At 71.6% G+C, this 86,729-nt stretch carries 98 protein-coding genes and 3 tRNA genes (1 of these 101 only partly in view); 52 read left to right on the top strand and 49 right to left on the bottom strand.

Annotated elements, in window-relative coordinates; all coding sequences use genetic code 11:
• Both AB4Y76_RS10795 and AB4Y76_RS10790 read right to left on the bottom strand, forming a co-directional pair.
• On the bottom strand, nucleotides 1-269 hold a 269-nt coding region (locus AB4Y76_RS10795; RefSeq protein WP_441925021.1), incomplete at its 3' end, for a hypothetical protein.
• A 210-nt stretch (nucleotides 270-479) separates the two neighbouring features.
• The gene (locus tag AB4Y76_RS10790) at nucleotides 480-638 is read right to left on the bottom strand and encodes a DUF5679 domain-containing protein (protein ID WP_441925019.1); all 159 of its coding nucleotides are present in this window, start codon (nucleotides 636-638) and stop codon (nucleotides 480-482) included.
• 270 nt (nucleotides 639-908) lie between these two features.
• Here AB4Y76_RS10790 and AB4Y76_RS10785 point away from each other — a divergent pair, with 270 nt between their 5' ends.
• From AB4Y76_RS10785 to AB4Y76_RS10775, 3 genes are all read left to right on the top strand, one after another.
• Nucleotides 909-1,712, top strand: coding sequence for an enoyl-CoA hydratase/isomerase family protein (locus tag AB4Y76_RS10785; protein ID WP_441925017.1), 804 nt, complete (start codon nucleotides 909-911; stop codon nucleotides 1,710-1,712).
• A 345-nt stretch (nucleotides 1,713-2,057) separates the two neighbouring features.
• Nucleotides 2,058-3,155: a PHP domain-containing protein gene (locus AB4Y76_RS10780; RefSeq protein WP_441925015.1), complete on the top strand. Its 1,098-nt coding sequence runs from the start codon at nucleotides 2,058-2,060 to the stop codon at nucleotides 3,153-3,155.
• A 74-nt stretch (nucleotides 3,156-3,229) separates the two neighbouring features.
• The gene (locus tag AB4Y76_RS10775; RefSeq protein WP_441925013.1) at nucleotides 3,230-3,745 is read left to right on the top strand and encodes a M48 metallopeptidase family protein; all 516 of its coding nucleotides are present in this window, start codon (nucleotides 3,230-3,232) and stop codon (nucleotides 3,743-3,745) included.
• Nucleotides 3,746-3,749: 4 nt separating this feature from the next.
• Here AB4Y76_RS10775 and AB4Y76_RS10770 read toward each other — a convergent pair whose 3' ends face one another.
• Together AB4Y76_RS10770 and AB4Y76_RS10765 are read right to left on the bottom strand one after the other, a co-directional pair.
• The gene (locus AB4Y76_RS10770; RefSeq protein ID WP_441925011.1) at nucleotides 3,750-4,298 is read right to left on the bottom strand and encodes an NUDIX hydrolase; all 549 of its coding nucleotides are present in this window, start codon (nucleotides 4,296-4,298) and stop codon (nucleotides 3,750-3,752) included.
• A gap of 2 nt (nucleotides 4,299-4,300) precedes the next feature.
• Nucleotides 4,301-5,689, bottom strand: a complete 1,389-nt coding sequence (locus tag AB4Y76_RS10765; RefSeq protein WP_441925009.1) for a zinc-dependent metalloprotease — start codon at nucleotides 5,687-5,689, stop codon at nucleotides 4,301-4,303.
• Nucleotides 5,690-5,746: 57 nt separating this feature from the next.
• Here AB4Y76_RS10765 and AB4Y76_RS10760 point away from each other — a divergent pair, with 57 nt between their 5' ends.
• Nucleotides 5,747-6,205, top strand: a complete 459-nt coding sequence (locus tag AB4Y76_RS10760) for a molybdenum cofactor biosynthesis protein MoaE (protein ID WP_441925007.1) — start codon at nucleotides 5,747-5,749, stop codon at nucleotides 6,203-6,205.
• Nucleotides 6,206-6,278: 73 nt separating this feature from the next.
• Here AB4Y76_RS10760 and AB4Y76_RS10755 read toward each other — a convergent pair whose 3' ends face one another.
• The 5 genes from AB4Y76_RS10755 to AB4Y76_RS10735 form a co-directional block, all read right to left on the bottom strand.
• Nucleotides 6,279-6,596 carry a hypothetical protein gene (locus tag AB4Y76_RS10755; RefSeq protein WP_441925005.1) on the bottom strand — a complete coding sequence of 106 codons (318 nt, stop codon included), beginning with the start codon at nucleotides 6,594-6,596 and terminating at the stop codon, nucleotides 6,279-6,281.
• 2 nt (nucleotides 6,597-6,598) lie between these two features.
• Nucleotides 6,599-6,991, bottom strand: coding sequence for a flagellar export chaperone FliS (gene fliS / locus AB4Y76_RS10750; RefSeq protein ID WP_441925003.1), 393 nt, complete (start codon nucleotides 6,989-6,991; stop codon nucleotides 6,599-6,601).
• 11 nt (nucleotides 6,992-7,002) lie between these two features.
• Nucleotides 7,003-8,355: a flagellar filament capping protein FliD gene (gene fliD, locus AB4Y76_RS10745; RefSeq protein ID WP_441925001.1), complete on the bottom strand. Its 1,353-nt coding sequence runs from the start codon at nucleotides 8,353-8,355 to the stop codon at nucleotides 7,003-7,005.
• A gap of 98 nt (nucleotides 8,356-8,453) precedes the next feature.
• Nucleotides 8,454-9,257 carry a flagellin N-terminal helical domain-containing protein gene (locus AB4Y76_RS10740; RefSeq protein WP_441924999.1) on the bottom strand — a complete coding sequence of 268 codons (804 nt, stop codon included), beginning with the start codon at nucleotides 9,255-9,257 and terminating at the stop codon, nucleotides 8,454-8,456.
• 200 nt (nucleotides 9,258-9,457) lie between these two features.
• Complete coding sequence (locus tag AB4Y76_RS10735) at nucleotides 9,458-10,300, bottom strand: sigma-70 family RNA polymerase sigma factor (RefSeq protein ID WP_441924997.1); 843 nt, start codon at nucleotides 10,298-10,300, stop codon at nucleotides 9,458-9,460.
• Nucleotides 10,301-10,518: 218 nt separating this feature from the next.
• Here AB4Y76_RS10735 and AB4Y76_RS10730 point away from each other — a divergent pair, with 218 nt between their 5' ends.
• The 9 genes from AB4Y76_RS10730 to AB4Y76_RS10690 all read left to right on the top strand — a co-directional run bounded on the left by AB4Y76_RS10730 (nucleotide 10,519) and on the right by AB4Y76_RS10690 (nucleotide 20,332).
• The gene (locus AB4Y76_RS10730) at nucleotides 10,519-11,001 is read left to right on the top strand and encodes a flagellar protein FlgN (RefSeq protein ID WP_441924995.1); all 483 of its coding nucleotides are present in this window, start codon (nucleotides 10,519-10,521) and stop codon (nucleotides 10,999-11,001) included.
• Nucleotides 11,002-11,003: 2 nt separating this feature from the next.
• Nucleotides 11,004-12,395 (top strand): flagellar hook-associated protein FlgK, encoded by a 1,392-nt coding sequence (flgK, locus tag AB4Y76_RS10725; protein WP_441924993.1) that lies wholly within the window; start codon nucleotides 11,004-11,006, stop codon nucleotides 12,393-12,395.
• Nucleotides 12,395-13,285 (top strand): flagellar hook-associated protein FlgL, encoded by an 891-nt coding sequence (gene flgL, locus AB4Y76_RS10720; protein ID WP_441924991.1) that lies wholly within the window; start codon nucleotides 12,395-12,397, stop codon nucleotides 13,283-13,285. The genes flgK and flgL overlap by 1 nt, the downstream gene beginning before the upstream one ends.
• 23 nt (nucleotides 13,286-13,308) lie before the next feature.
• Nucleotides 13,309-13,695 carry a flagellar assembly protein FliW gene (gene fliW / locus AB4Y76_RS10715; protein ID WP_441924989.1) on the top strand — a complete coding sequence of 129 codons (387 nt, stop codon included), beginning with the start codon at nucleotides 13,309-13,311 and terminating at the stop codon, nucleotides 13,693-13,695.
• A gap of 139 nt (nucleotides 13,696-13,834) precedes the next feature.
• Nucleotides 13,835-14,071, top strand: coding sequence for a carbon storage regulator CsrA (gene csrA / locus AB4Y76_RS10710; protein WP_441924987.1), 237 nt, complete (start codon nucleotides 13,835-13,837; stop codon nucleotides 14,069-14,071).
• Between the two features lie 76 nt (nucleotides 14,072-14,147).
• Nucleotides 14,148-15,140 (top strand): SGNH/GDSL hydrolase family protein, encoded by a 993-nt coding sequence (locus AB4Y76_RS10705; protein WP_441924985.1) that lies wholly within the window; start codon nucleotides 14,148-14,150, stop codon nucleotides 15,138-15,140.
• 115 nt (nucleotides 15,141-15,255) lie between these two features.
• Nucleotides 15,256-17,586: a chemotaxis protein CheW gene (locus AB4Y76_RS10700; RefSeq protein WP_441924983.1), complete on the top strand. Its 2,331-nt coding sequence runs from the start codon at nucleotides 15,256-15,258 to the stop codon at nucleotides 17,584-17,586.
• Nucleotides 17,586-18,044: a chemotaxis protein CheW gene (locus AB4Y76_RS10695; RefSeq protein WP_441924981.1), complete on the top strand. Its 459-nt coding sequence runs from the start codon at nucleotides 17,586-17,588 to the stop codon at nucleotides 18,042-18,044. Before AB4Y76_RS10700 ends, AB4Y76_RS10695 begins: the two co-directional genes overlap by 1 nt.
• Nucleotides 18,041-20,332, top strand: coding sequence for a methyl-accepting chemotaxis protein (locus tag AB4Y76_RS10690; protein ID WP_441924979.1), 2,292 nt, complete (start codon nucleotides 18,041-18,043; stop codon nucleotides 20,330-20,332). The genes AB4Y76_RS10695 and AB4Y76_RS10690 overlap by 4 nt, the downstream gene beginning before the upstream one ends.
• Before the next feature lie 69 nt (nucleotides 20,333-20,401).
• Here the strand turns inward: AB4Y76_RS10690 and AB4Y76_RS10685 are convergent, their stop codons facing one another.
• The 7 genes from AB4Y76_RS10685 to AB4Y76_RS10655 form a co-directional block, all read right to left on the bottom strand.
• Nucleotides 20,402-20,749, bottom strand: a complete 348-nt coding sequence (locus AB4Y76_RS10685) for a zinc ribbon domain-containing protein YjdM (RefSeq protein ID WP_441924977.1) — start codon at nucleotides 20,747-20,749, stop codon at nucleotides 20,402-20,404.
• Between the two features lie 16 nt (nucleotides 20,750-20,765).
• Nucleotides 20,766-21,110, bottom strand: a complete 345-nt coding sequence (locus AB4Y76_RS10680; protein WP_441924976.1) for a hypothetical protein — start codon at nucleotides 21,108-21,110, stop codon at nucleotides 20,766-20,768.
• Nucleotides 21,107-21,691 carry an adenylate kinase gene (locus tag AB4Y76_RS10675; RefSeq protein ID WP_441924974.1) on the bottom strand — a complete coding sequence of 195 codons (585 nt, stop codon included), beginning with the start codon at nucleotides 21,689-21,691 and terminating at the stop codon, nucleotides 21,107-21,109. Before AB4Y76_RS10675 ends, AB4Y76_RS10680 begins: the two co-directional genes overlap by 4 nt.
• A 59-nt stretch (nucleotides 21,692-21,750) precedes the next feature.
• The gene (locus AB4Y76_RS10670; RefSeq protein WP_441924972.1) at nucleotides 21,751-23,439 is read right to left on the bottom strand and encodes a SulP family inorganic anion transporter; all 1,689 of its coding nucleotides are present in this window, start codon (nucleotides 23,437-23,439) and stop codon (nucleotides 21,751-21,753) included.
• Between the two features lie 4 nt (nucleotides 23,440-23,443).
• A complete protein-coding gene (locus AB4Y76_RS10665; protein WP_441924970.1) occupies nucleotides 23,444-23,890 on the bottom strand; it encodes a hypothetical protein in 447 nt (148 codons plus the stop codon).
• Nucleotides 23,891-23,894: 4 nt separating this feature from the next.
• On the bottom strand, nucleotides 23,895-24,233 hold the full coding sequence (locus tag AB4Y76_RS10660; RefSeq protein WP_441924968.1) for an ArsR/SmtB family transcription factor: 339 nt from the start codon (nucleotides 24,231-24,233) through the stop codon (nucleotides 23,895-23,897).
• A gap of 109 nt (nucleotides 24,234-24,342) precedes the next feature.
• A complete protein-coding gene (locus tag AB4Y76_RS10655) occupies nucleotides 24,343-24,975 on the bottom strand; it encodes a response regulator (RefSeq protein WP_441924966.1) in 633 nt (210 codons plus the stop codon).
• 193 nt (nucleotides 24,976-25,168) lie between these two features.
• On the opposite strand from AB4Y76_RS10655, the gene AB4Y76_RS10650 reads away from it, so the two are divergent.
• The gene (locus AB4Y76_RS10650; protein ID WP_441924964.1) at nucleotides 25,169-25,552 is read left to right on the top strand and encodes a hypothetical protein; all 384 of its coding nucleotides are present in this window, start codon (nucleotides 25,169-25,171) and stop codon (nucleotides 25,550-25,552) included.
• 171 nt (nucleotides 25,553-25,723) lie between these two features.
• Nucleotides 25,724-26,407 (top strand): metal-dependent transcriptional regulator, encoded by a 684-nt coding sequence (locus tag AB4Y76_RS10645; RefSeq protein WP_441924962.1) that lies wholly within the window; start codon nucleotides 25,724-25,726, stop codon nucleotides 26,405-26,407.
• A gap of 34 nt (nucleotides 26,408-26,441) precedes the next feature.
• Here AB4Y76_RS10645 and AB4Y76_RS10640 read toward each other — a convergent pair whose 3' ends face one another.
• Both AB4Y76_RS10640 and AB4Y76_RS10635 read right to left on the bottom strand, forming a co-directional pair.
• Nucleotides 26,442-26,711, bottom strand: a complete 270-nt coding sequence (locus tag AB4Y76_RS10640; RefSeq protein WP_441924960.1) for a DUF2277 domain-containing protein — start codon at nucleotides 26,709-26,711, stop codon at nucleotides 26,442-26,444.
• Nucleotides 26,712-26,743: 32 nt separating this feature from the next.
• Nucleotides 26,744-28,720 carry a beta-propeller domain-containing protein gene (locus tag AB4Y76_RS10635; RefSeq protein WP_441924958.1) on the bottom strand — a complete coding sequence of 659 codons (1,977 nt, stop codon included), beginning with the start codon at nucleotides 28,718-28,720 and terminating at the stop codon, nucleotides 26,744-26,746.
• A 76-nt stretch (nucleotides 28,721-28,796) separates the two neighbouring features.
• On the opposite strand from AB4Y76_RS10635, the gene AB4Y76_RS10630 reads away from it, so the two are divergent.
• Nucleotides 28,797-29,969 (top strand): saccharopine dehydrogenase family protein, encoded by a 1,173-nt coding sequence (locus AB4Y76_RS10630; RefSeq protein ID WP_441924956.1) that lies wholly within the window; start codon nucleotides 28,797-28,799, stop codon nucleotides 29,967-29,969.
• Nucleotides 29,970-30,073: 104 nt separating this feature from the next.
• Here the strand turns inward: AB4Y76_RS10630 and efeB are convergent, their stop codons facing one another.
• The 3 genes from efeB to efeU are packed head-to-tail and all read right to left on the bottom strand — an operon-like array spanning nucleotide 30,074 to nucleotide 33,384.
• The gene (gene efeB / locus AB4Y76_RS10625) at nucleotides 30,074-31,342 is read right to left on the bottom strand and encodes an iron uptake transporter deferrochelatase/peroxidase subunit (RefSeq protein WP_441924954.1); all 1,269 of its coding nucleotides are present in this window, start codon (nucleotides 31,340-31,342) and stop codon (nucleotides 30,074-30,076) included.
• Nucleotides 31,339-32,499 (bottom strand): iron uptake system protein EfeO, encoded by a 1,161-nt coding sequence (gene efeO / locus AB4Y76_RS10620; RefSeq protein WP_441924952.1) that lies wholly within the window; start codon nucleotides 32,497-32,499, stop codon nucleotides 31,339-31,341. The genes efeB and efeO overlap by 4 nt, the downstream gene beginning before the upstream one ends.
• Before the next feature lie 27 nt (nucleotides 32,500-32,526).
• The gene (efeU, locus tag AB4Y76_RS10615; RefSeq protein WP_441924950.1) at nucleotides 32,527-33,384 is read right to left on the bottom strand and encodes an iron uptake transporter permease EfeU; all 858 of its coding nucleotides are present in this window, start codon (nucleotides 33,382-33,384) and stop codon (nucleotides 32,527-32,529) included.
• 185 nt (nucleotides 33,385-33,569) lie between these two features.
• Between efeU and AB4Y76_RS10610 the strand changes: the two genes are divergently transcribed.
• Nucleotides 33,570-34,340 (top strand): hypothetical protein, encoded by a 771-nt coding sequence (locus AB4Y76_RS10610; RefSeq protein WP_441924948.1) that lies wholly within the window; start codon nucleotides 33,570-33,572, stop codon nucleotides 34,338-34,340.
• 14 nt (nucleotides 34,341-34,354) lie between these two features.
• On the opposite strand, the gene AB4Y76_RS10605 is transcribed toward AB4Y76_RS10610, so the two are convergent.
• From AB4Y76_RS10605 to AB4Y76_RS10590, 4 genes are all read right to left on the bottom strand, one after another.
• On the bottom strand, nucleotides 34,355-34,582 hold the full coding sequence (locus AB4Y76_RS10605) for a hypothetical protein (RefSeq protein ID WP_441924946.1): 228 nt from the start codon (nucleotides 34,580-34,582) through the stop codon (nucleotides 34,355-34,357).
• A 234-nt stretch (nucleotides 34,583-34,816) separates the two neighbouring features.
• A tRNA-Arg gene (locus AB4Y76_RS10600) sits at nucleotides 34,817-34,889 on the bottom strand.
• On the bottom strand, nucleotides 34,880-35,644 hold the full coding sequence (locus AB4Y76_RS10595; protein ID WP_441924944.1) for a YwaF family protein: 765 nt from the start codon (nucleotides 35,642-35,644) through the stop codon (nucleotides 34,880-34,882). The genes AB4Y76_RS10600 and AB4Y76_RS10595 overlap by 10 nt, the downstream gene beginning before the upstream one ends.
• 14 nt (nucleotides 35,645-35,658) lie before the next feature.
• Nucleotides 35,659-36,807 (bottom strand): phospholipase D-like domain-containing protein, encoded by a 1,149-nt coding sequence (locus AB4Y76_RS10590; protein ID WP_441924942.1) that lies wholly within the window; start codon nucleotides 36,805-36,807, stop codon nucleotides 35,659-35,661.
• A gap of 115 nt (nucleotides 36,808-36,922) precedes the next feature.
• Here AB4Y76_RS10590 and AB4Y76_RS10585 point away from each other — a divergent pair, with 115 nt between their 5' ends.
• From AB4Y76_RS10585 to AB4Y76_RS10575, 3 genes are all read left to right on the top strand, one after another.
• Entirely contained in the window at nucleotides 36,923-38,134 is a 1,212-nt protein-coding gene (locus tag AB4Y76_RS10585; RefSeq protein ID WP_441924940.1) for an LCP family protein, read from the top strand.
• A 108-nt stretch (nucleotides 38,135-38,242) separates the two neighbouring features.
• Complete coding sequence (locus AB4Y76_RS10580) at nucleotides 38,243-39,154, top strand: NAD-dependent epimerase/dehydratase family protein (protein ID WP_441924938.1); 912 nt, start codon at nucleotides 38,243-38,245, stop codon at nucleotides 39,152-39,154.
• A complete protein-coding gene (locus tag AB4Y76_RS10575; RefSeq protein WP_441924936.1) occupies nucleotides 39,151-39,336 on the top strand; it encodes a hypothetical protein in 186 nt (61 codons plus the stop codon). The genes AB4Y76_RS10580 and AB4Y76_RS10575 overlap by 4 nt, the downstream gene beginning before the upstream one ends.
• A gap of 4 nt (nucleotides 39,337-39,340) precedes the next feature.
• Here AB4Y76_RS10575 and AB4Y76_RS10570 read toward each other — a convergent pair whose 3' ends face one another.
• The 3 genes from AB4Y76_RS10570 to AB4Y76_RS10560 form a co-directional block, all read right to left on the bottom strand.
• Nucleotides 39,341-39,691 carry an MscL family protein gene (locus tag AB4Y76_RS10570; protein ID WP_441924934.1) on the bottom strand — a complete coding sequence of 117 codons (351 nt, stop codon included), beginning with the start codon at nucleotides 39,689-39,691 and terminating at the stop codon, nucleotides 39,341-39,343.
• Between the two features lie 58 nt (nucleotides 39,692-39,749).
• Entirely contained in the window at nucleotides 39,750-40,397 is a 648-nt protein-coding gene (gene cpaB, locus AB4Y76_RS10565) for a Flp pilus assembly protein CpaB (RefSeq protein ID WP_441924932.1), read from the bottom strand.
• Between the two features lie 66 nt (nucleotides 40,398-40,463).
• Nucleotides 40,464-40,760 (bottom strand): FmdB family zinc ribbon protein, encoded by a 297-nt coding sequence (locus AB4Y76_RS10560; protein ID WP_441924930.1) that lies wholly within the window; start codon nucleotides 40,758-40,760, stop codon nucleotides 40,464-40,466.
• A 78-nt stretch (nucleotides 40,761-40,838) separates the two neighbouring features.
• Between AB4Y76_RS10560 and AB4Y76_RS10555 the strand changes: the two genes are divergently transcribed.
• Nucleotides 40,839-43,223 carry a penicillin acylase family protein gene (locus AB4Y76_RS10555; protein ID WP_441924928.1) on the top strand — a complete coding sequence of 795 codons (2,385 nt, stop codon included), beginning with the start codon at nucleotides 40,839-40,841 and terminating at the stop codon, nucleotides 43,221-43,223.
• A gap of 3 nt (nucleotides 43,224-43,226) precedes the next feature.
• Here AB4Y76_RS10555 and AB4Y76_RS10550 read toward each other — a convergent pair whose 3' ends face one another.
• The gene (locus AB4Y76_RS10550; RefSeq protein WP_441924926.1) at nucleotides 43,227-43,805 is read right to left on the bottom strand and encodes a 5-formyltetrahydrofolate cyclo-ligase; all 579 of its coding nucleotides are present in this window, start codon (nucleotides 43,803-43,805) and stop codon (nucleotides 43,227-43,229) included.
• Between the two features lie 27 nt (nucleotides 43,806-43,832).
• Between AB4Y76_RS10550 and AB4Y76_RS10545 the strand changes: the two genes are divergently transcribed.
• From AB4Y76_RS10545 to AB4Y76_RS10515, 7 genes are all read left to right on the top strand, one after another.
• A complete protein-coding gene (locus AB4Y76_RS10545; protein ID WP_441924924.1) occupies nucleotides 43,833-45,215 on the top strand; it encodes a UTP--glucose-1-phosphate uridylyltransferase in 1,383 nt (460 codons plus the stop codon).
• A gap of 28 nt (nucleotides 45,216-45,243) precedes the next feature.
• Nucleotides 45,244-46,488: a molybdotransferase-like divisome protein Glp gene (gene glp / locus AB4Y76_RS10540; RefSeq protein WP_441924923.1), complete on the top strand. Its 1,245-nt coding sequence runs from the start codon at nucleotides 45,244-45,246 to the stop codon at nucleotides 46,486-46,488.
• Nucleotides 46,488-46,985 (top strand): cyclic pyranopterin monophosphate synthase MoaC, encoded by a 498-nt coding sequence (gene moaC / locus AB4Y76_RS10535; RefSeq protein WP_441924921.1) that lies wholly within the window; start codon nucleotides 46,488-46,490, stop codon nucleotides 46,983-46,985. The genes glp and moaC overlap by 1 nt, the downstream gene beginning before the upstream one ends.
• Entirely contained in the window at nucleotides 46,982-47,485 is a 504-nt protein-coding gene (locus tag AB4Y76_RS10530; protein WP_441924919.1) for a MogA/MoaB family molybdenum cofactor biosynthesis protein, read from the top strand. The genes moaC and AB4Y76_RS10530 overlap by 4 nt, the downstream gene beginning before the upstream one ends.
• Nucleotides 47,486-47,511: 26 nt before the next feature.
• On the top strand, nucleotides 47,512-48,075 hold the full coding sequence (locus AB4Y76_RS10525) for a GNAT family N-acetyltransferase (RefSeq protein ID WP_441924917.1): 564 nt from the start codon (nucleotides 47,512-47,514) through the stop codon (nucleotides 48,073-48,075).
• A gap of 103 nt (nucleotides 48,076-48,178) precedes the next feature.
• Complete coding sequence (gene sepX / locus AB4Y76_RS10520) at nucleotides 48,179-48,979, top strand: divisome protein SepX/GlpR (RefSeq protein WP_441924915.1); 801 nt, start codon at nucleotides 48,179-48,181, stop codon at nucleotides 48,977-48,979.
• Nucleotides 48,980-49,029: 50 nt separating this feature from the next.
• Nucleotides 49,030-49,105 (top strand) — tRNA-Ala (locus AB4Y76_RS10515).
• A gap of 843 nt (nucleotides 49,106-49,948) precedes the next feature.
• On the opposite strand, the gene AB4Y76_RS10510 is transcribed toward AB4Y76_RS10515, so the two are convergent.
• A complete protein-coding gene (locus AB4Y76_RS10510; RefSeq protein ID WP_441924913.1) occupies nucleotides 49,949-50,563 on the bottom strand; it encodes a DUF1214 domain-containing protein in 615 nt (204 codons plus the stop codon).
• A gap of 217 nt (nucleotides 50,564-50,780) precedes the next feature.
• Between AB4Y76_RS10510 and AB4Y76_RS10505 the strand changes: the two genes are divergently transcribed.
• Both AB4Y76_RS10505 and AB4Y76_RS10500 read left to right on the top strand, forming a co-directional pair.
• Complete coding sequence (locus AB4Y76_RS10505; protein WP_441924911.1) at nucleotides 50,781-51,524, top strand: hypothetical protein; 744 nt, start codon at nucleotides 50,781-50,783, stop codon at nucleotides 51,522-51,524.
• A gap of 257 nt (nucleotides 51,525-51,781) precedes the next feature.
• The gene (locus AB4Y76_RS10500; RefSeq protein ID WP_441924909.1) at nucleotides 51,782-52,585 is read left to right on the top strand and encodes an enoyl-CoA hydratase/isomerase family protein; all 804 of its coding nucleotides are present in this window, start codon (nucleotides 51,782-51,784) and stop codon (nucleotides 52,583-52,585) included.
• On the opposite strand, the gene AB4Y76_RS10495 is transcribed toward AB4Y76_RS10500, so the two are convergent.
• Together AB4Y76_RS10495 and AB4Y76_RS10490 are read right to left on the bottom strand one after the other, a co-directional pair.
• Nucleotides 52,582-54,096, bottom strand: a complete 1,515-nt coding sequence (locus AB4Y76_RS10495; RefSeq protein ID WP_441924907.1) for a cellulase family glycosylhydrolase — start codon at nucleotides 54,094-54,096, stop codon at nucleotides 52,582-52,584. The two genes, AB4Y76_RS10500 and AB4Y76_RS10495, sit on opposite strands and share 4 nt — an antisense overlap.
• Before the next feature lie 130 nt (nucleotides 54,097-54,226).
• The gene (locus AB4Y76_RS10490; RefSeq protein WP_441924905.1) at nucleotides 54,227-54,853 is read right to left on the bottom strand and encodes a TetR/AcrR family transcriptional regulator; all 627 of its coding nucleotides are present in this window, start codon (nucleotides 54,851-54,853) and stop codon (nucleotides 54,227-54,229) included.
• A gap of 187 nt (nucleotides 54,854-55,040) precedes the next feature.
• Between AB4Y76_RS10490 and AB4Y76_RS10485 the strand changes: the two genes are divergently transcribed.
• Nucleotides 55,041-55,274, top strand: a complete 234-nt coding sequence (locus AB4Y76_RS10485; RefSeq protein WP_441924903.1) for a hypothetical protein — start codon at nucleotides 55,041-55,043, stop codon at nucleotides 55,272-55,274.
• 4 nt (nucleotides 55,275-55,278) lie between these two features.
• On the opposite strand, the gene AB4Y76_RS10480 is transcribed toward AB4Y76_RS10485, so the two are convergent.
• Together AB4Y76_RS10480 and AB4Y76_RS10475 are read right to left on the bottom strand one after the other, a co-directional pair.
• Nucleotides 55,279-56,061 carry a GAF and ANTAR domain-containing protein gene (locus AB4Y76_RS10480; protein WP_441924901.1) on the bottom strand — a complete coding sequence of 261 codons (783 nt, stop codon included), beginning with the start codon at nucleotides 56,059-56,061 and terminating at the stop codon, nucleotides 55,279-55,281.
• Nucleotides 56,058-56,699 (bottom strand): GAF and ANTAR domain-containing protein, encoded by a 642-nt coding sequence (locus AB4Y76_RS10475; protein WP_441924899.1) that lies wholly within the window; start codon nucleotides 56,697-56,699, stop codon nucleotides 56,058-56,060. Before AB4Y76_RS10475 ends, AB4Y76_RS10480 begins: the two co-directional genes overlap by 4 nt.
• A 203-nt stretch (nucleotides 56,700-56,902) precedes the next feature.
• Here AB4Y76_RS10475 and AB4Y76_RS10470 point away from each other — a divergent pair, with 203 nt between their 5' ends.
• Together AB4Y76_RS10470 and AB4Y76_RS10465 are read left to right on the top strand one after the other, a co-directional pair.
• Complete coding sequence (locus tag AB4Y76_RS10470; RefSeq protein WP_441924897.1) at nucleotides 56,903-58,147, top strand: sensor histidine kinase; 1,245 nt, start codon at nucleotides 56,903-56,905, stop codon at nucleotides 58,145-58,147.
• 59 nt (nucleotides 58,148-58,206) lie between these two features.
• Entirely contained in the window at nucleotides 58,207-59,958 is a 1,752-nt protein-coding gene (locus tag AB4Y76_RS10465; RefSeq protein ID WP_441924895.1) for an acyl-CoA dehydrogenase, read from the top strand.
• Nucleotides 59,959-59,974: 16 nt separating this feature from the next.
• On the opposite strand, the gene AB4Y76_RS10460 is transcribed toward AB4Y76_RS10465, so the two are convergent.
• Both AB4Y76_RS10460 and AB4Y76_RS10455 read right to left on the bottom strand, forming a co-directional pair.
• Nucleotides 59,975-61,351 (bottom strand): NAD(P)-binding protein, encoded by a 1,377-nt coding sequence (locus tag AB4Y76_RS10460; protein WP_441924893.1) that lies wholly within the window; start codon nucleotides 61,349-61,351, stop codon nucleotides 59,975-59,977.
• Nucleotides 61,341-62,336, bottom strand: a complete 996-nt coding sequence (locus AB4Y76_RS10455; protein WP_441924891.1) for a YhjD/YihY/BrkB family envelope integrity protein — start codon at nucleotides 62,334-62,336, stop codon at nucleotides 61,341-61,343. Before AB4Y76_RS10455 ends, AB4Y76_RS10460 begins: the two co-directional genes overlap by 11 nt.
• A 112-nt stretch (nucleotides 62,337-62,448) precedes the next feature.
• On the opposite strand from AB4Y76_RS10455, the gene AB4Y76_RS10450 reads away from it, so the two are divergent.
• Complete coding sequence (locus tag AB4Y76_RS10450; RefSeq protein WP_441924889.1) at nucleotides 62,449-63,795, top strand: chloride channel protein; 1,347 nt, start codon at nucleotides 62,449-62,451, stop codon at nucleotides 63,793-63,795.
• A 61-nt stretch (nucleotides 63,796-63,856) separates the two neighbouring features.
• Complete coding sequence (locus tag AB4Y76_RS10445) at nucleotides 63,857-64,183, top strand: plasmid stabilization protein (RefSeq protein WP_441924887.1); 327 nt, start codon at nucleotides 63,857-63,859, stop codon at nucleotides 64,181-64,183.
• 24 nt (nucleotides 64,184-64,207) lie between these two features.
• Here the strand turns inward: AB4Y76_RS10445 and AB4Y76_RS10440 are convergent, their stop codons facing one another.
• Nucleotides 64,208-65,833: an AMP-binding protein gene (locus AB4Y76_RS10440; RefSeq protein ID WP_441924885.1), complete on the bottom strand. Its 1,626-nt coding sequence runs from the start codon at nucleotides 65,831-65,833 to the stop codon at nucleotides 64,208-64,210.
• A 121-nt stretch (nucleotides 65,834-65,954) separates the two neighbouring features.
• Here AB4Y76_RS10440 and AB4Y76_RS10435 point away from each other — a divergent pair, with 121 nt between their 5' ends.
• Genes AB4Y76_RS10435 through AB4Y76_RS10425 form a run of 3 tightly spaced genes read left to right on the top strand, consistent with a single transcriptional unit; the run spans nucleotide 65,955 to nucleotide 67,364 of the window.
• Nucleotides 65,955-66,461, top strand: coding sequence for a nitroreductase family deazaflavin-dependent oxidoreductase (locus AB4Y76_RS10435; protein ID WP_441924883.1), 507 nt, complete (start codon nucleotides 65,955-65,957; stop codon nucleotides 66,459-66,461).
• A 48-nt stretch (nucleotides 66,462-66,509) separates the two neighbouring features.
• Nucleotides 66,510-66,812 carry a hypothetical protein gene (locus tag AB4Y76_RS10430; protein ID WP_441924881.1) on the top strand — a complete coding sequence of 101 codons (303 nt, stop codon included), beginning with the start codon at nucleotides 66,510-66,512 and terminating at the stop codon, nucleotides 66,810-66,812.
• 21 nt (nucleotides 66,813-66,833) lie between these two features.
• On the top strand, nucleotides 66,834-67,364 hold the full coding sequence (locus AB4Y76_RS10425) for a ferritin (protein WP_441924879.1): 531 nt from the start codon (nucleotides 66,834-66,836) through the stop codon (nucleotides 67,362-67,364).
• 39 nt (nucleotides 67,365-67,403) lie between these two features.
• On the opposite strand, the gene AB4Y76_RS10420 is transcribed toward AB4Y76_RS10425, so the two are convergent.
• Both AB4Y76_RS10420 and AB4Y76_RS10415 read right to left on the bottom strand, forming a co-directional pair.
• On the bottom strand, nucleotides 67,404-67,775 hold the full coding sequence (locus AB4Y76_RS10420; protein ID WP_441924877.1) for a hypothetical protein: 372 nt from the start codon (nucleotides 67,773-67,775) through the stop codon (nucleotides 67,404-67,406).
• A 50-nt stretch (nucleotides 67,776-67,825) separates the two neighbouring features.
• Nucleotides 67,826-69,472, bottom strand: a complete 1,647-nt coding sequence (locus tag AB4Y76_RS10415; RefSeq protein ID WP_441924875.1) for a dolichyl-phosphate-mannose--protein mannosyltransferase — start codon at nucleotides 69,470-69,472, stop codon at nucleotides 67,826-67,828.
• 50 nt (nucleotides 69,473-69,522) lie between these two features.
• Here AB4Y76_RS10415 and rsmI point away from each other — a divergent pair, with 50 nt between their 5' ends.
• The 7 genes from rsmI to AB4Y76_RS10380 all read left to right on the top strand — a co-directional run bounded on the left by rsmI (nucleotide 69,523) and on the right by AB4Y76_RS10380 (nucleotide 77,090).
• Nucleotides 69,523-70,386, top strand: coding sequence for a 16S rRNA (cytidine(1402)-2'-O)-methyltransferase (gene rsmI, locus AB4Y76_RS10410; RefSeq protein ID WP_441924873.1), 864 nt, complete (start codon nucleotides 69,523-69,525; stop codon nucleotides 70,384-70,386).
• Nucleotides 70,379-71,260 (top strand): TatD family hydrolase, encoded by an 882-nt coding sequence (locus AB4Y76_RS10405; protein ID WP_441924871.1) that lies wholly within the window; start codon nucleotides 70,379-70,381, stop codon nucleotides 71,258-71,260. The genes rsmI and AB4Y76_RS10405 overlap by 8 nt, the downstream gene beginning before the upstream one ends.
• A gap of 286 nt (nucleotides 71,261-71,546) precedes the next feature.
• A complete protein-coding gene (locus tag AB4Y76_RS10400) occupies nucleotides 71,547-72,647 on the top strand; it encodes a transglycosylase family protein (RefSeq protein WP_441924869.1) in 1,101 nt (366 codons plus the stop codon).
• Nucleotides 72,648-72,839: 192 nt separating this feature from the next.
• Entirely contained in the window at nucleotides 72,840-73,730 is an 891-nt protein-coding gene (gene rsmA, locus AB4Y76_RS10395) for a 16S rRNA (adenine(1518)-N(6)/adenine(1519)-N(6))-dimethyltransferase RsmA (protein WP_441924867.1), read from the top strand.
• Nucleotides 73,727-74,632 (top strand): 4-(cytidine 5'-diphospho)-2-C-methyl-D-erythritol kinase, encoded by a 906-nt coding sequence (locus tag AB4Y76_RS10390; protein ID WP_441924865.1) that lies wholly within the window; start codon nucleotides 73,727-73,729, stop codon nucleotides 74,630-74,632. Before rsmA ends, AB4Y76_RS10390 begins: the two co-directional genes overlap by 4 nt.
• Nucleotides 74,629-76,452, top strand: coding sequence for an ABC-F family ATP-binding cassette domain-containing protein (locus tag AB4Y76_RS10385; RefSeq protein WP_441924863.1), 1,824 nt, complete (start codon nucleotides 74,629-74,631; stop codon nucleotides 76,450-76,452). The genes AB4Y76_RS10390 and AB4Y76_RS10385 overlap by 4 nt, the downstream gene beginning before the upstream one ends.
• Nucleotides 76,449-77,090: a LysE family translocator gene (locus AB4Y76_RS10380; protein WP_441924861.1), complete on the top strand. Its 642-nt coding sequence runs from the start codon at nucleotides 76,449-76,451 to the stop codon at nucleotides 77,088-77,090. The genes AB4Y76_RS10385 and AB4Y76_RS10380 overlap by 4 nt, the downstream gene beginning before the upstream one ends.
• Nucleotides 77,091-77,094: 4 nt before the next feature.
• Here AB4Y76_RS10380 and AB4Y76_RS10375 read toward each other — a convergent pair whose 3' ends face one another.
• Nucleotides 77,095-77,619 carry a MarR family winged helix-turn-helix transcriptional regulator gene (locus tag AB4Y76_RS10375; protein ID WP_441924859.1) on the bottom strand — a complete coding sequence of 175 codons (525 nt, stop codon included), beginning with the start codon at nucleotides 77,617-77,619 and terminating at the stop codon, nucleotides 77,095-77,097.
• A gap of 82 nt (nucleotides 77,620-77,701) precedes the next feature.
• Between AB4Y76_RS10375 and AB4Y76_RS10370 the strand changes: the two genes are divergently transcribed.
• From AB4Y76_RS10370 to AB4Y76_RS10360, 3 genes are all read left to right on the top strand, one after another.
• Nucleotides 77,702-78,517 carry a trans-aconitate 2-methyltransferase gene (locus AB4Y76_RS10370; protein WP_441924857.1) on the top strand — a complete coding sequence of 272 codons (816 nt, stop codon included), beginning with the start codon at nucleotides 77,702-77,704 and terminating at the stop codon, nucleotides 78,515-78,517.
• Between the two features lie 19 nt (nucleotides 78,518-78,536).
• Nucleotides 78,537-78,914, top strand: coding sequence for a VOC family protein (locus tag AB4Y76_RS10365; protein ID WP_441924856.1), 378 nt, complete (start codon nucleotides 78,537-78,539; stop codon nucleotides 78,912-78,914).
• Nucleotides 78,915-79,125: 211 nt separating this feature from the next.
• The gene (locus tag AB4Y76_RS10360; protein ID WP_441924854.1) at nucleotides 79,126-79,812 is read left to right on the top strand and encodes an alpha/beta fold hydrolase; all 687 of its coding nucleotides are present in this window, start codon (nucleotides 79,126-79,128) and stop codon (nucleotides 79,810-79,812) included.
• Here AB4Y76_RS10360 and AB4Y76_RS10355 read toward each other — a convergent pair.
• The 3 genes from AB4Y76_RS10355 to AB4Y76_RS10345 all read right to left on the bottom strand — a co-directional run bounded on the left by AB4Y76_RS10355 (nucleotide 79,802) and on the right by AB4Y76_RS10345 (nucleotide 81,510).
• A complete protein-coding gene (locus tag AB4Y76_RS10355) occupies nucleotides 79,802-80,425 on the bottom strand; it encodes an AAA family ATPase (protein ID WP_441924852.1) in 624 nt (207 codons plus the stop codon). The two genes, AB4Y76_RS10360 and AB4Y76_RS10355, sit on opposite strands and share 11 nt — an antisense overlap.
• Nucleotides 80,425-80,829 carry a TA system antitoxin ParD family protein gene (locus tag AB4Y76_RS10350; protein ID WP_441924850.1) on the bottom strand — a complete coding sequence of 135 codons (405 nt, stop codon included), beginning with the start codon at nucleotides 80,827-80,829 and terminating at the stop codon, nucleotides 80,425-80,427. Before AB4Y76_RS10350 ends, AB4Y76_RS10355 begins: the two co-directional genes overlap by 1 nt.
• A gap of 84 nt (nucleotides 80,830-80,913) precedes the next feature.
• Nucleotides 80,914-81,510 (bottom strand): TetR family transcriptional regulator, encoded by a 597-nt coding sequence (locus tag AB4Y76_RS10345; RefSeq protein ID WP_441925023.1) that lies wholly within the window; start codon nucleotides 81,508-81,510, stop codon nucleotides 80,914-80,916.
• 97 nt (nucleotides 81,511-81,607) lie between these two features.
• Between AB4Y76_RS10345 and AB4Y76_RS10340 the strand changes: the two genes are divergently transcribed.
• Entirely contained in the window at nucleotides 81,608-82,192 is a 585-nt protein-coding gene (locus AB4Y76_RS10340; protein ID WP_441924848.1) for a DinB family protein, read from the top strand.
• Between the two features lie 28 nt (nucleotides 82,193-82,220).
• Here the strand turns inward: AB4Y76_RS10340 and AB4Y76_RS10335 are convergent, their stop codons facing one another.
• Nucleotides 82,221-83,156, bottom strand: a complete 936-nt coding sequence (locus tag AB4Y76_RS10335) for an acyl-CoA desaturase (RefSeq protein ID WP_441924846.1) — start codon at nucleotides 83,154-83,156, stop codon at nucleotides 82,221-82,223.
• A 149-nt stretch (nucleotides 83,157-83,305) separates the two neighbouring features.
• On the opposite strand from AB4Y76_RS10335, the gene AB4Y76_RS10330 reads away from it, so the two are divergent.
• From AB4Y76_RS10330 to AB4Y76_RS10320, 3 genes are all read left to right on the top strand, one after another.
• On the top strand, nucleotides 83,306-84,142 hold the full coding sequence (locus AB4Y76_RS10330; protein WP_441924844.1) for a thioesterase family protein: 837 nt from the start codon (nucleotides 83,306-83,308) through the stop codon (nucleotides 84,140-84,142).
• Nucleotides 84,143-84,242: 100 nt separating this feature from the next.
• The gene (locus tag AB4Y76_RS10325) at nucleotides 84,243-85,412 is read left to right on the top strand and encodes a S1C family serine protease (RefSeq protein ID WP_441924842.1); all 1,170 of its coding nucleotides are present in this window, start codon (nucleotides 84,243-84,245) and stop codon (nucleotides 85,410-85,412) included.
• Nucleotides 85,413-85,618: 206 nt separating this feature from the next.
• Nucleotides 85,619-85,697: transfer RNA gene (locus tag AB4Y76_RS10320), tRNA-Gln, on the top strand.
• A gap of 71 nt (nucleotides 85,698-85,768) precedes the next feature.
• Here the strand turns inward: AB4Y76_RS10320 and AB4Y76_RS10315 are convergent.
• From AB4Y76_RS10315 to AB4Y76_RS10295, 5 genes are all read right to left on the bottom strand, one after another.
• Nucleotides 85,769-85,960, bottom strand: a complete 192-nt coding sequence (locus tag AB4Y76_RS10315) for a hypothetical protein (RefSeq protein ID WP_441924840.1) — start codon at nucleotides 85,958-85,960, stop codon at nucleotides 85,769-85,771.
• 98 nt (nucleotides 85,961-86,058) lie between these two features.
• Nucleotides 86,059-86,271, bottom strand: a complete 213-nt coding sequence (locus AB4Y76_RS10310; protein ID WP_441924838.1) for a hypothetical protein — start codon at nucleotides 86,269-86,271, stop codon at nucleotides 86,059-86,061.
• 5 nt (nucleotides 86,272-86,276) lie between these two features.
• Nucleotides 86,277-86,528: a YgaP family membrane protein gene (locus AB4Y76_RS10305; RefSeq protein ID WP_441924836.1), complete on the bottom strand. Its 252-nt coding sequence runs from the start codon at nucleotides 86,526-86,528 to the stop codon at nucleotides 86,277-86,279.
• Nucleotides 86,525-86,704, bottom strand: a complete 180-nt coding sequence (locus AB4Y76_RS10300) for a hypothetical protein (RefSeq protein ID WP_441924834.1) — start codon at nucleotides 86,702-86,704, stop codon at nucleotides 86,525-86,527. The genes AB4Y76_RS10305 and AB4Y76_RS10300 overlap by 4 nt, the downstream gene beginning before the upstream one ends.
• A gap of 2 nt (nucleotides 86,705-86,706) precedes the next feature.
• Nucleotides 86,707-86,729, bottom strand: partial view of a carboxymuconolactone decarboxylase family protein gene (locus AB4Y76_RS10295; RefSeq protein WP_441924832.1) — the end only. Its footprint extends 388 nt past the window's final position; only the last 23 of its 411 coding nucleotides appear in the window; the start codon falls outside the window, past its right edge — the gene reads right to left on this strand; the stop codon is at nucleotides 86,707-86,709.

The following is an 86,729-nucleotide window of genomic DNA, read 5'->3' as shown; positions in this document are numbered from 1 at the left end:
GGGTCGGCCAGCGCCGCCGCGGCCGCGTCGCCCGGGGCGATCCCGGTGGGTGCGAGCGCGTCGGCGTCCACGAGCACCGGGGCGAGCACCCCCAGCGCGGCCCGGTCGCCCGGGGCGGGGGCCTCGCCGCGGTCGAGGGCGGCGAGCGCGCGGCGTACGGCGGCGGTGGCGCGGACCCGGAGCCGGGTTCCGGGTTCGAGACCGACCTGGATCTCTTCGGGGCCGCGGGCCTGCACGCGGAGGCCGGGGGCGAGTGCGGGGCGGGACATGCCCGGGAAGGTAGCCACGCCCGCGTCCGGGCCGCGAACGGTCGTCCACAGGCGGTCGCGGGCGTGCCCGGGAACGGCAAGACGGCGGGCGCCCACCCGAAGGTGGAGCTCCCGCCGCCTTTGCTGACACGTCAGCGCTTGGTGAGCGAGCGCGTGACAGCGCTTGGTTTGCGCGATGCCGTCCTCACGGACGACCGCTGAGGCGATGCCTCAGGCGCGACCGAGGATGCGGTTCAGCTTGGTGCCGCACACCGGGCACGTCGCCTTGGCCATCTTGGTGCCCTTCTCGTTCACCTCGATGTTGCCCTCGGCCTCGCGCTTCTCCTTGCACTTCACGCAGTAGAACTCGCCGCTCCAGGTCTCCGCCATGACGGCCTCCTTGATCTCTGTCTTGCTCTTGGTCGTCGCGGCGGGAGTCTGGGGGAAGACCCGCCGGGGGCCATGTCTCTGGTCCGATTCGACCCTAGACCACGTCCCCGCTCAAACCGTGCACCGGGGGGCGGTACGACACGCGTGTCCGACCACCTGTTACTGATCGGTAACCAACGGCCGGTTCCGCGCGGGGCTCCCGCGGGGCTCCCGTGTGAGATGCGTCCCGACCTTCCCTGCGTCCCGGCGGTCGGGGATAGCCTCCGGGCCATGTCCGAGAACCTCGACCTCACCGACCTCCGGCTGGAGCGCCCCGCGCCCGGCGTCGTCCGTCTCGTGCTGGACAACCCGGGCCAGCGCAACGCCATGTCCGACGGCATGACGGCCTCCTGGGGCCGCGCCATCGACGCGATCGAGCAGGACCCCTCGGTCCGCGTCGTCGTCGTCACCGGCGCGGGCAGCGCCTTCTGCTCGGGAGGCAACCCGGCGTGGATCGCCGGTGAGCCGGACGCCGAGGTCGACTACCTGCGTACCCGGATGATCGCCTTCTACCGGGCCTGGCTGGCCATCCGCCGGCTCGAGGTGCCGACGATCGCCGCGCTCAACGGCCACGCGGTCGGCGCGGGCCTCTGCCTCGCGCTTGCCTGCGACATCCGGTACGCCGCCGCGGGCGCCAAGCTGAGCGTGCCGTTCGTGCGGCTCGGCATGCACCCCGGCATGGCGGCGACGTACCTGCTCCCGAACGTCGTCGGCGACGCCCAGGCCCGCGAGCTGCTGCTCACCGGCCGCGCGGTCGAGGCCGACGAGGCGCTCCGCATCGGCCTGGTCTCCCGCGTGTTCGCCGACGACGAGTTCGGCGCCCGGGTCGACGAGATCGCCGAGGGCATCGCCGCGACCGCCCCCATCCCGAGCCGGTACACCAAGGTCGCCCTCCGCGAAGGCGGCCACCGCGACTTCGAGTCCGCCGTCCAGTGGGAGGCCCTCGCCCAGCCGATCACCCTCGCCACCGCCGATCTCCAGGAGGGCGTGCAGGCTGCCCGGCAGAAGCGCGCCGCGGAGTTCAAGGGCGTCTGAGCCGGCGGTTTCCCAAGGGAAGAGGGGATTCCGGCAGAACAGCCTGATGCATCGGGCTGGAACGCCGGGATCGGGCTGGGCGACTGTCGGAATCACGGCTTCCCTTGGTTTTCCGACACAAGAGAAGGCCCCCGATCCGCCGCGCGAACCATGCTTGCCTTCCCCTTGCGAGCACGTTTCGACGAGGACCGGGGGCCTCTTCTGGGCGTGACGCTAGGGGAGCGCCGGGCGCGAGTCAATGTGGGAAACGGGCCGATGTTCCCCAGCCTGTGGATAACCCTGTGGACAGTGTGTGGACAGGTGGGGCTGTGCTGTGGATCACGTTTCAGACGACAGAATGAGGACATGGCGACCGACGACGTGAATGCTTCCGGACCGGTCCCCGAGGAGCCGTACGACGGGGGCCCGGTGGCCGCGCTGAGGCGGATCGCGTTCCTCCTCGAACGGACCCGTGCCGAGACGTACAAGGTGAAGGCGTTCCGGTCCGCGGCCGCGACGATCCTGCCCCTGGACCCGGACGAGGTCGCCGGCCGGGCGCGCGCCGGGACGCTGCGCGAGCTCCCCGGGATCGGGGCGTCCACGGCGGAGGTGATCGCCGAGGCGGCCGCCGGCCGGCTGCCGGTGCGGCTCGCGAAGCTGGAGCGGGAGAGCGGGGGCCCGCTCGTCGACGGCGGGTCCCGGGTCCGGACCGCGCTGCGCGGGGACCTGCACTCGCACAGCGACTGGTCCGACGGCGGCTCCCCGATCGAGGAGATGGCCTTCACCGCGATCGAGCTCGGTCACGAGTACCTGGTGCTCACCGACCACTCGCCCCGGCTCAAGGTGGCCAACGGGCTCTCCGTCGCCCGGCTGACCCGCCAGCTCGCGATCGTGGACGCGATCAACGAGCACCTGTCGCCCGGGGAGGACGGGGCCGGGTTCCGGCTCCTCAAGGGCATCGAGGTCGACATCCTCGACGACGGCGCGCTCGACCAGACCGACGAGATGCTGGCCCGGCTGGACCTCCGGGTGGCCTCGGTGCACTCCAAGCTGGCGATGGACCGCGCGCCGATGACGAAGCGGATGGTCGCCGCTGTCGCGAACCCGTTCACCAACGTCCTGGGCCACTGCACCGGCCGGCTGGTCACCGGCAACCGCGGCACCCGCAAGCAGTCCGAGTTCGACGCCCGGACCGTCTTCGAGGCGTGCGTCGAGCACGAGGTGGCGGTGGAGATCAACGCCCGTCCCGAACGGCGCGACCCGCCGACCCGGCTGCTCGAGCTGGCGATCGAGACCGGGTGCCTGTTCTCCATCGATTCCGACGCGCACGCTCCGGGTCAGCTCGACTTCCAGGTCTACGGCTGCGCCCGGGCCGAGGCGCTCGGCCTGGATCCCGAGCGGATCGTGAACACCTGGCCGGCCGATCGGCTGCTCGCCTGGGCGGGCGCGAAGATCCCCAGGTGACCGGCGCGGAATTGTTTCCCCAGGTCGCTGCGAACCGGGCCCGCGCGGGGGACCTCCCAGGTACTTTTCTGGGCATGAGGCCCGAGGTCGAGGTGCGGCGATCTGCGCGACGGACCCGCACCGTCTCCGCGTACCGCAAGGACGGCAAGGTGATCGTGATGATCCCGGCGCGGTTCACCCGCGCCGAGGAGTCCGAGTGGGTCGACACCATGCTGGCCCGGCTGGAGAAGTCCGAGAGCCGCACCCGTCGTACCGACGAGCAGCTGATGGAGCGCGCCCTCGACCTCAGCCGCGAGTACCTGCACGGCAGGGCCCGGCCGGTCTCGGTCCGGTGGGTCGACAACATGACCACCCGGTGGGGGTCCTGCACCACCGGTGACGGCACCATCCGGCTCTCCGACCGGCTCCAGCCGATGCCGTCCTGGGTCCAGGACTACGTGCTGCTGCACGAGCTCGCCCACCTGCTCGAGCCCAGCCACAACCAGCGCTTCTGGCACTGGGTGGACAAGTACACCCGCGCCGAGCGGGCCAAGGGCTACCTCGAGGGCGTGGCGGCGGCCGCCGGCTTCGACTACGAGGCCTGCGACTGAACCGTCAGACCTGGGCCAGGCGCGCACGCGCCAGCCGGATCAGGTCCAGCATGTCCTGCTCGTCGGTCGGGACCTCCTCGACGTCGAACCAGCGCACGTCCAGGGATTCGTCGCTGACGACCGGGTCTGCGTCTGCCCCGAGCCGCGCCAGGAACCGGACGTCGAAGTGCCGCACGGTCCCGCGCGGGTCGCAGAACTCGACCGTGTGCGAGGACAGGTGCACCGGCTCCGGGTCGACCCGCAGGCCCTGCAGCCCCGACTCCTCGGTGCCCTCGCGCAGCGCCGCGCCCGCCAGGGTGGCGTCGCCCGGCTCCAGGTGACCGCCGAAGGCGAACCAGCGCTGAGCCTTGCGGTGCAGGTTCAGCAGCACCCGGCTGCCGTCCGCGCTGAGCACCAACGCGCCGGCGGTCAGGTGGGTCGGGAAGCAGGCCTTCCAGACGCCGTCGGCCTCGGCGCGGAGGTGGTCGACGTACTCGCGCCGCCAGGCCTCCTGCGCCGCGTCGGGCGCGGTCCAGCCCTCCAGGACGCCGAGCGCGTCCGCGTGCAGGCCCACCCTCAGGACTCGCTGCCCGTTTCCGGGCCCGTTTCCGGGCCCGTTTCCGGGCCCGGCTCGTCCGGCCCGGTCGGGGTCTCGCCCTCGAGCAGATCCGCCAGCGCGCGGTCGAAGTCCTCGTCGCTGAGCTCGGTGACCTCGGGCATGTCCTCGCGGAACCCGAGCGGGTCGTCGAGGTCCGCTGCCGTCGGCAGCAGGTCGGGGTGCGCCCAGACGGCGTCCCGGGCCTCGGTGCCCTGGCGCGTCCGGAGCGAGCCCCAGAGCGCGGAGGCGTCCCGGAGCCGGCGCGGCCGCAGCTCGAGGCCGACGAGCGCCGCGAAGGTCTCCTCGGCCGGCCCGCCCGCGGCCCGCCGCCGCCGGATCGCCTCCTGAAGCTTGCCGGCGTCCGGCATCCGCGGGGCGGCGGCCTGCCCGACGACCTCGTCGACCCAGCCCTCGACGAGCGCCAGCGTCGTCTCCAGCCGCTGCAGCGCCGCCTCCTGGGCGGGCGTCTTCTTCGGCTCGAAGAGGCCGCCGTTGATCGCCTCCTGGATCGCCGCGGGGTCGGACGGGTCGAGACCGCCCAGCGACTGCTCGATCCCGCTGATGTCGATGGTGACGCCGCGCCCGAAGTCCTCGACCGCGGAGATCAGGTGCGCGCGCAGCCACGGGACGTGCCCGAAGAGGCGCTGGTGGGCGGCCTCGCGCAGCGCCAGGTAGAGCAGCACGTCGTCCTCGGAGACGTCCAGGCCCGCGGCGAACTCGGCCACGTTGTGCGGCAGCAGCGCTGCCTTGCCCGCCGGGCCGAGCGGCAGCCCGATGTCGGAGGCGGTCAGCACGTCGCCGGCCAAGCCACCGAGCGCCTGACCGACCTGGGAGCCGAACATCGCGCCGCCGGCCTTGCCGATCATCCCGATCAGCGGCCCGGCCATCGCCCGCGCCTCCTCGGGAAGCGCGTCGCCCATGGCGCCGACCACGTGCTCGGCGACCGGCTCCACCAGGACCCGCCACACCGCGGTGGTCTCCTCGATCCAGTCGGCGCGGCTCCACGCCGCCGTCGTGGTGATGCCCGAGGGGAGGGAGGTGGTCTCGTCCAGCCAGTGGTCGGCCAGCCGGAGCGCGTCGGCGACGCGGGTCTGGGCGCCGCGGTCCGGGCTCGGATCGGGCTCGGCCGCCGCGGTCTTGCGGGCGGTGTCGATCGCCAGGTTCCAGTTCACCGGGCCGTCGTACGGCTGCATCAGGGACTGCATCTGGCCCATCAGCGCGTTCAGGTCGAGCTTGCTGAGGTCCGGCATCCCGGCACCGCCGAAGGACGCGAACATCTGCTCGAAGGGGGTGCCCCGGAACGGGTTGCCGTCGCCGGCCTCGTCGGGGGTCCTGTCGTCGGGGCCGTTGCCGCCGTCGTTGCTCATGCTGTCCAAGTTACCGGCCGCCGCCACACCCGCCCGTGCCGTGTCTAGGCTGGCCGCATGACCACCCCCGCCGCCACGCCCGCACGGACCGGGTCGGTCCGCCTCGTGGCGGTCCGGGAGGACGTCCTCGACCCGGCCGAGCTGATCGCCGCGGTCAGCGACCCTGAGGCCGGGGGGATCGACGTCTTCCTCGGCGCGGTGCGCGACCACGACCACGGGCGCGGGGTCGACGGGCTCGAGTACGTCGGCCACCCGACCGCCGCGGAACGGCTCGCCGAGGTCGCCGCGGAGGTCGCGGAGGAGTTCGACGTCGTGGGCGTCGCGGCCGTGCACCGCGTCGGACGGCTCGAGATCGGCGACCTGGCCGTCGTCTGCGCCGTCTCCGCGGCGCACCGCCCGGAGGCGTTCGCGGCCACCCGGGCGCTGATCGACCGGCTCAAGGAGCGGGTGCCGATCTGGAAGCACCAGCAGTACGCCGACGGCGCCGAGGACTGGGTCGAGCCCGGGAGCTGCTGATCAGGGCCGCGGGTAGGTCACCCCGACTCGACACGCTCGACGACCACGATCGAGGCCGCCGGCGCGTCCTTGATCACGCCTCGAGGTCGAGGTAGATCGGTTCGGTCGAGCGCCGGCGGGTGAGGTCGACGACGCGCTCGGCGTACGCGACCTGCTTCTGGGCGCCGGCCAGCGCCACCACCAGCGCGGCCCGGGCCTGCTCCTGGCGCTCGACGAGCTCGGCGGCCCGGGGGACGAGGTCGGCGGGCATCGGGCCCGGCAGCACCGGCGCGCGCCACGGCTCCTCGGGCACCGAGACCAGGCCGCGGATCAGCCGTTCGATCCGGAGCACCTCGAGCTCGAGGCGGTCGATCTCGTTCTCCCAGACCGCGCGCAGGCGTTCGGCGTCCACGGTCACGCGCTCCGGGGAGCGCTCGTCGCGGCCTCGACGGCGGCCTGGCGCCAGGTATCGCACAGCTCGGTGACCAGGGTCAGGCACTCGCCGGTGATGCCGGCGTCCTTGCGGATGTTCGCCAGCACCAGCTGGCGGTGCAGGAAGCCGTAGAGCGCGGACAGGTCGTGGCCGCCCTTGAACATCTCCGGGCGGAGGCTGCTCTGCAGCTCCATGATGATGTCCTGGGCGTGGGTGAGCTGCTTGTGCGTCTCCTGGTGGTCGCCGCGGCGCTGGGCCTCCAGGCCGCGCTGGACGTCGAGGACGAGCCGCTCGTACAGCATCACCAGCAACCGCGCCGGGGACGCCGTCGCGATCGAGTTGTTGACGTAGGCAGCGCGTGCGTCGAGAGTCATCTGCGCCTTCCTTACTTGTCGGAGCTGCTGAGCGAGCCGAGCTGCGAGGACAGCCAGCTGGACTGGGCGTTCATCTGCTGGAGGGCGGTCTCCATCGCGGTGAACTGCTTGGTCAGGGTCTCCTGCCGGATCGCCAGCCGGGTGTCCCAGTCGGCGATGCTGTCCTGCATCCGCTGGATCGAGGTGGTCCGGTTCGTGATCGAGGTGGTGATCGTGCCGCTCACCGAGTCGCTGGCAGACTTCGCGACCGCCTGGACGCGGGCGGCGAAACCAGTCGTGGCGCCGGTGGTGAACTTCGCGGCCACGGCGCTCGGGTCGGCGTTGTACGCGGTCGTGAACTTGTCCGCGTCGAAGGTGAGCTTGCCGTACCGGTCGAGCTGGAGGCCGACGCCGGCCATCGAGGTCCCGTCGGTCGGGTAGACGGTGGCGAGCAGGCTGGCGCGCAGGGCCTGGACCGAGGAGTCGCCGGAGAGCGGACCCGAGGTCTTCGTCGTGCTGTTGTACGCCGTCAGGCTGTCGATCTTGCTCAGCGCGGCGTTGATCGAGTCGACGATGCCCTTGACCTTGGCGGTCATGCCCGCCGTGTCCTGGGTGACGTTGACGTCGACCGCGGTCCCGTCCGGCGTGGTGGCGGCGAGCGTGATGCTCAAGCCGTTGGCCACGTCGTTGAAGGTGTTCGTCGCCGAGTGCACGGTGTCGGTGCCGACGGTGATCTCGGCGTCCCGGCCGGCCCGGACGGTCGCGCCCCCGAGGAGGGCGGAGCCGTCGGTGTTGGTGAGGGTGAAGTCGGAGGCGGCGCCGGTGGCGGTCGAGGTGACCTGCAGCCGGTAGGTGCCGTCGTCGAGGCGGACGGTGCTGGCCTTGACCCCGGTGCCGGAGGCGTTGAGGCCCTTGACCAGGCCGGCCAGGGTGCCGTCCCCGGTGTCGATGTCCTGGGTGGTCCCGTCCAGGTGGTCGATCCGGACGAGGGTGGAGCCGGAGGTGACCACCGCGTTGTTCGCGGCACTGGTCGCGAACGAGAGCCGGTGGCTCAGCGCGGTGTGGCCGACCGTGAAGCTGAGCGGGCTGGTGACCGCGTTCGCGCCCGCGGCGACGGTAACCAGGCTGGTGGGCGATCCGGCGACGGAGCTGGTGACCGTCACCGGGTTCCAGGCGGTCGCCTTGGCCAGGTCGGCGGCGCTGGTCGCGAGTGCCGCGAAGGCGCTGTTCAGGTCCTGCAGCGACTTGACGTTCGACTGCTCGGTGCTGACCTTGGTCTTGAGGTTGGTCTGGGTCTGAGCCTCGACCTGCATCAGCTGGGAGATGATCGAGCTGGTGTCGATCCCGCTCACCAGTCCGCTGACGCTGGCACCCGATGTCGCCATTTCCTCAAGCCCTTCCGTGCTGAACGAAACGATCCGGACGAGGGCGGGAAACCGCCCTCGCCCGGATCATTGCTGTGCTTCGTGTATCTCAGCCGCTATCAGCCGCGGAGCAGCTGCAGCACGCCCTGCGAGGCCTGGTTGGCCTGGGCGAGCATCGCGGTGCCGGCCTGCGACAGGATGTTCGAGCGGGTGAAGCTGACCATCTCGGACGCCATGTCGGTGTCACGGATCCGGCTCTCCGACGCGGACAGGTTCTCCACCGCGACGTTGAGGTTGTTGATGGTGTGCTCGAACCGGTTCTGGATCGCACCGAGGTTGGCACGGGCGGTCGAGACCTTGGTGATCGCGGTCTGGACGGCGTCCGAGGCGCCACCGGCGGTGGTGATGTCCAGGGCCGAGGTGTCGCCGGTCGGCTGGTAGGACAGGTCGACGTCGATCGTGTCGGTGCTGGCGTAGCCGACCTGGAAGGTCGTGGTGGCGCTACCACCGAAGAGCGAGACACCGTTGAACTTGGTGTTGGTCTCGATCCGGCCGATCTCGGTGTTCAGCGCGTCGAACTCGGACTTCAGGGCGGCCTGCGAGTCGGTGTTCTGGGTGCCGTTGTTGTACTGAACGGCGAGGTCGTTCATGCGCTGCAGCATGGAGTGGACCTCGGTGAGCGCGCCTTCAGCGGTCTGCGCGACGGAGATACCGTCCTGGGCGTTGCGGACCGCGACCTTGAGGCCACCGACCTGCGAGCGCAGACCCTCGGAGATCGCGAGGCCGGCTGCGTCGTCGGCAGCGCGGTTGATCCGGAAACCGGAGGACAGCTTCTCGAGCGACTTGCTCAGCTGGCCCTGGGTGACCGAGAGGTTGCGGTACGCGTTGAAGGCGTCGGTGTTCTGGTTGATACGAAGACTCATGATGTTTTCCCTCCTGGAATAGTGAGTCAGGTGCTGCAGGCCTTCCTTGGCCTTGCGCCGTAACCATCGGCCCGGCTACAGCGGGGTTGAGGATTCTTCCGAGATTTTTTCGGCTTCTTCCTCGTGCCCTGGTCGTCCTGGGCACGCCGCCGCGATCCGGTCACCCGGTCGTGCTGGGGCGTGCAGGACGTCCAGGGACGTCAGGCGGTCTCGTCGAGCGCGACGATCCCGACCGGCCGGCGCACGGAGGCGGCGTGCCGGGACGCGACGGCCGCGAAGTAGGCGTCGCGGCGGCGGGCGGCGGAGCCCTGGGGGCGGGCGTGCTGGGTGACCAGGCTGGGGTCCAGCTCGTGGTTCAGGGCGTCCCGGAGCAGGACGAGCGCCTCGGCGCGCATCTGCGAGACGCGCGACTCGGTGACGCCGAGCTCGGCGGCGATCTCCGCCATCGGGCGCTCCTCGAGGAAGTAGTCGGAGATGACGATCCGCAGGCGCTCCGGGAGCTCGGCCACGGCCTCGACCAGGTAGGTGAGGCGCTCGCGGTGCTCGACGAGCTGCTCCGGGGTCGGGCCGTGCGAGGGCAGGATGTCGTCGAGCGACGCGTCCTGGGCTCCCTGGAGGGAGAGGACCTGGGCACGGGCGATGTCGTCGTCGTTCTGAGCGATCTCGGCGAGGGTCATCCCGACGGCCTTGGCGACCTCCTCGGTGCTCGGCACCCGGCCGAGGATGCCGGCCAGCTGGGACCGGGTGGCGTCCAGGTCGCGGGCGCGGCGGCGGACCGAGCGGGAGGCCCAGTCGATGCCGCGCAGCTCGTCGAGGATGGCGCCGCGGACCCGAGTGGCGGCGTACCGGGCGAAGGGGACGCCGCGCTCGGCGTCGTAGGACTTGCTCGCCTGGACCAGGGCGGCCAGGCCGGCAGAGGTGAGATCGTCGCGGCTGACGTGGCTGGGGACCCGGCCCATGGTCTCGCGGACGATGTGGGTCACGACGGGGATGTTGCTGGTGATCAGCTCGTCCCGCTCGGGGGTGTCGTTGCGCTCGCTCATGGGTATGACGATGTAGCCCAAATGTCCGTTTTGGTAGGACTAGATGTCCGGTTTGACCGCTTGGTCCGGTAAGTAGGGACTTTGGGCCCGATCGGGCCTGACCCGAAGGGGTCACGACATGACCATTTCGGCCCCGAAAACGCCTCAGGTCACCCTTTCTCCGCCCGATGAGTCCGGTGCAATCCCGCTCGGGAACCGTGGAAAGACGAAGGGCCGTCATGGAAAAGCTGTCGCAGATCCTGTGGCGTGAACGCGAGCTGCTCGAGACCTTGCTGTTCAAGCTGGAGCAGGAACAGCTCGTGCTCGCCAGCGGGCGCAACCGCTGGCTGATGCGGGCTGCCCGCGAGGTCGAGCACGTTCTCGAGACGATCCGGCAGACCGAGATCCTGCGATCCGTCGCCGCCGACGAGGCAGCCGCCTCGCTCGGCCTGGAGCACAACCCCAGCCTCCGCTCGCTCGCCGAGGCCGTGGACGAGCCCTGGCGGACCATTCTGCTCGACCACCACGAGGCCTTCCTGGTCTCGACGCGGGAGATCACCGCGCTGGCCGAGACCAACCGGGAGCTGATCACGGTCGGCTACCGCTCGGCCCGGGAGACGCTGATGTCCTTCGACGACGGCGTCCAGAGCTACAACGCGGACGGCGACGCGGTCACCGTCGGCGCGCCCACCCAGCAGCGACTCGTGGACTGGAGCCTGTAGAGATGTCGTCGTTCTCCTCGCTCAACAACGCGCTCACCGCGCTCCAGTACAACCGGGTCGTCATGGACGTGGCCGGCGGCAACATCGCCAACGTCGGCACCGAGGGCTACGCCCGCCGCCGGGTCAACGGCGAGGCCGTCGGGGCCCCCGCCGCGCCCGCGCTCTGGTCCCGGTCCGTGAGCACCGGTGACGGTGTCAAGGTCGGCTCGATCGACCGGATGGTCGACCCGCTGCTCGACATCCGGGCCCGCCGCGAGCACGGCAACCAGTCCTACCTCGACATCCGGCAGAGCGTGCTCGAGCGCGTCGAGTCCGGGATCGGCGAGCCCGGTGACTCCGGCGTCGCCGCCGCGATCGCGGACTTCCGCAGCGCCTGGCACGACCTCGCCAACAACCCGGGCAGCGACGCCGCCCGGTCCGCCGTGCTCGGCAAGGCGTCCACGCTCGCCGACGCCCTCCAGATCCAGGCGCGCAACATCACCTCCGAGTCCGGCGACCAGCGCATCCGCGTGGTCGCCGACGTCACCGAGGTGAACACCGTGGCGAAGGACCTCGCGTCGACCAACCGGTCGATCGCGATCGCGAACCTCAACGGGACCGACGCGGGCATCCTGCTCGACAAGCGCGACCAGCTCGCGATGCGGCTCTCCGAGCTCACCGGCGCCACCGCGACCCTGCGCTCCGACGGCGGGTTCGACGTCGCCGTCAACGGCGTCCCGCTGGTCACCGGCGCGAACGCCGGGACCTTCGAGATCGCCAGCGGCATCACGCCGACCGGCGCCAGCGACGGCCTCCCGATCGTCTACCAGATCACCGACACCAGCGGCACGACCACGGTGCCGGGCGGGATGGTCGGCGAGATCGGCGGCGTGACCGACCTGCTCACCACCACGCTGCCGGCGTACTCGGCCGGTCTCGACGCGGTCGCCAAGCAGCTCGCCGACGAGATCAACACCCAGCACCAGGCCGGTTTCGACATCGCCGGCAACCCGGGTGTCGCGTTCTTCAGCTACAACCCGGCGAACCCGGCCTCCTCGATCGCCGTCGCCCTGACCTCGACGTCGCAGATCGCGGCCTCCGGGGTCGCCGGCGGCGGGCTCGACGCCTCCAACGCCACCGCGCTCGCCGGTGCGACCGGCGTCGAGGACGCCTACCAGCGGCTGGTCAACGGCTTCGGCAGCGAGGTCGCCTCGTCGACCCGGCTGGCGACCAACCAGCAGGTGCTGACCAGCCAGGTGGACGGTTCCCGGGAGCAGCTCGCCGGGGTGAACCTCGACGAGGAGACGGTGTCCATGCTCGCGGCGCAGCACGCCTACGAGGCGGCCTCCCGCCTGATGACCACGCTCGACTCGGTGCTCGACACCCTGATCAACCGGACGGGGCTGACGCACTGATGGCCATCCAGAGAGTCACCCAGCGGATGCTCACCGACCGGTCGGTCGGAGCACTCCAGACCGGCATCGGCCGGCTCGCCAAGCTCCAGGAGCAGATGTCGACCGGGCGGGTGCTCAACCGCCCCTCCGACTCGCCGACCGACACCACCTCTGCGATGCGGATCCGGTCCTCCCTCGCGGACGTCAAGCAGTACGGCCGCAACGCCTCGGACGGGAACGGCTGGCTGACCCAGATCGACTCGGCGCTCACCTCGGCCGGCAGCCAGGTGATGCGGGCGACCGACCTGGCGCTCCAGGGCGCCAACGAGGGCACCGCCGGTCAGGCCGCGCGCGACGCCCTCGCCGCGGAGGTCGACCAGATCCGCGGAGGCCTGATCGACACCGCCAACACCAGCTACCTGGGACGGCCGGTCTTCGGCGGCGTGACCGCCGGCAAGCTCGCCTACGACACCACGGGCACCTTCATCGGGATCACCGGTGCGGTGAACCGGACGGTCTCCGCCGGAACCACGATCCGGGTCGACATGGACGGACAGCAGGCGTTCGGCCCGGCCGGCAACTCGGTCTTCGACCACCTCGCGACGCTGTCCAACGCGCTGCGCACCGGCAACCAGGCCCAGATCAGCGCCAGCATCACCACGCTGAACGCCGACCGGGACGCGATGCTCAACGCGCAGACCGAGGTCGGCAGCCGGCAGATCCGGGTCGAGTCCGCGATCCAGGCGTCCTCCGACGACGAGCTCCGGCTGCGGACGTCGCTCTCGGAGGTCGAGAACGCCGACCTGCCGAAGGTCATCGTCGACCTGCAGATGCAGCAGACGGCGTACCAGGCGTCGCTCGCGGCGACGTCCAAGGTGATGCAGCCGAGCCTCCTGGACTTCCTCCGATGACCGCGTCTGCGATGATCCGGAGCATGCCCGACATCCCGGCGATCGAGCTCGTCCACCCGCTGCCCGGTTTCCCCGAGCAGCGCCGGTTCGCGCTGGTCCAGCTCGACGAGGGCGGCGTCCTCTGCCAGCTCCGCTCGCTGGAGGACCCGGACCTGCGCTTCCTGGTGATGCCGCCGGTGCCGTTCTTCCCCGACTACGCGCCGGAGGTCTCCGACGACGTCGTCGCGGACCTCGAGATCAGCTCGCCGGACGACGTCGTGGTCCTGCTCGTCCTCAACGCGGGCGAGTCGCTCGGCACCACCACCGCCAACCTGATGGCGCCGGTCCTCATCAACACCGTGACGCTCCGGGGGAGCCAGGTCATCCTGGACGACCCGTCGTTGCCCTTGGCAGCACCCCTGGTGGCGTGATCGTCGCTCCGCTCCTCAACGCTGCTCGCTCCGCAACATGCGAGCGAGCTCGCGGTTGCTTCGCTCGTTCGCGTGATCGTCGCTCCGCAACATGCGAGCAAGCTCGCGGTTGCTCCGCTCGTTCGCGTAGCCTTCACCCATGCTGGTCCTGAGTCGCCGCATCGGCGAGAGCGTCGTCATCGGCGACGACGTCACCGTCACGATCCTCGAGGTGCGTGGTGACGTCGTCCGGGTCGGCATCGACGCGCCCCGTTCGGTCTCGGTGCACCGTGCCGAGCTCCTCGAGCAGCTGGAGTCGAGCAACCGCGAGGCCGCCTCGCCCAGCGAGGACGCGGTGGCGAACCTGAGCAAGGCGCTGCGCGGCAAGGCGGACTAGGGCACTTGCCGGGCCGGGCGTGACCCGGGGCGGGCACCGCAGTTGAGGGTGCAGTCGTCCGAAGCGAGGTCTCACCATGCTCCGCTCCTCCCGCCTGCTGCTCTCGTCGTGCGCGCTCGCCGCGCTGGCCGCACCGTTCGCCGTCGGCGCACCCGCGACCGCCGACACCGCGCCCACCTCGGCACCGTCGTACTCCGAGTACGTCGCCCTCGGTGACTCCTGGTCCGCCGACGTCGTGATCGCCGACCTCGACGGCCTGCCCGACACCACCTACGCGCCCACCGGCTGTGCCCAGTCGCACCGCAACTACCCGAAGCTGGTCGCGAAGGCGCTCGGGGTCGCGTCGTTCCGCGACGCCACCTGCGGCTCGGCGACCACCGACGACTTCTCCCGCCCGCAGACCGGGCTGCCGACCGGGGAGACGAACCCGGCTCAGTTCGACCGCCTCACCCCGACCACCGACCTGGTCACCGTCGGGATCGGCGGCAACGACGCGGGCTTCGCCGGCGCGGCGATCAGCTGCATCAACCTGCTGCCCGCCAACACCTCGGCCTTCGACGCGCTGGCGCTGCCGGTCTCGCTGCCGCTGCTGGGGAGCTCGGTCCCGCTCGGCGGCTGCAAGCAGCGCTTCGTCAAGGACGGCCACGACCAGCTCGCCGACCGGATCGCCGCCTCCGAACCGAAGCTGGTGGCCGCGCTGGCGGAGATCCACCGGCGTTCGCCGCGGGCGCGCGTGCTGATGCTCAACTACCTGGACGCCATCCCCGAGAAGGGCTGCTACCCGTTGGTGCCGATCACGAACACCGACATGGCGTACCTGCACGACACCTTCGGCCGGCTCAATGCCATGGTGGCGCGCGCAGCGGCGGCGGGCGGGGCCGAGCTCGTCGACAGCTTCGGCGACTCCACCGGCCACGGCGTCTGCACCAGCCCGCTCACCCGGTACGTCGAGGGCCTCGGCATCGTCTCCCTCAACGGCCTGGCGGTGGCCGTCCCGGCGCACCCGAACTCCGCGGGCGCGGCCAGCCAGTACCGCTCGGTGATGAAGGTGCTGACCGGGACCCCGTGAGCCCCGGCGGCGCGCCGCCTCTTCCGGAACCGGGGAGTACTTCCCAGGTCGCCGCGCCAAACCCTCAACTCCCGCTGCGGAGTGCCGATGAACACCGGTGTCAGAGGGAGGCACAGTGGACGACGATGCCGAGATCATCGCCGAGTTCCTCGTGGAGAGTCACGAGAACTTGGACCAGCTCGACCGGGACCTGGTCGAGCTCGAGCGCGCACCCGGATCACGGGAGCTGCTCTCGAGCATCTTCCGCACGATCCACACCATCAAGGGGACCAGTGGCTTCCTCGCGTTCAACCGCCTCGAGGCGCTGACCCACGTCGGCGAGAACCTCCTGTCCCGTCTGCGCGACGGGGAGATGGCGATGGACGCCCAGGTGACCGAGTCGCTGCTGCGCATGGTGGACACCGTGCGCGCGCTGCTCGAGTCGGTCGAGCGCACCGGCGGGGACACCGCCGGTGACGTCGACGTCGAAGCCGTCGTGACGGAGCTCCGGGCAGTCCTCGAGGGGGCAGCGGACGCAGGGGAGGGTACGCCCGCCGCCGCCGAGGGCCCGGAGCCCGTCATGACCTCCGAGGTCGAAGAGGCCGAGGTGGTTGCCGAGGTGGTGGCCGAGGTGCCTCCGTCGCCGCGTCTCGACAAGCTCGACGACCAGCCGGTGGACCAGCCGGTGGACCAGCCGGTGGACCAGCCGGTGGACCTGCCGGTGGACCTGCCGGTGGACCTGCCGGTGGACCTGCCGGTCGACCAGCCGGTGGAACCGCCGGTGGACCAGGCCGGGACCGAGGACGACCCGGTACGCCGCAACGTGGTCGACGCCTCCGTCCGCGTGGACGTCGACCTGCTCGACAGCCTCGTGCAGCTGGTCGGGGAGCTGGTGCTCACCCGCAACCAGGTCCTCCAGCGCACCGAGGGGGCCGAGGACATCGAGCTCGTCCGTGCCGCCCAGCGTCTCGACCTGGTCGCCAGCGAGCTGCAGGAAGGCATCATGAAGACGCGGATGCAGCCGATCGGCCAGGTCTGGTCGAAGATGCCGCGCATCGTCCGCGACCTCGCCGTCCAGCTCGGCCGCGACGTCGACCTCCAGATGGAGGGCCACGACACCGAGCTCGACCGCTCGCTGCTCGAGGCGCTCAAGGGCCCGCTGACCCACCTGGTCCGCAACGCGCTGGACCACGGGATCGAGAAGCCCGAGGACCGCGTCGCCGCGGGCAAGTCCGCTCAGGGACGGCTGTCGCTGCGCGCATTCCACGAGAGCGGCCAGGTCGTCGTCGAGATCTCCGACGACGGCAAGGGGATCGACCCGGAGAACATCCTCCGCGTCGCCGTCGCCCGTGGCGTCGTGACCCGCGACCAGGCGGCCCGGATGGAGTCCCGCGAGGTCCTCAACCTGATCTTCCAGCCCGGCTTCTCGACCGCCGCCGAGGTCACCAACGTGTCCGGCCGCGGTGTCGGCATGGACGTCGTGCGCACCAACATCGAGCGCATCGGCGGCACCGTCGACATGCAGAGCCAGGTCGGCGTCGGCACCACCTGCCGGGTGCGGATCCCGCTGACCCTCGCGATCATCCCCGCCCTGGTGGTCGGGGAGGGCGACGAGCGGTACGCGATCCCGCAGGCCAACCTGGTCGAGCTGGTCCGCCTGGAGGCCGACGACCGCGAGCGCAACGTCGAGGTCCTCGCCGGTGCGCCGCTGCTCCGGCTGCGCGGACACCTGCTGCCGCTGGTCACGCTGTCCGAGGTGCTCGGCCGGCCGGCCCGCGACAGCGAGGCGCTCACCGTGGTCGTGGTCCAGGCAGACGACCTCCGCTTCGGGCTCTGCGTCGACGAGGTGCACGACACCCAGGAGATCGTGGTCAAGCCGATCGGCCGCCAGCTCAAGGCGATGCCGACGTACGCCGGCGCCACGATCATGGGCGACGGCCGGGTGGCGCTGATCCTCGACGTCCCCGGGATCGCCCACAACCGGGCCGTCGGCCAGCACGTGGCCGCCGCGGTCAACGCGCAGAGCGACAACCACACCGACGAGGACACCACCGCGCTGCTCGTCCTCGAGGTGGCCGGCGGACGGCGGGCGGCCCTGCCGCTGCGCGAGGTCAGCCGGCTCGAGGAGTTCCCGGTCGCGCGGATCGAGCGCTCCGGCGGGGCCGAGGCGGTGCAGTACCGCGACGGCATCCTGCCGCTGGTCCGGCTCGCCCCGGCGATCGGCCTGACGGAGAGCACCCGCGACGACGACCAGGTCTCCGTGGTGGTCCACGAGACGGTCGAAGGCGCGGACTCCCGGATGGTCGGCATCGTCATCGACCGGGTCCTCGACGTGGTCGACGCCGCGGTGGTGCGCAGCGAGGTCGGGCGTCGTACCGGCGTCCTCGGCTCCGCGGTGATCCAGGACCGGGTGACCGACCTCGTCGACCTCGACGCCGTCGTCGCCCTGAGCGGCAGGGGAGCCTGATGACCACGCACGACCAGTACTGCACCTTCTGGGTCGACGGCCTCTTCTTCGGGGTCGCCGTCTCGGAGGTCCAGGAAGTGCTGCGCTACCAGCAGCTGACCGCTGTCCCGTCGGCCCCCGAGGCCATCCAGGGACTCATCAACCTGCGCGGCCAGATCGTGACCGCGCTCGACCTGCGTTGCCGTCTGGGCCTGCCGGCCCGGCCCGACGACGCACTTCCGATGAACGTGATCGTCCGCAGTCGCGGCGAGGTGGTCAGCCTCCTCGTCGACGACATCGGCGACGTCATCGACACCGGCGGGCTCGAGCTCGAGCCCGCACCCGCCAACGTGCCGTCGATCGTCCAGGACGTCGTCGTCGGGGTGCTCCCGCTCCCCGAGGCGATCTTGCTCGTGCTCGACGCCGATCGTGCAGCCGACGTCACGGCTGTGCCCGAAACAACCGGAGGAACCCCATGACAGAGCTCGACACCGCCCCGGTCAACGGGTCCACGGCGACGACGCGGCGCAAGTCCACGACGGCCACCAGGACGGCCGCACCCGACCTCACCAAGATGATCTCGGTGCTCGACGGGCTGCCCACGCGGGTGATGCTCGCCGACCGCGACTTCGTGATCACCTACGCCAACCCGGCGACCGTGGAAGGCCTGCGCGGCCTGGCCGACTGGATCCCGGTCAGCCCGGACGAGCTCGTCGGCGCGAGCCTCGACATCTTCCACAAGGACCCGTCGTACCAGCGCCACATGCTGGCCGACGTCTCCAACCTGCCGCGTCGTGCGCTGATCAGCGTCGGGCCGGAGACGCTCGACCTCAACGTCGCCGCCGTGTACGACGACAACGGCGAGTACGTCGGCGCGATGGCGACCTGGGACCTGGTCACCGAGAAGCTGGCCCTCGAGCGCGAGGTCGCCCGGATCACCTCGATGATGGAGAACTCGCCGACGAACATGATGTTCGCCGACCGCGAGTTCAACATCACCTACATGAACCCGGCGTCGCTGGAGACGCTGACCAAGCTCGAGACCCACCTGCCGGTCAAGGCGGCCGACGTGGTCGGGTCGAGCCTGGACATCTTCCACAAGGAGCCGCGCTTCCAGCGGGGCATCCTGGTCGACGACGCCAACCTGCCGCGACGCGCGAACATCGGCGTCGGCCCGGAGACGCTGGACCTGCTGGTCTCGGCGATCCGGGACAAGAACGGCGAGTACATCGGCGCGATGGCGACCTGGGAGGTCATCACCGACAAGCTGGAGAACGAGCGGGCGATCGCCGAGGCCGCCGCGGACACCACCGCGGTCAACAACGTGCTCTCCCGGCTCGCGTCGGCGGCGTCGTACGAGGAGGCGCTGCAGATCACCCTCGACACGGTGCGCAGCGACTTCGGCTGGGCCTACGGCTCGTTCTGGAAGGTCGACGAGGCCGACGCCAAGCTCAAGTTCGCGATCGAGTCCGGCGACGCCGGCCCGGAGTTCCGCAAGGTCACCCTGGAGGCCTCCTTCGCCAAGGGCGTCGGCCTGTCCGGTCGTGCCTGGGCGACCAACGACCTGTTCTTCACCCAGGACATCGGCGAGATGACCGACTGCGTCCGCGCTCCCGTGGCGCAGCAGGTCGGCGTGAAGTCGGGTGTCTGCTTCCCGATCCACGTCGGCGGCCAGATCGTCGGCACGATGGACTTCTTCGCCACCGAGACGCTGCACCCGAGCGCCCAGCGCCTCGACGCGCTGCGCAACGTCGGCCGGCTGGTCTCCCAGGCGCTCGACCGGCTGCAGAAGGAGACGGCCGACCGCGAGACGGCGGCCGAGCTCGCCCGCAAGGTCGACCTGGTCCTCGAGGTGGTCCGGGCGGCCGCCGATGGCGACCTCACCCGGGAGATCCCGATCTCCGGTGACGACGCGATCGGTCAGCTCGCGGCCGGCCTGGGCTCGCTGATGGCCACGCTGCGCGGCAGCATGACCAACATCGGTTCGACCGCCGACACCCTGGCGGTGGCCTCCGAGCAGCTGACGATCCTCTCGCAGGGCATGGGCGACGGCGCGACCGCGACCTCGGACCGTGCCGCGAGCGCCTCCAGCGCGTCGGTGCAGGTGTCCGCGAGCATCCAGACCGTGGCCACGGCCGCGGAGGAGATGACCGCGAGCATCCGCGAGATCGCCAAGAACGCCACCGAGGCCGCCTCCGTGGCGACCGGCGCGGTCTCCGTCGCGAGCTCCGCGCAGGGAACCGTCGCCAGCCTGGGTGAGTCCAGCGCCGAGATCGGCCAGGTCATCAAGGTGATCACCTCGATCGCCCAGCAGACCAACCTGCTGGCCCTGAACGCGACCATCGAGGCCGCGCGTGCCGGTGACGCCGGCAAGGGATTCGCGGTCGTCGCGAACGAGGTCAAGGAGCTCGCCAAGGAGACGGCGCGGGCCACCGAGGACATCGGCCAGAAGATCGAGGCGATCCAGTCCGACACCCAGGGCGCGGTCTCCGCGATCAGCGAGATCGCCGAGGTGATCGGCCGGATCAACGACATCCAGACCACGATCGCGTCCGCGGTCGAGGAGCAGACCGCCACCACCAACGAGATCGCCCGCAGCGTGACCGAGGCGGCGGCCGGCGCGAACGGCATCGCCGAGGACGTCACCCAGGTCGCCAGCGCGGCCGAGGACACCCGCCAGGGTGCCCAGAACACGCTCCAGTCGGCGACCGACCTGTCCGGGATGGCGACCGAGCTGAAGAGTCTGGTCGGACGGTTCACCGTCTGACATCGGGGGGAGAACGCCGGAGCGGCCCAGGGGGTGCTGCTCCGGCGTTCTGCTTTGCCGGAGACAGCCTCAGATCTTCTTGACGACGCTCGACTTGAGCTGCATCGGGCCGATCCCGTCGACCTTGCAGTCGATGTCGTGGTCGCCGACGCCGTTGACGAGGCGGATGTTCTTCACGCGGGTGCCGACCTTCACCACTGTCGAGGAGCCCTTGACCTTGAGGTCCTTGACCACGGTGACGGTGTCGCCGTCGGCCAGCTCGTTGCCGACCGCGTCCCGGATCACCGGCTCCGCCGCTGCCTCGTCGGCCTCGGCGGGTGACCACTCGTGGGCGCACTCGGGGCAGACGAGCAACGGATCCATCGCATAGGTGTACTCGCTTCCACAGGCGGGGCAGGGCGGGAAGGCATTGCTCATGGGGTGGTTCTCCTGGTCATCGGAGGAAGCAGAGCCAGGTGCCGACCGCCGCGGGGAGCAGCGCGCACGCCAGCCAGGGACTGAACGGGGACCTCTGGAAGATCAGCCTCGCCGCCACGATGCCGACGAGGGCGAATCCGGTGGCGACGGCGAGGAGACCGATCCGGGTGCCGGGCCGCGACTCGTCGGTGAAGACGGCCGCCAGCACGATGGCGCCGGCGAGGTGCTCGATGGTGATGAGCGCGAGCGAGGCGAGCACCCACCGCTGGACGGTGGTGATCGTCATGCCGCCGCTGGGGCGGGGCGCCGGCTGGCCCGGCACCATCAGGTGCCGGGCGCGCCGGGTGGCTGGCTGGGTCATCGCGTGCTGGTGGCGCCCAGGCCGGCGAGCAGGCCGGTGATCCGCTCGCTGACCAGCTCGACCTGGCCGTCGCCGTCGACGGCGTGCAGCAGCCCGCGGGCGGCGTACTCGGCGGTCAGCGGAGCGGTCTGCTCGGCGTACACCTCCTGGCGCCGCCGGATCACGTCGAGGGTGTCGTCGGCGCGGCCCTCGGAGCGGGCGCGCAGCAGGAGCCGGTCGACCAGGACGTCGCGGTCGACGACCAGCTCGACCACCGCGTCGAGCCGGTTCGTGCCCTCGTCGAGGAACGAGTCGAGCTCGTGGACCTGCTGCAGGGTCCGCGGATAGCCGTCGAGGAGGAAGCCGGGTTCGCAGTCGGGATGCGCGAGACGGTCCCGGACCATGGCGTTGGTCACCTGGTCGGGCACGTACTCGCCGGCGTCCATGTACTCGCGCGCGACGCGACCCAGCGGGGTCGCGTCGGCGACGTTGGCCCGGAAGATGTCGCCGGTGGAGATGGCCGGGATCCCGAGACCGGCGGCGATCCGGGTGGCTTGGGTTCCCTTGCCGGAGCCCGGGGGTCCCATGAGGAGCAGGCGCATGGAGCGGCCTTTCTGTCGACGGTGCTGATCGAACGGGGCGTCGTTGCCCGGGAGGTGGGTCATGTCGGTGCGGGGCAGCCGGTACGGGCGGCGTGCAGGCGTGCGTGCTCGATCGCCTCCGGCGTGGTGGCGAAGGCATGCCGCCCGTCCGCCAGGCGGTCGTAGGTCCCGAGCCGGTGGAGCACGTTGTCGTGCTCCGGCTTCACGCCGGAGAGGAGCACGGTGATGCCGCGCGCCTCGAGCCGGTCGATCACGTCGGCGAGGACGGTGGCGCCGGTGGCGTCGAGGGTGGTCACCCGGGAGAGCCGCAGGACAACGACCCGGACGTCGCCGACCTCGACGAGCTGCAGCAGGAAGTCGTGGGCGGCGGCGAAGAACATCGGGCCGTCGATCCGGTAGGCGACGATGTGCTGGTCGAGGAGCTGTCGCTCCTCGTGGTGGTCGGAACCGGCGCCGTCCTCGAGCGGAACTTCGGTGAGCCGTGCGGCCTGCGCGGTCTGGCGGATCGCGATGAACCCGGCGAGGACCAGTCCGGCCAGGATCGCGGTGACGAGGTCGAAGGCGATCGTCGCGACCGCGGTGAGGATCAGGACCGCGGCGTCCCCCCGGGTGGAGCGCAGCAGCGCGGACACGCTGGAGACCCGGACCATCTGGATCGCGGTGGCGATCAGCACCGCGGCGAGCGCGGCCAGCGGGATCTCCGAGACCAGCGGGGCGGCCACCAGCACGATGACCAGCAGGACGAGCGCGTGCGTCACGGCCGCCAGGCGCGACCCGGCGCCCGCGCGGACGTTGACCGCGGTGCGGGCGATCGCGGCGGTGGCGGGGATCCCCCCGAAGAGTGGAACCACCAGGTTGGCCAGGCCCTGGCCGACGAGTTCGCGGTCCGGGTCGTGGCGGTCGCCGACGGACATCGCGTCCGCCACGGTGGCCGAGAGCAGGCTCTCCAGGGCGGCGAGGGTGGCGACCGCGATCGCGGGAAGCACCAGGGAGTTGAGCTGGTCCCAGGCTGCGGACGGGAAGTGCGGCACGGGCAGGCCGGCGGGGATCTTCCCGATCGGTGCCAGACCCAGGTCCAGCGCCCGGTTCGCCACCGTCAGGAGGACGACGACCACCAGCGGACCGGGAAGCCCGGGTCGGACCCGGGCGACCAGCAGGATCGCTGCCACGGCGACGAGCGTCGCGGCCACGGGCGCCGTGGTCGGGTGCTGGAGCCAGGACGCGAGCGCGTCCAGCGCGACGCCGAGGGTGGTGCCGGCGTCGGCCTCGACGCCGAGCGCGGCGGGAACCTGCTGCAGCAGGATGATCGCCGCGATCCCCAGGGTGAAGCCTTCGACGACGGGCACCGGGACGTAGTGGATGAACCGGCCCACCCGCGCGAGGGCCAGGCCGATCAGGAACAGGCCGGCGAGGAGCCCGACGACGAGGACGCCGTCGGCTCCGAAGCGGGCCGCGATCGGAACCAGGACGACCGTCATCGCCCCGGTGGGCCCGCTCACCTGGACCCGGCTCCCGCCGAAGGTGGCAGCGACGACCCCCGCGATCACGGCGGTGACCAGCCCGGCGCGGGCGCCGAGCCCGGAGCTGATGCCGAACCCGAGGGCCAGCGGCAGCGCCACCAGCGCCACCATCAGTCCGGCAGTCAGGTCCCGGCCGCGTGCGCACGACCAGTCCGCGCGGGTGGGGAGCAGAGCGCGCGTGCGGTCGAGGAGCGCAGTGCCTCCGGGGGTCAGGCGCGAGTTCGTCACGGCGTCAGCCCCAGGTCAGGCCGAGGGTGTCGAGCGCGTCGGTGAGGACCTCGGTACGGCTCCTGCTGGCGTCGATCCGGGTCACCGGGACAGTGGCGGCCAGGCGCTCGACCACGTCGTCGAGGTCGGGAAGGGTGCGGACGACCCGCCGCTCCTCCTCGGGCCCGGTGCTCCCGGCGACGACCTGGCGGGCGATCCGGAGGGCACGGACGTCGAGTCCGACGTGGAGGTGGAGGACGTGGTCGAGGGCGACGCCGTACGGTCCGTCCTCGAGCTCCTTCAGATCGGGGAGGGAGCCGGGGATCCCGTCGAGGACCACGTTCTCGGCGGGCGTGGCGTGCGTACGGAGCTCGTCGACCTCGTCGATGGCCCGGACACCGAGGCGGACGGCGAGCACGCGGGCCAGGGTGGTCGCTCCGCTCCCGGGCTGACCGATGACGGCGATGCGCATCGGCTCAGCGGACGCCGGGGCCGGGCGTCAGCTCCGGCTCCAGGTCGGCCTGGCTGGCGGCGATGCCGGACAGGATGGAGCGGGCGGCGAGGAGCAGGTCGCGAACCTCGGGGACGCTGACGCTGTAGACGACCTCGCTGCCCTGGCGGTGCGAGACCACCATCGACGTACGCCGCAGCACCGCGAGCTGCTGGGAGAGGTTGCTGGCCTCGATGGCGATCGCGTCGAGCAGCTCGTGGACCGCGTGGTCGCGCTCGCTGAGCAGCTCGAGGATCCGGATCCGGGCAGGGTGCCCGAGCGTCTTGAAGAACTCCGCCTTGGCTTGGTACAGCGGAACGCCCACGACCGCCCTCCTTCACTCTCCGACCAGACCTGAAGAGTACATGACTTGAAGAAGTGTGCAAGTCGTGAAGGCGTTTCGTGGCCCGGGCCGGGCGGACGGCTCGGACGGCTCAGCGCAGCAGCAGCCTGGAAGCCAGGAGCGCGGCCTGGGTCCGGCGCTGGACCCCGAGCTTGGCGAGGATGCGGGTGACGTGGTTCTTCACCGTCTTCTCGGCGAGGTAGAGCCGGTCGCCGATCTCCTTGTTGGTGAGGCCCTCGGCGAGGAGCTCGAGGATCTTGCGCTGCTGCTCGGTCAGGCCGGCCAGCTCCTGGGGGCCTTCCGACCCGTGCTCGATCCAGGCGATCACGCGGCGCGCCATCACGGGGTCGATCAGCGAATGGCCCTCGCCGACGGCGCGGACCGAGGAGAGCAGCGAGTCGCCCTCGACCTCCTTGAGGACGTAGCCGGCCGCGCCGGCCTGGATCGCGGAGACGATCGCTTCCTCGTCGTCGTAGCTGGTCAGGATCAGGCAGCGCACGCCCGGCGCGCTGGTGCGGAGCCGGCTGCAGAGCTCGATGCCCGAGCCGTCGGGCAGGCGGGCGTCGAGGACCGCCACGTCGGGGGCGAGGGCCGGGATGCGCTCGGCCGCGTCGGCCACATTGGCGGCCTCGCCGACGATCTCGACGTCGCCGCCGGACTCCAGGAGCGCGCGTACCCCACGACGCACGATGTCGTGGTCGTCCAGGAGGAAAACGCGCAGCATCCGGCTCACCTTCAGTTTCTATCGCTCCGGAGGCGCCGGGCGCAGGCGAATCATTCCAATCCCTGCAATATCGGACAAAATGGTATAGACCGGTTGGACCGGAAAAGTCTGCAAAATCGGGCGTAACCGACACCGCGCTTGATCGTTGAACTCCCTGAAGTCACCGTGGTGGTGACTCAAGGGGAGGGTCGTCATGGAACTCATCGTCACCGAGCTCTCGGAGTTCACCCGTCGTAGCCGCTCGCTCGTCGTCGCGCACGGGGAGACCTCCCTGACGCGTGGCCTGGAGTACGGCGAGCGGGTGCTCGTGAAGGCCGACGGGGAGTACCGCACGGCCGTCGTCGCCGACATCGACTTCGACCTCACCGACACCCACTACCGCCTGATCCTGGGCGGCCGGGTCCCGGCGGACCTCGCCGAGGAGACCCTGGTGGGCGAGATCGACCCCTCGGCGTCGTCGGTGTCCGGCCGCGTCTCGGTGCACGACATCGCCGACATGCTGGCCCGCTCCGGCCCGGCGCACCGCATCCCGATGCAGCGACGGGTGGCGCAGCACCTCCTGCAGGAGCGTCCCTGACCGACCTCCGTCGCGGGCGACGCCATCCGCGGCGCCTGGCTGCGTTGTCGTCAGTCGCCGGCCAAACCCGGGCCGCCTCCTTCCTCCGCCTTGCCCTGCACCACGCCTGACGCCGCCCGCTGCGGCGGACGTCGGTCAGGGACGCTCCTCGACCGGTGACACAATGGCCCGGTGAGTGACCTCATCGACACCACCGAGATGTACCTCCGCACGATCTACGAGCTCGTGGAGGAGGGCATCGTCCCGCTCCGTGCCCGGATCGCCGAGCGGCTGCACCAGAGCGGCCCGACCGTGTCCCAGACCGTGGCCCGGATGGAGCGCGACGGCCTGCTGACCGTGGAGGGCGACCGCCACCTCGAGCTCACCGAGGTCGGCCTGCACTCCGCCACCCGGGTGATGCGCAAGCACCGCCTGGCCGAGCGCCTCCTGGTCGACGTGATCGGCCTGGACTGGGAGCTCGTGCACGCCGAGGCGTGCCGCTGGGAGCACGTGATGAGCGAGGCCGTCGAGCGCCGTCTCCTCGAGCTCCTCGACCACCCGACCGAGTCGCCGTACGGGAACCCGATCCCGGGCCTCGCCGAGCTCGGCGACAGCGACGCCGGCGACTTCATGGACGGCGTCGCCTCGCTGACCGAGACGGCCGGCCCGGAGTCCGCCCGCGTCCGGGTCCGCCGCATCTCCGAGGAGATGCAGAAGGACGAGACGCTGATGGGCGTTCTGCGGCGGATCGGCGCGCAGCCCGGCGAGACGGTCGCGGTCGTGGCGACCGACGAGGGCGTCCTGCTCGGCAGCGGCGGCGAGACCGCCGAGATCGTCGCCGAGGCGGCGGACCACATCTTCGTGACGGTGGCGTGAGCCGAGACGCGGTGAGGTAGGCAGCGCCTGGACCTCAGGTCCCGTAGCGCAGCTCCGCGCGAGCCCGCGCCTTGGCGGCCTCGACCTCGCGGTCCTTCGGCGGGGCCGTCGTGGTCAGGTGCTCCAGCAGGTGCCGGGTCGCCGCGGCGATCTCCAGCACGGCCTCGTCGAACGCGGCCTGGTTGGCCTGCGACGGCTTGGTCGACCCGCTGACCTTGCGCACGTACTGCAGCGCGGCGGCGTGCACCTCGTCGTGGGTCGCGGGCGGTTCGAAGTTGTGCAGGGTCCGGATGTTGCGGCACATGCCGTCGAGCGTACGCCGCGCGCGAGCGCCGTTCAGCCGACTTCGAGCACCCGCACCTGCTGCTCTCCGTGCTCCCCGGCCTGCTCCCCGGCCTGCTGGTCGACCAGGGCGACCCGGCCGTCGGCCAGCGGCAGCGTGCGGACCTGCCAGCCCTGGAGGTCCTCGGCGAGGACCCGGGTGCCCAGGCCGCCGTCGGCCGACACGTCGAGCGCGACCAGGCGGGTCCGGCCGTCCGACGCCTGCACCGTGGTGAGCGCGGTACGCCGGTCCGGCAGCCAGGTGAAGGCGCGCGGGTCCTCGACCGCCGGCAGGCCCGTTTCCCGGCCGAAGCCCTGCCGGGAGGTGCGTACCGGGTGGTCGGGGTCGGCGATGTCGAAGACCGCGGCCTGGGCGCCCAGGTTCTCGCCGGTGGCCGTCGCATCGACGCCCAGGCCGAGGAGGAGGCCGTCGCCGAGCGGGTGCAGGTAGCCGGAGTAGCCCGGGATCTTCAGCGCCCCGAGCGTCCGCGGGCGCGCGGGGTCGGACAGGTCGACGGTGTAGAGCGGGTCCACCTGCCGGAAGGTGACCAGGACGGCGAGGTCGCCGAGCCAGCGCACCGACTGGACCTGCTCGTCGATCCCGAGGTCCGCGAGCTCCCCGACCCGGGCGAGCACGCCGTCGCGCTCGGCGAACGTGCTGATCCCGTTGGTCGTGCGGTTCCCGGTCTGCCGGGTCCACGCGGCCCGCAGGACGCCGTCCTGCTCGTCGAGGGACCAGCGGTCGCGCAGCGTGCCGGCCAGGCTGCCGGAGGCGACGTACCGGGTGGTGGTGCCGTCCAGGGCGAAGGCGTGCAGGTCGGTGACGGCGGGCCCCGTCCGCACCGGCGCCGGCCGGCGGACGTCCCCCTCGACGATCCCCGGCATGCCCGGCTGGGGGCTCGGGTCCCAGCGGGCGGAGGCGACGTACAGCCGGTCGGCGGAGGAGTAGACGACCTGTCCGTCGGCGGTGAGGGCGACGCTGCCGCGGTCCTCGACGTCGTCGGCCGGGAACGTCGTGACGGCCAGGGTGTCGGCGCCGGACCACTTCTGCGGGTGCAGCACGTCCGCGCAGTCGACCAGGGGCCGGCGCTGCCCGCCGGTCACGACGGCGGGCAGCCAGTCCTCGATCGTGGTGGCCCGGACCAGGGCCCGGTTGCGGGCCAGCGCCTCGCGAGGGGACACCGCGCGGCCCGTCCCTCCGGTCGGGAACGTCCACGTCAGGTCGGGGCGGCCGGTGTCCGTTACCAGCCGGATCGTGCCGTCGTACGCGCGGGCGGAGACGAGCCGGCCCTGGTACCGGTCGACGTGCGCGACGCGCGGTGACGCTGGGTCGCTCAGGTCGACGTCGACGAGCCGGGTGCCCGACGGGCGGTAGAGCACCATCGCCCGCGGCGCGACCAGATCGGTCGGGGAGTCGCTGTTCACACGCGGCATCGCGGCCAGGTCGCCGCCGACGACCAGGGCGTGCTCGCCGACCAGCAGCAGCTCGTCGTCCCCGGCCGCCTGGCCCGGGAGCCGGAGGCGGCCGAGCTCGCGGGGCCGGGTGCCCGTCACGTCGGTCACCACCAGGACGCCGTCCTGGGTCAGCCGGACCACCCGCCGGCCGTCGGTCTTCGCCACGTCCGGCTCGTCGACGTCGGCCTCCTGGGTGTTCGTGCCGGTGGGGCTGCTCGCCCGGGCCTCGCCGGAGGCGGCGGACGCGGGCGCGCGCTCAGCGGTGGTCGCGAGGGCGACGCCGTCGTACGCGAGGTCCATCGTGACGCTGCCGGCCCAGCCGTACGGTCCGACCTCCGCGACGCCCCGGTCCTGGTACCAGGCCAGCAGCTCGGCGCAGTCGTCGAACGCGCGCAGGCCGTCGGCGCGGGCGGCCGGTGCGAGCGGATCGAGCGCGACCACCGCGGTCGTCGTCGCGACCCCGGCGACGGCGATCCCGAGGAGGGCGGCGGCTGCGGTCAGTCCGCCGCCGAAGGCGGCCTTGGTACGGGTTCGCATGCCGATCCGACGTGGGTAGGCTTCCGGTGGTTCCGTCGCCGCGACGACCCTTCCCAGCAACCGGCCAGGAGCACCCGTGCCCACCTCCGAGCGTGACCTCGACATCGTCGTCTTCGGCGCCACCGGCTTCACCGGTGCGCTCACCGCCGAGTACCTCGCCGCCCACGCCCCCGCGGACTGCCGCTGGGCGCTGGCCGGCCGCAGCACCGCCAAGCTCGAGGAGGTGCGCGCGCGGCTCGCCCGGCTCAACCCCGCCTGCGAAGCCCTCGAGCTGCTCCACGCCGACGTCACCGACCCGGCGTCGCTCGCCGCGGTCGCGTCCCGGACGAAGGTGGTCATCACGACCGTCGGCCCCTACCTGGAGTACGGCGAGCCGCTGGTCGCCGCCTGCGCGGCGGCCGGCACCGACTACGTCGACCTCACCGGCGAGCCCGAGTTCGTCGACCGGATGTACCTCGAGCACCACGACACCGCGGTCGCCAGCGGCGCCCGGATCGTGCACGCCTGCGGGTTCGACTCCATCCCGCACGACCTCGGCGCCTACTTCACGTTGCGTCACCTGCCCGCCGGGCAGGAGACCCGGATCCGGGGTGTCGTCCGCAGCGGTGCGCAGTTCTCCGGCGGCACCTTCCACTCCGCGATGGGCGCGATGTCCCGGCAGGGTGACGCCAAGAAGGCGCTGTCGGCCCGACGGAAGAAGGAGGGGCGACCGGCAGGGCGCAACGTTCGCTGGGTCCAGGGCAAGCCGACCAAGGACCCGGTCCTCGGCTACTACCTGCTGCCGATGCCGACCATCGACCCGCTCGTCGTCACCCGGTCGGCGGCCGCGCTGGCGTCGTACGGGCCGGACTTCAGCTACAGCCACTTCGCCGGCCTGAAGACGCTGCGCTACACGATCGGCGGATCGGTGGCCGTGGGCACACTCGTCCTGGCCGCCAACATCCCGCCGGCGCGGGAGTTCCTCAAGAAGCGGATCAAGCAGGGCGAGGGGCCGTCCGAGTCACGCCGCGCGAAGTCGTGGTTCACCGTCGACTTCGTCGGCGAGGCCGGCGGCGAGACCGTCCACACCCGCGTCTCCGGCGGCGACCCCGGCTACACCGAGACCGCGAAGATGCTCGCCGAGTCCGCCCTCTGCCTCGCCTTCGACGACAACCCGCCGACCTCCGGCCAGGTCACGACCGCCACCGCGATGGGTGATCGGCTCCTCGACCGGTTGGTGGCTGCCGGGATCCGCTTCGAGGTGGTGTGAGCGCGGGCGGAATCCCAAGGGAAGGGGTGAAACTTCGCGAACAGCCTGATGTTTCGGGCTGGAAGTGACAGTTTCCCAAGGGAAGAGGTGATTCCGCGCCCCCGCTACGCGAACAGCGCCTGCCCCACGTACTCGCCCTTCCGCACCCCCGGCGGCACCGCCCAGAGCCCGGACCCCGTGTGCTGCAGGTACTCCATCAGCCCGTCCTTCGCGGAGAGCTGGTTCTGCATCGGGATGTAGTGCTTGGCCGGGTCGCGGACGAATGCGATGAAGAAGAGGCCGGCGTCGAGGCGGCCGAGGGCGTCGGTGCCGTCGGTGAAGTTGTAGCCGCGGCGCAGCAGCCGGGTGCCGTTGTTCTGCGACGGGTGCGCGAGCCGGACGTGTGCGTCCAGGGGGATCAGCGGTCCGTCGCGGCCCTCGATCTCCAGGTCGAGCTCGGTGAACTCGGTGCCGCCGGAGAGCGGGGCGCCGTGGGCGCGCTCGCGCCCGATCAGCGCCTCCTGCTCGGCGAGTGAGGTCCGGTCCCAGGGCTCGATCTGGATCTTGATCCGGCGGGCGACCAGGTAGGAGCCGCCGGCCAGCCAGGCCGCCTTCGGGTCGTCGCCGTCGGCCACCCAGACGAAGTCGTCGACCGCCTTCGCGTCCTCGCCCTTGACGTTGGCGGTGCCGTCCTTGAAGCCCATCAGGTTGCGCGGCGTGGCCTGCGTCGTCGACGTCGACGAGGTCCGGCCGAAGCCGAGCTGGTTCCAGCGCATCGCGACGGTGCCGAACCCGATCCGGGCCAGGTTGCGGATCGCGTGTACCGCCACCTGCGGGTCGTTGGCGCAGGCCTGGACGCAGAGGTCGCCGTCGCTGCGCGCCGGATCGAGGTTGTCGGCGGGGAAGTGCGGCAGCCGCTCCAGTACGGCGGGCCGCCGGTCGGCCAGCCCGAAGCGGTCCTTGCCGTCCTTCTCGAAGAGAGTCGGCCCGAACCCGAAGGTCAGCGTCAGGCCGGAGGCCGGCAGGCCGAGCGCCTCGCCGGTGTCCAGCGGCGGTGAGGCGTAGCCGGTGGTGGACGCCGCGCCGACCGGGTCGCCGGCCGTGAGCGCGACGGCGGCCGCGGTCCAGGCCTTCAGCAGCGCGACCAGCTCCTCGCGGGAGTCGGTGGTCACGTCGAAGGAGGCGAAGTGCAGCCGGTCCTGGCTGGGCGTGACGATGCCGGCCTGGTGGTCGCCGTGGAAGTCGTAGGCGAGTCCGGCCGCGGGGGCGCCCTCGGTGTTCTCGGCAGCCTGCGCGAGCTCGAAGCCGCCGATCGCCGCCGCACCCGCGATCGCGCCGGCGCCGGCGACTCCGAGGAGCCGCCGGCGCGAGACGTCGGTCGTCCGCCCGGTCACAGGGTGAGTGCCCCGGCCATCTTCGACAGCGGCTCGGAAAGCGCGTTGACGGCGTCGGAGAGTTGCTGACGCTGCTGCTCGGTCACGGTGTCGTAGAAGACGAAGCCGTCGCCCTGCTTGTACTTGTCGAGGAGCGCCTGGAGTGCGGCGAACCGGGCGGCCAGCGTCTCGGAGAGCTGCTCGTCCTTCACGTCGAGGAGCGGCTTGAGGGTCTCGTAGCCGACCTTCGCGCCGTCGACGTTGGCCTGGAAGTCCCACAGGTCGGTGTGCGACCAGATGTCCTCCTCGCCGGTGATCTTGCCGGTGGCGACCTCGTCGAGCAGGCCCTTGGACCCGTTGGCGATCTGGTCGACGGTGTACTTCAGGTCCTGGACCCGGGTGTTCAGCGTGGTGATGTTCTTCATCAGGTCGTCGGCGAAGACGGCGCGCTGGGCCGGCGTCAGGGCGGCGTACCCGGTGGCCGGCGGCCAGAGGTCCTTCTCGATCCGGTGCCAGCCGGTCCACTTCTGGCCGGGCTCGAGGTCGGCCTCGCGCAGGTCGGTCAGCGGGTCGAGGTCGCCGAAGGACTCGGCCACGGTCTCGGTGCCCTCCCAGTGCGAGCGGGCCTGCGGGAAGAGCGTGCGTGCCTTGTCGTCGTCACCGGCCTTGTAGGCGTCGACGAAAGCCTGGGTGTCGGCGACCAGCTGGCTGGTCTGGTCCTTCACGTACGACGAGTACTGGGCCAGCGCGGTGTCGATCGTGGTCTGGTCGACGCCGGTGATGGCGGTGTCCTTGCCGGAGTCGCTGACCTTGAACGCCGAGCGGATGCCCTCGCCGATCATGCCGGGCTTGCAGGCGGTGAAGTACCTGCCGGGCTGGGCGGTCAGCACCAGGTCGCGGGTCAGGCCGGGTCCGATGTTCTCGACCTCGCCGACGATCCGCAGGCCGTCCTCGCCGTACAGGTAGAACTCGGTGACCTTGTCGCCGGTGTTCTTGACCTGGAACGAGAGCGGGCCGGACTCGGCCTTGGTGGCGGACACCTCGCACTTGTCGGCGGAGGACGTGACCGTGATCTTGTTGCTGCTCGACGAGGCCTTGCTGTTGTCCTCGGTCAGGCTGCAGGCGGTCAGCGGCAGCACGAGCACGGCGCAGGCAGCAGTCAGGGTGCTGAACTTCACGGGGGACCTTTCGGGGTCGTGTCGGCGTCAGTGCCGCTCGGCGGGAACCGGCTGCGCTGCCGGCTTCGGGTCGCGGGTCCGGACGCGGAGGAGGAAGACCGTCATCGTCGGGACGACGTACAGGAGCCAGACGGCCACCTGCAGGACGGTCGGGTCGGGCTGGAAGTTGAAGATGCCCTTGAGCAGGGTGCCGAACCAGGAGTTCGGGTCGAGGGTGCCGGAGATGTCGAAGGCCTTGTTCCCGAGGCCCGGGAGGATGCGGGCCTCCTGCAGGTCGTGCACCCCGTAGGCGAGCACGCCGCCGGCGATCACGATGAGGATGGCGCCGGTCCAGCTGAAGAACTTCGACAGGTTGATCGTGAGGACGCCCTTGTAGAAGGCGTAGCCCATGGCGACGGCGGTGAGGATGCCCAGCAGGGCGCCGACCAGCGGCTTCGCGGTCGAGCCGGTGGCGTCGGTGGTCGCCTGGGTCGCGGCCCAGAGGAAGAGCGCGGTCTCCAGGCCCTCGCGGCCGACGGCGAGCGCGGCCATGACGACCAGGCTGATCCAGCTGGCGTCGGCGGCCCTGTCGACCTTTCCGCGGAGCTCGAAGGACATGCTGCGCGCGTGCCCGGCCATCCAGAAGACCATCCAGGTCACGAACCCGACGGCGATGATCGACAGCGTGCCGCCGAGGGCCTCCTGCGCCTCGAAGGTCAGCCGCTTCGGACCCCAGGTCAGCAGCGCGCCGAAACCGAGGGAGATCCCGATCGCGACGCCGATGCCGGCCCAGATCCGGGGGAGCAGGTGCCGGCGATCCGTCTTCACCAGGTAGGCGATGAGGATCACGACCACGAGCGAGGCCTCGAGGCCCTCGCGCAGTCCGATCAGGTAGTTCGCGAACACGTCGTCTCCAGAATAGTTCAGGTAAGGCTTTCCTAACTAGTAAACACCCTGGAGGCGGAGCGCGGTCAAGCGGGTGTGTCTTGGGTCATCAGACCGAGCCGACTGTTTCAGTGGCCCACGGCCATAAGCCGGAGCGGGTCTGCGCAGTCCCTAAGGCAACAGCCGTCTAGTGAAAGGACTGCGCCGTGCGCAGATCGGTCCTGCTCGCCATCGCTATCGCCACTGCCTTCGTGATCGGAGCTGCTCCGGCTGATGCTCATCGGGCGCCCGGCCCTGATGCTGCGGTGAGTGAGCTCGGAAGTGCAGCGAGAACGGCAGCGAACGTCGCTGGTACGACGACAACGGTCTCGTACGTCACGTTCATCCCGCAGAGCCGGATCGACGCCCCGGTCATCGGTAGCAAGCCGGCCTGCGACTACGGCAAGGGGTATCAATTCGGAGGGGACGGCCATTCGGCTTTCGACTGGCGGTCTCCGAGCTACCGCACCGCGCTTCACGCGACGATCAACTGGCATGACAAGAAGGTCGTCGGCAACAGGAGTGTCGAGGCTACGCGCGTGTACCGAAAGAGCTCGGGCCGGTTGGTCACGCAGAAGACCGCGACGAGTAAGTACATGACAGCGAAGGCCCTTGGTTGGGGATCGCGGGCCGGTTCGGCTTACGTGGACATCCGCATGGTGACCCAGGCGACGAACCCGTTCTGTCAGGGAATCCTCGGAGTCAAGGGTGCCATCAACGGTGCCCTGACGATCCGGTTGTACAAGAACGGATGGTGGGAGATCCGGTCGGGCTCGTATCGTCGAATGCCGAACACCTACATCTACATCTACAACCGTGGCCAGGTTTCCGACGTCGTCAAGGGGAAGTACTCATCGCCGCTCTGCTTGATCGGCATGAGCGGTGCTTGGGATTGTGAGGAGGTGAAGCTCTCCGGGTTCACCGGGGAGTTCCGCTAGGGGCCCGACAGGGGCTACCGGCGGCGCTTGAGCGCTGTCAGCCCCAAGGTGACCAGGCCGACGACGCAGAGGGCCAGCGGGACCAGGCCGAACGGGCCCCAGGCCCAGACGAGGACCGCCGCTGCGACGGAGGCAAGCGCCAGGGCGACGAGCGCGGCCATCACTGCCAGTGCCGCCGGGGCGAATCGCTGTGCCCGCGTTCGGTCAGCGGTATCGGTGGCGGTGGCTTCGACGGGTTCCATGCGCCGATCGTATGCATGCTGCGGAGGGTCCCCCGACCTCGGACGGGCTGAGTGGCGTTGTTTCTGCTGCTCGGGTCTGGCGCCCGTCGCCGGGTCGATCTGTGAGCGCTGACGCAGCGCCGTTCAGCAGCGCGACGTGGGTGCTCCAGGCCGGAGTCGAACTGGCGACCCTTCGCCATCAGGCGCGGCGCGGTGCTGCTCGCATGTGCAGCAGTGACGGGGGAGTCGAAAGGGTGCCCCAGGCCAGAGTCGAACTGGCGACCTTTCGCTTAGGAGGCGGCTGCTCTATCCACTGAGCTACTGGGGCGGTGGATCGGAATAGTAGTCGGGTGTGCCGGTCGGGTTCTCCTCGGAGGCCGCCCGGGCGGCGGCGAGCTCCCAGGGCAGGGTGAAGAGCAGCGCCCACACCGCCAGCAGGACGGCCATCGCGCCGAGCACGTACCAGGGCCACGGGCCGAAGAGGTCGAGGAGGCTGCCCGAGGCCGGCTTGCGGATCAGGTAGCCGTAATTGGTGTCCATCACCTTGTTGAAGGTGAACGCCACCACGGCCCAGGCGAGCACCGCGACGACGGTCGTCCGGTAGAGCCGCCACGTCGGCCTGATGCCGAGTCCCCAGACCAGGTAGACCGCCGCCCAGACCACGAAGATGTGCCGGATCCAGAAGCCGAACCAGCGCGGGTCCGGGAAGGTCTGCCCCAGCGAGGGGGTGAGCACGGCCATCAGGGTCAGGGAGAGCCCGACGTAGTAGGTGAAGGCGGCGGTCTTCTTCCCTCGGGTCCAGAGCGCGTAGATCGCCGTGTAGTCGGCGAGGTCGGAGAGCTGCAGGGGCCAGGAGCTCCGCACGTCCCGCACGTCGGGGGTGAGGTGGTAGATCTGCATCCCGACGACCACGATTAGGCTCGCGACGGCGAGGCTGCGCCGGATCACGATTTCGCGTTCCGTGTCGCGGTGGCTGCGTCCCCACACGACCGCGACGATCACGCCGGCCGCGGTGAGTGCGAGCAGCGCGTAGTGCTGGCCGGAGAAGGCCTGGAACCGTTCCTCGGCGACCAGGGTGGTCACCCGGTCATGATGCCCTAGCGCGGCAGCCGCGGGATGGTGGCGAGGTAGCGCAGGTAGCGCAGCCAGACGCCACGACCGCGGACGGCGACGATGGCCTCGTCGTGGCCCAAGGACTCGTTGGCCCAGTTGTCGGAGCCGGTGAGGACGACCCACTTGCGGTGGTGGCGCACGGCGTACGTCGCGACCAGCAGCTTGTTGTGGATGTGCTTGCCGCCGGGCAGGACGCCGTTGCGCAGGGTCACCTTCCCCCGCCGCAGGATCCGGACGACCTCGGCGGACACGTGCGGGCCGATGATCGCCTCGACCTGTGCGCCGCCCTTCCGCTTGGCGGCGAGCGCGCGGGCGATTGCAGCGCCGCGGGCGTTCCACCACGAGTACTGGGCCACCGTGATCCGGGCCCCGCGGGCGGGCATCGCGGCGAGCTGCTGCAGGACCGGGTCCTTCGCCCGGGTCCACCCGCGCATCGGGAAGAACCAGGCGGCCCCGGAGGCGAAGGTGCCGGTCCGGTACGGCTGGGCCAGGTCCTTCATCCGTGCCTGGGCGTTGAAGACGCGGTCGAACAGGTCGTAGACGTCCTTGCGGTTCGCCCACATCATCATGTCGCTGAACTCGTCCTCGTTGCCCGGGTTGGACAGGTTGGTCGAGCCGACCATGGTCACCCAGCTGGCCGCGCCGGTCTGGCTGAACCGCCACGTCTTCTGGTGCACGTTGCCGCCGGCGACCCGGGTGGAGCCGTGGGCGAACCGGACGAACGACGGGTCGCGCGGGTCGGCGTTGAGCGCCTCGGCGAGCTGGTTCGCGGGCGCCCAGCGGGTCGAGCGGGCGTCGATGATCGCCTGGACGACGACGCCGCGGTCGTGCGCGGCGATCAGGTCGTCGGTGATCCGCTGGAGCGCGTAGGTGTAGGTCACCAGCCGGATCAGCGAGCCCGCGGGCGCGTTGGCGATGTTGCGCTGGAGCGTGCTCACGATCGCGTACTGCTGGTCCGTGGTCCCCAGCGGGTTGTTGAACAGCGGAGTGGAGACCGGGCTCCAGCCGGGTGTCGGCGGGGTCACGTCAGCCTGCGCCGGCGCCCCCGGGCTGAGCCCCGGGAGGAGCGCGGCGACCAGCGCCAGCGCCGTGACGACCAGGGCTGCCCGAGTATTGCGATCCGGCGTCTTCATCGCTTCCCGAGTGTGCCAGACCGGTGCGTTGATTTGGGACTGGCTGGGCCGACCGGTCACAATGGGAGGTCAGTGGTAAGAACGCGGGCACGACCCGTGAGGATCAGGGGTCGACGTGTCAGACGCAGCAGCGCGCCATCGGGGCCGCACGCCGCGCTCCCGTCGCGTCGCGAAGTGGACGCTGATCGTCCTCACCGTCCTGGTGATGGTGCTCTCGCTGGCGTTCGTGATCGTGTACCGCCAGCTCCAGGGCAACATCGACTCTGTCGCGGGCCCCACCGGCCCGCGTCCCACCCGTGTGGTCAACGGCCCGCTCAACGTCCTGGTGATGGGCTCCGACACGCGTGACGGGGCGAACGGCAAGGGCATCGGCGGCGACACCCCGGGTCTCTCCGACACCACGATGCTTCTCCACCTCTCCGCGAACCGCGACTTCGCGTACGGCGTCAGCCTGCCGCGCGACGCGATGGTGCAGCGGCCGGCGTGCCCGAAGAAGAACGGCAACGGCACCGACCCGGGCGGCCTGACCCAGTTCAACGCGGCGTACGCGATCGGCGGCCCCGCCTGCACCGTGAAGACCGTCGAGTCGCTCACCGGAGTCCGGATCGACCACTTCGTGGTGGTCGACTTCGTCGGCTTCAAGAGCATGGTCAACGCCATCGGCGGCGTGCAGATCTGCGTGCCCGAGGAGGTCAACGACACCGTCGGGCACATCAAGCTCCCGGCCGGCACCTACAAGGTCACCGGCCAGCAGGCGCTCGACTACGTCCGGGTCCGGCACGACCTCGGCGCCCCGACGGGGGACATCGGCCGGATGAAGCGCCAGCAGGCGTTCATCTCGGCGATGATCAAGAAGGTCGTCTCTGCCGGCACCCTGACCAACCCGATCAAGCTGGTGAAGTTCCTCGACGCGGCCACGGGTTCGCTCAGCACCGATCCCGGCTTCGCCGACCTGAAGAAGCTCGGCTCGCTGGGCAAGTCGCTCAAGGACATCGGCCTCGACAAGATCCAGTTCGTCACCGTGCCGTGGCAGCCGTACCCGCCGGACGTGAACCGGGTCGAGTGGGCGCCGGATGCGAACCGGCTGTGGTACCTGATCAAGAACGACAAGCGCCTCGGCCCGAAGTTCAACGGGGACGCGGTCTCCCCGGACGAGCCCGGGATCACTCCGACGGGCTCGGCTTCCGGCGCCCCGTCCGGTACGCCGAGCGCGACGGCCGGCGCGAGCGGGAAGCCCGCGGGGACGACCACCAGCCCGAGCCCGACGCCGAGCAAGACCCAGGCGCAGAAGGATGCGGACGCCGAAGCCGCCGGCCTCTGCACCTGACCCGCCGCGCCTGACCACCGCGGGGTCCGGACGAACCGGTACATACCGGCTCCACGGCGTGGGACGCCTGTTGTTGTGCGTTATCCGTCCGTTATGCAAGATGGGTGGGTGAAGGTAGTAGTCACCGGGGGAACCGGCGTCATCGGACGCAGCGCCGTACGCGCGCTCGTCGCCGCCGGGCACGAGGTCGACGTCGTCTGCCGCTCCCACACCAACACCGCGACGGTGCTGGGCCTCGGGGCGCAGCCGCGGGGCGGAGACCTGTTCGACACCGCGGGGCTCACCCGGCTGTACGCCGAGGCGGACGCCGTCGTCAACCTGGCCACCGCGGTCCCGATCGGCTACCAGTCCGCGCTCCCGCACGCCTGGCGCCGACACGACGAGCTGCGTACCCGCGGCGTCGCGAACGTCGTCGCGGCGGCCCGAGCCGCCGGGGTGCGCCGGGTCGTCCAGGAGAGCGTCAGCTTCCTGTACGCCGACGCCGGGGACGCCTGGATCACCGAGGACGACTCCGTCGAGATCACCTCGGTCACCGAGCCGGTCGCCGTCGGGGAGTCGCACGTGCAGGACTACGCCGGCGGGTTCCGCAGCGGCGTCGTGCTGCGCTTCGGCTCGATCATCGGCGACGACCCGCAGACCCGGTTCTGGCTCAAGGCCGCCGGCTCCGGCCGCCCGGTCGGGATCGGCCGGCCGGACCAGTGGAGCCACCTGATCCACACCGACGACCTCGGCTCGGCCGTGCTCGCCGCGCTCAGCGCGCCGAGCGGCGTCTACAACGTCGGCGCCGCGCCGGTGCTCCGCGGCGAGCTCGTCGAGGGCTACGCCAAGGCGGCCGGGGCGCCCGGTGGCGCCTTCCTCGGGCCGGTGCTCCGCAGGCTCGCCGGTGCCCGGATCGAGCCCCTGTCCCGCTCGTTGCGGGTCAGCTCGGAGCGGTTCTCCGCCCGGACCGGCTGGAGGCCGTCGCGCCCCACGTTCGACGCGGACTGGCTGGACGCCGCAGACCGCGCCTACGCCGGATGAGCGACGAGCTCACCCCGGCCGAGCGGGCCGCCCGCCGTCGCCGGCTCGCCGAGGTCTTCGGGGACGTGCTGCCCGAGCAGACCTCCGACGACGCCGCGGACCGTTCCGAGGAGCGCGGCGCCAGCGGCGAGGCGGCCAAGGAGGAATGGCTCAAGCGCCAGGTCCCTCCCCATCACGGGTGACTGGTCAGACTTGCCTCTGGGTCGCCAGCAGGTCGCGGATCTCCTCGAGGAGCGCGATGTCGGCCGGCTTGCCCTCGGCCTCGGCCGGGAAGAACTTCTCCTTGGCCTTGACGTAAGGAAGCACCACGAAGAAGTAGACGACCGCGGCCATGATCAGGAACGCGATCAAGGCGTTCATGAACGCGCCGAAGCTGTTCTTGTGGTTGGTGAAGACGCTCGAGGCGCCCTTGGGCAGCTGCGCGGTGAGCCACTGGGTGAAGGTGGTGACCACGGCGCCGAACGAGGTGCCGATGATGACCGCGACGGCCAGGTCGACCAGGTTGCCGCGGAGGATGAAGTTCTTGAAACCGGTCATCGGATCTCCTGAGTAGATGCGCGAGGGGAGGACGGTAGTTACGGAACCGGCCCCAACGCTAGCGTCTCCAGATCGCGGTGAGGAAGCCGGTGCCCGGTGCCGCGGCCAGTCCGTCGACCTCCTCGGCAGCCACCGCGAAGACGACGAGGCGCCCGGCCTCCGTCGACCCGATCGCGTCCTCGGACCCTCCCCGTACGACGGTCAGCACGGCCGCGTCCCGCGCCACCCGGCGGGCGGGCGCGACCCCGCGCGGGTCGGTCGCGAGCAGGTCCACCCGGTCACCTGATCGGAGCAGGGACACCAGCGCGGTGTCCGGGATCCGCACGGCGACAGCCTCGCGGCCCGGGTAGCCGTGCAGCCGCCCGGGCCCGAGGAGCTTCCGTTCCGAGATCGGTTCGCCGCGCCCGAGCGGTGTCACCAGGGTGCGACCGACGACGGCGGACAGGTCCGTGGCCGTGCCGGCCGGAACGCTGCCGACGGCGTACCCGGTGCGGTGGAAGTCGGCGGCGCGCAGCACCGCCCCGCTGGGGACGTCGCGGACCGCCGTCCACACCGCCGTCGTGCGCGGCGGGGGTGCGGCGACCAGCCGGAAGCCGAGGAGGGTGGCAGTGGCGACGCAGAGCGCGGCGAGCCCGCGGCGGTGCAGCAGCACGCGCCGGCGGGCGCCGCGCAGCACCGGGACGACCGGGGTGAGGGACAGGAGCATCGCCCCACGCTAGGCAGGACCGCGGGCCGCGTGACGGCGGCGATCCACAGGCTCAGGCGCCCAGGGTCAGGCGCTGGCGGTGCTCGGCGCGCTGGTGCTGGTCGAGCTGCCCGAGTCCGAGGAGGACGAGGAGGTCGCCGAGGGCGCCGGGGCCGAGGCGCCGGCCGGCGACGTCGAGGACGTCGAGCCGCGGCTGTCGTTGCGGTAGAAGCCGGAGCCCTTGAAGACCACGCCGACGGCGTTGAACACCTTGCGCAGCTTGCCCTCGCACTCGGGGCAGACGGTCAGCGAGTCGTCGCTGAAGCTCTGCACGGCCTCGAAGAAGTGGCCGCAGTCGGTGCAGGAGTACTGGTAGGTGGGCACGTGCTTACCTCGGAGTGGGCGGGGGAGTGGCTGGCACTCGACGGTGTCGACTGCCAATCCTACGGCACAATGGCAACCGTGATCGACGAGACCGCCCCCGTCGCGGACGACACGGCCGGGGACGGCGCGGCCGACGAGGAGTACCCGCGCACCCCGTTCCGCGAGTGGCCGGCCGCCGGACGCTGGGTGGTCTGGGGCGCGATCGGCCTCGTCGTGGTGCTGCTGGCCACCTACGCGGGCGCCGCGGCCGTCGTACGCCGCTCCTTCCCGCGCACCGACGCCACCATCGGGCTCACCCGTCTCGTCGAGCGCGCCGACATCCGCCGCGACACGCACGGAGTGCCGTACGTGAGCGCCCCCGACGCCCGCGACCTCTTCCTGGCCCAGGGCTACGCGCAGGCGCAGGACCAGTTCTTCGCGATGGACGTGGCCCGGCACCGGGCGGCCGGACGCCTCGCCGAGCTGCTCGGTCGCTCGGCGGTGCCGTCCGACCTGACGGCGCGCACGCTGGGCTGGCAGCGCCTGGCCGAGGCGGAGTACCCGATGCTCGCGCCGACCACGCAGAGCTACCTGCGGGCGTTCAGCGCCGGGGTGAACGCCTACCTCGCCGCCCACACCCCGTCGCGGCTGGCGCTGCAGTACACCGTGCTCGAGCTCGGCGGGCTCAACTACAAGCCGGAGCGCTGGGAGCCGGTGGACTCGCTGGCGATCCTGCAGGCGCAGGCCGGGTGGCGCGACGACGTGGCGACCGAGGTGGAGCGGGCCCGGCTCGCGGTCGACCGGACCCCCGCCCAGGTCGACGAGCTCTACCCGGCGGCGACGTCGCGCCTCACCGGGGCCGACGCCTTCGCCGTGGCCGGCAGCCGGACCGCTTCCGGGCGGCCGCTGCTGGCCGACGCCCCGGCGGTCCGTCCGTCGGCCCCGAGCCCGTGGATCCAGGTCGGACTCCGCTGCACCCGGGTCACCCCGGTCTGCCCGTTCTCCGTCTCGGGAGCGACCTGGGCGGGGGTTCCCGGCGTGGTCGCCGGGCACAACGGCGGCGCCGCCTGGGGCCTCGCCGCCGGCGACTCCGACGTCGCGGACCTGTTCCTGGAGAAGGTGCAGGGCGACGAGTACCTGCGCGGCCGGCAGTGGCTGCCGCTGGCCCGGCGTGACGAGGTGATCCGGATCGCCGGCGAGCCGTCGCGGAAGTTCACCGTCCGCGCGACCGAGGCCGGACCGCTGCTCTCCGACGTGTCCGGCGAGGTCTCCAGCGTCGGCGCGAACGCGCCCGTGCCCGCCGGCGCGCCCGAGCGCGGCAACGGGTACGCGGTCGCGCTCGCCGCCACCGCGCTCGCGCCGGCGCGCAGCGCGGACGCGCTCTTCGCGCTGGACGCCGCCGCGGACACCGACGGCGTTCTGCGGGCGGCCGCGTCGTTCGCGCTGCCCGGCCACGACCTGGTGGTCGCCGACGACGGCGACCGGATCGGCCGGGTCGCGCTCGGCCCGCTGCCGCGCCGGGCGACCGGCGCCGACGGCGCCGACGCCGAACCGGCGTGGGTCCGCGGCAACCGGTGGTTCGGCACCCTCACCGAGCTGCCGACCACCCGCGACCCGGTGGGCGGCACGATCGGGGGCAACGACCGGGTCCGCACGCTGCTCGCCGTGCCCCCCACCGGCGGCTGGACGGCCGAGTCCCTGGCGCGGGTCCAGGCCGACACCCGCAACCCGCTCGCCCCGGACCTGGTGCCGCTGCTGCTCCGGGTGCTGCTGCCCTCGCGCTACTACGCGGACGGGCAGCGGCTCCTCGCCGGCTGGGACTACAGCCAGCCCGCCGGCTCCGCCGCGGCCGCCTACTTCAACGTGGTCTGGAGCAACCTGCTCCGGCTGACCTTCCACGACCAGCTGCGGCCCTCGCTGTGGCCCGACGGCGGCGCCCGCTGGATGGTCGTGGTGCGCAAGCTCCTCGCCGAGCCGAACAGTCCCTGGTGGGACGACGTCGACACTGCGGGGATCGTCGAGGACCGGGACACGATCCTCGGCGAGGCGATGCGCGACGCGCGCGACGAGCTGACCCGGACGGTCGCCCGGGACACCACCGGGTGGGCGTGGGGCGACCTGCTCCGGGTCCACCTGCGCGACGGGCCGCTGCGGCCGCGCGACCTCGGGCCGCTGAACCGGATCTTCGACCGCGGCCCGTCGCCGGTCGGCGGCGGCCCGGCCACGATCGCGGGGACCGAGCCCGACCTCGCCCTCGGGTACGACGTCGTCCGTGCGCCCGGACTCCGGTTCGTCGCCGACCTGGGGGACCGGGACGCGTCCCGGTGGGTCGGCATGGCCGGCGCCTCCGGCCACGCATTCGCCGACCACCACGTCGACCAGAGCCCGGTCTGGCGCGCCGGGGAGAGCCTGGCCTGGCCGTTCACCCCGGTCGCGGTGCGACGGTCCGGCGACGACGTGGTCCGGCTGCGGCGCGCCGACTGACCCTCAGAACCGGATCAGGCGCTCCTCGGTGACCGCGGCGGTCACCGGGCGGTCGTGCGGCGCCGCCGGGACCGCGTCCAGGACCTCGACGTCGTTGAGCACGACGCAGGTGAAGGTGCCGACCGGCACCCGGCCCAGCGCCCGGTCGTAGGAGCCGCCGCCGCGCCCCATCCGCAGCCCGGTGCGGTCGACGGCCAGCCCCGGCACGACGACGGCGTCCGCGGTCGCGATCGCTTCCGGCCCGAGCGGCCGTCCGGCCGGCTCCAGCAGGCCGCGGCTCGCCCGCACGAGCGAGTCCGGCCCGGCGTACGGTGCCCAGTCGAGGTCGTTGTCGGGTAGCAGCAGCGGGAGCACCACCCGCTTGCCGGCGGCGAGCAGCCCGTCGAGCAGCAGCCCGGTCCCCGGCTCCCGGCCGACCGACACGTAGGCGGCCACGGTGGCGGCCCGGCGTACCTCCTCGGCGGCGAGCAGACGCGCTGTGATCGCCTCCGCGCGGACCGCGATCTCGGCGAGCGGAAGCCGCCCGCGGGCGGTCACGAGCTGGTCGCGGAGGGCCAACTTCGCAGCCTCGGTGTGGTTCATGACGAGGACAACCCTACGATCGGAGGTATGAAGGATGCTGGAAGCGGTCCGGGCCTCAAGCAGGCCCGCGAGAAGATGACCGCTGCGGGTGTCGACCCGCTGGCGATCGAGGTGTTCGCGCACTACTACCGGCAGCTCGAACGTGGTGAGACCGGGATGATCCCGGAGAGCACCATCGACCCGCTGGACATGCCGTCGATCGACGACGTCGAGGTCGACCCCGGCGCCGCGCTGCAAGCACTGCGCGAGACCGCGGTGATCAAGCTGAACGGGGGCCTCGGCACCTCGATGGGGATGGAGCGCGCGAAGTCGCTTCTCTGCGTGCGCCGCGGGCTCTCCTTCCTCGACATCATCGCCCGGCAGGTGCTGCACCTGCGCGCGGAGCACGACGTCCCGCTGCCGCTGATCTTCATGAACAGCTTCCGCACGAGCGCCGACACCCTCGCCGCGCTCGCCCGGTACGCCGACCTGCCCGTCGACGGCATCCCGCTGGAGTTCCTGCAGAACAAGGAGCCGAAGCTCCTCGAGAAGAACCTGACCCCGGTCGGCTGGCCGAAGGACCCGTCCCTGGAGTGGTGCCCGCCGGGCCACGGCGACATCTACACCGCGATGACGGCGTCCGGCCTGCTCGACACCCTCGCCGCCGCCGGTTACAAGCGGCTGTTCATCTCGAACTCCGACAACCTGGCCGCGGTCCCCGACCTGAAGCTCGCCGGCTGGTTCGCGACCTCGGGCTCGCCGTTCGCGATCGAGGCCGTACGCCGGACGCCGTCGGACCGGAAGGGCGGGCACTTCGCCTACCGCAAGTCCGACCGTCGGATCGTCCTGCGGGAGACCGCGCAGACGTTGCCCGCGGACAGCGCCGCCCTGGCCGACCTCGACCGGCACAAGTTCACCTCGACCAACAACATCTGGATCGACCTCGAGGCGCTGCGCACGGCGCTGGCGAGCCGGGACGGGATCCTCGGCCTGCCGCTGATCCGCAACGTCAAGAACGTCGACCCGGGCGACGCGTCGACGCCGAAGGTCGTGCAGATCGAGACCGCGATGGGGGCGGCGATCGAGATCTTCGACGGCGCCGCCACCATCGAGGTCGGGCGGGACCGGTACATCCCGGTGAAGACGACCAACGACCTGCTGGTGCTGCGCTCCGACGTCTACGACATCGGCCCGGACTTCGTGCTCGACCAGGCCGCCGACCTCGTCCCGTTCGTCGACCTCGACGGCGTCTACAAGCTGGTGGGCGACTTCGACAAGCGGTTCAAGGCGGGGGCGCCGTCGCTGCGCAAGGCGACTTCGCTGGTCGTCAACGGCGACTGGGACTTCGGCGAGAACGTGACCGTCGTCGGGGACGCGACCCTCGACGGCTCGCGTGGCCGGGTCGAAGCCGGGAGCGTGCTCGGCTCCTGAGGTGTGAGGGGTGACTAGGGTGGCCCCCATGTCCTCCCCGCAGCCTGCCGGTCCGATCAGCGTCGACGACCACCTGGCGCTGGTCCTCGACCGGATCGACGCGCTGCCGGCGTACGACCAACCGCTGCTGGAGACGCTGGGCCTGCCGGTGGTCGCCGACGTGGTCTCCCCGCTCTCGCTGCCGATCTTCGACAACTCCGCGATGGACGGCTACGCGGTCGTCTTCCGCGACGTCGCGGAGGCGACGGCCGAACGCCCCGTGCACCTGCCGGTCGTGGGCGAGATCGCGGCCGGGCAGACCTCGATCTACGCGATGTCGCCCGGGACCGCGGTGCGGATCATGACCGGGGCCCCGGTGCCGGCCGGCTGCGACGCCGTCGTGCCGGTCGAGTGGACCGACGACGGCGTCGCGACCGTGCAGATCAGCAGGGCGCCGACCGAGGGCCAGCACATCCGGCGCGCCGGCGAGGACGTGAAGCAGGGCGACGTGCTGCTCGCGGCCGGCGACCGGATCGACGCCCGCCGGGCGGGACTGCTCGCCTCGGTCGGCATCGGCCGGGTCTCGGCACGGCCGCGCCCGCGGGTGGTGATCATGTCGACCGGCTCCGAGCTCGTCGAGCCCGGCGGCGACCTGGCCCGCGACCAGATCTACGACGCCAACTCCTTCCTGCTCGCCGCGGCCGCGAAGAACGCCGGCGCCATCGCCTACCGCGTCGCCGCGACCCCCGACGACCCGGAGACGTTCGTCGAGGTGCTCAGCGACCAGCTCGTCCGCGCCGACGTCGTCGTCACCAGCGGCGGGGTCAGCAAGGGCACCCACGACGTGGTCAAGGAAGCGCTCTCCGCGCTCGGCACCGTCTCGTTCCACGAGGTCGCGATGCAGCCCGGCAAGCCGCAGGGCTTCGGCGTGATCGGCGAGGACGAGACACCGATCTTCACGCTGCCCGGCAACCCGGTCTCGGCGTACATCTCCTTCGAGCTGTTCGTCGTCCCGGCGCTGCGCAAGATGATGGGCCGCACCCCGCTGTCGCGGTCGCTGGTCCGGGCCGAGCTCACCTCGACGGTCGGCTCGCTGAAGGGGAAGCGGCAGTTCCTGCGCGGCCACTTCGAGCCGCGCGTCGGCGGGTCGGTGGTGACGCCGGTCGGCGGCGCCGGCTCGCACCTCGTCAACGGGCTCGCCCAGGCGAACGCGCTCATCGTCCTCGGCGAGGACGTCGCCACCGTGCAGGCCGGCACCGCGGTGCCGGTGATGCTGCTGGACCGGGACTTCTGATGGCCACCGAGGAGACGCCGCGGCTGACCCACGTCGATGACGCCGGCGCCGCCCGGATGGTCGACGTGACCGGCAAGGCGGTGACCGCGCGGGTCGCGGTGGCGTCGGGCCGGGTGCTGGTCTCGCCCGAGGTGGTCGCGCTGCTGCGCGGGGACGGCCCCGCCGGTTCGACTCTGCCGAAGGGCGATGCCCTCGCCGTCGCGCGGATCGCCGGGATCATGGCCGCCAAGCGCACTCCCGACCTGGTGCCGCTGTGCCACCCGCTGGCGATCTCCGGGGTCGAGGTCGACCTGGAGGTGCTCGACGACGCGGTCGCCATCACCGCCACGGTCCGGACCGCCGACCGCACCGGCGTCGAGATGGAGGCGCTCACCTCGGTCTCGGTCGCCGCGCTCACCGTCGTCGACATGGTCAAGGCCGTCGACAAGGGCGCCGTCATCACCGACGTACGAGTCGAGTCGAAGACGGGCGGCAAGAGCGGGGACTGGCAGCGATGAGCGACACCGAGGGCATCCTGGCCGCGGTCGTGGTCGCGTCGAACCGGGCCGCCGCCGGCGTCTACGAGGACACCACCGGGCCGATGATCGCCGAGGCGCTGCGCGCGGACGGCTGGGCCGTCGGCGAACCGGCGGTGGTGCCGGACGGCGAACCCGTCGGGGTGGCGATCCGGGCCGCGGTCGACGCCGGCGCCCGCGCCGTCCTCACCACCGGGGGCACCGGGCTCACGCCCACCGACCGCACCCCCGAGGTGACCCGCGCGCTGCTCGACCGCGAGGTGCCGGGCATCGCCGAGGCCGTCCGGGCGTACGGCGTCGCGCAGGGCGTGCCGACCGCGATGCTGTCCCGCGGCGTCGCCGGGGTCTGCGGGGACGCGCTGGTGGTGAACCTCCCGGGGTCGGCCGGCGGCGTCCGCGACGGGCTCGCGGTGCTGCTCCCGGTGCTGCGGCACGCGGTCGAGCAGATCGTGGGGAGCGATCACGTCAGGAGCGAGGGGTGAACGCTCTTCCGCCACGGGGATGGCCGGTGGAGCTGACCCACGGGCCGCTGCGGCTGCGGCCGATCGCCGTCTCCGACCGGCGTGCGTGGCGCCGGGTGCGGGAGCGCAACGTCGCCTGGCTGTCGCGCTGGGACGCGACCACCCCGCCCGGCGCGGAGTCCCGGCCACGGACCTTCGCGGCGATGGTGCGGGGGATGCACCGCGAGGCCCGGTCCGGCCGCCAGCTCCCGTTCGCGGTCGAGTACGACGGCGAGTTCATCGGCCAGCTCACGGTGAACAACGTGGTCCGCGGGTCGGCGCAGTTCGCGTCGGTCGGCTACTGGATCGACGAGTCGTACGCCGGCCGCGGGCTGATGACCCGGGCGGTCGCGATGGCCGTCGACCACTGCTTCTTCGGCTTGCGCCTGCACCGGGTCGAGATCGCGATCCGGCCGGAGAACCAGGCGTCGCTGCGCGTCGTGGAGAAGCTCGGCATCCCGGAGTACGGGTTCGCCCCGCGTTACCTGCACATCGACGGCGAGTGGCGGGACCACCGGCTGTTCGCGATCACCCGCGAGGACTGCCCGAAAGGGTTGGAGAGCCGGCTCTGAGGACGTTCGTCCCAGGTAGTGACAACACCAGTCACAGGAGTGTTCTCGCGACACACCGCCGCGCTTGCGTCCCGCGCGGGCCGACCGCTCCTACCCTCGTGCTGTGGACCTGTCAGCAATCATCTTCGTGGTGCTCGCCATCGGGTGGGCCGCCTACCTGATCCCCATGGCGCTGAAGCATCACGACCACCAGGCGATGAGCCGGCCGGTCGACACGTTCTCGGACTCGGTGCGCGTCCTCGGCCGCGGGGCGACCCCGGCGACTCCGTCCACCTCCGCCTCCTCCGCCGGACCGGCCGAGCCCGTCCGGCGCAGCACCGTCACCCTCCAGGCCGCCCGTTCCGCCGCGCGCCGCCGTCGTCGGGTGCTCGCCGTGCTGCTCCTCGCCCTCGCCGCCGTCGCCCTGACGTGCGCGCTCGGGTACGCCCCGTGGTGGGCGACCGCGATCCCGGCGACCCTGGTCGTCGCCTTCCTGGTCACCGCCCGGCTCACAGTCCGGGCGCAGCAGGTACGCCGCGCTGCGCCCGTCCAGCAGCAGGCTCGGGTCGCGACCTCCGCCGCGGAGTCGTCCCAGGATGCGCCGGCGGCCGAGGTCGAGCCCGACCTCGGCACCGAGGACACCGCCGGCCTCTCCCGCGCCGAGCTGGCCGACGCAGTCGCCGCGCCGGTCCTCGACGAGGGCGGCCTGTGGGACCCGCTCCCGGTCACGCTGCCGACGTACGTCAACAAGGCCCGCGCCCGTCGTACGGTCCGGACGATCGAGATCACCGCGATGACGTCCTCGGGGCACGACGCCGCCGACAGCGCCCTGGCCCGCGAGGCCGAGGTCGCCGCCGAAGCCACGAAGGAGGCAGCCGCCGAGGCCGCCGCCGACGCCCAGGACCGCCGAGCCGCCGGAGCCTGACCCCGATTGGAAAGTCCGCCCGGCCGGGTGGTAACTTCTCCTCTGCACCAGGGGCTGTGGCGCAGTTGGTAGCGCGTCTCGTTCGCAATGAGAAGGTCAGGGGTTCGAATCCCCTCAGCTCCACCAGTAGGACCGCCTCCGGGCGGTCCTTTTGGGTTCCCGGGCACAGTGCACGGGGTCGCGCACTGTGCCGATGGCAATGAGAAGGTCAGGGGTTCGAATCCCCTCAGCTCCACCATGTGATCTCTCAAGAGATCCGCGACAGCCGGACCCCTTATCGGGGTCCGGCTGTTGGCTTTCTGGGGGCTGGGCCGCGGGGCCTGCCAGTGGGTTGGTAGTCGCGGGTGGGGTCGATGGTGAGTTCGCGGAGGAGTTCGCCGGTGGCGGCGTTGATGACCCTGACTTCGAGGTCTGCGACGAGCATGATGACTTGGGTTCGGCGGTGTTCGTAGCCGATGCCGATGTGGTGGAGCCTGCGAGGCGGGTGGTGTAAACCAGGCCGTTGTCGGTCAACACTGAGGCCCGGTAGCCGTGCTGGGCTGTAGTTCTGCGGAACGTGGTGAGCACGATCGGACCGGTGACTCGTTTGGTCGCGGTGATGTTCAGTGCGTAGCGGGAGTGGGTGAAGTCTGATTGCCAGGTCTCGTTCGGCATCGCTGCTTCGAAGCGGATGTAGGAGGCCTTGGGGCGCTTCTTCGGCTCGGGGGTGACCAGGCTTTGGCGGGTCAGGGTCCGGGCGATCGTGGCTGGCGAGACGGTCGAGTTGTGGTGGTGGGTCAGGTGCCAGGCGATGGTTTCGGGGCCGGCGTCCATCCCGGTCGGGAGCTTGTCGCTTATGTCTTGAGAGACGTGTCGCGGATGTCCTGATGGATCACACCCTCAGCTCCACCAGGAAGCGGTCCGGAGCCTGGACCGTTCCTCCGGACCCGAGGGTGCATTGTCCGGTGGGCTTGGAGATATGGCGGCGCGTCAGGAGGTGGTGGTGGGAACGATCTCCGGCGGGAACCACTCGCCGCGAAGGGCGGGTTCGTGGGCGACGTAGAGGCGGAGGTTGAGTGAGAATCCTTGGTTCGCGGGCGTCGGGAGCCAGTTGGACTCTGCTGTATCCGCGGGTCGTTGGGGGGCGAGCCAGATGCTGGTGGTGCCGTCGTCGTTGGGGGCTAGGGAGGCCTCGGAGTTGATGTCGTAGCGGCTGATCGGGTTGGGAACGACCCGGTAGTCGGGCACCGAGTACACGGTGAGTGACCAGAACGCCTGCACCTGGGCGTCGGGTTCCCCGGGCGCGAAGCGGATCTCGTAGGTCTTCGAGCCGTCGAGGAGCTCCCCGTCGTTGCCGAGCTGGCCGACGAAGTAGATGGCTTCCTCGACGGTGTTCGCCCAGAGCCCGCCGTAGTCGACGATGTCGCGGGCCAGGACGTCGTTGCCGAACCGACCCGCGCCGAAAGCGACCGACCAGCCGTTGCGTTGGGTGCCGAAGCCCTTGGTGCCGGCGAGGAAGGCGGGCCAGGCCTTGGTGCGGATGATGTCGTCCACGGCTGCGGCCGCCTCGTCGCCGGTGGCGACGTGTGCGGCGACGACGCTCACCAGTTTGGTGTATCGCGGGGCGTCGGGCATCGCGTCGGGGGCTGTGGCCAGCAGGTCAGGCCCGGCGCGGAACGCGTCGGCGCTGGGCAGGTCGGTGTTGGTGAAGTCGGGGATGGTGGGCGGTGGCGCGATGTGGATCCCGTCGGGCGCGTGGTGGCGTTTTCCAGTACCACCAGGAGTTCGTCCCGGAGGTCCTCGAGTTCCTGGGCGGGAAGTGATGACGGGGCCGGACTTCCTGACCATCGATGCCTTCCACCGACCGCCCGGCGGCCGGATCCGGTGGCGTCGTGATCTCGCCCGCACCATCGACAGCGGCGTCACCGGGCTCCGAGGTGCGACGGTGAACTTCGCCAACAACGGGACGCACTCGGTGATCCCGAACCTGGTTCCCGGCGGGGTCGCGCTCGTTGCTGCGTGGGAGTCGTCCGAGGCGGCCGAGGCTGCCTTCGCCGGGGCGCTGCGGCCGGCGATCGACGGCCCCGGGCGGTTCAGCATGGACAGCGAGATCGTCCGGGTGCGGGTCGACTCGGAGTCCGAGCGCGACCACTGGCACGGGTGGAAGCCGAACTCCGAGGGGGCGGAGCCGCTGGCCGAGGGGGAGCCGATGGTGGCGATCGTGCACGGCATCCTGCGGCCGGGTCGGCTGGTCGAGTTCGTGCGCAACAACGTGCACGCCGCCAGCCGGGCCGCCCACCATCCCGGGCACCGGGGCAGCATCGACATCTCCTCGCAGGTGCCGTACGAGCACACCTCGATCAGCCTGTGGAAGACCTACGGCCTGGCCCAGGACTTCGCGTACAAGAAGGGTGGCCACGCCAGCGTCATGACGCACGCGCTCAAGGAGAAGACCCATCGCGTCGGCGTCTTCCTGCAGGCCCGGCCGTTGGCCTGCACCGGAACTCTCGGGGTCGCTCGGACCCCGTACCCGCAGCTCCCGGAGGCGCGGCGCGCGGGCCTTTAGCCCGCCGGGGCCCAGGCGGTCTGCAGCGCGCGCTCGTGCGAGGCGAGAGCAGACGCCCGATCGGCACCGAGGCCCACGCAGAAGGTGACGCCCATCGGGACCAGGACCTCCCGAACGGGGTCGGCGAACTCGGAGGTGCGGGTTCGCGCGCGTAGGACAGCGTGGTGAGCGCCGTGAACGTAACCGTCTCGGTCCCACCCGCTTGCTGACAGACTCCTCGCACCACCTCGCGACCAGCGGACGAAGGATCTGACCCGATGAGCACCGAAGTGACCCTCTCCGTCGACGCGGACGGCGTCGCCCTGATCACCCTCGACGGGGGCGACGGCCTCAACCTGTTCTCGCGCGCGACCGGGCGCGCCCTGAGCGCCGCGCTGCGGTCCTGCGACGAGGACGACGCCGTCCGGGTCGTGGTCCTCACCGGGGCCGGCGGGGACGGTTCCGCGTTCTGCGCCGGGGCGGACCTGAGCGCGGGATCGGGTGCGTTCGAGGACCCGGGCGCCACGTTCTCGGCCTCGCCGGTGGATCCGCCGGCCTTCCAGGTGCGCAAGCTGGTCATCGCCGCGATCAACGGCCACGCGATCGGCATCGGCCTGACGATCGCGCTCCAGTGCGACCTCCGCCTGGTCGCCGAGGACGCCAAGCTCGCGATCCCGCAGGTACGACGCGGCATGATCGGCGACGCGCAGAGCCACTTCACCCTGCGGCGCCTGGTCGGGACCGCGCTGGCGGCCGAGCTGCTCCTCACCGGGCGCCCGATGAGGGGAGCCGAGGCGGCGGTACGTGGCGTGGCGACCCGGTCGCTGCCGGCAGCCGAGGTGCTCCCGGAGGCCCTGGCGGTCGCCCGCGACGTCGCGAGCAACGTGAGCCCGGCGGCCCTGGCGCTCAGCAAGCGGCTGCTCTGGTCGGACCTGGGCGGCGACGAGATCGCGGCGGCCGAGACCCGGGCCCACCGCGTCCTGATGAATCACCCGGACGCCGCGGAGGGGCCCGCTGCCTGGCGCGAGCGACGTACGCCGCGGTGGACGTTGCCGGTCTCGCAGCTCCCGACCGACGTCTAGGAACTCGTCACCGTCACGACGACCTCGGCCGCTCCCGGGAGCCCGGCGATCCTCAGCCGCGGGGCGCCGGGCGCCGAGGTGACGACGCCGCCGGTGACCTGCACCTGGTAGCCGTTCGGGAAGAACCTCGGGTGCAGGAAGAACTCCGAGGTCGCGCCTGCCGGGAACCGTCCGGTGCCGTCGGCGCGGTCGGTCGAGTACGCCGCCCGGAAGGTCGACGTCGCCTGGTCCCAGCCCCAGCTGCGGGGCGTCCCGGCGACGGTGCGCGGCGACGGCCGGGTGAGGACCGTGAGCAGGCCCTGCTTGATGTTCGCGGTGTCGGGCGACTTGCCGATGTCGTTGATCAACCCGTACGTCGCCGACTTGCCGAAGTCCTGTCCCCAGTAGGCCCAGTGCATCCAGCTGACCATCTTCGTGTCTGCCTGGTCCAGCAGGCTCGCCACCACGGCGTCGGTGTCGCCGGCGCCGAATTCGTTCATCAGCAACGGCTCGCCGGTCGACCGGTAGTGTGCCGCCGCGTTGGCCAGGTTGAGCCCGGTGAGCAGGTCGCAGGGTGCCGTCGGCAGGGGAAGTGGCAGCGGCACCAGGGCCAGCGCGCAGTAGTCGTGGAAGCCGAAGCCGACCTGGGGATCGTTCATCGACGGCAGCCAGGTCCGTGACCCGAGGCCGAAGAAGGCCTGCGGTTCGACGAAGACCAGCCGGTCCGGGTCGACGGACCTGATCGACGCGAGCACCTTGCGGTGGAACGGCGCCAGCTTGAACGTGTCGAAGAGCGGGCAGCCGATCGGCAGGGCGCAGGTGGCGACGTCGAGGATCCCGGGGGAGGGCTCGTTGTCCACCTCGAAGACGGTGCGCGGGTCGCCGGCGAAGCGCTGCGCGACGTGCTTCCACGCGGCGGCGTAGTGGTCCTGAAGCCCGATCCCGTCGGTGGCCTTGGCGTTGGCCCAGAAGCTCTCGTTCGCGATGGCGGCCCCGGGGAGCACGTTCGCCGGGGGAGGCAGGAAGGTCAGCCCCGGGATCCCGAAGCTGAGGGTCGCCCAGCCGGGCGCACCGTTCCCGCCGAATTTCTCGCTGTACCCGTCCTGGTGGAAGTTGACGAGCGGGATCATCCCGTGACTCGCGGCGGTGTCGGCGAGGGCGATCATCTGGTCGATGTAGGCGTCGTCGTAGTGCCCGGGGGTGGGCTCGACCGCGGCCCAGGTCAGCCCGAGGCGGATGCCGTTGAACCCGTTGTCCTGGAGGAACTGCAGGTCGTCCTCGCCGAACCCGAGCGCCGACGGGACGTACGGCGCGAACTTGTTGATCATGTTCGTCCCGTGGATGACGACGACCTTGCCGTCCGCGCCCGTGAACCACGGACCGGTGTGGCGAAGCCGCTGAGGCGTCGCGCTGGGGCTGGTGCCGTCCGTCGCGGCGCTCGGGCTGAACGCGGAGATGCCGGTCACGGCAAGGGTCAGGCACGCGGCCAGCGCGACCGCGCGCTTCGCCCGTACGACGGTCGGCTTGAGCATCCGTGCCTCCAGCGGTGAGCGGGCGCGTGGGAGAGTCGCGCCTCGGGTTCGCACCCTAGGCCCCTGACCCCTTAGCGAGTCAAGGGCTTCGCCTTAAGTTGCGTCGACGGCCTAGCCCGATGCGGCGCGCTCAGTGCCGGACCGGTGCCGAGGTCGAGGCGGTGACGAGGCCGGTCAGGACGTCGACCAGCTCCTGGTGACGACGCTCCCGGACCTCGGCGGTGAGCGAGTCCGCCACGCGCTCGTAGTCCGCGACCAGGCTGAGCAGGCACGACGCCATCGAGTCGGTGCGGAAGCGGCGCTCGGCAACCGGGACCCCCGTGAGGCTGTTCGAGATCCGGCCGACGATGATCCGCAACGACGGATGGCCGGCGTCCCGCAGCACGTGCTCGTCGTTGATCGCCGGGTGGTAGCGGAGCCGGTCGAAGAACCGGGCGAAGTGCGTCGAGCCGGGGCCGTCGACGATCTGGACCATCGGCAGCACCAGCATCGAGACCAGGGACCGCACGTCGTCGCGCCGACCCCCGGACTCGGCGTCGGCGAGCATCTGCATCCGGGTGCTCTCCATCTCGTTCAGGCGCGCGTTGACCGCCGCCGCGACGAGCCCGTCCCGGCTCCCGAAGTAGTAGTGCACCGCCGACTTGTTGCGCAGGCCCGCCTCGCCGGCGATGTCCTGGAGCGACGCGCCGAGTCCGCGCTCGGCCATCAGCACCTCCGCGGCCCGCAGGATGCGGCTCGCCGAGGCCTGGTCGCTCATGGCGCCACCCTAGTGGGCTCCGCCGCGCGGATCGTCGCACCGATCCGCCGCCCACAAGGTCTGGACGTAGGGTTGGTGGGGACTGGCCGACGACGAGGCCGCAACCCGGCGGCTGTCCCGGCCGAGAGGCGGGCGTCATGACGACGTCGATCCGTTCCATCCCTGTCCCCACGACCGCGATCGGGGCGTGACCGTGGCCGCCGCCGTCGTGCTGCGTGTCCGGCTCACGGGCGGTGGAACCATGGACGTCACCTACGAGGACAACGGCGCGGCCGACGAAGCCGAGGTGATCGAGCAGGTCGTCGCCCGGCTGGCCAGCGACGCGGGTCTGCTGCGCTGCCGGCACGGTGGCCGGCTGGTGGTCCTGTATGCCCGGGGTGTCTCGGCGATCGAGGTGGAACCTCGGGGGGCCATTCTCTGAGGGCCTACGCAGGGTCCTCGTGCGGCAGCAGCACCGTGTCGGCGGAGAGCTCCTGGTGGACGAGCCGGCCGGCGACCTCACTCAGCTTCTCGTTGTGGGTGCGGGCATAGGCGCGCAGCCGCTCGAAGGCACCTTCCATGTCCAGGCCGCCGCGTTCGGCCAGCACCCCCTTGGCCTGCTCCACGACGATCCGGGAGTTGAGCGCGGTCTGCAGCTGCTCGGCCAGCAGGGAGGACCGCGAGATCGAGCGCTGCTGCAGGATCCCGATCGTCGCGACGTCCGCGAGCGCCTGGGCGATGCGCAGGTCTTCGTCGTCGAGGGGCCGCCGCGCCCCGGTGGTGAAGAGGTTGAGACCGCCGATCGTCTCCTCGCGCAACCGCAGCGGCAGCGCGTGCACGGCGGTGAACCCCACGGACATCGCCGCCGGGGCGAAGGTCGGCCAGCGCTCGCGCTCGGTCGAGAGATCCGCGACCGTGACCGGGATGCCGGTCGCGACGCACTCCAGGCACGGACCTTCCTCGGACTGGAGCTGCAGGAGCTCCACCAGCCGGGCGGCCTCGCTCGAGGCGGCCACCACCTGCAGGTGCTGCCCGCGCTGGTCGACCAGCAGCAGGCCGCCCTCGTCGACGTCGAGGAGGTCGACGCAGCTCCGGACCAGGCCCTCGAGCAGCTCGACCACGTCGTAGTCGGCGACCAGCGAGTCCGCCAGTGCGACGAACCGCTCCGAGAGCAGTGCGCCCGTGCTTCCCTGCCACCTGCTGGTGCCGCTACCTGCTTGAGTGTTCATAGCTCTTCCTTCGAGAAACGACGGCGTCCGGCCACGACGTCGGCAGCGAGTACGTGGACGAGGACCCCCTCACTGAACGCGGTCGCGCGGAGCCGCGCCAGGGCGCTCGCGATATTGGTACCCATCTGCACCATCACCATCCCGGCGGCCTGGTGCACCACCATCCGGTACGACGGCTCGGTGACCGCGTCACCACCGGCCTCACCCATCTCCAGCAGGACCGCGGCGATGCGGTCGACGGTGCGGAGCGAGGCGGCGAGCTGGTCCGCGTCGAGGATGCCCGGCTCTGAGCGGTAGAGGTCGAGCGTCCCGAGCGCGATCGCCCCGACCTGGACCGGGAACGCGAACACCGCACGGACGCCGGAGGCCTCGGCCTCCTGGGCGAAAGCCGGCCACCGCCGTGTCGCGTCGGACACGGCACGGAGGTCGTCGAGCAGCACCGGAGACCCTGATCTGACCGCGTCCACGCAGGGTCCCTCCCCGAGCGTGAACTGGAGATCCTCGATCAATCGCGAGCGCGCGTCGGAGACGAACGTCGTCTCCGGGACGCCCTCGCTCGACAGAACCGCGAGACCGACCCCGTCGACACTCGCTTCCTCTCGGCACGTCCGACAGAGTTCCTCGAGTCGGCGCGTCACGCGGACCGCTCGACCGACGCCCGCTCGTCATCTCGACCCTTCACCGACCACCACCAGGTGCTCTCGATCGCGCAAGCACACGACGTCCTCACGAGCATAGGCGGTACGGCCGGAGGCTGGTAACGTGCGAGGAGGCCCGCATCTTGCGCGGCCTCTCCGACCAGACCCCGCGGAGCTCGGCACTCGAGCGATGGGTCGTGTCGATGGATCGCGTTTCTCAGCTGATCAGCCGATGGGCGGTCACGCCCTCGGGTGACGCCTCGGTCCAGGCCACCCTCGACCGGGCGACGTGCGAGACCGCGGACCTGCTGCCGGTCGACGGGGCAGGCATCGTCCTGTTCCCCACGGCCACGACACCGGCGTACCTCGCGGCCTCCGACGCCACTTCGCTGACGTTCGAGAATCTCCAGCGATCCCTCCACCAGGGCCCCTGCTTCCGCGCGCAGCAGACCATGCAGCCGGTGTCGGTCCCCGACCTGGCGCTGGAGGAGGACTTCCCGGCGTTCAACCGGGAGGCCCGCGGCCGGGGTCTGTCCGGCGTCTTCGCCTTCCCGCTGCGCAAGGGCGGCGCCGCCGTGGGCGCCCTTGATCTGTACCGGATGTCCCCGGGTCCACTCGCCGAGGTCGAGATGCGCGCGGCGCAGACCCTCGCCGACGTGTTCACCGCGTACGTCGTCGACGCGCAGACCCGGGCGATCTTCGAGGAGACCTTCACCCGGGAGCATAGCGTCGTCGAGCAGCTGCAGGCGCTGGACGTCGAGCGCAGCGACTTCGTGGCCGCGACCATCCACGAGCTCGCCGGCCCGATCGCCGGCATCATCGGGTACGCCGAGCTGCTCGAGCTCGAACCCGACAACCTGTCGGACCGGCAGCGGCGTTTCATCGCCGGCATCCGCCGGAACGGCGACGAACTGCGTGCGCTCGCCGCGGATCTGCTCACGACGTTCACGCTGGAACCGGGGGTGGCGCGCCGCGCCTACGTCCGGGTGGATCTGCGTGCCGTCGTGGCGGCGACGCAGAAGAAGACGCAGGAGAAGATGACCTCGGCCTCCCCCTCCCCGGCCGTGGATCTCTTCTTCGAGGTCCCCGATGTCCCGGTCTTCGTGCTCGGAGATCCGGACCAGCTCGAACGGATGCTGACCAACCTGGTGAGCAACGCGGTGAAGTACACGCCTCCCGGCGGCCTCGTCCTCTGCATGCTGAGCCGAGGGGACGGGCAGGCGCTGCTGGAGGTGCGCGACACCGGTATCGGGATCCCGGTCGACGAGCAGGACGAGGTCTTCACGAGGTTCTTCAGGGCCTCGAACGCCGCGGGACGCGAGATCCCCGGAACCGGTCTGGGACTCGCGATCGTCGAGTCGATCGCCCAGGGCCACGGCGGCGCGGTGGGGGTGTCCTCGGAGCTGGGGGCCGGCACCTGCTTCCGCGTCCGCATTCCCGCCGCCTGATCACGGAATCGGGGGATCCGTGATCAGGCGGCGTCGGCGGACCGCCTAGGTTGGGATGCATGTCGTCCTCGTCCCTGCTGATGTCCCGACGCGACCTCGACTTCCTGCTCTACGAGTGGCTGGACTGCGAGGAGCTGACCGCGCGGCCGCGGTACGCCGAGCACTCGCGGGAGACCTTCGACGCGGCGATGGACCTGGCGACGACGATCGCCACCGAGCACTTCGCGCCGCACAACAAGCTCGCCGACGCGAACGAGCCGACGTTCGACGGCGAGCGGGTGCACCTGATCCCGGAGGTCGCGGAGGCGCTGGCGGCGTACTTCGACTCCGGCCTGATCGCCGCCGGCATGGACGAGTCCGTCGGCGGCGGCCAGCTGCCGCAGGTCGTCGCCAGCGCGCTGACGACCTGGTTCCAGGCGGCCAACGTCGGCACCTCGGGCTACGCCTTCCTCACCGCGGCCAACGCCAACCTGGTGCTCGCGCACGGTTCGCCGGAGCAGGTGGAGACCTGGGTACGGCCGATGCTGGCGGGCCGCTACTTCGGCACGATGTGCCTCTCCGAGCCGGGCGCCGGGTCCTCGCTCGCCGACGTCGCCACCCGGGCCGAGCCGCGGCCGGACGGGAGCTACCGGCTCTTCGGCAACAAGATGTGGATCTCCGGCGGCGAGCACGACCTCGCCGAGAACATCGTCCACCTCGTCCTCGCCCGGGTCGCCGGTGCGCCCGCCGGCGTGAAGGGGCTGAGCCTCTTCATCGTCCCCAAGGTGCTGCCCGACGGCACCCGCAACGACGTCACCCTCGCCGGCCTCAACCACAAGATGGGCTACCGCGGCACCACGAACACGCTGCTCAACTTCGGCGAGCGCGACGGCGCCGTCGGCGACCTCATCGGCACGGAGGGCCGCGGCCTCGCCTACATGTTCCACATGATGAACGAGGCCCGGATCGGCGTCGGGCTGGGCGCGGTCGCGCTCGGCTGCACCGGCTACCTGAAGTCGCTGCAGTACGCCAAGGAGCGGGTCCAGGGACGGCTGCCGGGCTCGGCGACGCCGGTGCCGATCGTCGAGCACGCCGACGTGAAGCGGATGCTGCTGGCCCAGAAGGCCTACGTGGAAGGGGCTCTGGGCCTGCTGCTCTACTGCGCCCGGCTGGTCGACGAGGAACGCACCGCGGCCACCGCGGAGGAGCGTACGGCCGCCCACCTGCTCCTCGACGTGCTCACCCCGGTGGCGAAGAGCTGGCCCTCGCAGTGGTGCCTGGCCGCCAACGACCTCGCCATCCAGGTCCACGGCGGCTACGGCTACACCCGCGACTACGACGTCGAGCAGCACTACCGCGACAACCGGCTCAACCCGATCCACGAGGGCACCCACGGCATCCAGGCCCAGGACCTGCTCGGCCGCAAGGTCGTGATGGACGACGGCGCCGGGCTGCTCGCCCTGACCGACCTGATCCGCGGGACGATCACCCGCGCCGGCGACCACCCGTACGCCGCCGCGTACGCCGCGGATCTCGCCGCCACCCTGGACCGGGTCGTCGAGGTGACCGCCGCGCTCTGGTCGACGGGCGACCCGCGGCTCGCGCTGGCCAACGCGTCGACGTACCTGGAGGCGGTCGGCCACACGGTGATCGCCTGGGTCTGGCTGGAGCAGCTGCTCGCCGTCGGCGACCGGGAGGGCGACTTCTACGACGGGAAGCGGGCCGCGGCGGCGTACTTCTTCCGCCACGAGCTGCCCCGGACCGGTCCGCAGCTGGACCTGCTGGCATCCCTCGACCGCACCACCCTGGACACCGAGACCGGCTGGCTCTGACGAGGGCCCGGCCCGTTCAGGCCATCCGGGACAGGGTCTCCAGGCTCTCCAGCCCCGGACCGACGTGGCTGCGGAAGCGGTCGACGGCGCCGGTCAGCGCCGGGTCGTCGACCCGCTCCGGCGGGATCCGCGCCGGGTTCAGCGGCACCGTGTCGGCCCACGCCTTGATCGCGGGGTCGGAGGTGAACGAAGCGGACGCGCGGGTGCCCAGCACCTGCATCCGGGCGAAGTCCGCCGGCGTGTCCGAGTACGGCGTCGGCGGGCAGAGCCGGTTCTTCTCGGCCGGGTCGGCGACGGTCGCCTCGACGAACCCGATCAGCGCGGCGGCGAAGCACGGGTAGCCGACCCGTACCGGCTGCAGGGTGATCGTCGCCCCGTCCCAGATCGGCGTCAGCGGCGGGTAGCGCAGGCCCTCGCCGGCGCAGTGCACGACCACGGCGTCCGGGGTGGTGGTCGTGTCGCCCTCGTCGAGCACCAGCCGGCCGCGGTCGACCCGGCGCAGGTGGCCGAGCCGGACGACGTCCTCCAGCGTCCGCAGCGTGTCGAGCTCCCACTGCGCGAGCGTCGGCGCCTTCGCCATCGTCGGCGTCCGGGACCGGTCGATGCGCAGCATCACCTCCCGCTCCTCGAGCCGGAGGAAGAAGTCGTCGGGCGTCGAGGCCTCGGTGGCCGACAGCATCACGTCGGCGGCCATGTCGATGAAGACGGCCGGGTCCGGCTGAACGCGGGCCCGGTTCTGCATCCACGGCTCGCGCGGCCGCACCCAGCGGATCGCGTCCGGGTCGACCTCGTTCGCCAGCAGCCAGATGCACGCGTCGGTCGCGGTCTTGCCGGACCCGACGACGACGTACTGCGAGCTGGCGCCGCCGAGCCGGACGAGGTCGTTGACCGGGACGACCTTGGCGCCGTACCCGACCTCGAACGGGGGCGGCGCGATCGCCGGGATGACGGGGGAGAGGTAGCGCGCGTCCACCACGGCCCGGCGCACCCGCAGCTGGTGGCGCCGGCCGGAGACCCGGGACACGAACTCGCCGCCGCCGAGGTGCTCGCAGTGCGGGTGGAAGGTCACCTTCCCGGAGCCGGTCATCCGCTCCCGCAGCACCCGGGCGTAGTACGCCAGGATCTCGGGCGCGGTGGACCGCTCGGCGAGCCCGGCCTCGGGTCCGGACGTCTGGAGGCTGCCGGAGCCGAGGAGCGTCGAGGCGACGCCGTAGAAGGACGCGGCCTGGTGCAGCCGCACGAACGGGTACGCGTCGAGCCAGTGCCCGCCGACGCCGTACCGGCGGTCGACCAGGGCAACGCTGACGTCGGCGTGGTCGATGAGGGCATCGGTGAACGCCATCCCGGCGGCCCCGGCCCCCACGACCAGGTAGTCGACCTCGTCAGCCGTCACGGGACTCATGCTCGACCCGGGGATCGGGCCGGTCAAGAGCCTCGTCGTCGTCCGCGACCTCCGGCGGCGGCAGTGTGCCGGGCTCGTGGCTGCCGCGCAGCCACGCGCCGACGACGCCGCGGTCCTTCACCACGACCGCACCCAGGACGCCGGCGACGAGCAGTACCCACGCGATCGCGTACAACCAGGCCAGGTAGGTGAAGGCGACGCCGATCGAGCCGTAGCGGCTCGCGCTCGTCTCCAGGGCCTGCGGCAGGAACACCCCGGAGGCCGGCCGGATGAACGCCATCGCCGTCGCGTAGATGAGCGCGCCCGGTGTCAGGTGCCGGACGCTGAGCACGCCCGCCATCAGGATCCACGGCACGGCGATCGCGACCGTGACGTCGCAGGCGAAGGCGACCACGACCTCCCAGAAGTGGCCCGGTGGGATGTCGCCGGCCAACCGCACGACCTCCCGTACGACGACCAGCGAGGTCGCCAGGCCGAGCACGACCGCGACCCAGCGCCAGGCCGAGCCGAGCTTGCTCTTGGGCCGTGGCAGCTCCCAGATCGCGGCCCAGGCCCGGGTCATCGCCCGGGAGAGGCTGGTCGCCGAGACCAGCACGATGAAGGTGCCGACCAGGCCGAAGGTGGCGTTCGTCGGCGACTCCAGCGCCTGGGCGACGGCAGCCTCGCTGGCACCGGGGAGAGCGCTCTGGCCGGCGATCTGGCTGACGTCGGGGTGCACCCAGGAGGCCACCGCGATCAGGATCGGGAAGACCGAGGTGAACAGCTGCGCGGCGATCGTCATCGACCGGTCGAAGAGCTCGATCCGGACGCAGGACTTCGCGGTGCCGATGGCGATCCGGCCCGGCCACCGGTCGAGCAGCGCCCAGGCGACGCGCGACAACGGGCCGGGCAGCCGGGCAAGGGTCGCCTCGACGCCGCGCATGAACATGTCGGCGGCCGCGTCGTTCCCCTCGCCGTCCGGACGCGTGTCGCTCACGCGTCAACGGTAGTGCCCGGGGCGCCCTTTCCCGGGCGGTTCGGCGGTCGGTGTCGCAGGCTCACCCGATTCGTACGACGGCCCGGCCGACCGAGCGCCGATACCGTCAGGCATGGCTACCGCACATGCGCCGTCGCCGGGTCCGGCTGCCGGCGGCGCGGACGGCAAGCGGCTGCTCCGCCTGATCGGGATCGGGGCACTGATCGGCCTCCCCGCGGCGGCGGTCTCCGTGGCCCTGCTCGGGATCGTCCACGAGGTCGAGCACTGGCTCTGGCACGACCTGCCGGACGACCTCGGGTACGACGACGCACCGTGGTTCTTCGTGCTCGGCCTCCCGGTCGTCGGTGCGGTGATCGTGCTGCTGGCCCGGATGCTCCCGGGCGACGGCGGCCACGACCCGTCCGAGGGCCTGGTCATGGAGCCGATGCCGTTCAAGGACATCCCCGGGGTCGCCCTGGCGGCGGTCGGCACCCTCGCCTTCGGGGCGGTGCTCGGACCCGAGGGTCCGCTGGTCGCGCTCGGCTCCGCGGTCGCGGTGTTCTTCGCCGGGCTGTTCCGGCGCGGCGAGCAGGAGACCAAGGTCCTGGCGACGGCCGGCTCGGCGTCGGCGATCTCCGCCCTCTTCGGCGGCCCGCTGCCCGCGGGCGCGTTGCTCACCGAGGCGAGCGCCGCCATGGGGCTGGGGGCGATGCAGACCGTCGTCCTGCTGCCCGCGTTCGTCTCGGCCGCGATCGGCTACATGATCTTCGTCGGTGTCGGCAGCTGGAGCGGGGTCGACACCTTCGAGCTCTCGGTCCCGGGTCTGCCGCTCTACGACAACGCCCAGGTCGGCGACATGCTCGTCGCCGTCGTCGTCGGGATCGTCGCCTCGGTGGTCCTGGTGCTCATCCGCACCAGCGCGACCCGGTTCGTCCGTGGTGGTCGCCGGGGCCTGTCGAAGCCGGTGCTGCTCCTCGGCGGGGGGCTCCTGGTCGGGCTCATCGCCCTGGCCGCGGACGGCCTCGGCGCGTCCTCGCAGGACGTGTTCTTCTCCGGGCAGGCCGCTCTCCCCACCCTCACCACCGAGACCTCGGTGAAGATCCTCCTGGTCCTGCTGGTGGCCAAGGCGGTCGCGTACCTGATCTGCCTGTCCTGCGGCTTCCGCGGCGGTGCCATCTTCCCGGCGATCTTCGTCGCGATCGCGATCGCGCAGTTCGCGGTGATCTGGTTCGACGTCTCGCCGACGCTGGCCGTCACCGTCGGCACCGCGGTCGGCATGGTCGCCAGCACCCGGCTCGTGCTGGCCGGGATCCTGATGGCAGCGCTGCTGGGCGGTTCGGCGGGCCTCGAGGCGGTACCGGCAGCGGTGATCGGCGCGGTCGCCGCCTGGCTCACCGCCACCTTCCTGATGGCCCGGCTGGCCCCCGCGGCACCCGTGTCGCCACCCGCAGCACCTCCCGCGGACGCACCCGCCGGCTGAGAGCCGCACCGGTTTCGCTGCTCTCCCTCCGGGTACCGCGAACCCGAGGAGAGGAGTCGTCATGCCGCAGGGTCAGTGGAGCAAGAAGCGCGAGCGCCAGTACGAGCACATCAAGGAAGGTCTCGAGGAGCGCGGTCGCAGCGAGGACGTCGCCGAGGAGATCGCGGCTCGGACCGTCAACAAGGAACGCGCCCGCCACGGCGAGGCGAAGGAGAGCAGCCGGACGTCGACCGAGGACATCTCCTCGGGCCGCCGCGGTGGCCTGCGCTCGCACAAGGGATCGGGCGGGCGCACCCGCGACCAGCTGTACGCCGAGGCGCGCAAGAAGAACATCCGCGGACGCTCGTCCATGACCAAGGCCGAGCTCGAGAAGGCCGTCGGACGCTGACTCGCCTACGTCCCCGGGCGTGCCTCACATCTGCGCGAGCTCGCGCTTGAGCACCTTCCCGGTCGGGTTGCGGGGCAGCTCGTCGAGGAAGTGCACGTCGCGCGGGACCTTGTAGCGGGCCAGGTTGTCCCGGACGAAGTCGCGGACGTCGTCCTCGCTGACCGTCGCGCCCTCGGCCACGACCAGGAAGGCGCGCAGCCGCTGGCCGAAGGCCTCGTCCTCGGCGCCGAGCACCGCCACGTCGACGACGCCGTCGAGGGTGAGCAGCAGTTCCTCGACCTCGCGCGGGAAGACGTTCTCGCCGCCGGAGACGATCATCTCGTCGTCGCGGCCGTCGATGTAGAGCCGGCCCTCGCGGTCGAAGTGGCCGACGTCGCCGGTGGCCATCAGGCCGTCGACGACGTCCTTGCCGCCGCCCCCGGTGTAGCCCTCGAACGGCGAGGTGGTGCCGACGAAGATCCGGCCGGTCTCGCCCTGGGGCAGGTCCCGGCCCTGGTCGTCGAGGATCCGGATCCGTACGCCGAGCGCCGGGCGACCCACGGAGGTCGGCGCGGTGCGGACGTCGTCCGGGGTGGTGATCGTCGCGACCGACACCTCGGTCGACCCGTACAGGTTGTAGACGACGTCGCCGAGCAGCTCGGTCAGGTGCGCCGAGACGGCGGCGGGCAGCTGGGAGCCGGCCGTGAACGCGCACTTCAGCGAGCTCAGGTCGTAGCCGAGCACCTCCTCGTCACCGAGCTCGAGGATGCGCTGGAGCATCACCGGGACGACGCAGATGGTGGAGGCGCGCTGGTCCTGGATGTCGGTGAGCATCTGGCGCGGGTCGAACTTCGGGCGCAGGACCAGCCGCGAGCCCAGCGAGATCGTGATCAGCGCGAGCAGCAGCCCGGTGCCGTGGAACAGTGGAGGTCCCATCACGGTGGTCTCGCACGACCGCATCGGCAGCCGCTCGAGGACGGCGCCGGGGATGGTGAACCCCTTCGGGTCCGAGCGCGGCGCGCCCTTCGGGGTGCCGGTGGTGCCGCTGGTGAGCAGCACGATCCGGCCCGGCTTCTCGGGTGCCGGCGGCAGCTCGGGGGAGCCGGTGGCGATGAGCTCGTCGAGCGCGTCCGGTCCGGGCCCGACGACGGTGGGGTACTTGCCGAACTTCGGCGCGACCTCGGCGACGGTCTCGGTGAACTCCTCGTCGTGGACGAGCAGGTCGACGCCCTCGCGCTCGCAGACCTCGCGGGCCTGGCGAGGGGAGAAGGAGGTGTTCAGCCAGAGGCTGCGCAGGCCGGCCCGGGAGGCGGCGAACCCGACGATCAGCGGCGCGCGGTGGTTGCGGCAGAGGATGCCGACGCCGTCGCCCGGCCGGAGGCCCTGGGCGAGCAGCGCGTGCGCGAGCCGGTTGATCTGCTCGTCCATCGCGGCGTAGGTGAGGTCGCCGCGGTCGTCGGTGATCGCCAGCTGCTGGGGATGCCGGATCGCGGCCAGGTTGACCGCGGCGCCGAACGGCCCGAAGGAGGAGAGCGACTTCAGGGTCGCCGCGACCTTGCGCGGTGACTGGACCCCGACCGCGCCGGCGCGGGCGAGAACGGTCAGGGCGCGGGCCTCCAGGCCGGCGCGGGCGACGAGAGGTGCTCCGGGCAGCGAGCTCAGGTTCGGCATGGTTCTCCTCGGGAGGGAAGGAAGTCCCAGTAGGTGCAGCGGGCAGGCTACTGCCGATCCGGCGGCCGGGGGAGGGCGTCCATTTCCGGGGCCGGGACGCCGGTGCTGGTTGACTGACCCCATGTCGGAGATCCCCGAGGAGCTCTGGGGCAACCCCGAGTCGTTGCTCGCCCGCGGTGCGGTGAAGTTCGCCTCCACCAAGGTCGGGTCCTGGACGGTGCGCACACTGATGCCGCTGGACCGCAAGCTGCTGATCCGCACGAACGGGCGCCGCACGCTGCTCGGCCCGGTCGGCGCGCCGACGATGCTGCTGGAGACGGTCGGTCGCAAGAGCGGCCAGGTCCGGGTCAGCCCGCTGCTGTTCGCCCGCGACGGCGGCACGATCGTCGTGGTGGGCTCGAACTTCGGCCAGCAGCACCACCCGGCGTGGACCGGCAACCTGCTCGCCGAGCCCCGTGCGGTGGCGGTGGTCCGCGGCCGGCGGATCGACGTGGTCGCGGAGCCGCTCTCCGGCGACGAGGCGGAGGCGGCGTACCGGCGGATGATCGAGGTCGCCGCCGCGTACTCGGCCTACCGGGGCCGCACCGACCGGGACATCCGGGTCTTCCGGCTCACGCCTGTGAACTGAATCTCTTCTTAGGTAAGGCGCGCCTAACTCCATGTTAAGGTCCCCTGCATGGGCAAGGCACTCAAGCTTCCGAAGACGAAGTGCTGCGTGAAGACGACACGCTGCGATCGCTGCCCCATCCGGATGCTCAAGGACGGCGACCTGCCGTCCGGATACGGTGTGCACAAGCGCGAGCTCGTCCGGGTCGACCTGACCGGGAAGCCGCTGACCAAGAAGACGCCGAAGAAGGCCCGTCCGAAGGTCAAGGTCAAGGTCGGCAAGAAGATCACCAAGTCCGAGCTCGCGACCGCCGTACGCATCGACAAGAAGACGCTGAAGAAGTCGGGCAAGAAGAAGTCTCTGGCTGCCTGACCCGACCGGGGAGGACCCGCCTTGACCGCCACCCGCTTTGCCGAGCAGCTGAACCAGCAGATCGGCAACGAGTTCGCCGCCCACCAGCAGTACATCGCGTGCGCGATCCACTACGACGCGCTCACGATGCCTCAGCTGGCGGCCTTCTTCTACGGGCAGGCGCTCGAGGAGCGCGACCACGCGATGATGATGGTCCAGTTCCTGCTCGACACCGACTGCGAGGTGAGCATCCCCGGCGTCGAGGCCCCGGAGACCTCCTTCACCGACATCGTCGCGCCGGTCGAGCTCGCCCTGGCCCAGGAGCGCCGGGTCACCGAGCAGATCTTCGCCCTGACCCGGACCGCCCGCGAGGACAACGACTTCGCCGCCGAGCAGTTCATGCAGTGGTTCATCAAGGAGCAGGTCGAGGAGGTCGCGACCATGAACGACCTGCTCACCGTCGTGACCCGCGCGAAGGACGACGTCAACGCGATCGAGGAGTACATGCGCCGCGAGCAGGGCGCCGAGGGCGCCGACCCGACCGCTCCGCCCATCGCCGGGGCCGGGGTCTAGCAACCGTTGAATCCAGCCCGGTGGTCGGTCGAGCCGGGCTCAGTGGTGGTGCGCGAAGACCTCGTCGTGCACCCGGCGTGACTCGGCCTGGTCGAGCCAGACCATCGCGTACGTCGCACCACCGTCGGTGAAGCCGTCGGCCGCCCACCGGGCGACGATGTCGAGGTCGTCGTTGCCGACGGCCACTTCGCGGGTCTCCTCGCCGAGCCGGGTCAGCACGACGGCGTACTCCTGAGGCGTCGCCCACCGTCGCCACCACAGCACGCCGCCGAGCTGCGCCGCCATGAAGTCGGTCTCGACGAGCACGTAGCCGCACGCCTGCGCGTCGTGCTCCAGCCGGGCCGCACGGTCGCGGACCGGGTCGAGGCGCGGATCGGGGACGGCGTCGCCGAACGAGGGACTCCAGGGCACCTGGCCATCATCCCGGACTCGAGTGACCGGGAGGTCGGATTCAACCGGGATCAGATCCAGCTCTTGAACCAGATCCGCTGCAGCCACTCGGTCTGGGTGAGCAGGCCGTCGGTCCAGATCGGCCAGAACCAGGCGAAGTTCGCGATGATCACGACCACGATGCCGCCGGCGACGGCCGCTCCGATCCTCCGCCGCTGGGTGCCGGGGGCGGCGCGGCCGAGGATCTCGCCGAGGAGCAGGGTCGCTCCCAGGATCAGGAACGGCTCGATCACGATCGCGTAGTAGCTGAAGATTGGGCGGTCGTCGAACCGCAGCCAGGGCAGCCAGGTGCTGAGCGCGCCGACCACGACGATGCCGTAGCGCCAGTCCCGCTTGCCGATCCAGGCGATCGCCGACCACGCCAGCGCCAGCGTCGAGAACCACCACAGCGCCGGGGTCCCGAGCAGCAGCACCTGACGCAGACAGGTCTCGGACCCGGTCGCGGTGCAACCCTGTGCGCCCGGGGCGATGTCGAGCTGCGCGTCGACGCCGACCGGACGGTTCAGGATCGGCCAGCCGAGCGGGTTCGACTGGTAGACGTGCGTCGCGTCGTTCAGGCCGTGGGTGTGGAACGCCCACACGTCCTGGTGGTAGTGCCACAGCGAGCGCAGCGACTGGACGAGCTCGGGGAAGAACCCGTGCGCGTCGTGCTTCAGATAGCTGCCCCAGTAGGGGCCGTACTGGGTGTGCGAGAGGTGCTGCTCGTAGACGTCGGCGTGCATCAGCCAGCCGGTCCAGCTCGCCAGGTAGATCAGCACCGGCAGCAGCACCACGTAGCCCAGCGCCGGCAGCGCGTCCGCGACCGCTGCCCGCGGCAGCGACCAGCGGACCCCGAACGAGCGCCGGGCACCCGCGCTCCAGAACCAGAAGAGCAGCCCGAACGCCGCCAGCGGGTAGAGCGAGGACCACTTCGTGCCGAGCGCCAGGCCCCACCAGACGCCGCTGGCCAGCAGCCACGGCCGCCAGAGCACCCGCGGACCCCAGCCCGACAGGGTGCCGTCGTCGGCGGCCGAGCGCGCCAGCCGGGCGCGGAACCAGTCCCGGTCGGCCACCAGGCAGGTGACCGCGCCGAGCACGAAGGTCGCCTGGAAGATGTCCAGCAGCGCCAGCCGGGAGAGCACGAGCTGCAGGCCGTCGAAGGTCATCAGCAGACCGGCGGTGAGGCCGAGCAGCGTCGAGCCGGTGACCCGGCGGGTCAGCCGGATCATCAGCAGCACCATCAGCGACCCGGCGAGCGCCGGCACCACCCGCCAGCCGAACGGCGTCATCCCGGCGACCAGCTCGCCCAGCCCGATCAAGTACTTCCCGACTTCCGGGTGCACGACCATGCTCGGGTCGCCGGTCTTCCAGAGACCGTCCAGGTTGCCGGCCAGGATCTTCGTGTTCGCGTTGTCGACGTAATTGGTGACGTAGCCGTGGTGGACCAGCGACCACGCGTCCTTGGCGTAGTAGGTCTCGTCGAAGAGGAACGCCTTCGGCCGGTCCAGCTTCCACAGCCGCAGGAACGCGGCCAGGAACGCGACGCCGAGGCTGGCGGCCCAGCTGATCACCGGATCGGGGTCCCAGGCGCGCGGCCGGGCGCGCTCGACCGCGGTCGGGACCACCTCGCCCGACGCGGTGCGGGAGAGCGTCTCGCGCGTCTCCAGGGTTGCCGTCACGACGGTCACCCTACGAGGACCGTGGCTGCCCGCCTGACATGATCGGCCGCATGACGGGCGACCTTCCGACCAGCGGCACCCTCGTGCTCGCCGGTACGCCGATCGGCCGGGTCGAGGACGCGCCGCCGCGGCTCGCCGCCGAGCTGGCCGGCGCCGACGTGGTCGCCGCCGAGGACACCCGCCGGCTCAAGCGGCTGACCTCCGACCTGGGTATCGAGCTGCGCGGCCGGGTGGTCTCCTACTTCGAGGGCAACGAGCAGGCGCGGACCCCGCAGCTCCTGGAGGCTCTGCTGGCCGGCGAGCGGGTCGTACTGGTCACCGACGCCGGCATGCCGAGCGTCTCGGACCCCGGCTACCGGCTTGTCGCCGCCGCCGTCGAGCACGACGTCCCCGTGACGTCCGTGCCCGGCCCGTCGGCGGTTCTCACCGCGCTCGCTGTCAGCGGCCTGCCGGTGGACCGGTTCTGCTTCGAGGGCTTCCTGCCGCGCAAGCCCGGCGAGCGGTCCCGCCGGCTCGCCGCGCTCGCCGACGAGGAGCGGACCCTCGTCTTCTTCGAGGCGCCGCACCGGACCGAGGCCGCCCTGCGCGCCCTGGCGGAGGCGTTCGGCGACGACCGGCGCGGGGCCGTCTGCCGCGAGCTCACCAAGACCCACGAGGAAGTCCGCCGCGGCGGGCTCGGCGCGCTCGCCGACTGGGCCGCCGAGGGCGTCCGCGGCGAGGTGACGATCGTCGTGGAGGGCGCCCCGGAGGCCGGACCGGTCACCGACCCTGCCGTCCTCGTCGCGCTGGTGGCGCAGAGCGAGGCGACCGGGCTGCGGCGCAAGGACGCGATCGCCGAGGTCGCCAAGCGGGCCGGCGTACCGAAGCGGGTCGTCTACGACCTGGTGCACAAGGGAGGACCGCAGGATGGCTAGGTCGGCGCGCCGCGAGGGGGAGCGACCGGAGCTGCCGGAGCCGCTGCCGCACCCCGTCGTCGACAACCACTGCCACCTCGACATCGCCCCGGGGGCCGGCGAGGACGAGCCGGAGGCGCCCACGCCGATGCCGGTCGCCGAGGCGCTGGCGCTGTCCGCGTCGGTCGGGGTGCCGCGGATCGTGCAGATCGGCTGCGACCTGCCCGGAGCACGCTGGGCCGTCGAGGTCGCCGAGGAGTACGACGCCGTCGTCGCCGGGGTGGCGCTGCACCCGAACGAGGCGCCCCGGCTCGACGCCGAGGGCCGCCTCGACGAGGCGCTCGCCGAGATCGCCGAGCTCGCCTCCCACCCGCTGGTCCGCGCGGTCGGGGAGACCGGCCTGGACACTTTCCGCACCGGCCCGGAGGGCGCGGCGGCGCAGGAGCGCTCGTTCCGCCGGCACATCGAGCTGGCCCACGAGCTCGACCGGACGCTGGTGATCCACGACCGCGACGCGCACGACGACGTGCTCCGGGTCCTCGACGAGGTGGGGCCGCCGCCGCGCTGGGTGATGCACTGCTTCTCCGGCGACTCGACCTTCGCGGCGGCGTGCCTGGAGCGGGGCGCCTACCTCTCCTTCGCCGGCACGGTCACGTTCAAGAACGCGGACCGGCTGCGCGCGGCGCTGCAGGTCACGCCTGCCGATCGGGTGCTGGTCGAGACCGATGCGCCGTACCTGACGCCGACGCCGTACCGGGGACGCCCGAACGCGTCGTACCTGGTGCCGTTGACGGTCCGGGCGATGGCGGAGGTGCGCGGCGACGACCTGGCCGGACTCTGCCGGGCGATCGACGCCAACACCGATCGTGCGTTCGGGGGCCCCTGGGGCGGGTGAGGCAGGTGGGACGCTGTCCGATTTGCCCGAGTGCTTGCTGGAGTGCTTGCAAGGCGTCGTGTGACCCAGGTCACGAAAGCGGTCAAACCAGCGTGACTTGACCCACCTCCCCCGCGTGTCGGGGTGCTAGCAGTTTGGTCATCGGCTGCAAGCACTGGCATGGTCGATGGCTGTTGGCCGGGAGCGGAATCAGTACAACTCGGACATCGCACAGCTTCACGGGGGCGGCTCCCACCGCCCCACGCGATGCCCGCCGTGGCCCGGAGACTGCGAACATCGGAGAACCGTGCGCGCCCTGCTCACGCACCTCAGCAGCAGCAAGACCTGGCAGATCGGCCTCGTGGCCACGATCGCCGTCGCCGTCGGCGCCACCACCGTGGGCTACGCCGCGGCCACCCAGGAGGTCACCCTGTCGGTCGACGGGAAGACCCGGACCGTGCGCACCTTCGGTGACGACGTCCGCGGCGTCCTCGCCAGCGAAGGCCTCCACCTCGGCTCCCGCGACGTCGTCGTCCCGTCCCTCGACTCCGAGGTGACCGACGGCAGTCGCGTCACCGTCCGGTACAGCCGTCCCCTCGCCGTCGCCGTCGACGGCGTGCAGAAGACCTACTGGACCACCGCGACGAAGGTCGACACCGCGCTCGACCAGCTCGGCCTCCGGTACGCCGGCGCCGACATCTCCACCAGCCGTGGCGCGTCCATCGACCGCCAGGGCATGAGCCTCGACATCACCACGGCGAAGACCTTCGTCGTGAAGCTCGGCAAGGCCCGCGCCCGCTCCCTGGTCGCCGCGGCCCCCGATGTCCGCAGCCTCCTCGAGGACCTCGGCGCCGGCTACGACGCCGACGACATCGTCACGCCGGCGCTGGACCAGCCGCTCCAGCGCGGCGACAAGGTCACCTTGATCCGGGTCCGCACGGAGCGCAAGCACGTCGCCCACGAGAAGGTCGCCGCCCCGGTGACCGAGCAGTCCGACGCCTCGATGTACGCCGGCGAGCGCTCGGTCGTGAAGGCCGGCAAGGACGGCGTCCGTGACGTCACCTACCGCGTCGTCTACCGCAACGGCCGCGAGTTCAAGCGCGTCGTCGTCGCCCAGAAGGTGCTCACCGCCCCCGTCGCCACCGTCGTGAAGGTCGGCACCAAGACCGTCCCCGACGGCAGCGTGTGGGACCGGATCGCGCAGTGCGAGTCTGGCGGCAACTGGCACATCAACACCGGCAACGGCTACTACGGCGGCCTGCAGTTCAACATCGGCACGTGGCAGGCCAACGGCGGCGTCGGCCGTCCCGACCAGGCCTCCCGCGAGCAGCAGATCGCCGTCGCCGAGCGCGTGCGCGCCAAGAGCGGCGGCTACGGCGCCTGGCCGCACTGCGGCAAGCTCGCCTGAGTCGCCAGGGGTTTCGAGACGGGCCTGACGGCCCTCCTCAACCACCGGTCGTCAGGAGCGGACTCCTCAACCACCGGTGGTCGAGGAGTCGGCCCTCCTCAACCACCGGTGGTCGAGGAGCCGGCGCACCTCAAGCACCGGTGGTTGAGGAGCGCGCGCAGCGCGCGTCTCGAAACCCCTTACGCTTTCTCCGTGACCGACAGCCGTTCCTCCCAGCCTTCGCTGCTGGGGGCGGCGGAGATCCGTGCGCTGGCCGCGAAGCTCGACCTGCGTCCCACCAAGCAGCGCGGGCAGAACTTCGTGATCGACGGCAACACGGTGCGCCGGATCGTCGCGGACTCGAAGATCACCGCGGCCGACGTCGTGGTCGAGGTCGGGCCCGGACTCGGTTCGCTCACCCTGGCCCTGCTCGGGGTGGCGCGGCGGGTGATCGCCCTGGAGATCGACCCGCTGCTCGCCGGTGAGCTGCCGTCCACGATCGCCGCGCACGCCCCGGACCAGGTCGGCAACTTCGAGGTCGTCCTCGTCGACGCGCTCCGGGTGACCGAGATCCCCGGTCCGGAGCCGACCGCGCTGGTTGCGAACCTGCCGTACAACGTCTCGGTCCCGGTGCTGCTGCACCTGCTGGCGCTGCTGCCCTCGCTGGAACGCGGGCTGGTGATGGTGCAGTCCGAGGTCGCCGACCGGCTCGCCGCCACCCCCGGCTCCAAGGTGTACGGCGTCCCGTCGGTCAAGGCCGCCTGGTACGCCGACGTACGCCGGGCCGGCGCGATCGGGCGCAACGTCTTCTGGCCGGCTCCCAACGTCGACTCGGGCCTGGTGGCCTGGGAGCGCCGCGAGCCACCCGCGACGAGCGCGACCCGCGAGCAGGTCTTCACTGTCGTGGACGCCGCCTTCGCCCACCGCCGCAAGGCGCTGCGACCGGCGCTGCGCGACCTCGCCGGTTCCGCCGCGGCCGCCGAGGCCGCGCTCGCACACGCCGGGATCGACCCGATGACCCGCGGCGAGCAGCTCGAGATCACCGCGTTCGCGCGGATCGCCGAGGGGATCGACTGGACGCAGGCGAAGGAGGGACGAGGATGACGGTCACCGTCCGCGCCCCCGCGAAGATCAACCTCCACCTCGGCGTCGGCGCCGTCCGCGAGGACGGCTTCCACCCGCTCGACACCGTTTACCAGGCCGTCAGCCTGTACGACGACGTCAGCGTGTCCGACTCCGCGGTCTGGAGCGTCGAGGTCGAGCCGGTGGGTGACGTCGACGTGGCCGGCGTCCCGCTGGACGAGAGCAACATCGCGATCCGTGCGGGTCGGCTGCTCGCCGAGCACCACGGCGTCGCGCGCCGGGCCCGGATCTCGATCGCCAAGGGGATCCCGGTCGCCGGCGGGATGGCCGGGGGGAGTGCCGACGCGGCCGCCACCCTGGTCGCGCTGGACCGGCTCTGGGACCTGCAGACCTCCGACGACGACCTGCTCGGGCTCGCCGCGGAGCTCGGCAGCGACGTCCCGTTCGCGCTGATCGGCGGCACCGCACGGGGTACCGGCCGCGGCGAGCTGGTCGATCCCGTCGAGGACGTCGGCACCTGGTGGTGGGTCGTCGTACCGGACGCCGACGGTCTGGCCACGCTGTCGGTCTACCGCGCGTTCGACGAGCTGGCCGGAAGCGACGTGGGTCCGACCCCGGCCGCCCCCGACCTGCTGCTCGCGGCGCTCGCGGTCGCCGACCAGGACGCCTTCGCGGCCGCGCTGCGCAACGACCTGGCCGCCCCGGCGCTGATGCTCCGTCCGGACCTGCGGGCGACCGCGACCGACGTCGTGGCCGCCGGAGCGCGAACTGCCCTGCTCTCCGGCTCGGGACCGACGTTCCTGGGGCTGGCGGCGGACCAGGAGCAGGCGCTGCGGGTGCGCGGGACTCTGATCGACGACGGCCACCGGGCCCTGGTCGCGACCGGCCCGGTCGCCGGTGCGCACGTGGTGAGGTACGCATGAGAGTGCAGGCGAGCAACCTGGTCAACCTGGAGAAGGTGACCAAGTCCTACGGCATCCGGATCCTGCTCGACGAAGTCAGTCTCGGCGTGGGCGCAGGGGAGCGGATCGGCGTCGTCGGCCGCAACGGCGACGGCAAGACGACGCTGCTCAACCTGATCGCCGGCACCGAGGAGCCCGACGGCGGCCGGGTCTCCCGTTCCCGCGGCCTGCACCTCGGCTACCTCGACCAGCGCGATCTGCTCGACGACAGCCACACCGTGCGCGAGGTGGTCCTCGGCGGCAAGGCCGACCACGAGTGGGCCGCGGACGCGACCACCCGCGAGGTCGTCGAGGTGCTGCTCGCCGGGGTGACTCTGGACAGGGCGGTGCACGGGCTGTCCGGCGGCGAGCGGCGGCGATGCTCGCTGGCCCGGCTCCTGCTGGAGCCGGACGACCTGCTGATCCTCGACGAGCCGACCAACCACCTCGACGTGGAGGCGGTGGCGTGGCTGGCCGCGCACCTGGTCAAGCGGAGCTCGGCGCTGGTGGTCGTCACCCACGACCGCTGGTTCCTCGACGCCGTCTGCGAGACCACCTGGGAGGTCCACGACGGCGTCGTCGACTCCTACGACGGCGGGTACGCCGCGTTCGTGCTCGCGAAGGCCGAACGCCAGCGGCAGGCGGCCGCCTCCGAGAGCCGGCGCCAGAACCTGATGCGCAAGGAGCTGGCCTGGCTGCGCCGCGGCGCGCCCGCGCGCACCTCGAAGCCGAAGTTCCGGATCGACGCCGCCAACGAGCTGATCGCCGACGAGCCGCCGCCGCGCGACCGGATCGCGCTGGAGCGGTTCGCCGTGCAGCGCCTCGGCAAGGACGTCGTCGACCTCGAGGACGTCGACCTGGTCCGCGGTGACCGGACGCTGCTCAAGCACGCGACCTGGCGGCTCGGCCCGGGCGACCGAGTCGGGATCGTCGGCGTCAACGGCGCGGGCAAGACCTCCGTGATGAACCTGGTCTCGGGCGCGCTGCAGCCGACCGTCGGCCGGGTCAAGCACGGACGGACCATCGCGCTGCAGCACCTCACCCAGGACGTGACGCCCGAGGAGCCGACGGCGCGGGTGCTCGACACCATCGAGGGCATCCGCCGGGTGACCCGGACCGCGGGCGGCCAGGACGTCTCGGCCACCTCGATGCTGGAGCGCTTCGGCTTCACCGGCGACCGGCTCACGGCTCGTCTCGGCGACCTCTCCGGCGGCGAGCGGCGGCGGTTCCAGCTGCTCAAGCTGCTGCTGGCGGAACCGAACGTGCTGCTGCTCGACGAGCCGACCAACGACCTCGACATTGAGACCCTCAACGTCCTGGAGGACTTCCTCGACGGCTGGCCGGGGACACTGGTCGTGGTCTCCCACGACCGGTACTTCCTGGAACGGGTCACCGACAGCATCTGGGCGCTGATGGGCGACGGTTCGATCGGGATGCTGCCGGGCGGGGTCGACGAGTACCTGGCCAGGCGGGCCGCCTCGCTGGTTGAGGAGGTTGCGCAGCAACCGTCTCGAAACCAGGTCGGCGAGGGTTTCGAGACGGGCGCTGCGCGCCCTCCTCAACCCCCGGCTCGGGCGCGGGTCGGCGGCGCCGAGGAGCGCGCTGCCCGGAAGACGGTCGCGCGGATCGACAAGCAGCTCCAGCGGCTCGGCGTACGGGAGGCCGAGCTGAACGCGGCGATGGCGGCCGCGGCGGACGACTACGCGGAGATGGGCCGGATCGCCGAGGAGCTGCGGGCGCTGGCCGAGGAGAAGGACGAGCTCGAGCTGGAGTGGCTGGAAGCGGCTACTGTGCTGGAGTGATCTCGTCGGACCAGGCACTCGCCTTCGCGCTCGCGGCGTTCGTCATCATCGTGATCCCCGGACCCAGTGTGGTCTTCGTGATCGGCCGCGCGCTGTCCTACGGGCGCCCGGTCGCGCTGGCCTCGGTGGCCGGGAACACCCTCGGACTCGTCACGATCGTCGCGCTGGTCGCGCTCGGCCTCGGCGCGGTGGTGCAGGAGTCCATCCTCGTCTTCACCGTGCTCAAGCTCGCGGGGGCGGCGTACCTGGTGTGGCTGGGGGTGGAGGCGTTCCGGCACCGCAAGGACTTCCTGGTCCCGGCCGGGACGGACCTGGGACGGGCCCCGATGACAGTCGGCCGGGCGATCCGGCAGGGCTACGTCGTCGGCGCGTCCAACCCGAAGGGCTACATCATGCTGGCCGCGGTGCTGCCCCAGTTCGTCGACCGCGGTGAGGGCCAGGCGCCGCTGCAGATGCTCGTGCTCGGCCTGATGGCGACCTTGATCGGGCTGGTCTCGGACAGCACCTGGGCCCTGGTCGCGAGCCAGCTGCGCACCTGGTTCAACCGGTCGCCGCGACGGGGCGAGGCGATGGGCGCCGTCGGTGGCGCCTCGATGATCGGGCTCGGCGTTGCCGTGGCGGTCGTGGGCGACCGCTGAGCAGTCACCTGAGTGGGCGCATCAGTCGCTTGAGCAGACCGGTGAGCTGGCCGCGCTCGCTGGCGGAGAGCTCGGCGAGCAGCTCGCGCTCGCTGGCGATCAGGCTCTCGAACGCCGCGTCGACGGTCCGCTTGCCCGCGGTGGTGAGGCCGACCAGGACGCCGCGGCGGTCGTGCGGGTCGGGGGAGCGCTCGACGAGCCCGCGCTCGGAGAGCCGGTCGATCCGGTTCGTCATGGTGCCGCTGGTGACCATCGTCTCGCGGAGCAGCTGGCCGGGGCTGAGCCGGTACGGCGTACCGGTGCGGCGGAGCGCGGCGAGCACGTCGAACTCGTAGGGCTCGATCTCCTGCGCCGTGAACGCCTCGCGGCGGGCGAGGTCGAGGAGGCGGGCGAGCCGGCTGATCCGGCTGAACACCTCGACCGGCGCGAGGTCGAGGTCCGCGCGCTCGCGGTTCCACGCCTCGACGAGCTCGTCGACCTCGTCGGCGCCGGTCTCGACGGCCCCGCTGCTGGGCTGCTCCGCTGCCATGCCCGGCATCTTAGACAGAAAGATTCTTGACATCGAGAGAAAGGCCGGAGGAAAGTGTCTTGATGTCAAGAGAGTTGGAGGAATGATGAGCCCCGACTGGGACCCCGACCGCTACCTCACGTACGCCGACGAACGCGGCCGCCCGTTCGTCGAGCTGCTCGCCCGCGTCGACGCCGACCCCGCCACGGTCCGCACCGTCGTCGACCTCGGCTGCGGACCCGGCAACCTCACCCTCCTGCTCGCGAAACGCTGGCCCGGCGCCGAGGTCCGCGGCCTCGACTCCAGCCCGGCCATGATCGAGCGCGCCCGCGTCGACGCTGAGTCCGGGGCGCCTGGGATCGCCTTCGAGGTAGGCGACCTCGCCACCTGGGAACCCGAGCAGCCCGTCGACGTGCTCGTCTCCAACGCCACCCTGCAGTGGGTCCCCGGGCACCTCGCGCTCCTGCCGCGGCTGGTCGGCGCCGTCCGGCCCGGCGGCTGGTTCGCGTTCCAGGTGCCCGGCAACTTCGACGCCCCCAGCCACCGGATCACCCACGCCCTCGGCGCCGAACCGCCCTACGCCGAGCTCGCGGCCGACGCCGAGTGGCCGGAGGCGTTCGACGCGGCCACCTACCTGCGGGCGCTCACCGACCTCGGCTGCACGGTCGACGCCTGGGAGACGACCTACCTGCACGTGCTGACCGGGGAGGACCCGGTGTTCACCTGGATCAGCGCCACCGGCGCCCGGCCGACGCTGCAGGCGCTCGAACCCGCGCCGGACCTGCGGGCGTCGTACGAGGAGGAGCTGAAGCGCCGGCTGCGTGCCGCGTACCCGGCGACCGGCCATGGCGTCGTGATGCCGTTCCGGCGGGTCTTCGTCGTCGCCCGGGTCACTGCTGAGGGGGACGGATCTGGGTGATCCGGGCCAGGATCGGAGCATGATCGACCACTTCGGGATCAACTGCGCGGACCTGGACGCGTCCGGGACGTTCTACGACACCGTGCTCGGCACCCTCGGGCACAAGCGGCTCCTCGACTTCGGGGTGGCCATCGGCTACGGCACCGACAAGCCGGACTTCTGGATCTCCCGCTTCGACGAGATGGGCCCGAACCGCGAGGTGCACATCGCCTTCAGCGCGCCCGACGCCGCGAGCGTCCGGGCGTTCTACGACGCCGCGACGAGCCTGGGGGCGGAGTCCCTCCACGAGCCGCGGCACTGGCCGGAGTACCACGACCACTACTACGGCGCCTTCGTCCGCGACCCGGACGGCAACAACGTCGAGGCGGTCTGCCACGCCGTCCCGCCGGAGGACTGAGCGCGGGCCTACGACTACCAGAGACGATTCCGACGTAGCCACACGATCGTCGCGACGAACGTCAGCAACCAGATCACAGGTGCGAGCAGGATCAACGCCTCCATGAGTGCCTCACACCTGTTCGACGGCCCGGGCGTCCGTCTCATCACGCAAGCAGGGCGGGTTCTTTTGTCGGTTGCGAGAACCGCACCGCACCGGGAGCATCGATGAGATGCACGTCGTCCTCCTTCCCGGTGCCGGCGGCGCGGGCTGGTTCTGGCACCGCGTCGTGCCGCTGCTCGAGGATGCGGGCCACACCGCGGTCGCGGTGGACCTGCCGGCGGACGACGAGAGCGCCGGGCTGCCGGAGTACCTGGCGATCGCCCACGCCGCCTGCGCGTACGCCGAGGACGTGCTGGTCGTCGGCCAGTCGCTCGGCGGATTCACCGCGGCGCTGCTCGCCGACCACCTCGTCCGCGCCGGGACGCCTCCGCGCGGGCTCGTCCTGGTCAACGCGATGGTGCCGCTGCCCGGGGAGACGCCGGGGGAGTGGTGGGAGGCCGTCGGCTGGGCCGAGGCGCGCGTCGCGGGCGCCCGGGCCGGTGGCTGGACCGAGGAGTTCGACATGGACGCGTACTTCTTCCACGACGTGGACCCCGCGGTGATCGCGGCCGGGGAGTCCGCGCAGCACGAGGAGGCCGAGGCGGTCTTCGTCTCCCCGTGCCACATCGCGGCCTGGCCGGACGTGCCGACGACCGTGATCGCCGGCGCCGACGACCGGTTCTTCCCGCTCGCCCTGCAGCAGCGGGTCGCCCGCGAACGCCTCGGCGTCGAGCCGGTGGTCGTCCCGGGCGGACACCTGGCCGCGCTCTCCCGGCCCGGCGAGCTGGCCGCGGCGCTGCTCGCGCTCAGTCGCTGATCCGGCGAGCGCCGCCGTCGGCGTCGGACTCGGTGGCGAGCCAGGTCTTGGTGAGGTGCTGGTCGGCCCATGCCGGCCAGCGGACGCGTCCGACCGGGACGCCGAAGGTCAGCTGGGCAAGGATCTGGGGTCCCGACCGGGCGGTGTTGTCGTAGAAGGTCGTGGTGTCCGCGCGCAGCGCGGCAGTGCGCACCAGCGGCCAGAGCCGACGGTGACGTTCGCGGATCTTGTGCTCCGGGACCGCGTGCCCGCCGGCGCTGACCCGGTGCGCGACGCGCGCCACGCTGAGATCCTCGGGAACCATGACGACGTGCAGGAAGACCGTGTAGCCCTCGAGCTGGGCGGCGGCGATCACGTCGAGCTTGGAAGGGTGTGAGAACACCGTCTCGGCAATGAACGATCCGCCTGCCTTGATCATCGCCACGCGGGTCGCGGCGGCGATCTGGGCCGCCTCGTAGGCATGTTCGGCCTGGGCTTGCGGCCAGCGCTGGGCCGCGATCACGTCCGCGTTGACGAACGGGATGCCGGCCGGCAGTGCCCGGGAAAGGGTCTTTCCGACGAAGGTCGACTTGCCGGCGCCGTTCGGGCCGATCACGAGGTCGAGGCGGCGCATCAGCGAACGGCGCCCGCGTCTCCATCGGCCAGCACGCTGCTCGACCCGTCCGGGCGGTACTGGACCAGGTTTCCGCTCTCGTCGAGGGCCACCGTCGTGATGCCCTCGGCCGCGAGCTCCTCGCCGTAGTGGGTGGCGGCGAGAAGCTCTTCGACAGAGGCCGAAACCTCAGCGTTGAAGGTGACGGCCTCGTTCGCATCCAGATCTGCCAGCGGCACGCGACCTGCCAGCGCTTCCTCGACACGGTTCCGAGACGCCGACGTGGCGGCGGTGACCGCCTTGCCGACGCGGGCCCAGTGGTCGAGCTGCTGGGTCGCGGAGCGGGACTGGCGGCGGCCTTCGGCGGCCGCGTCGGCGAACAGGGCAGCGTCGAACCGGGTGACCTTGTCGGGAGCCTTGGCCATCTCGTCCCCTATCTGTTGCAGAATGCTACAAGGGTAGCAGTCTGCAACGTCAGGTCGGCCGCCGGGACTGGGACGAGGTCGCGCTCAGTCGCTGATCCGCAGCCCGGGCTTCTGCTCCAGCCCGGCGAGGCCGTTCCAGGCCAGGTTCACCAGGTGGGCGGCGACGACCTCCTTGGCCGGCTTCCGCGCGTCCAGCCACCACTGCCCGGTGGTGCCGACCATGCCGACGAGCATCTGGGAGTACATCGGTGCGGCCTTCGCATCGAAGCCACGGCGCTTGAACTCGTCGACGAGGATGCCTTCGACGCGGGTCGCGATGTCGCCGATGATCGACACGTACGACCCCGAGGCGGAGCCGAGCGGGGTGTCGCGGACCAGGATCCGGAAGCCGTCCGAGGACTGCTCGATGTAGTCGAGCAGCGCGACCGCCGCCTGCTCCAGCAGGATCCGGGACGACCCGCCGGTGAGCGCGGTGCGCATCTTCTCCAGCAGGTGCCGGACCTCGCGGTCCACGACCACCGCGTAGAGGCCCTCCTTGCCGCCGAAGTGCTCGTAGACGACCGGCTTGGAGACCTCCGCGCGCGCGGCGATCTCCTCGACCGACGCGCCGTCGAAGCCACGCTCGGCGAACACCGGGCGGGCGATCTCGATGAGCTGCTCGCGGCGCTCGGCCGCAGTCATCCGGTGGCGGGTGGGCTTCTTCGTACGGTCGTCGCGGGCGGGCACCCCGCCATCCTGCCAGCGCGGTCGTGCCGGCGTACGGACCTAGTGTCGCTTCATGACCGATCTCAAGGCAGAGCTGCACCAGAAGCTGACGATCACCCGCGGCGTCATGGTCGCCAAGCTCGACGGCCTCAGCGAGTACGACGCCCGCCGGCCGATCACCGCGACCGGCACCAACCTGCTCGGCCTGGTCAAGCACCTGGTCGGCTGCGAGGAGGTCTACCTCGGTACCGCGTTCGACCGCCCGCCACCGTTCGCGCCGCTGCCGTGGGTCGAGGACGAGTCGGTCTGGGAGAACGCCGACATGTGGGTCCGGCCGGAGGAGTCGCGGGAGTACGTCCTGGATCTCTACGACCAGGCCTGCCGGCACGGCGACGCCACCATCGAGGCGCTCGACCTCGACTCGCCGGGGTCGGTGCCGCACTGGCCCGAGGAGCGCCGCGCGACGACGCTCGGCGTGCTGCTGGTCCGGATGGTCGACGAGACGGCCCACCACGCCGGGCACGCCGACATCTGCCGTGAGCTCATCGACGGCAGCGGGCAGGCCGACGCGGGGGAGATCGGCGACGCGGCGTACTGGCGGGACCACGTCGCGCGGATCCAGGCGGCCGCGGACGTGTTCAAGCCGCCCGCTGGTTGAGGAGGGCCGGCACGGCCCGTCTCGAAACCTAGGCCAGCTTCGCCTGCACCCGCTCGGCCACGGGCCAGCGGACGTCGTCGACCCAGCCCGCCTTCTCCAGCATCCAGATCAGCCGGGCGGAGGTGTCCACCTGGCCGCGGAGGACGCCGTGCCGGGCGCAGGTCGGGTCGGCGTGGTGCAGGTTGTGCCAGGACTCGCCCATCGACGGGACCGCGAGCCACCAGACGTTCGCGGACTTGTCGCGGGAGACGAACGGGCGGTCGCCGATGGTGTGGCAGATCGAGTTGATCGACCAGGTCACGTGGTGCAGCAGCGCGACCCGGACCAGCGAGCCCCAGAAGAACGCCGTCAGCGCGCCCTGCCAGGACCAGGTGAGGAGCCCGCCGAGCACGGCCGGCAGGAGCAGCGAGATCAGCACGAAGGCCCAGAAGTTGCGGGAGATCCGGACCAGGTCGCGGTCCTTGAGCAGGTCCGGCGCGTACTTGCGCTGCGGGGTCTGCTCCTCGTCGAAGAGCCACATCATGTGCGCGTGCCAGAAGCCCTTCGAGAGCGCGCGCAGGCTGGTGCCGTACTTCCACGGGCTGTGCGGGTCGCCGTCGCGGTCGGAGAACTTGTGGTGCTTCCGGTGGTCGGCGACCCAGCGGATCAACGGGCCCTGGATGGCCATCGATCCGGCGATGGCGAGGGTGTTCTTCACGAACCGGTTCGGCTTGAACGACTTGTGGGTGAAGAGCCGGTGGAAGCCGACGGTGATGCCGTGCCCGGTAAACCAGTACATCGCGCCGGCGATCAGCAGGTCGGTCCAGCCGAGCCACCCGCCCCAGGCGACCGGGATCGCGGCCAGCAGGGCGAGGAAGGGCACGGCGATGAAGATGCCGAGGGCGACCTGCTCCCGCAGGGACTGGGTGTCGCCACCCATGGTCGCGTGGACGACGGGCTCGTCCAGGACGGGGGACGTGGTCATGCAGGTTCCTTCGGGCGGGTCGTGCGAGGCTACGAAACCGTAACCTACGCGACCGTACCCAATCGGCCGAGACCGGAAACGCCCCGGGTGGCCAACGTCACGGGACGCAGCGTCTCGTAAGGATGGGGCGCCGGGCGACAATGGGCGGCATGACGAAGTTCGCCCTCTTCCGGATCGAGGACGGGCTCCTCGTCCCTCAGGACATCGCCCGCAGCCTGTGGAAGGCCGACCAGATGCACGGCGTCGCCACCAGCGGGGCCCTCGGTCGCGCGGTCGAGCGGGCTGTCCTGGACACCGGCCGTACCGACCTGAGCCCGGCCCGGTTCACCGTCGACCTGTTCAAGGCACCGACGATGGACCCGTGCCGGACGGAGACCACGATCGTGCGTGAGGGCTCCCGGCTCGTGCTCGTCGACGCCGAGCTCGTCCAGGGCGGGGTCACCGTCGCCCGGGCCAGCGGGCTCTTCCTCAAGCGCACCGAGAACCCCGTCGGAGACGTCTGGTCGCCCGTCGAGGCGCCGACGCCCCCGCCGCTGGACGTCGCTCCGGTCTCCGAGGAGCCCCGGGTGCCGATCTTCTCCAGCGCCGCCGGCTGGTCCCAGGACTTCGCCGAGCACCAGAACGCCGGCCGCAAGCAGACCTGGCAGACGACGCTCGCGGTCGTCGCCGGCGAGGAGACCACGCCGTTCCAGGGTCTCTGCGGCGCCGCCGACTCGACCAGCATGGTCGTGAACTGGGGCGATGCCGGCGTGCAGTACATCAACACCGACATCACCCTGGCGATCTCCCGGGTGCCGGTCAGCCGCGAGATCGGCCTGTCCGCGACCAGCTGGTACTCCCACGACGGGATCGCCACCGGCACCGCGACCGTCTTCGACCGCCTCGGCCCGATCGGCACCAGCACGGTCACCTCGCTGTCCAACGCCCGCCGGGCGGTGGACTTCACCGAGCACGACTTCTCCGCCGAGGTGACCTCGGGGGCCTGAGCCCGCGCACTTCTTGGCTGTTCCACAGCCTTCCGCAAGGAGTCGTCAAGACACCTCTCCCAGACTCGGAGGACACACTTGCGAGCGAGGAGAGCCCGACGTGCACCCCCAGGACCCGTACCCCGTGATCGCTCCGGAGCCGCCGCGTGCGCCCGGCCGGCGCCCGGCCCGCGTACCCGTCGTCGTGACCCTCGGCGGTCTGGCGCTGGTGGTGGCCGGATCCGTCGCGGGGGTGCAGGCGCTGGAGCAGCGGAACCCGGCCGCCGCGCCGCTGGAGTCCGGGACCGTGCAGTTCATCCCCCGCCAGGGCAACGGCGCCCCGGCGTACGGCGGCTCCGGGCAGGCCGCGGACGCCTCCGCCGCGCAGTCGGCCGGCGTGGTCGAGATCTCCACGACCACCGACCAGGGCCGCGCGGCGGGCACCGGGATGGTGCTGACCTCCGACGGCGAGGTGGTGACGAACCACCACGTGGTCGAGGGTGCGAGGTCGATCGAGGTGACGGTCGTGTCCACCGGTGAGACCTACCCGGCCCGGTACGTCGGGGCCGACACGGAGGCCGACGTCGCGGTGCTCGTGCTCGACGGCGCGCACGACCTCGACACCGTGCGGCTGGCCGAGGACGCGGCCCGGCCCGGCGACGAGATCACCTCGGTCGGCGACGCGAACGGCGACGGCGGATCCCTGACCGCCTCCCCGGGCACCGTCACGGCCACCGACCGCACCATCACCGTCCAGGACGAGGACGGTTCGGCCCACCGGCTCTCAGGCCTGGTCCAGCTCGACGCGGACATCGTGCCCGGCGACTCGGGCGGCGCCGTGCTCGACGGCCACGGCCAGGTGGTCGGCATGAACGTCGCGGCGTCGGCGGGCAGCGCCGACATCACCGGGTTCGCGATCCCGGTCGCCACCGTCAAGGCGATCGTCGACAGCGCCGACCTCGGGAGCGGCCCCGGCAGCGGCCCCGGCAGCGGCCCCGGCAGCGGCCCGGACAGCGGATCGGGCGCCGGTACGGCGTACCTCGGCATCGGCCTCTCGGACGGCACCACCGTCGCCAGCGTCGCCTCCGGGAGCGCCGCGGACGACGCCGGGCTCACCGCCGGCGACACCATCGTCGGGATCGACGGGCAGCGGGTCTCCACCGCCGACGACGTGGTCGCGGCGATCCGGGCCCACGCCTCCGGCGACCAGACGCGGATCGACTGGTTCACCGCGGACGGCTCCCAGGACGGCGCGACCGTGACTCTCGGGGCTGCCCCGTCGGGTCAGTGACGTCGCCCGGTCCCGATAGCCTGTCTCCCGACATTCCCTGGTTGGTCTGCCGGACCAGAATGTGACCGCCCCCGGGCGGGCCGTGCCGGCAGACCTGACCGATAGCCTGTCTCCCGACATTCCCCGGTTGGTCTGCCGGGCCAGAATGTGACCGCCCCCGGGCGGGCCGTGCCGGCAGACCTGACCGATAGCCTGTCTCCCGACATTCCCCGGTTGGTCTGCCGGCAGGGCCCGCCTGACTTTGAATCAGGACTAGCGACGTAGGTTCGACTCCTACCCGGGGAGCGCAAGCGAGCGAGAACCGAGCTTGCTCGTGTTCTCCGAGCGGCGAGCCGGGCTGACGAGCGAAGCGAGGATCACCCGGGGAGCGCAAGCGAGCGAGAACCGAGCTTGCTCGTGCCTCCCGCCCGCCGGGGCCGGGTCGCGCGCAGCAGCGCCATCAGGTGGTCGGCCTGTTGCTGGCTCAGGGCGAGCACCGGCCGGTCGTCCGGTTCCTCGGTGAGGACCGAGTCGCGGCCGACCGGCCGGGCTGTTGCGTCGTCGTCCATCCGGGTGCCCCCCGTTGTCTTCAGCGGATCCCGAGGGTGACTGGCGGCGCCCCCCACTACGTCAGCGAGCGGGCCGCCAGAAATGTCACAGTTGGTCGCTAGACCCGTTCGACGGCGGTCACGTCGAACGAGTCCCGCGCCACGTCCTTCACGGCCGCGATCAGGTCGCGGGCCATCAGCTCGATCGCGCCCTCGTGCCGAGCCGCGGTGGTCCGGTTCACCGCAGGGACCCAGATGAGGCAGAACCGCTCCGCGCGGGTGAAGTACGCGAGGTAGTTCGCCCGCCGGGCGCGGCGCTGGCCACGGGTCATGGGGCCTAGTGAACTGCCTCGCGCCCGGTCAGGGCCAGCCCCGGATCGCCTTTCGGTCGGAAGGCGCACCCGGCGCCGATCCCGAACCTGCCGAGGACGACGGCCGCGGGGCAGAAGCCGGTCACGCTGGACTGCAGCAGGTTCAGGCCCACGAAGGTGGTGAGCAGCAGCCACCACGACGAGACGGCCACGGTCAGCACCACGCTGACCAGGACCATGGTTCCGGCCAGGGCGAGGACGGCGCGGTCGAGGTTCATCGCGGGCCTCCCGGGCCGAAGAACCGGCTCAGCCACGACCTCGAGCCGTCGTCGGTGCGCGGGTGGCCGTCGCACCACTCGTCGCTGGGCACGCTCGCCCTGACCTGGGCGACGTGGGACCCGCAGCCCGACCAGGTGGTCTTCCCGCAGGTGCGGCACTTCACTGCTCGGCACACGGTCAGCCCCTCTCGGCCGGTGGCG

Origin of the sequence: Marmoricola sp. RAF53 (assembly GCF_052114005.1) — a bacterium.
Taxonomy (GTDB): domain Bacteria; phylum Actinomycetota; class Actinomycetes; order Propionibacteriales; family Nocardioidaceae; genus Marmoricola.
Note: the sequence above shows the minus strand (reverse complement) of the source record. Positions and strands in the feature narration are given on the sequence as shown.

What these genes read in the sequence shown, in the direction of transcription:
- AB4Y76_RS10465 (WP_441924895.1), top strand. Translation starts at nt 58,207, where the DNA reads ATGTCGTCCTCGTCCCTGCTGATGTCCCGACGCGACCTCGACTTCCTG.
- AB4Y76_RS10495 (WP_441924907.1), bottom strand. Translation starts at nt 54,096, where the DNA reads ATGCTCAAGCCGACCGTCGTACGGGCGAAGCGCGCGGTCGCGCTGGCC.
- AB4Y76_RS10335 (WP_441924846.1), bottom strand. Translation starts at nt 83,156, where the DNA reads ATGACCACGTCCCCCGTCCTGGACGAGCCCGTCGTCCACGCGACCATG.
- rsmI (WP_441924873.1), top strand. Translation starts at nt 69,523, where the DNA reads ATGACGGGCGACCTTCCGACCAGCGGCACCCTCGTGCTCGCCGGTACG.
- AB4Y76_RS10675 (WP_441924974.1), bottom strand. Translation starts at nt 21,691, where the DNA reads ATGCGCCTGCTCCTCATGGGACCCCCGGGCTCCGGCAAGGGAACCCAA.
- AB4Y76_RS10340 (WP_441924848.1), top strand. Translation starts at nt 81,608, where the DNA reads ATGACCGATCTCAAGGCAGAGCTGCACCAGAAGCTGACGATCACCCGC.
- fliW (WP_441924989.1), top strand. Translation starts at nt 13,309, where the DNA reads ATGCCCGACATCCCGGCGATCGAGCTCGTCCACCCGCTGCCCGGTTTC.
- fliS (WP_441925003.1), bottom strand. Translation starts at nt 6,991, where the DNA reads ATGACTCTCGACGCACGCGCTGCCTACGTCAACAACTCGATCGCGACG.
- AB4Y76_RS10305 (WP_441924836.1), bottom strand. Translation starts at nt 86,528, where the DNA reads ATGAACCTCGACCGCGCCGTCCTCGCCCTGGCCGGAACCATGGTCCTG.
- AB4Y76_RS10500 (WP_441924909.1), top strand. Translation starts at nt 51,782, where the DNA reads ATGAGCACCGAAGTGACCCTCTCCGTCGACGCGGACGGCGTCGCCCTG.
- flgK (WP_441924993.1), top strand. Translation starts at nt 11,004, where the DNA reads ATGTCGTCGTTCTCCTCGCTCAACAACGCGCTCACCGCGCTCCAGTAC.
- AB4Y76_RS10545 (WP_441924924.1), top strand. Translation starts at nt 43,833, where the DNA reads ATGAAGGATGCTGGAAGCGGTCCGGGCCTCAAGCAGGCCCGCGAGAAG.
- moaC (WP_441924921.1), top strand. Translation starts at nt 46,488, where the DNA reads ATGGCCACCGAGGAGACGCCGCGGCTGACCCACGTCGATGACGCCGGC.
- AB4Y76_RS10575 (WP_441924936.1), top strand. Translation starts at nt 39,151, where the DNA reads ATGAGCGACGAGCTCACCCCGGCCGAGCGGGCCGCCCGCCGTCGCCGG.
- AB4Y76_RS10640 (WP_441924960.1), bottom strand. Translation starts at nt 26,711, where the DNA reads ATGTGCCGCAACATCCGGACCCTGCACAACTTCGAACCGCCCGCGACC.
- AB4Y76_RS10740 (WP_441924999.1), bottom strand. Translation starts at nt 9,257, where the DNA reads ATGAGTCTTCGTATCAACCAGAACACCGACGCCTTCAACGCGTACCGC.
- AB4Y76_RS10435 (WP_441924883.1), top strand. Translation starts at nt 65,955, where the DNA reads ATGTCGGAGATCCCCGAGGAGCTCTGGGGCAACCCCGAGTCGTTGCTC.
- AB4Y76_RS10690 (WP_441924979.1), top strand. Translation starts at nt 18,041, where the DNA reads ATGACAGAGCTCGACACCGCCCCGGTCAACGGGTCCACGGCGACGACG.
- AB4Y76_RS10635 (WP_441924958.1), bottom strand. Translation starts at nt 28,720, where the DNA reads ATGCGAACCCGTACCAAGGCCGCCTTCGGCGGCGGACTGACCGCAGCC.
- AB4Y76_RS10370 (WP_441924857.1), top strand. Translation starts at nt 77,702, where the DNA reads ATGATGAGCCCCGACTGGGACCCCGACCGCTACCTCACGTACGCCGAC.
- AB4Y76_RS10650 (WP_441924964.1), top strand. Translation starts at nt 25,169, where the DNA reads ATGGAACTCATCGTCACCGAGCTCTCGGAGTTCACCCGTCGTAGCCGC.
- AB4Y76_RS10405 (WP_441924871.1), top strand. Translation starts at nt 70,379, where the DNA reads ATGGCTAGGTCGGCGCGCCGCGAGGGGGAGCGACCGGAGCTGCCGGAG.
- AB4Y76_RS10705 (WP_441924985.1), top strand. Translation starts at nt 14,148, where the DNA reads ATGCTCCGCTCCTCCCGCCTGCTGCTCTCGTCGTGCGCGCTCGCCGCG.
- AB4Y76_RS10375 (WP_441924859.1), bottom strand. Translation starts at nt 77,619, where the DNA reads ATGGCAGCGGAGCAGCCCAGCAGCGGGGCCGTCGAGACCGGCGCCGAC.
- cpaB (WP_441924932.1), bottom strand. Translation starts at nt 40,397, where the DNA reads ATGCTCCTGTCCCTCACCCCGGTCGTCCCGGTGCTGCGCGGCGCCCGC.
- AB4Y76_RS10680 (WP_441924976.1), bottom strand. Translation starts at nt 21,110, where the DNA reads ATGACCCAGCCAGCCACCCGGCGCGCCCGGCACCTGATGGTGCCGGGC.
- AB4Y76_RS10665 (WP_441924970.1), bottom strand. Translation starts at nt 23,890, where the DNA reads ATGCGCATCGCCGTCATCGGTCAGCCCGGGAGCGGAGCGACCACCCTG.
- AB4Y76_RS10730 (WP_441924995.1), top strand. Translation starts at nt 10,519, where the DNA reads ATGGAAAAGCTGTCGCAGATCCTGTGGCGTGAACGCGAGCTGCTCGAG.
- AB4Y76_RS10360 (WP_441924854.1), top strand. Translation starts at nt 79,126, where the DNA reads ATGCACGTCGTCCTCCTTCCCGGTGCCGGCGGCGCGGGCTGGTTCTGG.
- AB4Y76_RS10695 (WP_441924981.1), top strand. Translation starts at nt 17,586, where the DNA reads ATGACCACGCACGACCAGTACTGCACCTTCTGGGTCGACGGCCTCTTC.
- AB4Y76_RS10605 (WP_441924946.1), bottom strand. Translation starts at nt 34,582, where the DNA reads ATGGAACCCGTCGAAGCCACCGCCACCGATACCGCTGACCGAACGCGG.
- AB4Y76_RS10490 (WP_441924905.1), bottom strand. Translation starts at nt 54,853, where the DNA reads ATGAGCGACCAGGCCTCGGCGAGCCGCATCCTGCGGGCCGCGGAGGTG.
- AB4Y76_RS10355 (WP_441924852.1), bottom strand. Translation starts at nt 80,425, where the DNA reads ATGCGCCGCCTCGACCTCGTGATCGGCCCGAACGGCGCCGGCAAGTCG.
- AB4Y76_RS10450 (WP_441924889.1), top strand. Translation starts at nt 62,449, where the DNA reads ATGGCTACCGCACATGCGCCGTCGCCGGGTCCGGCTGCCGGCGGCGCG.
- AB4Y76_RS10445 (WP_441924887.1), top strand. Translation starts at nt 63,857, where the DNA reads ATGCCGCAGGGTCAGTGGAGCAAGAAGCGCGAGCGCCAGTACGAGCAC.
- AB4Y76_RS10780 (WP_441925015.1), top strand. Translation starts at nt 2,058, where the DNA reads ATGGCGACCGACGACGTGAATGCTTCCGGACCGGTCCCCGAGGAGCCG.
- AB4Y76_RS10440 (WP_441924885.1), bottom strand. Translation starts at nt 65,833, where the DNA reads ATGCCGAACCTGAGCTCGCTGCCCGGAGCACCTCTCGTCGCCCGCGCC.
- AB4Y76_RS10655 (WP_441924966.1), bottom strand. Translation starts at nt 24,975, where the DNA reads ATGCTGCGCGTTTTCCTCCTGGACGACCACGACATCGTGCGTCGTGGG.
- AB4Y76_RS10430 (WP_441924881.1), top strand. Translation starts at nt 66,510, where the DNA reads ATGGGCAAGGCACTCAAGCTTCCGAAGACGAAGTGCTGCGTGAAGACG.
- AB4Y76_RS10350 (WP_441924850.1), bottom strand. Translation starts at nt 80,829, where the DNA reads ATGGCCAAGGCTCCCGACAAGGTCACCCGGTTCGACGCTGCCCTGTTC.
- AB4Y76_RS10470 (WP_441924897.1), top strand. Translation starts at nt 56,903, where the DNA reads ATGGATCGCGTTTCTCAGCTGATCAGCCGATGGGCGGTCACGCCCTCG.
- AB4Y76_RS10480 (WP_441924901.1), bottom strand. Translation starts at nt 56,061, where the DNA reads ATGAACACTCAAGCAGGTAGCGGCACCAGCAGGTGGCAGGGAAGCACG.
- AB4Y76_RS10345 (WP_441925023.1), bottom strand. Translation starts at nt 81,510, where the DNA reads ATGACTGCGGCCGAGCGCCGCGAGCAGCTCATCGAGATCGCCCGCCCG.
- AB4Y76_RS10310 (WP_441924838.1), bottom strand. Translation starts at nt 86,271, where the DNA reads ATGACCCGTGGCCAGCGCCGCGCCCGGCGGGCGAACTACCTCGCGTAC.
- AB4Y76_RS10785 (WP_441925017.1), top strand. Translation starts at nt 909, where the DNA reads ATGTCCGAGAACCTCGACCTCACCGACCTCCGGCTGGAGCGCCCCGCG.
- AB4Y76_RS10390 (WP_441924865.1), top strand. Translation starts at nt 73,727, where the DNA reads ATGACGGTCACCGTCCGCGCCCCCGCGAAGATCAACCTCCACCTCGGC.
- AB4Y76_RS10365 (WP_441924856.1), top strand. Translation starts at nt 78,537, where the DNA reads ATGATCGACCACTTCGGGATCAACTGCGCGGACCTGGACGCGTCCGGG.
- AB4Y76_RS10330 (WP_441924844.1), top strand. Translation starts at nt 83,306, where the DNA reads ATGACGAAGTTCGCCCTCTTCCGGATCGAGGACGGGCTCCTCGTCCCT.
- AB4Y76_RS10790 (WP_441925019.1), bottom strand. Translation starts at nt 638, where the DNA reads ATGGCGGAGACCTGGAGCGGCGAGTTCTACTGCGTGAAGTGCAAGGAG.
- glp (WP_441924923.1), top strand. Translation starts at nt 45,244, where the DNA reads ATGTCCTCCCCGCAGCCTGCCGGTCCGATCAGCGTCGACGACCACCTG.
- AB4Y76_RS10590 (WP_441924942.1), bottom strand. Translation starts at nt 36,807, where the DNA reads ATGAAGACGCCGGATCGCAATACTCGGGCAGCCCTGGTCGTCACGGCG.
- AB4Y76_RS10760 (WP_441925007.1), top strand. Translation starts at nt 5,747, where the DNA reads ATGACCACCCCCGCCGCCACGCCCGCACGGACCGGGTCGGTCCGCCTC.
- flgL (WP_441924991.1), top strand. Translation starts at nt 12,395, where the DNA reads ATGGCCATCCAGAGAGTCACCCAGCGGATGCTCACCGACCGGTCGGTC.
- AB4Y76_RS10570 (WP_441924934.1), bottom strand. Translation starts at nt 39,691, where the DNA reads ATGACCGGTTTCAAGAACTTCATCCTCCGCGGCAACCTGGTCGACCTG.
- AB4Y76_RS10685 (WP_441924977.1), bottom strand. Translation starts at nt 20,749, where the DNA reads ATGAGCAATGCCTTCCCGCCCTGCCCCGCCTGTGGAAGCGAGTACACC.
- fliD (WP_441925001.1), bottom strand. Translation starts at nt 8,355, where the DNA reads ATGGCGACATCGGGTGCCAGCGTCAGCGGACTGGTGAGCGGGATCGAC.
- AB4Y76_RS10550 (WP_441924926.1), bottom strand. Translation starts at nt 43,805, where the DNA reads ATGAACCACACCGAGGCTGCGAAGTTGGCCCTCCGCGACCAGCTCGTG.
- AB4Y76_RS10385 (WP_441924863.1), top strand. Translation starts at nt 74,629, where the DNA reads ATGAGAGTGCAGGCGAGCAACCTGGTCAACCTGGAGAAGGTGACCAAG.
- AB4Y76_RS10765 (WP_441925009.1), bottom strand. Translation starts at nt 5,689, where the DNA reads ATGAGCAACGACGGCGGCAACGGCCCCGACGACAGGACCCCCGACGAG.
- AB4Y76_RS10505 (WP_441924911.1), top strand. Translation starts at nt 50,781, where the DNA reads ATGACGGGGCCGGACTTCCTGACCATCGATGCCTTCCACCGACCGCCC.
- AB4Y76_RS10530 (WP_441924919.1), top strand. Translation starts at nt 46,982, where the DNA reads ATGAGCGACACCGAGGGCATCCTGGCCGCGGTCGTGGTCGCGTCGAAC.
- AB4Y76_RS10315 (WP_441924840.1), bottom strand. Translation starts at nt 85,960, where the DNA reads ATGGACGACGACGCAACAGCCCGGCCGGTCGGCCGCGACTCGGTCCTC.
- AB4Y76_RS10775 (WP_441925013.1), top strand. Translation starts at nt 3,230, where the DNA reads ATGAGGCCCGAGGTCGAGGTGCGGCGATCTGCGCGACGGACCCGCACC.
- csrA (WP_441924987.1), top strand. Translation starts at nt 13,835, where the DNA reads ATGCTGGTCCTGAGTCGCCGCATCGGCGAGAGCGTCGTCATCGGCGAC.
- AB4Y76_RS10735 (WP_441924997.1), bottom strand. Translation starts at nt 10,300, where the DNA reads ATGAGCGAGCGCAACGACACCCCCGAGCGGGACGAGCTGATCACCAGC.